Raw genomic sequence first — 113,744 nt, 5'->3', positions numbered from 1 at the left:
GTAGCCGCCCTGCGGGCTCGTCCAGGTGCCGAGGTCGCCGAGCTCCTTGGCCAGCACCCGGTCGACGAGCTCGAACTTGGGCCACACCAGCTCGGCGTGCTTGCGCATGTGCGCGGCCACCCCGTCGGCGTCCTTCAGGAACTCGACGTGCCGGAGCTGGTTGAGCTTGTCGGGCCCGATGGACTGCTTGGCGGTGTTGGCCAGGAACCACTTCACGTTCGCGGGCGAGGACCCGAAGAACGACACGCCGCTACCCGCCAGGGTCACCTTGGACGTGGACCCGAACACGAAGGCCCGGTCGGCGTTGCCGTACTCCGCGGACAGGGCCAGCAGGTCGGCCAGCTCGGCGTGGGTGTCGGTGAGGTGGTGGACCGCATAGGCGTTGTCCCAGAAAATCCTGAAATCAGACGCCGCCGTGGACATAGCGGCCAGCCGCCGCACGGTCTCGTCGCTGTAGGTGGCGCCGGACGGGTTGCTGTACTTCGGCACACACCAGATGCCCTTGACACTCGCGTCCTCGGCGACGAGTCGCTCGACGACGTCCATGTCGGGCCCTTCGCCGTTCATCGGCACGGGCACCATCTTGATCCCGAACCGCTCACAGATCGTGAAATGCCGGTCATACCCCGGCACCGGGCACAGGAACGTGATCTCCGGCTCCTCCACCCACCGCCGCTCGGCCCCGGGCACCTTGGTGAGCAGCGCGTGCACGATCGTGTCGTGCATCACCGCAAGGCTGGAGTTGCCGCCGACGACCAACTGCTCGGCCGGCACTTGCAGCAACGGCCCGAACAGCTCCCGCAGCTCGCTGAGCCCCTGCAGGTTGCCGTAGTTACGCCCGTCGGTGCCGTCGGCCGCCTTGTAGGACGTCGGCAGTTTGAGCAGGTCATTGGCGAGATCCAGCTGTCGCGGCGACGGCTTCCCCCGGGTCAGGTCGAGCGAAAGGCCACGCTGGACGAGTTCGGCGTAGTCGCGCTGAGCGTTCACTGGATCTACTCCTCCGATCGGGTCGGATACGAAGGATAGAAGACGTACGGCCCTGAGCAGGAATCGGTCCGCCATGTGGATGGCCGGCCGCGCAGCAAGGTCCACGCACTTGGAGGACGCAGCTGCGGGAAGCTGCCGCAAAACCGGATGAATGAAGCGGTAAGTCGCACTCCGTCACATTTGATCACTTAAATAGATCTTGTGTGCCATTTATGCCGAGCTTACGCTTTGTCCGTTTGCAGTCATGCTCCGAGTCGCACGACTAGGGACTTTCGGGTTCGGGTCGTGGGGGTGGGGCTTCGTCTGGCGCTTTTTGGGGCGCCCCGCGTGGTTCGGAGTGTGACGGCGTATGCGCCGCTTGCTGGCATGGGCTCATTCTGCTCGTTTCAGGTTCGGCCTCGTGTTTTTGACCTTGGCGGCGACTCTTCCGGGTCTTCTGGCTTTACAGCCGCAGCCGGTAGCCGCTGATGTCGCGAACGCGGTTACGGTTTTCGGGAGTTTGCCTGATACGCCGAAGCAGATGTTGGGTACTGCTGGCGGTTTGCCGTCGCTGGTGTCTGCCGATGCGACGAAGGCGAAGGTTGATCCGGGTACGCCGAAGGCGAAGATCGCGATCCCGAAGAAGGCGTTGCCGAAGGAGGTGCGGGAGGGGGTCCTCCGCACCAAGCAGGCCGGTCCGCTGGCGCCGTCATTGATGCGTGGGGCTGCACCGGTAGGGGTCGCGGCCGCTGTTCCGCCGTGTGGTTCATATTCGCCGTGGCAGCGGTCGGTGTATGTGGCGTATGGCACCTACGTGTCGTCAGGCGGGCGCGTCTGGAAAGCCATCCAGAACATTCCGGCAAACCTGAATTTCTACCCGCCCGAGCAGGAACCGACGGGCTGGTTGCTGATCGGAGACTGCCCCAAGCCGCCGCCGCCCACAGTGACGTCGATGTCTCCCGACAATGGCATCCAGTTGATGACGACGGAGCCCACTTTGGCGGCCGAGGCCACCACGTGGTCAGGGGGCACGATCGGCTTCCATTTCGAGATATGCGACAACCCATCGATGTCGGGTTGTGCCCGCCACGATGACTGCTGCGCTCTGTCCGGCAGCTGGACTGTGCCGGAGGGCACGTTGGCGTGGGGCCGCCAGTATTGGTGGCGGGTCAATGTCAGTGACGCGTCCACTATCGGCGGGCTGAGCGCGTACTCCTCGACGTACACCTTCGTGTTGGGTGTGCGGCAACCGACGATCACCTCGCAGTTGTCGGTACGGGGTGTCAACGGGCAGGAGTTCAACCAGCAGTCCGGCAACTACACCACGACGTTTACCGATGCGCAGGTGGCGACGGCGGGGCCGCCGTTGTCGGTGGTGCGCTCGTTCAACAGTATGGATCCGCGGCGTGATGGCGCTTTCGGGGCGGGCTGGGCCACTCGCTGGGACATGCGGATCGTGCCGGAAAATGTGCGTGGGCGCGAGGCCGTTCTGGTCACCTATCCCGATGGCCGTCAGGTCCGCTTCGCCAAGAAGAGCGATGGGACGTATCAGCCGCCGCCGGGCATGTACGCCACTTTGGCCAAGAACGCCGACGGCAGTTGGCGGTTGATGGACAAGGCGTCGACGTCGTATCTGTTCGATGTCGGCGGACGTTTGCTGAAGGTGGCTGACAGCCGGGGCCGCGACCAGGAGCTGACCTATGGGACGGATGGCAAGCTGGCCAAGGTAACCGCGCCCGGAGGCCGATCGCTGACTTTCTCCTGGACCGGTGCGCACGTCACCACGGTTTCCACGGACCCGGTGGATGGCAAGGCGTTGAGCTGGGCGTACACCTATAACGGCGATGCGCTGGAGAAGGTGTGCGATCCGGCTCAGGCGTGCACCATCTACCAGCTGAATGCGAGTTCGCTGTATCGCAGTACGGTGCTGGACTCCGACCCGATGGGGTATTGGCGGCTGGGCGAAAGCTCCGGCTCGGAGGCGAAGGACCTCGGTTGGATGGGCGAGGGCGGCCACTACAACACCGACTACACGCTCGCCAAACCTGGCGCGTTGGCGGGGACCGCCGACACCGCCGTCCAGATCACCGCCTCGAACATCCCCAACATCAACCTGCCCGCCTACCTTATCCCTCGGACGGGCACCTGGGCCTCGGTGGAGACCTGGTTCAAGACAACCGGCAACGGTTCGATTTTGGGCGCGGACGGTTCGGCGGTCGCGGACCCGTACCCGGTGGTGCAGGTGACGAGCGCCGGGAAACTGTCGGCTGCCTTCAACGAGACCTCCACGCCGATCGTGAGCGGTGCCGCGGTCAAGGATGGCCTATGGCATCACGCCGTCCTGACCATCGGCGGCGATGTGCAGACGCTGTACCTGGACGGGCAGATCGCCGGCACGCTCAACGCGACCATCCCCGACCCCGAGGGCCTGGATTACCTGGACATCGGCGGCGATGGCCTGTCCGGATCCATCGACGAAGTGGCGGTCTATGATCGGCCGCTGTCGTCGGTCGAGGTGGCACGTCACTACGCGGCGCGCGTCGCGGCGCCGCACGAGCTGGCCAAGATCACGTTGCCGTCCGGGCGGGTTTGGGCGGCCAACATCTACGAGAGCTCGACCGAGCGGATCAAGACCCACACCGACCAGCACGGTGGCACCTGGCAACTGGCCGAGCCGACCATCGACCCGGCCGCAGGCACCTCCACAGTCGTGGTCACCGACCCCAAGAACGAGAAGCTGACCGCCGTCCACGATGTCTGGCGCGGCTATCGGCTGATCTCCAAGACCGACCAGCTCGGCAAGACGACTCGTTACGACTACGACACCGGCGGCTTCCTATCGGACATGGTGGACCCGAACTACAACGCCACCACCTGGTACAACGACGACCGCGGTAACACGCTGTCCGTCACGACATGTCATACAGACAGCAGCTGCCAGGACACTTACGCGGAGTTCTATGTCAACAAGAACGACCAGTTCGACGCGCGCAACGACCACCTGCTGAAGGCCCGCGACGCGCGCTCGTCCAGTGCAACCGACAACACCTACGCCACCAGCTACGAGTACAACCAGTACGGCGAGCAAACCAAGGAGACAACGCCGGCCACGACCGACTTCCCCAGCGGCCGCTCGACGGTGATCGCCTACACCGACGGCAGCGAGCCCGCAGTCGGTGGGGGAGTGACACCGGCCGGGCTGGTGAAATCGTGGACCGATGCTCGGGGTAGCTCCGGCACGAACCGCTACACCGCCGCCGGCGACCTCGCCCAGCAGACTCAGCCAGAAGGATTGGTCGTCAACTCCGCCTTCGACGTCCTGGGCCGGATGAAGAGCCGAACCGAGGTATCTGCGGCACAGCCCGGCGGGGTCACGACCACCTACACCTATGACGATCTGGGTCGGCTGGCCACCGAGACCGGCGCGGGGGTCAAGAACGAGGTCACCGACGTCACCCACACGGCGCAGACGGTCTATGCCTACGACCCGGACGGCAACGTGCTGTCCCAGACCGACAAGGACCTGACCGGCGGCGACCCGGACCGGACCACCTCCTATACCTATGACGGCCACGGCCGCGAGGAGACGGTCACCGACCCGGAAGGCGGCGTGACCCGAACAACCTGGGACGAAATAGGCGCCCGCACCTCCGTTACCGACGAACTGGGTTCAATCTTCGGCTACACCTACACCAAACGCGGCGAACTGGAGAAGCGCACGCTGAAGAACTGGACCGGCAGTCCGGTGGCGCCCATTCCGGCCAAAGAGATCACCCTGGAGTCGTACTCCTATGACCCGGCCGGACGGCTGGCCGGCCAGATGGACGCGATGCTTCGCAAGACCACTTACGTGTATTACGAGGACGACCTGCTGAAACAGGTGATCGCCCATGACGCCATGCTGAACGGCGTGACCGCGACCAGGGACGTGGTCATCGAGGACGACACCTACGACAACGCGGGCAATCTCACGCAGCAAGTGCTGGGCGGCACGACGACTCGTACCGACTACGTCTACGACGCGGCCAGCCGCCTGACGTCGGAGACGCTCGACCCGGTGACGCCGGAGGATCCCGACCCGGCCCAACTCGGCCGCAAGACGACCTACGGGTACGACGCCAACGGCAACATCACCACCGCCAAGCGCTCGGCCGCGGGCACGAGCAGAATCGAAACGAGCGAGTTCGCCTACAACAAGGAGAACCTCCTCACTCGCCGCACGGTCAAGAACGACAGCCAGGACCTGACCACCACGTGGAAGGTCGACGACCGCGGCCTGGTGATCGAGACGACCGACGGGCGAGGCAACGTGTCGGGTGCGGACCCGACCGCCTACACCACCAACCTGCGCTACGACCTCGCCAATCAACTGGTCGAAGTAAAGACGCCGCCCGCTCAGATCGACAAGGCGGGCACCGCCCAGCAGGGCCGCGTCATCACCCGCTTCGGCTACGACGGCGCTGGCCGCCAGACCCACGCCGTCGACGGGGAGGGCCGCACCACCACCTCCGGTTTCGATCGGGCCGGACGTCTGACCTCAGTGACCGGCGCGCCCTACACGCCGCCCGGCGGCAGCACGCTCACTCCCCAGACGAGCTACGGCTACGACCCGGCCGGTCGGGTGATCAAGACCACTGACCCGCGCGGCCAGCTCACCACCCTGGAATACGACGCGCTCGACAACCCCGTCCGTGTTACCGACCCGCCATCCGCTCCGGGCCAGCCCGCCGGACGATGGGTTCGAGAGTACGACCTGCTTGGCGAGATGCTGACCGCGATCGACCCGACCGGGGCACGTACCGAGGCCACCTACGACGATCTCGGCCGCCAGGTCACCCAGACCACGATCGAACGCAAACCCGCCACAGCTGCCTACGTCACCAAGCTCGAGTACAACGATGCCGGCGCGCCCACCAAGGTGACCCTGCCCGGCAACAAGACCACCAATTACAAGGTCAACGCTGCTGGACAGGTCCTCACCGAGACGGACCCGCTGAATCACATCACCACCTACAGCTATGACTTGGCCGGCCGGCCCGCCAAGAGATCCAACGCGCTCGACAACTCCATTACCGCCGACTACGACCTGGCCGGCCGCCTGACCAGCCTCAAATACCTGAGCAAAGCCGGCGCGACGGTCAAGTCCCAGGGTTTCGGTTACGACGCCGCCGACAACCTCACCCAGATCACCTCCGGCGAGGGCCACATCACTCGGCGCACCTTCGACGCCACCGACCTGCTCACCCAGCTCGTCGAACCCGTCTCGGCCACCGACTCGATCACCACCAGCTTCGGCTACGACGCCACCGGCGCCCGCACCCGCCTGACCGACGGCCGCGGCAACTCCACCTGGACCAGCTACAACACCCTCGGCCTGATCGAGACGCTGACCGAGCCCGCCACCACCGCCCACCCCGACCTGGCCGACCGCACCTGGACCCACGTCTACGACGTCGCAGGCAACGAGACCGCCCTCATCCAGCCCGGCGGCGTCCGCCTCGATCGGGAGTACGACCAGCTCAACCGGGTCACCAAGGTCAGCGGCTCGGGTGCCGGCATCGTGACCCCCGACAAGACCTACGGCTACGACCTGGCAGACCGCGTCACCACGGTCAGTGACCAGACCCTCGAATACAACGACCGCAGCCTGCTCACCAAGGTCACCGGCCCGTCAGGTTCGAGTTCGTTCGCCTACGACAACCTGGGCAACCCCACCCAGCGCATCGACTCCACCGGCACCACCACCTACACCTGGGACAATGACAGCCGCCTCAGGACGGTTGTCGACCCGGTCAGCGGCCGCACCAACACCTACGACTACGACAACGCCGACCGCCTGACCACCATCAGTTCCACTAACCCGGTCAACACCCAGAGCTACACCTACGACGACGTCGACCGCCTCAAAACCCACACCCTCAAGAACAGCAGTGGCGGCCAACTCGCGAAGATCACCTACGGCTGGGACAAGGACGACAACCTCACCAGCAAGATCACCGCAGGGACGGCAGGCGCTGGCAACACCTACGGCTACGACTACGCCGGCCGCCTCACCTCCTGGACCGGCCCGGACGGCACCACCACGGCCTACGAGTGGGACGCCTCCGGCAACCGCACCAAAGCCGGCAACAAGACCTACACCTATGACCAGCACAACCGCCTGACCAGCGGCGACGGCACCGACTACACCTACACCCCGCGGGGCACTCTGGCCACCGAGACCAAGAACGGCACCACCAGAAACCTCACCTTCGATGCCTTCGACCGGCTCATCAACGACGGCGACACCGCCTACACCTACGACGCCTTCGACCGCATGGCCACCCGCCAAAAGTCCGGCAGCGGCCAGCAACGCTTCGCCTACGCCGGGCTCGACAACAACATCGTCGCCATCACCGACCAGAACGGCGCCACCCAAGCCAAGTACGGCCGCGACCCCTCCGGCGGCCTCGTCAGCACTCAAGAAGGCGGCGGCCCTGCCCTCGGGGCCATGACCGACATTCACGACGACCTGATCGGTACCTTCTCCGGAACCGCCCTGGCCAGCACCACGGCCTACAACCCCTACGGCGAAGTCACCGCCCAAACCGGCACCCAACCCAGGCTGGGCTATCAGAGCGAATACACCGATCCGGACACCGGCAAAACCAATATGCACGCCCGCTGGTACCAGTCCAGCACCGGCACATTCACCTCACGGGACAGCTGGACCCTGGAACCGAACCCATCGGCCAGGATGAACCGCTACGGGTACGGACAAGCCAGCCCGCTCATCCATACAGACCCCTCGGGACACGAACCCGATCCCGTCTGTAGGTATTTTCCGGGCTCCATCCTTTGTAACCCAGGTGTCACGGACGACGACGTGTGCAAAGACGGTGCTGGCAGGACTAACACTTGCAACCCGGGAAAATGCGCAGAGTTTTCTAACGGCTGCCGTATTCCCCACACCGATAGCGGTTCAGGCGTCAAACCCGAGAAGGTCAAAAAACCGAAGTCAACCAAAGTTAGCGTCACATCTCAACCAAATTCGACAGTTAAGCCTACGGGCTATAAGCCCACCGGCAATCCCGTTAAGCATCCCGATCCGAAGCATCCCGATCCGAAGCACCCCGGTCCAAAGTCCCCCGCCTTTGAATACGGGCCGATAATACACAAGCACAACTGTGGTAAAAAATGCATGATCGAAGGCCATCCCGCGAAGGATGACGAGGAGATCCCGATCATCGTGGTAGGTATTGATGATATCGCGCAGCCTGTGGGATTGGATCCTGCCGATTTCGTCGAGCTTCCGGAAGACCGGCCAACGACAGAACCCGCGCCGACACCTGATCCTGAGCCCGAACCGGAGAACCCCCCGCCCGGCGGTGAGCCGGAACCTGGCTGCAAACCATTTAAAGAGAACATCGTGGATCCTGCCTTGCGTCCAGTCGGCGGAATAGCCCGGTACTGTGACCCGTCGGATCTACGTGGCGGAACGAAAACAAATAGTAGAGTAAATCCCACATACTGGCCCAGTAATAATCCTAGAGTCCCGAGGCCCTGGCGTTATAATCGGTGCCATGTCATAGGCCGTCAACTCGGAGGGTCGGGCACAGAAGTAGACAATCTCGTCCCCTGCTTATCGACGGTGAACAATAGGTCAATGAGGCCGATAGAAGATGACGTCGCTGATATGGTTAGAAAGGTCAATGGAAGGGGTGTTGTGGATTATAATGTAACAATCTTCTACAAGCGCCATAGTGGAAGGCCTGACAGATTTCGCATGACCGCGACGCTAGACGGTGTAACTTTCATTGACAAATGTGTTCATAACAACGCCAGTCGCACGACGGGGAGTGGGCAACTTTGCATGCCTTGAATTAATCCTCCCCGCTGTCGGTTGGGGCATCAGTAAAATCTTCCTCGTAGGGGCGCATGCCCTGTGGCTGGGCCAGACGGCCTGCTGCTGAAATGATGATCAGCAAGCAGGCCTGAGCTTGGTGAGATGTGCGGCACTGCGCCAGTCAATTCACCCGTATCGGCTCGTCAGCAGAGAGAGGAGATCGGAAGCACGGCTAGAAGATGGGGCGTCTTTTGCCGGCGAACCGCTAAGTGCCCGTTGGACGATCGGCTGGTATCGGGCGCGATAGGAAACACCGTGTTTAGATTCCTGCTCTGGACACTGACCAGTTGGGGTGACGAGCGTGTTCTTGGCGGTCACCTGGTTGGCGGCTATTGGATAGTCAGGCGGTAGCCGTGGTCGGTGGATTGGGGGCAGAGGAAGAGGATAAGGGCTGCGTAGCGGCCAAGCTGGAGCGTGGTGGGCTCGTGGGTTTCCATGTATTCGGTTGTCCCCCATTCGAGATGACGTTCTTCTACAGGACGCCAGCGTGGTTCGCTGTTGTCATCCCATTCGCTACTGTCCAGTTTGAGAAATGGCTTGGTCTCAGTTCCGCAGACATTGCAGGGCAACTCGTACATGTTGGTGAGGTTCCAGGCTACCCATCCGCCGACCTTGCAGCCCGGAGCGATGGACAAGAGGTCACCGTAGATGAGGCCGGCCTCGTCATCCCATTCATCCAAGGCCCCCTGGAGTTGCTCCGGAAGCTCATCGCGATCAGGATATTCGGTGATCCGTTCGGGATGCAGTACGCAAGGGCGCGGCAGAAAGCCCTTTTGGCTGAGCTCGGCCGCTGGAGCACCAGGTGGGCTATCCGGGGTGGCATAGTGCCGCATGGGCGTCTCGTCCAGAACATCGGTGACATCTGAGGTGCGGCGCCAGACCAGCAGCGGGAACGGCCCTGGGGTGTCGTCTTCCACGAGGTGATCGTTGGGACACCACAGCACTTGCAGCAGATCAGTGCCCTCGGGAAAAGGGACCTCGGGGATGTCCCGTACGTAGAATTGCGCAACACCCACCATGGGCACCGGGCTCTCAGGGGTGCGGTCCTGTAGCGTCCCACAATCGGCTTCCCTGTCATACACCGTGATCGTACGATCGCACGCCGGCCACGGCTCCGCAGACGGCCAGATCAGCGGTCCGCCGATGTGACTGTCATGCATGCTCGGCTTCCCTGGCCGTGGATGGAGAAGGACGGCTGTCCTCGCATACGCGCTCAGCTCAGGGAACGGCTCGGTGATGTTGACCGGAGGGCTGGAACTGGTACGGGCCATAGGCATGAAGCCTAGGGCTGTGGCACCCGCAGAGAGAAGATAGGAATTGACGGCCCTTCTCGTGGATGTCTTTCACGGAGGTATGGCCCGCCGTCCGCGCCAGTCGAGGCCCAGGGACGAAGCGTTCTCATGTCGTAAGACCCAGTAATTGGAGTCCGTCGGCGGGATGGCTGCGGTAGTAGTCGGTGGCGGCGGCGATGTTGGTCCAGCCGATCAGGCGGGCCAGGCCGATGGCCAGGTTGCGTAGGCCGGCCATGATCCGGGGTGCGGTGCCGGTGCGAACTCTGGAGGCGTCCTCGCGGTAGGTGACGTCCCGGATGTGGTGCAAGGTCTCCACGCTCCAGTGCCCGCGGATCAGCGTGGCGAGGTGGGCGTGGGTGGTCCGTCCTGGTGGGAGGCTGGTGACGGCGTAGATCGTCACGATGGTGGTCTTGCCGGTCTTGTGGTCGGTGCGGCGGCGTTTGACCTGGATGGCCTGGGCGGCGTGCGGGAAGGGCAGCCCGGGGCGGGCGGTGCAGATCTTCATGCGGCGGATCTCGCGGCGGCCGTGTCCGGTCTCGTCGGTGCGGTCGTTGAGGATGGCCTCTCGCCAGGGCAGGGCCTTGAGCCGGCGGTGCAGGGTGGGCTGGTTGCCCTTGACGAGGAACAGGTAGTGGCCGCCGGCGGCGATGATGTGGCGGGCGTGTTCGTGCTGGGTATGCAGGGCGTCGGCGGTGATCACCATGCCGGTCAGGTCCAGCTTCGCCAGCAGGGGTGCGAACGCGGGGATCTCGTTGCTGTGGGCTTCGACCTGTCGCTGGGCCACGACGGTCTGGGTGTCGTGGCGGGTGGCGGCCAGCAGGTGCACCGTGGTGCCGCCGGTGATGCGGCTGCCGCGCAACGTTTTGCCGTCCACGGCCAGGCCGGCGAGCGGGGCCCGGTGTGAGGGCGGGGCGCAGGCGGCGAGCGAGGCCAGGTAGCCGCAGGTGGCGGTGTCGAAGGCGTCACCATCCAGGCGGGCCAGCAGCCGCCCGAGAGTGCTGGCGGCAAGTCGCGGCGTGCCGGGCAGGCCGGCGCGGGCGCGCAGGTCGGGGTCGTATCCGGCGATGACCCGGGTGATCTTCGCCAGGGAGGTTGCTCCGCCGAGCACAGCGAGCAGGGATAACGCCAGCAGCGGGCCGAGCCGGTAGCGGCGTCCCCGGCGGCTGCGCGGGTCGGGCACCATGTCCAGCACCTTGGCCAGGGCGGGCAGATCGAGCAGATCGAACAGATCGCTCAGCGGGTCGGCGACGGTGACGTGCTCCAGGTGGCGGGCGAGCACGTCGATCGGGGATGATGGCACGCGAACGCGGCCCCTGTTCTTGATCGACTGGCGTAGACAACCAACGATCATCAGGGGTCGCGTTTGTCATGTACGCCCCGGGGCGCCCCTCAAACACCCGGCCTGGTCGAGCCCGCGTAGGTCCCACCAGCCGAGAACGCTACGACCCTGAGTCGAGGCCATAGCCGCACGGAATTTCGGACGAGACCGAGGCCGTGGGGAAGAGTACCTTCCATCGCCAGCTGCGGCGCCGCGCCACCGCTACGTGAAACGAACGCTCCGTAGCAGCATGCGCCGGAAGGACAGGATACCCCACAAGTACCGAAAGCCCGCGACCATCTCGAAAAACACCGGCTCTTTGCGCTGCCGGACTATCGCCGCCGGGCTCCGGCTATGTATGCGGCCATCTGCAACCCCAGGCCGGGTCCACATCCATGCTCCAGCGCAAGCTCCGCATCGGCTTCGCCAGCGCCGGACGGCTCATCGACCTGCTGGAGTTCCGTGACGTCTCAACCCGACCGCAAGATCAAAGGCTTGGGCCATGCTCCGCCAGCCGTACGGACTGCTGGTCGAACTGCGTGGCGATGCCAGTGCGGACAGTCTCTCCTGATGACGATGCTCCTCGCCATCAAGCGGCCTGTCAGGCATTTACGCAGCGATGCGACGCCCCCTCCTACGCCGCCTATGGGGCCGACTGCGCTCGGCGGCCCGTCTGACGTGTGTGGACATGATTTCAGGAGGCCATGAGCGATCTTGGCAGGCGCCGCATTGCGGAGACAAGTCCACCGCTATCTGGCGAGGAGCGAGTCTCTGATCGCCTGTCCACCGGACGCGCCTGCCTCCGCCAGTTCGTGCGCGGCACGTCGGAGCTCGGCCACGGCGTAGGCGTTGACCGCCGCAGCATCCGGAACCACGTTCAAGGCGATGGAGGTTGCGGCCTCGGCATCGCCCTGCATGATGTGGGCTCGCGCCAGGCAGGCCCCGAACCATGCTCGATCGCGCCGGTAAGACTCGGGCAGGGTCGACAGCCCGCGTTCGAGGAAGTCGGTGGCGCGGCGGCCGTCGCCGAGTTCCAGTTCGGCCATGCCGCGCTGCATGAGGAACCAGCCCTCGCCGTAGAAATACATCCAGGGCGGCTCGTCGTCGGGGTGTTCGGCCGCGGTTCTGATGAGGTCTTCGGCTTCGGCGAGTCTGGTGCGTGCCTGGTTGGCCTCGCCCATCTGGGTGTGTCCCCTGCCGGCCATCTGGGCGGCTATGCCTCGCACGCCGTGCGTTGTCCGGCCGTACTGCCAGCGGGAGGCCTCGGCGAGGCGGACGCAGCGGTGTGCGTCGCCGAGGCTCCATGCCTGGTGGGCGCGCATGTTCAGGGTGGTTGAAGCGAGGCAGGCGTCTCCGGCTTCGAGGGCCCAGGCGTGGGAGCGGTCGTACCAGGCCAGCGCGGCGGGATGGTCACGGGAGTCCTGGCACATCCATGCGATGAACTGGGCGTACTGGGCGAGGACGGCGACCGCGCGGTCCGCCAGCGGTCCTCTGGCGCCTCTCGCGAGGTCTGCCACGGTGGACAGCTGAGCGTGGACGAGTGGTAGCAGCGGACGGCTGCCGATGGTGTCCTCGACGCGGCGGTGTTCGGCCAGACAGCGTTCCAGCCATTGCACGGTTTCCAGATCGACCCGTGGCGGGTTCTTGATGGCGCGGGTGATGCGCTCGTACAGGTCAGGGTCGGGCGCCAGTGACGGAAGGGCGAGGGCGGGGACCGGCTTGATGACGGTGCCGAACAACTGGTCTTCCGTCACGCCGAACGCAGTGCAGTAGAGCTTGGTGTAGAAGGCGTCGGGCCGATGCTCGCCGGTCTCGTGGCCGCGAATGCGCCGGATCAGGTTCGCCGGCTCAGGGAGCGGCTTGGCAGAGGCTCTGATCAGCTGCTGGGCCAGCTCTCGCTGCGACCAGCCTTGGGTGGTACGGGCGGCCAGCAGCCGGGTGGCCCAGACAGGAACCGCCGGGACGTGGTCGGTCATCCAGCGCACCTCCAGAGACGGGCGGACACGGGGGCGGACATCCGGCTGCGCCTTCTGGTGTCCTCTTCTGACGTGCTACCACGCACGGCTCTGATGTATTCATGCACTTCGAGACCGATGCCTTCTTCTCATGGATGGCCATCGACCACTCCGGGCGGGGAGCGTGCGGCATCACCGCTGAGTCCGAACGGGCTGCCGCACTGCTGACCGAAGCGCTCGGCTTGTTGGCTCCCGGTGCCACAGGGACGGTTCGGCTGGTGCGTCTCGACCGCCATGCGCGGCAACCCTCCTACATCTACGGCAGGACCCTGCTGCGCTTGCGCCGCATCAAGGCCAGCTCGCCGACCGTGATCGCCACCGGCGATTAAGGTGGGGCAGAGCCAGATCGCGATGTCTGAATGGGAACCGCACAGTCCCCATGGCTCTCTCCGGGTAACCGAAACCTCCTGTTGCGGGGAGTACGAGTGGTGCAGCGAGGGCGGCAAGTTCCTCATCCTGCGCTTCAACGGCAAGCACTACGAGGAGACAGCCCGCGGCCGTTACTCGGACGCCCGGCCGGTCTGGGAAGGGCTCTTGAAACACCACCATCGATGCAAGCAAGGGTCATAGCCAAGGATGCCGGGCCTAACTCGGCTTTGGTCAGGCCCGCCGTGATGATCTGAGAGAGACGTGATCGGTTCGGCGGGCCTGCGGGAAGCAAAGGACCGGAGTCACGGCGTATGGAAAGGCGACCGGCTCAGCAAATTTCGTGGGCAGCCACAATAAACTGCCCACCCTCTCGAAGCGCCAGTCGTGGGGGGTTGCGCGCCGAAGGCGCGCCCGAGGAAGGCAGCCCGAGCAACGCGAGGCCCTACAGGGGTCGAGCCGTTGGCTCGACTGGAAGAAGCGCCTGAGCCCCGAAAGCGCGAAGCGCCGATGGACCGAAGCCCGTTGTGCGCGGGGTGGGCATCAGCTGGTTAACCACCCAAATGGGTATCGGGCGGGATCTTGACCGGAAGAACGCCCGGAGCGGAGCGGAGGCCCTCCAGAGGCGGCGGCTCAGCAGTCGCCGATCGTGCAGAGTTTCGCGGCCATCTTCGTGGCGTCTGCCTGGTGCTTGGCCAGGGTGCTGATGGCCGGGGTGTCGTTGTGCATGTCCCAATAAATGGCTACGGCCGTACCCTTGCGGACCGCGATGAACTGCTGGGTCTGGGGTACGGGATTGGACTTCGTCGACTTGGTGGCTCTCGCGGCGCCCACCGAGTTGTCGCCGATTTTCGGGTCGATTGCCTTGACGAGTTTGCCGCACTTGGTCAGGCGGGTGCGGAACTCGGTCATCAGTTTCTCCGCGGCGCTTGCCTTCGCGAAGAGGAGGACCTGTTCGCCGCGTTCGGCGCTGGTCTTCTCACCACCGCCCATGTGTGGGTCATAGGTGAGGTCGCGGCGGGCGATCCAGTCCTTTTTGAGCTTGGCGCCCGAGCACTGGATGTTTTCCACCTCGATCAGGTTGTCGTTCTGGGAGAGAAGCCAGTGCTCGTGCTTGGTGTCCTTGCGGGCCTCCTTTTCGTACAGGAGGAAGTTCTTCGGGATCGACGGGGTGGCCAGGGCCGCCGCAGGCGGGAGTAGCAGGGCCGAAACCAGGGCGCCGCCCGTCAGCAGGGTGATCTTCTTTATGTTCATGAGGAGTTGGATGCAGGCGGGCGGGGAAAGGTTCGGTACTTATTTGAGCAATTCGGCTGGGGCGTTTCGTTTGATAAACGAATCCAGCTCGGACAAGGACAGGCCCGGTGGGGTGGCCACGATGAGGCGGTCCATGCCCAGTTCCGCGTACGACCTCACGGTGGCGGCGTCGAGGCGGTGGGCGGCCAGGGTATGGCCGCCGATGACGACGGGGACCGGGCGTGGCAAGGGGCGGGGGGCGTCTACGTCCTTGAAGGAGACGTGCCGGCCGTCGAAGGCGGGTTTCTCGTCCTGCCAGAGGGAGCGGATGGCCGCTAGGTACTCCTCCAGGCGGGAGCCGCGGTCGGACATCGGGACGCCCAAGGCGCGGAGTTCGGGCTCCAGGTAGCCGGCGCCCAAGCCGAAGATCAGGCCAGGGCCGTACACTATGGAGTCATGAGCGGGACCCAACATGTGCCGTACGTTCTCGAACGGGATGAGGACGGAGTGTGGTGCGCCAGTGCCCAGCTTCGTCCGGGAGTTGGGGCGGTCGGCGACGGTTCTACAGCAGAGGCTGCGGTGGAGGACCTACGTGAAGCGCTGATCGCGCTGATCGAGGAGGTCGGCCTGTCACCCGAGGTGACCGTGACGGTGAACGTCGCCTGATGCCGCCTGTTCCATCGATCACCGGCGCCCAGGCCGTCCGGGCCCTGGAGAAGGCCGGGTTCAGCGTCGCGCGCATCCGCGGCAGTCACCAGATCCTTCGCCATGACGACGGACGCACAGTGAGTGTTCCCGTCCATCATGGCCGGGATCTTCCCAAAGGGACCTTGCGGAACATCCTGTCCCTCGTGGGAATCAGCGCGGACGATCTGGCCGATCTCCTTTAGTACGGAGTGCCCTGGTCTCGATTCCTCGACCTGACGGCCCCCATATGCGCCTTGATGGCTGCGCTCACAGCACAGGAGCGGACAACGGGTGACGTCAGCGTCCTGCCGGCGGGGGTAGGCATGCAACACGTCGAAGGACCAGGATCTTCCTTGAAGTGACTGTTGGCCAGGACGTTCAGCAACTGCCGATGCGGCAGAGCTTGGCGGCCATCTTCGTCGCGTCCGACTGGTGCTTGGCCAGGGTGCTGATGGCCGGGGTGTCGTTGTGCATGTCCCAATAAATGGCTACGGCCGCGCCCTTGCGGACCGCGATGAACTGCTGGGTCTGGGGTACGGGATTGGACTTCGTCGACTTGGTGGCCCTCGAGGCGCCCACCGAGTCGTCGCCGATTTTCGGGTCGATTGCCTTGACGAGTTTGCCGCACTTGGTCAGGCGGGTGCGGAACTCGGTCATCAGTTTCTCCGCGGCGCTTGCCTTCGCGAAGAGGAGGACCTGTTCGCCGCGTTCGGCGCTGGTCTTCTCACCGCCGCCCATGTGCGGGTCATAGGTGAGGTCGCGGCGGGCGATCCAGTCCTTTTTGAGCTTGGCGTTCGAGCACTCGATGTTTTCCACCTCGATCAGGTTGTCGTTCTGGGAGAGAAGCCAGTGTTCGTGCTTGGTGTCCTTGCGGGCCTCCTTTTCGTACAGGAGGAAGTTCTTCGGGATCGACGGAGCCGCCAGGGCGGCCGCCGGCGGGAACAGCAGGGCGGCAACCAGGGCGCTGCCGGTCAGCAAGGTGATCTTCTTTATGTTCATGCGGAGTTGGATGCCGGGGAGCGGGGAAAGGTTCGGGACTTATGTGAGGAATTCGGCTGGGGCGTTTCGTTGGATGAAAGATTCCAGCTCGGGCAAGGACAGGCCCGGTGGGGTGGCCACGATGAGGCGGTCCACGCCCAGTTCCGCGTACGACCTCACGGTGGCGGGGTCGAGGCGGCGGGCGGGGGTGACTGAGATGTGCAGGGGCTTCGTCGACACGGCCCTGAGCGACTCCAGTTGGTCGGCTGTGGCGCGTAGGCCCAGCATCCAGCCGTACCAGCCGTCGGCCAGTGTGGCGGCTCGGCGGTGGGCCGCCGGTGAGTGGCCGCCGATGACGACGGGGACCGGGCGCTGCAGGGGGCGGGGGTGGGCGTCCACGTCCTTGAAGGAGACGTGCCGGCCGTCGAAGGCGGGCTTCTCGTCCTGCCAGAGGGAGCGGATGGCCGCCAGGTACTCCTCCAGGCGGGAGCCGCGGTCGGACATCGGGACGCCCAGTGCGCGGAGTTCGGGCTCCAGGTAGCCGGCGCCCACGCCGAAGATCAGGCGGCCGCCGCTGAGGACATCCACGCTGGCCAGTTGCTTGGCGAGGATCAGCGGGTCGCGCTGGGGGAGTACGACGCAGCCGGTGGCCAGCAGGATGCGCTCGGTGTGGGCGGCCAGGAAGGCCAGCGAGACCACGGCGTCCAGGAGCGGCGCGTCCGGTTCGAGGGGGGCGGAGTCCACTCGCGGGCTGGGGAGGACGATGTGGTCGGCGGTCCACAGCGACTCGTAGCCCAGGCTTTCGGCCAGCCTTGCCACGCGGGCCGCGCCCTGGCGGTCCGCGGCTGCGAAGCCGTTCGGCATATGAAGGCCGATGGAGGGCCCGGTGGCGGGTCCCACGGAAGCTGCGGGGGAGGGTCCCACGGAAGCTGCGGGGGAGGGTCCCACGGAAGGTCCGGTGAGAGGTCCCACGGAAGGTCCGGTGGGAGGTCCCACGGACGGGCCAGTGGAGGGTGGGGTGGGGGACATATTGGGAAACGTTACGGGGGGTCGAGGGTGGTCCACCAGCGACGATCTCGCATGGAATCCATGCGCCGCGTGCATGCCATATGGACCGAAAAAGGGGCGTCAGGCAAAGACGTGTGCGGCGAATGTTGAAAATTGCTTCCCGTATGGCGATCGTTGGCGTGGAATTGGAGGATCGGGGGCAGAGCACACTCCGCAAAGGAGGGAGCACTCGTGACGACTGTTCGCGAGACCTCGATCGAGCAGGTCAGACGCCGGCGCACCGGGAAGATCATTGTGTCCTGGCTGTCGACGACCGATCACAAGGTCATCGGCTATCTCTATCTGATCACCTCGTTCGGGTTCTTCCTCGTCGCGGGCATTATGGCCATGGTGATCAGGGCCGAATTGGTACAGCCCGGGATGCAGATCGTGAGCCAGCAGCTCTACAACCAGCTGTTCACCATGCACGGCACGATCATGCTGCTGTTGTTCGCCACGCCGCTGTTCGCGGGATTCGCCAATGTGATCATGCCCTTGCAGATCGGCGCTCCTGACGTCGCGTTTCCCAGGCTCAACGCGGTGGCGTACTGGATGTTCCTGTTCGGCGGGCTGATCGTGCTGGCCGGGTTCGTCTCGCCGGGCGGGGCCGCCGAATTCGGGTGGTTCGCTTACACGCCGCTCTCCACCGCCACCTTCACGCCGCACATCGGCGGCGATCTGTGGATCATGGGGCTCGCGTTGTCGGGCCTCGGTACGATTCTCGGCTCCGTCAATTTCATCACCACGATCATCGGGTTGCGGGCCCCCGGAATGACGATGTTCCGGATGCCGCTGTTCACCTGGAACACCCTGCTGACCAGCATGCTCGTCCTCATGGCGTTCCCTGTGCTGGCCGCCGCGCTGCTCGTGCTCGAATCGGACCGTAAGTTCGGTACGCACGTCTTCGACCCGGCCAACGGTGGGGCGTTGATCTGGCAGCACCTTTTCTGGTTCTTCGGGCATCCCGAGGTGTACATCATCGCGCTGCCGTTCTTCGGGATCATCACCGAGGTGATCCCGGTGTTCAGCCGCAAACCGATTTTCGGATATGGCGGGTTGGTCGGGGCGACGATCGCGATCGCCGGACTGTCGATGACCGTGTGGGCGCACCACATGTTCCCCACCGGTCAGGTGCTGCTGCCGTTCTTCTCGTTCATGACGTTCCTCATCGCGGTGCCGACGGGCGTGAAGTTCTTCAACTGGATCGGCACGATGTGGCGGGGGCATCTCTCTTTCGAGACGCCGATGCTGTTCGCGGTCGGATTTCTCGTGACGTTCCTGCTGGGCGGCCTGACCGGCGTCATTCTGGCCTCGCCGCCGCTCGACTTCCACATCAGCGACACGTATTTCGTGGTGGCGCACTTCCATTACGTGGTGTTCGGGACCGTGGTGTTCGCCATGTTCTCCGGGTTCTACTTCTGGTGGCCGAAGATGACCGGGCGGATGCTCGACGACCGGCTGGGGAAAGTGCATTTCTGGACGCTGTTCATCGGGTTCCACACCACGTTCCTGATCCAGCACTGGCTCGGGGCGATGGGCATGCCCCGGCGGTACGCCGACTACAGCGCGGCCGACGGCTTCACCGGGATGAACGAGATCTCCTCCATCGGGGCATTCCTGCTCGGCGCTTCGACGTTGCCGTTCCTCTACAACGTCTGGAAGACCGCCAGGCGGGCGCCCAAGGTGACGCTCGACGACCCGTGGGGCTACGGCAACAGCCTGGAGTGGGCCACCTCATGTCCACCGCCTCGGCACAACTTCACCTTCCTCCCGCCCATCCGGTCCGAACGGCCCGCGTTCGACCTGCACTATCCGCCGTTGCCGAAGGAAGCGCCCGGGGAAGAACTGGATGAGGGGGCTAAGGAGGCTGATGAGGGCGCTAAGGAAGTGGAGAGCGAAGGGGGTGGAGGGGAAGGCTCGGAAGAGACCGAGGAGAAGCCCGGCTGACCGGCCTCTGCCGTAAAGCCGCCCGAAGGAGCCCGAAGACAGCTCGAAAGCCGCCCGAAAGCAGCTCGACGGCAGCCAGAGGCCATCCGAAAGCCGCCCAAACCGGGCCTTCTCCGAAGAAGGCCGGGGTGCTTGTGTGGAGATGACGTTTCGCCCATCTAAGGAGATCGGCGATGACCGGCACGAAGACTCCCTTCACCCCCGAGACGGCCCCCTGCGGCAAGAAGTCCGCCGGCGAGCGCCTCGTCGACGATGACGGCTACGGCCTGGTGATCCGCGACCAGCTCTTCGACTGCGGCTGCCGCAGGATCCGCCACGAGTACCACGACGGCAGCATCCACCTCTCCGCCATCCGCCATGACGGCAAGCGGGTGAAGGACCCGATACAACCCGACCACGGGAGCTGATCGCACATGATCGACGTGCTCATCGTCGGAGGAGGCGGAGCGGGTCTGCGCGCGGCCATCGCGGTCGCCGAGACGGACCCCGCGCTCACGGTGGCGGTCGTGTCGAAGGTCTACCCGATGCGCAGCCACACGGTCTCCGCCGAAGGCGGCGCCGCCGCGGTGATCGGCGTCGGCGACACGCTCGACGAGCACTGCTACGACACGATCTCCGGCGGTGACTGGCTCTGTGACCAGGACGCGGTCGAGGCGTTCGTGGAGGAGGCGCCCCGGGAGCTGATCCAGCTGGAGCACTGGGGCTGCCCGTGGAGCCGCGAGCCGGACGGCCGGGTGGCCGTCCGGCCGTTCGGCGGGATGAAGCGGATGCGCACCTGGTACGCGGCCGACAAGACCGGTTTCCACCTACTCCACACCTTGTTCCAAACAACGCTGAAATATCAGGACATCGTGCGGTACGACGAGTGGTACGTCACCAAGCTCGTCGTCGACGACGGCCGGGTCCACGGCGTCGTGGCCGTCGAAATCAGGACAGGCCGCATCGAGACCATCGCCGCCAGGACCGTCATCCTGGCCACCGGCGGCTGCGGCCGGGTCTTCCCCTTCACCACGAACGCCGCGATCAAGACCGGCGACGGCATGGCCCTGGCCTACCGGGCGGGCGCGCCGCTGAAGGACATGGAGTTCGTCCAGTACCACCCGACCGGCCTGCCGTTCACCGGCATCCTCATCACCGAGGCGGCCAGGGCGGAAGGCGGCTGGCTGATCAACAAGGACGGCTACCGCTACCTCCAGGACTACGACCTGGGCAAACCCACGCCGACCCCCAAGCTGCGCAGCATGGAGCTGGGCCCGCGCGACCGCCTCTCCCAGGCGTTCGTGCACGAACAGCAGCTCGGCCGCACGGTCGACACCCCGTACGGACCGGTCGTCTACCTGGACCTGCGCCACCTCGGCGAGGGCAAGATCGAGGCCCGCATCCCGTTCGTCCGCGAGCTGTGCAAGAGCTACCAGAACCTCGACCCGGCGACCGACCTCATCCCGGTCCGCCCGGTCGTGCACTACATGATGGGCGGCGTCCACACCGACCTCGACGGCGCCACTCCGGTCGCCGGGCTGTTCGCGGCGGGTGAGACCGCGTGCGTCAGCATCAACGGCGCCAACCGGCTCGGCTCGAACTCGCTCCCGGAGATCCTCGTGTTCGGCAGGAGGGCGGGCCTGGCCGCCGCGAGGTTCGCGAAAGAGCACAAAGAGCAGGGCGAGCCCCAGGCCGTACGGACACAGGGGGACGACGAGCGGCGGCGGCTGGAGCGCGCGCGAGACGCCTCGGGCAAGGGCGAGCGGATCGCCGACCTGCGCGAGGAGATGCAGCACACGCTGGAGGGCGCGGCCGGGATCTACCGGACCGGCGGCGTGCTCGCCAGGGCCGTCGACACCCTCGCCGAGCTGCGCGAACGCGCGGCAGAGGCGCGCGTCGACGACTCCAGCACGACGTTCAACACCGAGCTGATCAACCTGCAGGAGCTGCACACCATGCTCGACGTCGCGCAGGCCATCGTCGCCTGCGCGCTCAACCGGAAGGAGTCGCGCGGCGCGCACCAGCGCACCGACTTCTCCGCCAGGGACGACAGCACCTATCTCGCGCACTCGCTGGTGCACCGCGCGCCCGACGGCACGCCGTCGGTCGGCCTGCTGCCCGTGACGATCACCCGCTGGCCTCCGGGGGAAAGGGTCTATGGACGTGACTGACACCGAAGAGTCCGTACGGCAGGCCGCGGCCACCCGCACGATCCGGCTGGAGATCGCCCGCTACCGGCCGGGTCAGGACAGCGAGCCGGTGTTCCAGGGCTACGACGTGCCGCTGACGGCCGACTGGGCGGTGCTCGACGGCCTGAACTACGTCAAGGACCGCCTCGACGGCAGCCTGTCGTTCCGCTGGTCGTGCCGGATGGGCATCTGCGGCTCGTGCGGCATGACCGTCAACGGCGAGCCCCGGCTGACCTGCGGGACCTTCCTCACCGAGTACGGCGACGGGCCGATCAGGATCGAGCCGCTCAAGGGCTTCCCGGTGATCAGGGACCTGGTCGTGGACATCGACGACTTCCTGGCCAAGCTGTCGTCGGTGCGGCCGTGGCTCATCAGGGAGGGCGAGGAACTGCCGCTGACCACGGAGTACGCGCAGACGCCCGAGCAGCTCGACGCCTACAAGCAGTACAGCATGTGCATCAACTGCATGCTCTGCTACTCGGCCTGCCCGGTGTACGTGCTCAACCCCGACTTCCTCGGCCCGGCCGCGATCGCGCTGGCGCAGCGCTACAACCTCGACTCCCGGGACATGGGCGACCGCTTCGACGTGCTCAACCTGGAGGAGGCGGTCTGGGGCTGTACGTTCGTCGGGGAGTGCACGCGGGTCTGTCCCAAGCACGTGGACCCGGCCGAGGCGATCCAGCGCGGCAAGCTGACCGCCGCCCTGCGCTCGGTACTGCCCTGGAGCAAGCGATGACCAGACCGCCCGGGAGGGAGCGAGCGACGAGCACGTACCGGCCGCCGCGGGACGCGTTCTGGTTCGCCCGTACCCGCAACTACACGATCTTCGTCCTGCGCGAGCTGACCAGCGTGCTGGTCGCGTGGACGATCGTCTTCCTGCTCCTGCTGGTCGGCGCCCTGCTGGGCGGCACCTTCCAGGACTTCACCGCCCTGGCCGCCCAGCCCTGGATGATCGCCGTCAACGTGGTGGCCCTGGTCGCGACCGTCTTCCACGCCGTCACGTTCCTCAACCTGGCCCCGAAGGCCACCGTGGTCCGGCTCGACGGCTGGCGGGTGCCCGCCTGGATGATCCAGGGCGGCAACCATTCGGCGTGGCTGGCCCTGTCCGTCCTGATCGCCTACTTCATCCTGAGGTCACCGTGAAGCGGACACTGGAGCCGTACCTGTGGCTGCTCTTCAGCGGCGGGGGAGTGGCCGCCGCGCTGCTGCTGCCGGTGCTGGTCCTGCTGTTCGGCGTGCTCATGCCGCTCGGTGTGATCGACTGGCCGACCGTCGCGCATCTGCGCGCGCTCCTGGGCAACGTCCTCGTACGGCTCGCGCTGCTCGTGGTCATCGTGCTCTGCCTGTTCCACGCCGCGCACCGGATCCGGTTCACCAGCGAGGAGCTGTTCGGCATCGCCCGGTACGACTCGCTGATCGCGGTGCTCTGCTACGGCGGGGCGATCGTGGGTGGTGTGACTGGGGCGCTGCTTTTGTTCTAGTTTCATCACATTTCAACTGGGCTCTTTACGTTTGCTTTACCCACCCTCTAAATTCCGGCATTGCACACCCTGTGGCCATGCGCCCGGCGATCCCGGGCAGAGAGGGTTACTCAGTGCCCAGCACAAAGCGTCTGTTAGCCGCATTACCCGCGGTCGCCCTCCTCGGCGCCGCGTTGACGGTCCCCGCCGCCCCCGCCTCTGCCGCCAGGTACGAGCCGGGCGCGTCCGACTTCTACATCAACTATGCGCCGCCCCGCGTCGAAGAGACGCCCGACGAGCCTCTCCTGCCCAACCAGAAGGGCCGCTCGCTCAGCCCGGCGCAGAAGGTCGACAGGAAGTTCACCAGCGGTAACCCGGCCGCCGCCCGTGTGCTCGCGGCCCGCGAGAACGAGGCGATCAAGACCGGTCGCAACCCCGCCGACTTCATCTTCAAGAAGTCCAAGCAGACCCGCGTCGCCAAGCTGCTGACCGTCCTGGTCGAGTTCAACGACCAGGCCAACGACGACTTCTCCGGCTACAACCGCCTGCGCACGGTCGACAGCGCGCCTGACGACTGCGTGGTCGAGCCGGCGGGCACGGTCAAGAACGGCCCGCTGCACAACAACATCCCCGACCCCGCGACGTTGCCGCACAAGGACAACAACAGCTTCTGGGTCAAGGACTTCAGCACCTCGCACTTCAACACGATGCTCTACACCGACAAGGGCATCACCCAGCGCGTACGTCCCGACTTGAAGGACCCGCGCGACGGCCGTCCCGGCATCGACATCTCCGGCTTCACCATGAAGAAGATGTACGAGGAGATGTCCAAGGGCGCCTACTCGGTCACCGGTTCCGCGGTCGGCTGGATCAAGGCGCCGCACTCCGAGGCCTGGTACGGCGCGGCGGCCTGCGGTGGCGCTCCCCAGGACATGACCGGCAGCCCGGACAACCCGCTCGGCGCGGGCCAGCTCGCCATCGACACGGTGGACGCCCTGGCCAAGAGCCAGCCCAACTTCCCGTGGGCCGACTACGACGTCGAGGACGTCTCCGACGTCGACGGTGACGGCAACTTCAGCGAGCCCGACGGCGTCATCGACCACCTGGTCATGGTGCACGCGGGCAAGGACAAGTCGTCCGACGGCGGCGCCGAGGGCACGTACGCGATCTGGGCGCACTCCAGCGCGGTGGCCGGCGGCTACAAGATCCCCGGCAGCGACAAGAAGATCTCCAACTACATCGTGCAGCCGGAGGACTCCGGTGTCGGCGTCTTCGCCCACGAGTACGGCCACGACCTCGGTCTGCCCGACCTGTACGACACCTCGGGCCAGGCCAGCTCCGCCGTCGACTTCTGGGACCTGATGTCGAGCGGCTCGCACTCCGGGCCGATCTTCCAGTCCATGCCGACCCACATGGGTCTGTGGGACAAGTGGGTGCTCGGCTGGGCGAACCCGAAGACGTTCAACCCGGGCGACGCCGCCAAGCTGGTCACCGTCGGACAGTCGTCGCGGACGCCCAAGCTCACCCAGGACGGCGTCCGGGTGAACCTGGCCTCCACGCCGTTGAAGATGGTCGACCCGCACAGCGGCGCCAACGCCTGGTGGTCCGGGCTGGACCAGGAATGGGCGGACGTCAAGCTGACCCGTGACGTGGCGGTGCCCGCCGGGACCGACCTGCGGTTCTGGATGTGGAACAACTACGAGATCGAGCAGGACTGGGACTTCGGCTTCGTCGAGGTCTCGACCGACGGCGGCGAGACCTGGGCCCAGCAGAAGGTCTACGACGAGGCGGGCAACGAGGTCAGCACGCCCGACGGCTACCCGGACCCGAACAAGAACCTCAAGACGTTCGGCAACAAGAAGTACGGGCTCACCGGCAACACCAACGGCTGGCGGCACGACTACGTCAACTTGAACGCGTTCGCCGGTAAGACGATCAAGCTGCGCCTCGCGTACAACACCGACGCGGCCTTCACCCCGCGCGGCTGGCACGCCGACGACTTCCAGCTCACCAACGGCGGCACCGCCGTGTGGAGCGACGACGTCGAAGGCGGCGAGAACGGCTGGAAGGCCATCGGCGGCACGCACACCAACACGAGCGGCCAGGGCTGGACGATCAACAACGGCTCGCGCGAGGTGTCCCGCTTCTACCTGGCCGAGTGGCGCAACTTCGACGGCTTCGACAAGGGCCTGCAGTACGCCTACGACACCAACTACTCCCGCGACGGGGCGTGGAAGGTGGAGAAGGTCAAGTACAACGCCCCCGGCCTGCTGGTGTGGTACCGCGACTCGACGTTCACCAACAACTCGCTGTCCAACAACCTCGATCTCCAGCCGAGCATCGGGTCGAAGGGCAGCCTGCTGGTCGTGGACTCGCACTTCGATCCGCTGCGCCGCACCGGCACCGCGGCGACCAAGGACCCGTCGCGGCACAAGAACCTCGAAGGTCGCACCCAGTCGTCCAACGCGGCGTTCTCCTTCGGGAAGACGTACCCGCTCAAGGAGTGCCTGGAGGCGGCGGACGAGCCGTTCAGCGAGTACTGCACGGACATCCCGGCGCTGAAGGGCGTGCCGAACTTCACCGACGCCAAGACCTGGTACCCAGGTCTGGAACTGCAGAACGGCAGCCTGTTCTACCGCGACTTCGACGCGTCGGTGGTCGTCCCGTCCAAGGGCGACCAGCCGTACAGCACCCGCGTCGTGAACGTCGACGGAACCCCGGCCACCGAGCTGTACGGCACGGACCTGGGAGGCGGCCACGTGGCTGGCACCGGCAACCCGGGCGACGAGGGCAAGGCGCTCGGCGTCCAGTTCAAGCTGGTCTCGCCGCTGCCTGGCAATCTGGGCGCCATCGTCCAGGTGATCCCGCCGAAGAAGTAAGCAGAAGAACTGATACCGAGGGGTCGCCGGGACTATCCGGCGGCCCCTTCGGCTGGCCCCAGGGGGCGCTCCGCGCACCTACCATGGATGACCATGAGCGAATTGCGTACCAAGACCGAGCACACCGAGGCGATCCGTCAGGACCGCCGGGTGGCGGTGGTGGTCAACACTCGCTCGCGCCGGGGCCGCCGGCACTACTTCGAGGTGATCGACCAGATCCACGCCCTCGGCTTCGAGCCGCAGGCCGAGCTGTCGGTCTCCAACCCCAAGCGGCTGCGCGCCCTGCTCGACCAGGCACTCGAGACCCGGCCCGACCTGCTGATCGTCGGTGGCGGCGACGGCACACTGTCCTCGGCGGTCCGCCACGTGGCCCACCGCGACGTGGCGCTCGGCGTGCTGCCGCTGGGCACCACCAACAACTTCGCCCGCAGCCTGGGCCTGCCGCTCGACCTGGCCGGGGCGGTCGGGGTGTTCGCCACCGGCAAGGTGGCCGACATCGACCTCGGCATGGCGGGTGACCGGCCGTTCGCCAACCTGGCCAGCTTCGGCGTGTCCGTCGAGGTGGCGGGCACGGTCAAGCCGTGGCTCAAGCGCATCCTCGGCCGTCCCGCCTACCCGCTGACCGCGCTGCGGGTCCTGCCCGGCCACCGGCCGTTCCGCGCGTACATCACGGTCGACGGCACGCGCCACGAGCTGTTCACCCACCAGCTCAACATCGCCAACGGCCGCTTCCACGGCGGCTGGCAGCTGGCCAAGGACGTCAGCATCGACAACGGCATGCTGGTCGCCTACCAGCTCGGCTCGGGCAAGAAGCTGCGGCTGCTCGGCGAGACGCTGGTGCGCGCCACGACCGGCCGCTGGCGCAGCCTGGCCGGCGGGCCGTTCGTGATGGGCAGGGAGATGCTGCTGGAGACCGACCCGCCGATGGCGGCCGACGTCGACGGCGAAGTGCGCCTGCGCACCCCGATCCGGCTCCGCGTGGTGCCCAACGGGGTGCGCGTCATGGTGCCCGCCGACTTCGACGACCGTTAAGGCTTGGCGACTAGCCGCTCAGGCGTCGGCGCAGAAGACAGAACTCATTGCCTTCGGGGTCGGTCAGGACGTACCAGGACTCCTCGCCCGTCTGCCCGACGTCGGCGGGCTTGGCGCCGGCGGCCAGCAGGCGTTCGAGCTCGGCGTCCTGGTCGCGGTCGGTGGGGCTCACATCGATGTGCAGCGGCAGTTTTCCGGTACGCGGATGGTCGTCCGGGCTGAGGACGAGCGTCGGCTGGAGGCCGCCGAAGCCTTCGGCCTCAGGACCGATCTCGATGCTGCCGTCCTCGTCCCGCTCGAGAATGACGTAGTCAAGCACCTCGCACCAGAACGCGGCCAGGCGCTCGGGGTCTCGACAATCGATCACCAATTCACTGATACGGCATGCCATCCGGTGGCGATACCCCCGGTCGGCTCTCATCATGCGGGGGTTCGCCGAGGCGGCGGTACGCCGCGGCCAGCGGGTCCGCCAGATCGCGCGGCGGCGGGAAGACACGTGGCAGGAGATCGGCCGCGCCCACCGCGGTGGGACGGCGTTCGGGCCGGTGGGCGGTGGCGCCCGGGGCGTAGAAGTCGGCCAGCCGATCGGCGAACGGCACGTCCCGCACCGCGATCGGCTCCGGCTCCGGATCGGCCAGCGACCCCAGCAACCGCTCCCGGCTGCGCCCGCGCCAGGCCAGCACCAGGAACGGATCGTCGTCGAACGACTCCGCCAGCAGGTACAGCACCGCCGACAGATGCTTGCACGGCAGACCCCAGTCAGGGCACGAGCACTCCATGTCCAGGTCCCGGGGGAACAGGTCGATGCCCAGCGCGGCGAACAGCTCCTCGATCTCCGTCGGCATCTCACCGGCCAGCAGCTTCGCCCGGTAGACGGCCTGGGCCGCGATCGCCTCCTCGATGGCGGTCCAGCGCGCCTCGTCGTACGCCTCGATCTCGATCCTGATGTCGTACGGCCTGCGCCGCGAGCCCTGGACGGCCGCCGTGACCAGGCCGGGGGCGAGGTCTATCGACAGGACCTGGCCCGCGCGGGCGTATGCGCGGCCCCGGGACAGGCGGCCCTTGTCGCAGACGCGCTCCAGGATGTCGATGAAGCGCCGCGACCACCAGGTGGAGCCGATCGAACCCCGCTGAGTGCGCGCCCGCAGCCCGCCCTCGACCTTGATCGGCTTGGCGGCCTCGAACCATGCCATTTCAGCTCACCGCCTCGGCTGTCAGGCGGAAGACCTCACGCAACTCGCCGGTGGACAGGTCGGTCAGCCAGTCCTCGCCGGTGCCGACCACGCTCTCGGCCAGGGCCTTCTTGCGCTCGATCATCTCGTCCACGCGTTCCTCAAGGGTGCCCGCGCAGATGAGCTTGCGGACCTGTACGTTCTTACGCTGCCCGATGCGGAAGGCACGGTCGGTGGCCTGGTCCTCGACGGCGGGGTTCCACCAGCGGTCCACGTGGATCACGTGATTGGCCGCCGTCAGGTTGAGACCGACGCCCGCGGCCTTGAGCGACAGCAGGAACAGCATCGGCTCGTCATCATGCTGGAAACGCTCGACCAGGCGGTCGCGCGTCTTCTTGGGCAGGCCGCCGTGCAGCCAGAGCACCGGCCGGTCGAGCCGCTGCGCGAGGTAGGGCTGGAGCATCGTGCCGAACTCCGAGTATTGGGTGAACACCAGCGCCTTCTCCCCCTCGGCCACGATCTCCTCCGCGAGCTGCTCCAGCCGGGCCAGCTTGCCCGACCTGCCCGACAGGAGCGAGCCGTCCTTGAGCAGGTGGGCAGGGTGGTTGCAGACCTGCTTGAGCCTGGCCATGGCCGCCAGCACCAGGCCGCGGCGCTCGATGCCCTCGCTGTCGTCGATCCTGCCCAGCATGTCGTCGACGACGGCCTGGTAGAGGCTGGCCTGCTCGGGCGTGAGCGGGCACCACTCCTTGACCTCCATCTTCTCCGGCAGATCGGAGATGATCGACTTGTCGGTCTTGACGCGGCGCAGCACGAACGGGCCGGTCGCCCGTTTGAGCGCCCGCATGGCCTGCTCGTCCTGGCGCGCCTCGATCGGCTCCTGGAACCGGGTCCTGAACCGCGACCGCGGCCCGAGCAGCCCCGGATTGGCGAACTCCATGATCGACCAGAGCTCGGCGAGATGGTTCTCGACCGGTGTCCCGGTCAGGGCCAGCCGCGTGCCCGTGGGGATCGCCCGGACGGCCTGGGACTGCAGGGTGCCGCTGTTCTTGATCGCCTGGGCCTCGTCGCAGACCACCCGCCGCCACTCGACCTGTCGCAGCGTCTCCAGGTCCCGCTGGGCGGTGCCGTACGTGGTGATCACCAGGTCGGCGTCGCCGATCGCCTGGGCGTCCCGGCCGCTGCCGTGGTGCACATAGACCCGCAGCCCCGGCGCGAACCTGGCCGCCTCCCGCTCCCAGTTGCCCACCAGCGACATCGGGCACACCAGCAGCGTCGGCGTGTCGGCCCGCTCGTGGACGAGCAGCGCCAGCGTGGTGACCGTCTTGCCCAGCCCCATGTCGTCGGCCAGCACCCCGCCCAGCCCCAGCTCCGACAGGAAGCTCAGCCAGGCCAGCCCGCGCTCCTGATAGGGGCGCAGCGTCGCGTCCAGGCCGCTGGGCGTGGCCATCGGCAGGAGCCGCCGCTCGGCCTGGCCGGACAGCAGATCGCCGAGCACGCCGTCGGCGTCGACCTCCAGCAGCGGCAGCTCGTCGTCGCCCTGGACCACATGACGCAGCAGGTCGGCGGCGGTCAGCTCGCCGGTGCGCTCGCCCCCGACGGCTTTCAGCGCGGCCTTGAGCTGACGGTCGTCGAGCTCCACCCACTGCCCGCGGACGCGTACCAGCGGCACCTTCAGCCTGGCCAGCTCGGCCAGCTCCGCCTCACTGATCGTCTCGTCGCCGACCGCGAGGTCGATCCGGAAGTTCACCAGCTCGCGCAGCCCGAACCCCTGGGCGGTGGCCGCGCTCTGCTTCTTGGTGCGGGTGGTCAGCTTCAGCCCCAGCCTCGTACGGCCGGCCCAGCGCGGCAGCTGCACCCCGAACCCGGCGGCCTGCAGCAGCGGCGCCGCCTGCCGCAGGAACCCGAACGCGCCCGCCGTGTCCAGCTCCAGCCCGGTCGGCTCGGCGACCCGCAGAGCCCGGTCGAGGTCGGGGTACAGGCGTACGGCACGGCCCAGCCCGGCCAGCAGTTCGCGCTCCGGACTTCTGGGCAGTCCGGGCACCGGCTCGCCGCTCCACACCCGTTCGGCGCGTACGTAGAGGCTGGGATCGTCGGCGGCCTGCAATGCGATCTCCACCCGCCAGCCACGGCCATCGTCAGTGGTGGTGCCGGTGGTGCCGCGAGTGTGGTCGGCGGGGGCGGTGTCATCCAGGCGGTCGAGGTCGTCGGTAGAAGCGGGGGCGGCGCTATCCAGGCGGTCGAGGCTGAGGTCGAGGTCGTCGGCAGAGGGCGTGTGGTCGAGGTCGCCGGTGGGTTCGAGCAGGCGGAAGCACACCCTGGCGGCCCCGTCTGCGGCGGCCACGGAAGCCCGCCACTCCTCCAGCTCACGGCGCAGCTCCGGGCTGTCCGGGCAGCTGTCGTCGGCCCCGGTCAGCGCCGCCAGCCACCGCTCCTGATCCGTACGGGGGCCGGTCACGAGCGGCTCGGTGAGCGCCGCCCTGACGAGCGCGTCGGCGAACGCGTCCAGCGCCGCGCCGAGCACCTCCACGGAGGGGCGCTCGACCTCGGAGGTACGGCTGGCGGGCGGCATGGCGAGGGCGAGGTCCCGGAAGTAGGCGGCGTCGGCCCCGCTCAGCACCGCCCGCCACACGGCCCGCCCCCCGGCCTCTTCCGAGTGGGCATGGGGGATGAGCTGGGGAATGACCCGCCCCCGCCGTACGAGGTCGCGCGCGAACTCCGCCACCACGCTCCAGTGGCGTACGGTGGCGGCGCCGGGGTGTTCGGCAAGCACCCGCAGCGCGTCATCGGTGGCCGGGACGACGGCGGGCACCTCCCACAGATGCAGGCGCGGCCGGACGATCTCCGACAGGCGCCCGGCTTCGGGCGAGGCCAGCGGCTCCTTGGCGGAACCGGGCAACAGCAACCGCAGACCGCGCACGGAGCCGCCCAGCGGGACCGGAGGCAGCCGATCGGTTGGCCGCCGTTCCGTGAGGACCCCCTGCGAACCCTCGGCGGAGGAGACGTGCTCACGGAGCGTGACGGCCGGGGCAGACGCGAGCCCGAGCAGATCGCCGAGCGCGACGGCGGTCGCGGCGAACGGGTGCGGCCGCACGACGCCTCCAGCGGTCGTCCCGGTGTCCGGCCGAGCGGCTCCAGCGGTCGTTCCGGTGGTCTGGCGGGCGGCTTCCGCGCTGATGTCGGTGGCTGGGTGGGTGGTGGCTCCGCCGGTCGTCCCGGCGGTGGGCGCGTCGGCAGATTGTGAGGTGCCGTCGGTGTCCTCTGCCCAGAAGGCGAGGGCGTCTCCTGCCCAGATCCCGTGTACGACCAGCATCTCGGCAGCGTATCTCGCCTAGCGGAAGATGGGCCCGGTCTCGAGCGTGACCCCGAACGGCTCGGGCAGTGGCAGCGGCTGCCCCGCCTCGACGACGATCGAGGTGTCGTACGCGCCGTCGGACAGCCCGTGGAGCAGCCTGACTGACGGAGGGGTGGAGAAGTCGTCGAGGATCAATATCATCGGGACCCCCGCTCGCGCGTAGGCGACCGGCTTGGCTTCAAGATCGTCGTCGCGGCTGTCGGACGACACCACTTCGACGGCCATCAGCGTGCCGTATCCGTAGGCCTGGTTGCCGTCGAACTCCGGGCTCCCCGGCGGGGCGATCAGGAGGTCGGGCAGCCGTTTGTCGCCGCGCCCCGGCGGGATGTGCACCGCCCAGGACTGGTAGAACTCCCAGCCGTTCTTCCGCTTGACGTCGCAGAGCTGGTCCGCCAGCCGGTCGACCAGGACACAGTGGCGCCTCTTGGCCCTGGAGCTCACATAGACCCGCCCATCCACGATCTCCGGCCTCAGTCCTTGCCCGACGAGTCTCTCCCACACCTGTTCGCGGCGGAGCTCCTCGTCCGTGGGGCCCAGGGCGCCCCATCCAGGGCCCCACGTGGGTGCGGCGATCGGCGGGCGTTCTGGACCCGGGGCGGGGTCGTGCCCATGTGCCTTCCCGTACGTGCTGCCGGCAGGCATGGTTGTCCTTTCGCTCGCGTCATCAAGCTGTTCAGGCCCCGTACTTGCGCCCCCGGCTGGGTGCCTTGCTCAGCGGAAGATCAGGCCGGTGTCGAGCTCGACCCCGAACGGCTCCGGCAACTTCACCTGCTCGCCTTCATCCACCTTGGTCATGTTGCGATATTCGCCATCACGCGGGTCCGACAGCAGGGTGACCGATGGAGGTTCGGAGAATTCGTCGACGATCAGCATGATGGGTATGCCTGCCCGGGCGTATTCGGCGGGCTTGACTTGCAGATCGTCAGTCCGGCTGTCCTGGGAGGTGATCTCGACGGCCAGGAGCGCGCCGTGGCCGTACGCCTGGTTCTCGTCGAACTCCGGACTGCCCGGTGGTGCGACCAGCAGATCGGGAAGCCGCTTGTCGCCTCGATGGGGCGGGATGTGAACAGCCCAGGTCTGGTAGAACTTCCAGCCGTTCTCCCGCTTGACGTCGCTGAGCTGGTCGATCAATTGGTCGACCAGATCTGCATGGCGCCTCTTCGTCCAGGGGCTCACTATTATCCTTCCACAGACGATCTCGGCTCTCCAGTCCTGTTGGATAAGGGTTTGCCAGAGTTGTTCGCGCTTGAGTTCGGTCTCGGTCGGTCCGGAATGCCCCCAGCCCGGACCCCAATCCGGCGAAGGTCGGGAGTCGCAGCCGGGCTCAGGCGCGGGTGCGCGCCTGCGTGTCTTTCTGCGCGTGGTGCCGGTGGCCATGGCGGTCATCCTCTCGCTCGCGTCATCGGAAATACTACACTGCGTGACCATTGATTTACTCTATGAAAGGTCTTCATGATGGGGTTCTCAGCAGGCGAGAAACGGTGGCGCGAGCGGCTGGGCAGCCTGCGTGACGTGGTCAGGCAGGAGCTGGTGAGCCGCCAGTTGGCGGCCCATCTCCCGCCCCTTCCGGTGAGGGTGCTGGACGTGGGCTGCGGGCAGGGCACCCAGGCGCTCAGGATCGCCGCCCAGGGGCATCGGGTGACCGCGCTCGACGCGTCCAGTGATCTGCTCGGGCTGTTGAAGGAGCGGGTCGAGCCGGGGATGGCCATCGAGGTGGTGCACGCGCCCGCCGAGCGCATGGGGGAGCTGTTCGGGCCCGGGAGCTTCGACGTGGTCCTCTGTCATGGCGTGCTCATGTACTTCGACGACCCCGACCCGCTCCTGACCGCCATGGCGGCGGTGCTTGCGCCCGGTGGAGTGCTGTCGCTGCTCGTGCGCAACGGCGACGCGCTGGCCATGCGGCCCGGGATGACGGGGGACTGGGCGGCGGCCAGGGAGGCGTTCGACGCGGACGCGTACACCAACCGCCTGGGCGTCCGGGCGCGGGCCGACCGGCTCGACGACCTGACGCGGCGCCTGGCCGTACGAGGGCTGGGCGTCCGGCAGTGGTACGGCGTGCGGGTGCTCACGGACCTGGCGGCCGACGACGCGCCTCTCCCCGACGACCTGGACCTGCTGCTGGAGTGCGAGGAGCGGGCCGGGTCGAGCGACCCCTACCGGCGGGTCGCCCCTTTGATCCACGTCATCGCGCAGCCCGGCATCATCGTGCGGCCCGGCGATTCCGGCGACGCCCGACGGTGAAGATTCCCGTGACGCCCGCAGTTGAAGTTGTACAGTGAAAATATGAATCCTCCCGGATCGTGGTGCGAACGGCCCAAGCCGTCGGCTCCTTCGTGTGAGCTGCCCTCCCCGTGGAGCAAGCCCAAGCAGCCCGACAACTGGTGCGACGTTCCCAAGTCCCCGGTTCTGTCCGTCGTCGGCTTCCTGCTGCGAGCCGCCAAGCGGTGATAGAAAGCCACTTCGCTGGGTAGTCGCCTCCTCGGCAGAGGAGGCGATGTGAACGACACCCACAAGCTGGTCAACGATCTCTCCGAGCAGGTCTCCCGGCTCGTCAGGGACGAATTGCGGCTGGCGCGGCTGGAGCTCACGCGGAAGGGCAAGCGGGCGGGATTCGGCGCGGGTCTGTTCGGGGCCGCGGGAATGACCGCGTTCTTCGGCGGCGCCGCTCTGGTGACCGCCGTCATTCTGCTGCTCGCTCTGGTGATGCCCGGGTGGGCGGCTGCCGCTGTTGTGGCGGGTGTCTTGTTCGTCGTCGCCGCCGTGCTGGGTCTCATTGGCAAGAACCAGGTGAAGCAGGCCGCGCCGCTGGTGCCGGCAGAGACGATCGCCAGTGTCAAGGCCGATATCGACGTGGTCAAGGAGAGGGCTCGGCGATGAGTGAGACGGACCCCGAATTCGGCGAGCAGGGGTATGACGGTTCTGGATATGACGGTTCTGGATATAGCGAGCAGCACGCTGGGGACGTGGGCGCCCGTCGGACGACGGTCGGTATGCCGACGGACCACGAGTCCGTCAACGTACCGCCGACCAGGCCGGGCGCGGTGGAGAACGCGATGAAGGCGGAGGCCGCCCGCCGGGAGCACGAGACCTTCATCCCCGAACCGCCCGTGGTGGACGAGCGCACCGAGGCGGCCGGGGCCCGGGAAGGCGAGACGGAGTCGCTGAGGGCGGAGCACGCTAACGACGAGGATGAGGAAGAGGACGACGTGCACAAAAACATCAAGGACACCCGTCAGGAACTTGGCGACACCGTGGCTGCCCTGGCCGACAAGGCGGACGTGAAGGGCCGGGCGAACGACGCGGCGGAGGCGGCGAAGGGCAAGGCCACCGAGGTGGCCGGGGTCGCCAAGGACAAGGCCGTCGAAGTGGCCGAGGTCGCCAAGGACAAGGCGGCCGCCGTGGCCGAACTGGCGAAGGACAAGGCCGTCGTAGTGGCGGACGTCGCCAAGGACAAGGCCGCCGAGGTGGCCGACAAGGTACGAGACGTCACCCCCGACCAGGTCAAGGACGCGGCCGACAAGGTCACCACGGAGGCCAGGAAGCGCCCCGTCCTGGTCATCGCCGCCGCCGGCGCCCTTGTGGCGCTGGTCCTGCGCCGGATCATGAGGCGCAACAGGAGCAAGTGAGCCCCGATCCCGATAGCCTGCCTGAGTGATTCGTCGAACGGCCGCCACCGCCCTGCTGGCCCTCCTCATGCTGGGGGCCGGCACGGGCTGCGGCGCGGGGTCGGCCGTCAGCGACTACGGCAAGGTGATCAAGGGCGCCAAGGGCTCGACCGTCACGGTGGAGGTCGGCGCGGGCCAGCGGTTCTCGCTGGCCGTGGCCGACAACGTGTCCACCGGTGACCAGTGGCGTCTCGTGGCGGTGCCCGACGCCAAGGTGGCCTCGTTCATCAGCAAGGAACACGAGAGCGCCGGCGGCGGGCCGGGCTCGGGCGGCACCAGCTACTTCGTCTTCAACGGCAAGCACCCGGGCAACACCGAGATCAGGCTGTACGACTGCTGGCGCTGCCCCAACGCCAGCGCCGGCCCGGTCGACGAGCAGAGCAAGGCACAGTCGGGCGAGGCGATCTTCGCGGTCGTCGTCAAATAGAGCACCCGTGGGGGAGACCTGTGGATTTCATGCGCGTGCGTGCCTCGGTCGACGGCGCGGAGACGATCTCGTGGTGGACCGGAGACGTCTACGGCTGGCAGCAGGACGACGGCCCGCATCACCTGTTCGGCTTCGAGGGCGTCAACGTGGCCAGGGCGGTCGAGACCGACGGCGGCTGGCAGATGCTGACCAGGGAGGCCGCGGCCTACCTCGACCCGAAGTCCCGCGAGATCCTCGACACCTGGGACAACCCGTTCACCGGGGCGTCCGTCGAGGTCCGGCACGTCTTCAACGACCCGGTCAACCAGCGCTTCGGCGCCTACCCCGTGCCCACCACCAGGCTCGGTGACCAGGTCGTCTTCAACGCCGACATCCGGCTGGCCTACCCGTCGCCGCTCAAGGTCGCCGACTATCCCGACAACTCCGCCAGTGACACCTACCGGGCGCTGGAGCTGTTCCAGTTCTTCGCCTCGGCCAAGGATCTCGACTCCGGCGAGCCGAGTGTGCCGTGCGTGTTCTCGTGGTGCCGGGTCTCGCCGTGGCTGCCGTGGATGGCCATGGGGCAGCGCCAGGGCGGGCTGGTCTACCACTGCCGCGGGCACAAGACGACCGAGGTTCCTGACCGGCTCCGCGCGCACGTGGGCGAGCACTTCCTGCACGCGCCCGAGGAGTGGTCGGCGCCCAACGTGACCAGCTGGACGGCCTTCGCGGACAAGGCCGCCCGGTAGGGTCGGCCGGTGAGCAACGACCTGTTCTGCGAGATCGTCGCGGGCGAGCGGACCGCCCACATCGTCCACTCCGACGCGGTGGTCGTCGCCTTCCTCGACGTTCGCCCGGTCTTCAAGGGCCACGTCCTGGTCGTACCGAGGCTCCATGTCGAGACCTTCGGCGACCTCGGCGACGTCGGCCCCTTCTTCGAGCGGGTCCAGCTGCTGACCCGCGCGGTCGAGGAGGGGCTGGAGGCGGCCGGTACGTTCGTCGCGATGAACAACCGCATCAGCCAGAGCGTGGCGCACCTGCACGTCCACGTGGTGCCGCGCAACCCGAAGGACGGGTTGCGCGGTTTCTTCTGGCCCCGCACCAAGTACGCCTCGGAGGAGGAGGCGCGGTCCTACGCCGAGCTGATCGCTAAAGCGCTTCCTGCGCAGTGACGACCCGCTCGGCCTTCGGCGGCCGGGTGACGAGCGGCAGCACGAGGGCCACCAGCGCGATGATCCCGATCACGGTGAACGCCGTGGTGTAGTTGTCGCCCGAGATGAGCGCGGCGGCGAGCAGCGGCCCGACGATCCCGCCGACGCTCCAGGCCACGATCATCAGCCCGTAGATGCCGCCCGCGTTGCGCAGGCCGAAGAAGTCACCCGCGGTTGCGGGCATGGTGCCGAACCCGCCGCCGTAACAGAGGTAGACCACCGCCGACAGCACCGCGAACACCGCCACCTGCGAGGCGTGGCCGAGCAGCAGGAAGCAGATCCCCTGCAGGCCGAGCATCCCGGCGAAGGCGAACATCCGCCCGGTCCGCTCCGAGATCCAGCCCCAGAAGATCCGCCCGGCGCCGTTGAACAGCCCCATGACACCGGTCAGCGTGGCCGCGGCGGCCGCGGTGTAGCCGGCGATGGACGTGGCGGCCGAGCTGATCACCGAGATGAGCGCGATGCCCGCCGTCACGTTGAGGCAGAGGATGGCGGCCAGCAGATACCACTGCGGCGTACGCAGCGCCTCGCCCTGCGTGTACTCGCGTCCGCTGGCGGCGATCCGCCCCGTCGCGGCCACCTGGTAGTCGGCCGGCGGGTTGCGGAAGAAGAACGCGCCCACCAGCGTCATCACCAGATACGCCACGCCCAGCGTGAGGAACGCCTTGGTCGGCACCGCCGGGTTGGCCTCGACCAGCCGTTGCGCGACGGGCGAGGTCACCACGGCGCCGAAGCCGAAGCCGCCCACCGCGATCCCGGTGATCAGCCCGCGCTTGTCCGGGAACCACTTCTGCAGCATGGCGATAGGCACGATGTAACCGAGCCCGAGGCCGAAGCCCGCGATGACGCCGTAGCCGAGGATGAGCAGCCATAACCGCGAGTGGTCGGCGGCGAAGCCGGCCAGCAGGATGCCGAGCGAGTAGAGCACGCCGCCCGACAGGGCGACCGGTCGCGGGCCGCGTACGTCCTGGATCCGGCCGCCGATGAAGGTGCCCAGGAAGATCATGCCGATCGTCACCGAGAACGGCAGCGCGGCCTCCGCCTTGGTGAGGTCGAAGTCGCTCGCCTTGGCCTGGAGCGCCTTGGAGAACACGCTCCAGGAATAGACGGCGCCCAGCGCGAGCTGGAAGAGTACCGCGGCCGCCGCGAGTAACCAGCGATTCATCCGACCCTCACCACCGCGTTGTAGTCGGGGATGCCCGCCTGTGGCGAGCGTTTGTTCCGGTCGATGAGCACTTCGCCCTCCGGCCAGTGGACCTGCAGGTTGCCCGGCGTGACGGGGGCGCGCACGACCCGCCCGGTCAGCTCGCCGGTGTCGCTCTTCAGCCGTACCGGGTCGCCGTCCTTCAGGCCGAGCCGGTCGGCGTCGATCGGGTTCATCAGCACGGCCTCGCGGGTGGCTCCGGTCAGGGCGTCGCGCTTCTCGTACACCATCGAGTTGAACTGCTTGCCCCGGCGGGTGGTGACCACGAACGTGCCGTCGGGGCGATTCAGCGGTGGCACCTCGACCACCGAGAAGCGCGCCCGGCCGTCGGGGGTGGGGAACTTCCAGCCCGCGCAGAGCAGCGGGCCGCCGTACTGGAGGTGGTCGCCCTTGGCCTTGAGGCTCTCGATGCCCGCGTAGGTGGGGACGGATCGGGCGATGTCCTCGCGGATCTGCGGCGTGCCGGTATAGCGCACGTGTTCCGAAATTTCGGGACGTGTTCGGGCGGCCAGTTCGGTGGTGATCTTCCACTCCGGCCAGGCCTCGGGGACGCGCGGGCCGGGGATCTCGGGGGAGAAGATGATCCGCCGCTCCGTGGAGGTGGCCGTCACCCCGCCGATCATCTCGTAGCGGGTCTGGGCGGGCAGCAGGAGCACCGCGGAGCCGGGCTCCACCAGCATCTGGCTCGACAGGCAGATGTCGATGTGCACCCGCAGCGGGATCCGGGCCAGCGCCCGGCGGCAGGCGGCCGGGTCGGGCAGGACCTCCAGGAAGTTGCCGCCGCTGGAGATCAGCACGTCCAGGTCGGCCTCCAGCATCTCGGGGGCGGTGTGGCCGGGCGAGGAGGGCACCTCGAAGCCCCACAGGTCCGCGAACGTGGCGGCGTTCTCCGGGGTGACGGCCAGGCCGCCCGGCAGTGCCGTGCTGTAGGCGCCCATCTCGGCGCCGCCCTGCACGCCGCTGTGGCCGCGGATGGGCATCAGCCCGGACTTCTCCCGGCCCACAAAGCCCTTGGTGAGCCCCAGGTTGATGATCGACCGGACGTTGTCCTCGCCGAACTCGTGCTGAGTGACGCCCATCGACCACACCAGCACGGCCGTCTTCGCCTCGTGGAGCATCCTGGCCAGCTCGCGCATGTCGTCCTCCGAGGCCCCGGAGAGCGCGCTCAGCTCCTTGTACGAGCGCTTGCTCAGGGACTCGGCCAGCTCCGCGTAGCCCGCGGTGTGCGAGTCGACGAACTCGTGGTCCACCCAGTTGTTGTCGATCATCATTTTGAGCACGCCGCTGAGGAACGCGACGTCGCCGCCCACGTTCACCAGGAAGAACCGGTCGGTGATCCTGGTGCCGAAGACCGCGCTCTCGATGTTCGACGGCACCCAGTACTTGTCCATGCCGGGCTCGCGGTAGGTGTTGACCACCGCGACCTTCGTGCCCGCCTTCTTGGCGTGGTAGAGGTACTTCATCGCGACCGGCTGGTTGTTGGCCACGTTCGAGCCGATGAAGACGATCAGGTCGCTGCCGATCCAGTCCGTGTAGGAGCAGGTGGTGGCGGCCACGCCGAGCGACCCCTTCAGCGCCACGGTCGAGGGCGAGTGGCAGATCCTGGCCGCGTTGTCGATCGAGTTGCCGCCCAGCGCGCGTACGGCCTTCTGCGCGGCGAAGTAGTTCTCGTTGGGTTCGCCGCGGCTGGTCATGTAGAGGCCGAACTTGTCCGGCCCGGCCTGCCGGAGCCGGTCGGCGGCCAGGTTCAGCGCCTCGTCCCAGCCGATCCGCCGGAACCCGGCGTCGCCGCTCTCCCGCAGCATCGGGTACGGCAGCCGGCCCAGGTCGCGTAACTCCGCGCTGCTCTTGCCGGCCAGCTTCGACACGTCCGCCAGCAGGCCGCCGTCCAGCGGTGGCATCGTGTTCAGCCGCAGCAGCCGCAGGCGGATGTTGCACAGATGGACCTCGTCCATCGTCCAGTCGCGCATGCCGGTGGTGCCGAGCGCGCAGCCGTCACAGGCGCCGTCACGCAGGATCCGCCAGGCATACCGCCGTTGACCGCGGTTCTCGCGGACGGCCTTCCAGATCTCGAGGTAGTTGTTGGGCTTCTGCTCGCCGAGCCCGAACGGTTTCAGGCCGGCCCAGTTCTTCGGATCGAGGCCCATGACAGGAACTCCTTGCTCTTTGTCGGAACGTAGATCGGGAGTGCCAAAGCGTCAAGGCGGGCACTAGGCTCCGGCGGCGTGGAATACCTGGTCGGAGTCGCCGTGGTGACCGTGCTCGTGGGCGTGCCCGCGATCGTGCTCTGGAGGGTCCTGCGCGGGCGGCGCGAGCTGGGCACCAGCCCGGCCGAGCGGGCCACGTTCGAGACCCTGCACACCGCGTCCCTGGCCGGGCCGCCGCTGCGCGCCGGGCTGACCGAAGAGGCCGTCCAGAAGGCGTCGCGGCACCTGCGTACGCTGCTCGGCTCGTCGGCGCTGGCGATCACCGACGGGAAGCGGCTGCTCGTCTACGACGGCGCGGGGGAGCACCACGCGGGTCAGGCGTTCGAGCACGCGGGCGCGACGCTGAAGGACGGCCGCACCCAGGTGCTCTCCATCGAGTGCGAGCTGCTCGAATGCCCGATCCGGCACGCCGTGGTCGTACCGCTCACCACCGACGACCGGGTCGTCGGCGCGCTGGCGGCCTATGGCCCGCACGCCTCGGCGGGGCTGGTCAGGGCCGCCCAGGAGGTGGCCGGTTGGGTGGACTCGCAGCTGGAGCTGGCCGAGCTGGACCGCTCCCGCACCCTGCTGATGGAGGCCGAGGTACGGGCGCTGCGGGCGCAGATCTCGCCGCACTTCATCTACAACTCGCTTACCACGATCGCGTCGTTCGTCCGCACCGACCCGGAACGCGCCCGCGAGCTGCTGCTGGAGTTCGCCGACTTCACCCGCTACTCCTTCCGCCGGCACGGCGAGTTCACCACGCTGGCCGAGGAGCTGCGCTCGATCGACCGCTACCTGATCCTGGAACGCGCCCGTTTCGGCGACCAGCTCCAGGTGACCCTCCGCATCGCCCCCGAGGTGCTGCCCGTCGCGGTGCCCTTCCTGTGCCTGCAGCCGCTGGTGGAGAACGCCGTCCGCCACGGCCTGGAGAGCAAGAACGGCGTCGGCCGCATCACGATCGTCGCCGAGGACGCCGGAGCCGAGTGCCGCCTCAGCGTCGAGGACGACGGCCTCGGCATGGAGCCCGACAAGCTGCGCCGCATCCTCGCAGGTGAGATAGCCCCCGCGGGCGGCGTGGGGCTGGCCAACGTGGACGAGCGGCTGCGCCAGGTGTACGGGGACGAGTACGGGCTGGTCGTCGAGACGGGCCCCGGCGCGGGCACGAAGGTCAACATCAGGTTGCCGAAGTATCACCCCGGCGTCTCGGCCCGTTGACCTCGATCTTTGTTGTCGGTTTTATCACTGTGTATGGCACAACTCCGGGTCCTCGCCGTCGACGACGAGCTACCCGCTCTGGAAGACCTTTCGTACTTACTGCGCGCCGACTCACGCATTGGGGAGGTGGCCACCGCGAGGGACGGCGCCGCGGCGCTGAAGCTGCTCGACCGTGCCATCGCCGACGGCCGGCCGATCGACGCCGTCTTCCTCGACATCAGGATGCGCGGGCTCGACGGCGTGGTGCTCGGGCGGCTGCTGTCGCAGTTCGCCAACCCGCCCCGGGTCGTGTTCGTCACCGCGTACGAGGAGCACGCGGTCGACGCCTTCGAGATCAAGGCCGAGGACTACCTGCTCAAACCGGTGCGCCCCGAACGGCTGGCCGAGGCGATCAGACGGGTGGCCGTCTCGGCCGACGTGCCGGTCGAGCTCGGCGAGTCCGACACCATCCCGGTTGAACTGGGCGGCGTGACCCGGTTCGTCTCCAGCGCCGACGTGGTGTACGTCGAGGCGCACGGCGACTACGCCCGCCTGCACACCGCCGCCGGCAGCCACCTGGTACGCATCCCGCTGGCCACGCTGGAGGACCGCTGGGCCTCGGCCGGGTTCGTCCGGGTGCACCGCAGCCACCTGGTCGCGGTCAAGCACATCGAGGAGCTGCACATCGACTCCGGCAAGTGCACGGTCCGGGTCGGCGACACCGAGATCCCGGTCAGCCGCCGCCACACCCGCGAACTGCGCGACATGCTCGTCCGCAGGGCCAAGAGAGGACGGCCGGAGTGAGCCCGGAGCCCCGCCCCGCCCGCCGGGCGCCGCTCGCCCGCCACGACACCGCGCGCCGGGTCACGGTGACGAGCCCCCGCACCGCCGCCGCGCGCCGCCCCCGCTACCCGGCCACCCGCGAGATCGACGAGCAGACGCACCTCGGCGAGGTGTACATGCGCTCGCTGCTGCGCACCCAGTTCCGGCTGGCGCTGTTCGTCTGCACGGTGCTGGCGTGCGTGGTGTGCGGTCTGCCGCTGCTGTTCCTGGCCATCCCGGAGCTGCGCGAGGCGGACCTGCTGGGCATCCCGCTGCCGTGGGCGGTGCTCGCCGGTCTCATCTACCCCGCCTTCGTCGTGGGCGCCTGGCTCTACGTACGGCAGGCCGAACGCAACGAGCGCCACTTCGCCGACCTGGTCGAACGCCCATGAGCCTCGCCGCGGTCGTCATCGTGGTGGTGGCGGCCGTGCTCATCGGGGCGTTCGGCATCCGGTTCTCCCGTACGACCTCCGACTTCTACGTCGCCTCCCGCTCGGTCAGCCCGCTGTGGAACGCCTCGGCGATCGGCGGCGAGTACCTGTCGGCGGCGTCGTTCCTCGGGGTGGCGGGGCTGATCCTGTCGTTCGGCGCCGACATGCTGTGGCTGCCCGTCGGCTGGACCGGTGGCTACCTAGTGCTGCTGGTGCTGGTCTCCGCGCCGTTGCGCCGCTCGGGCGCGTACACGCTGCCCGACTTCGCCGAGGCCAGGCTGGAGTCGATGACCGTGCGCCGCACGGCCAGCGTGCTCGTCGTGCTCATCGGCTGGCTCTACCTGATGCCGCAGTTCCAGAGCGCGGGCCTGGTGCTGCGGACCGTCACCGGGGCGCCGGTGTGGGTGGGCGGGCTGCTGGTGGCGGCCGTGGTCGCGGTCAACGTGCTGTCGGGCGGCATGCGGTCGATCACGTTCGTGCAGGCGTTCCAGTACTGGCTCAAGCTGACGGCGCTGGCCATACCGCTCGTGTTCCTGCTCATGGCGTGGCGCGCGGACGGGGCGCCCGCGGTGAGCGCCGCCGACGCGGCCACCTGGCAGGTGCCGCTGGCCGGCGGCAAGGAGTACGGCCTGTACTCGACGTACTCGCTGATCCTGGCCACCTTCCTCGGCACGATGGGCCTGCCGCACGTGCTCGTCCGCTTCTACACCAACCCCGACGGCCGGACCGCGCGCCGCACCACGCTCGTGGTCCTGTCGCTGCTCGGCGCGTTCTACCTGCTGCCCGCGCTGTACGGCTGGCTGGGCCGGTTGTACGTACCCGAACTGGTGGGGACCGACGCGGTCGTGCTGACCCTGCCGGAGCGGATGGTCGGCGGCACCCTGGGCGACCTGCTGACCGCGCTGGTCACGGCGGGGGCGTTCGCGGCGTTCCTGTCCACCTCGTCGGGGCTGACCGTGTCGGTGGCCGGGGTTATCGCCCAGGACCTGCTCAAGGGCAGCGTCCGCTCGTTCAGGGCCGCCACGCTCATGGCGGTCGCGGTGCCGCTGGCCCTGGCGCTGTGGGCGCGGGCCCTGCCGGTGGCCGACGTGGTGGGGCTGGCGTTCGCGGTGGCGGCCTCGTCGTTCTGCCCGCTGCTCGTGCTCGGCATCTGGTGGCGGCGCCTCAGCACCACGGGCGCGCTGGCCGGGCTGCTCGTGGGCGGCGGCCTGGCCAGCGCGGCGGTGCTGGCCACGATCACCGGCGGGCCGTACGACGGGCTCGCGGGCGCGCTGCTGGCCCAGCCGGCCGCCTGGACGGTGCCGATCGCCTTCGCGGTGATGGTGTCGGTGTCGTTCCTGACCCCGCACCGGGTCCCGGCGGGAGTGGCGCGCACCATGGTCCGGCTGCACACCCCGGAGGACCTCGACCTGGACCGCGGCGACTGGCGGCCCCGCTCGTCCTAAGAGGGCCGGTCCTGAGGGGGCTGCTCGCCGGAGCCGCGGGTGATCAGCTCGACCGGGACCTTGACCCGCCGCGGTTGGTCCGAGGGGTCCAGAAGCAGGTCCACCGCGCTTTGGCCCAGCCGTGTCACGTCGTAGCGCACCACCGTCACCCCCGGGTTGAACACCTCCGCCAGTGCGAAGTCGTCGAAGCCCACGAACGCGGGGCGTTCGGGACGCTCGCGCAGTGCCTGGAGGATGCCGATCGCGGCCCGGTTGTTGGTGGCGAAGAACGCGGTCGGCGGGTCGGCCAGTGACAGCAGGCGCGTCACCTCCTGTCCGGCCCGCCACGGGTCGAACACCTCCCGCACCACCAGCGACTCGTCCACCGCCACCCCGGCCTCGCGCAGCGCCGCGCGGTAGCCGGAGGCGCGGTCGTGGACCGAGCTCAGTCCGTCGTCGTCGGAGATCAGCCCGATGCGCCGGTGGCCGTGCTCCAGCAGGTGCTGCGTCGCCATCCGGCCGCCCCTGACGTCGTCCAGCAGCACCACGTCCGCCTGCTCCAGGCCGTGCGGCACCCGGTCCACGAACACCGTGGTCAGGCCGCCGTGCTCGCCGAGCCAGCCGTGGTCGGCGGCCGACGGAACGATGATCAGCGAGTCGACGCCCCGGGCGTACATGGACTCCACGAGCATCCGCTCCCGCTCCGGCCGTTCCTCGTAGGAGCCGAAGATGACCAGTGCCTCATGGTCGGCCGCCGCCGCTTCCACCGCCTTGGCCAGGCGGGAGTAGAACTCGTTGGAGATGTTCTCCATGACCAGGCCGAGCGTCAGCATGGTGGCGCGGCGGGCCAGCCGGCTGGCCGCCTCGTTGCGGCGGAAGCCGAGCGCGCTGATGGCCTCCTGGACCCGCTGCCGCAGCGGCGCGCTCACGTGCGGCTCCTGGTTGACCACCCGCGAGACGGTCTTCAGGCTCACCCCCGCGCGCCGGGCGACGTCGGCCATGGTCGGGTTGATGGCTCCCTTGTGGCCTGTCATATGGTGCCCCCATGGATGATGAATGGATCTGTGGACGGCTGGGCGAGGACGAGCCGTGGATGCTGGGCGCGGTCAACCCGCCCGTGTTCGAGAACTCGCTGTTCACCTTCGAGACGGCCGCCGAACTGGGTGAGGCGATCAGGAACGAGGACGAGCGCTACGTCTACTGGCGGGGCACCAACCCGACGGTCGACCTGGCGCAGCGCAAGCTTGCCGCGCTGGAGCGGGGGGAGCGGGCCAAGTGTTTCGCCTCGGGAATGGGCGCGATCGCCGCGACCATCTCCTCGCTGGTGAAGGCCGGTGACCATGTGCTGGTGCTGGGCGCGGTCTATGGGCCCACCACCCAGTTCCTGCGTTACCTGGAGAAGTTCGGCGTCACGCATACGCACGTCGATGACCTCGAAGGCTGTGACAGCGCTATCACGGCGAGCACCCGCCTACTCTACTTCGAGTCGCCCTCCTACATGGCCTACGCCGTCGTGGACATCGCGGAGGTGACCGCCTGGGCGCGGGAGCGGGGGCTGGTGACGGTGATGGACAACACCTGGTCCACGCCGCTGTTCCAGAAGCCGCTGACGCTCGGGGTGGACCTGGTCGTGCACTCGCTGTCGAAGTACATCGGCGGCCACAGCGACCTGGTCGGCGGCGTGGTGATCGGGCCGTCGCGGCTCATCAGGCCGCTGGCGCTGACCGAGTACCAGCTCTACGGGGCGGCCATGTCACCGCACGACGCGGCCAAGGTGATCAAGGGGCTGCGGACACTTCCGGTACGGATGGCGGCGCACCAGGAACGCGGGCTGGCGGTTGCCGGGTTCCTGGCGGATCATCCGGCGGTGCGGCGGGTCAACTATCCGGGGCTGCCCTCGCATCCCGGTCACGCGCAGGCGCTTCGCCAGATGTCCGGCTTCTCCAGCCTGTTCAGCTTGGAACTGGACACCGACTCTCGGCCGGTGGTCGCAGCATTCATCGATTTGTTGCGATATTTCAGGATCGGAGTGTCCTGGGGAGGCTTTGAGAGTCTGGTCAACGCGCCCGCGCTCTCGACCAAGGAGAGCGTACGAGCGACCATGGGCATCCCGATCGGGCTGGTCCGCCTGTCGGTCGGGCTGGAACCCGCCGATACATTGATCAAGGACCTCGGTCTAGCGCTGGAGGGTGCCAGTCCCCTAGCGTGATTGACAGCGCTGTCTTTCCTCTCTGGAGGCTCAGATGAGAACCCCCCTCCTCGCGTCCTTGGTCGCGGCAACCCTGGTACTCGCGGGCTGCGGCTCCGGGTCATCCTCCGGAGAGGTACGGCTGCGCATGATCGAGAGCCTGACCAGCCCTGAACGGACGAAGCTGATCAAGACCTTGATCGCGGACTTCGAGAAGGCGAACCCGAAGGTCAAGGTGGAGCTGATCTCGCCGCCACTCGACAGCGCCGACCAGAAGATCACCCAGATCCTGCAGACGAAGAAGGGCCTGGACGTCCTGGAGGTCCGCGACCACACGGCCAAGTCCTTCTCCAACAACGGCTGGCTGGCCGTACTGCCGACCACGGAATGGGCGGGCTGGTCGGACCTGACCGAGCTGGCCCAGAAGAAGGCGGTCGAGGTCGGCGGCAAGCCGTACCTCATCCCGTACGGCTTCTATGAGCGCACGCTGTTCTACCGGACCGACTGGGGCATGGCCCAGCCGCCCACGACCTGGCAGGAGCTCTACGAGGCCGGCAAGAAGATGACCTCCGGCGACAGGTTCGGCTACTCCTTCCGGGGCGGCAAGGGCGGCGCCGACTACGTGGTCCAGATGATCAGCGCCTACAACGGCGAGGCCCTGAACCCCGAGAAGTCCTTCTTCCTCAAGGACAAGCGGACGATCTTCTCGACCCCCGAGGCCGTCCAGGCCACGGACCTGTTCGTGAAGATCTTCAAGGAGATCTCGCCGCCCGACTCGGTGTCGTGGGGCTACCCGGAGATGGTCCAGGGCTTCACCTCGGGGGTCACCGGCATGCTCATCCAGGACCCCGAGGTGATCAAGACGGTCGAGGAGAGCTCGGTCAAGACCTGGTCCACGGCGCCGATCCCCAAGGGTCCGTCGGGTTACGCCTTCCAGCCGGTCGGCTACGCGGGCTGGGGTGTGACGTCCTTCAGCGAACACCCGAAGGAAGCGGTCAAGCTGGTGCAGTTCCTGTCGGAGGCCAAGCAGAGCGTCGCCTTCGCCAAGGGCAACTCGCTCATCCCGATCTCCAAGCAGGCCCAGAGCGACCCGCAGTTCTCCCAGGGCGCCTGGAAGGCCTACCTCCAGGCGCAGCAGGACCCCAAGCAGGTGATCACGATCCGGCCGGTCGACTACCCGGGCTGGAGCCAGTTCCAGGTCGACTCCGACCGTGATGTGCAGGCGCTGCTCACCGGCAAGAAGACCACGGCCGAGGTGCTCAAGTCGTGGGACGCGTTCTGGACGGACCAGGCGAAGAAGGTCTCGTGAGCGTGGGATCGGCCAGACCCGCGTTCACCACCCGCAAGGCCAGGTTCATAGCCCTGTGCCTGCTGCCCGGCGTGGTCTTCGTGGTGCTCTTCACGTACTACCCGGTGATCCGCGGCGCGATCATCGCCTTCCAGCAGTACAACCTGTTCGACCTGACCTCGACGCCGTTCGTGGGCCTGGAGAACTTCCGCGCCGTGCTGGCCGAGGACCGGTTCTGGACGGCGCTCCGCAACACCGGCACCTGGGTGGTCGTGTCGCTGTTCTTCCAGTTCTTCCTCGGGTTCGGGCTGGCGCTGCTGCTGCGGCGGCACTTCCGCGGCCGGGGGCTCTACCAGGCGTGGGTGTTCTTCCCCTGGGCGATGTCGGGGTTCCTGATCGGGCTGCTGTGGCGGTGGATGTTCAACGGGCAGTTCGGGGTGATCAACGACCTGCTGCTCAGGAGCGGCATCATCGAGCACCGCATCGGCTTCCTCGCGACGCCCGGATGGGCGATGACCTCGGTCATCATCGCCAACGTCTGGTACGGCGTGACGTTCTTCGCCATCATGATCATGGCGGCCCTGCAGTCGGTGCCCCGTGAGCTCTATGAGGCGGCGGACGTGGACGGGGCGTCACGGCTCAGGCAGTTCTGGCATGTGACGCTGCCGCACATCCGGCCGACGCTGGCGCTGATCGTGCTGCTGCGCATCATCTGGATCCTGAACTTCCCCGACCTGATCTACTCGATGACCGGCGGCGGACCCGCGGGGAGCACCGACATCATCACCACGTTCCTCATCCAGCAGGTGATCGGCGGCGACTACGGCCGAGGGGGCGCGGTCGGCATGCTCGTCCTCGGCCTGCTGCTCGCCTTCAGCGTCTTCTACCTGAACGCCACCCGATTCGAGAAGGCCCGATGATTCAAGAAAGGATGAGACGCCTGGCCAAAGCGATCGTGCTCGGCGTCTGGCTGCTGATCACGCTCTTCCCCCTCTACTGGATCGTCGTCACCTCGCTCAAGCCCAAGGCCGAGATCTTCTCGATGCCGATCAAATACTGGCCGGGCAACGTGACGTTCGAGCACTACGCGGACCTGTTCTCCTTCGCCGACTTCGGCACCTACCTGCTCAACAGCCTGCTCGTCTCGCTGGTGGCGGCCGGGGCGGTGACCATGATCGGCGTGCTCGGCGGCTACACGCTGGCCCGCTTCAGCTTCCCCGGGCGGGGCGCGCTCATGCTGGCGTTCCTGGTCACCCAGATGCTCCCGTTGTTCATCGCGCTCGGCCCGCTCTACCTGCTGATGTCCGACCTCGACCTGCTCAACCGGCTGGCCGGGCTCATGCTCGTGTACGTCGCCATGCTGGTGCCGTTCTCCACGATCATCATGCGCGGCTTCTACGAGCGCATCCCCGTGGCCCTGGAGGAGGCCGCGCAGGTCGACGGCGCCTCCCGGCTGGTCGCCATGGTCCGGGTGGTGATCCCGGTGATGCTGCCGGGCATCGCCGCGACGTTCATCTTCGCCTTCGTGCAGTGCTGGAACGAGTTGTTCCTGGCGATCACGTTCATCGACAGCGAGGACGCCAAGACCATCCCCGTCGCCATGAACTCCTTCATCACCCAGTACGACATCGACTGGGGCTCGATGGCCGCCGCCACCGTGGTCTCGGTGCTGCCGACGCTGGTGCTGTTCGCCGCGATCCGCCGCTACATCGTCGAAGGGCTCACGGCCGGTGCGGTCAAGGGGTGACGACCGTCAGCCGGTGAGCGCGGCCATGAGCTCGTCCCTGCCGCTGGCGCCGGTCTTGCGGAAGACCGCCTTCAGGTGGTCGTTGACCGTGTGCACCGACAGTTCGAGGCGGCGGGCGATCTGCTTGGGGGCCGCGCCGTCGTACAGGCACTCCACGACGCATCGTTCGCGCGGCGTGATGCCGTACCAGTCGCAGAACGACGGGAGCAGCAGCGGGCCGGTGGCCGCCTGGATGACGATGGCCACGTCGCCGTCGCCGTCGGGGGACAGGGGCTGGCCCTCGATCACCGTCCAGCGGCCGAAGCTGGCCGCCGGCGCGCAGATCAGCGGGCGCCAGGAGTCCGGGTCGCGGGCGTACGTCCGCGTGTCGAGTGACAGGCCGATCATCGAGGTGTCGGCCAGCCAGCCGGGCAGGTCGCACCGGCCGGGCGTCCACATCTGCGCCAGCCACGCGCGGGCCTGCGGCGTGACCGAGCGGACGGCGTGGTCGGCACCTATCACGATCAGGCCCGCGGGCAGCACCGGGAACGACGGGGTCAGCGGCGCGACGGTCACATAGCGGCGCAGCGCGGCCAGCAGCGCCGGGGCCAGCCGTACCGCTCTGTCCGCGTCCTCGGCGCCGAACGGCCGGCCGCCCTCCGAGCGGATCAGCCCGAGCAGCCCCCACACGCCGTGGGAGTCACGCAGCAGCAGCCGGAGTTCGCAGCCCGCACCGTGCGCCAGCAGCACCTCCCGCGTCAGCCGGTCACCGTGCAGGTCGCACGGCCCCTCGCCGTGCTGCCTGCAGCGGCTGCCGCCGCATCCCGCGCCCACCAGGCCCACCGGCACGGGCCGCCGGGCCAGCGCGGCCGGGCGGCACGGATCGTCGTCGAGGTAGCGGCTCATCGCGAGCGCGCGGATGAGCGCCGGCTCGTAGCGGTGCCAGAAGCTGAAGGACCCGAGTCCCAGCCCGGTCGCCGGGCTGGTGCCGACCAGCCGCAGCGCGTCATGACTCACCCACCGCGAGACGGCGCGCGAGATCGCCGCACCCAGCTCGTCGGGGCTCGCACCCTGCCCCATCGCCGCGTTGAGCTCGCGGAAGAGCCGATCCTCGGATGGAATCACGCCGACACATCAGCATGTCGGGAAGGCCCACCACAATCGCCTCTCAGGGTAGTCATTTGATCACTCAGAGTAAGTATGAACCTGATGGCCTTTCACCCCGACTGTGCTGGCAAGGAGGCAAGGTGGCAGATGAGTTACTGGTGGTGAGATGCCAGCTCGGCGAGCGCGCGGCGCTGACCGAGTTGGTGCGGGCCTGGCACGCGCCGCTGTGGACATACGTCAGGCGGATGCTCGGCGCCGGCGCGGCCGATGACGTGACACAGGAGGTCTGGCTGGCCGTCCTGCGCGGCCTGCCCCGGCTCAAGGAACCGGGCCGGTTCGCGCCGTGGCTGTTCACGATCGCCCGGCGGACGGTGATGGATCGGCTGCGCCACGAGTACGGCGCGGCCGAGACCGAGCTGACCGCCGATCCGGTGGTGGACGACCCGGCCGCGGCCCTGGTGGACCGGGCCGAGCTGGTCGCCGGGCTGGCCGGGCTGCCCGTACGTGAGCGGGAGATCCTTGTCCTGTTCTACCTGGAAGACCTGTCGGTGGAGGACTGTGCCCAGATCTGCGCGATCCCCACCGGCACCGTCAAGTCCCGGCTCAACCGTGCCCGCCGCCTGCTGCGCGAGCACCTCACGGAAAGGGGATTTCAGCAATGACGCAGGATTCGAATGGGCCCTCGCCGGATGACGCGCTGGCCAGGTTGTCGGGGTCGCTGTCGCGGACGAGGCGGATCGGGGCCGTGGTGGCGCTCGTCGCGGGCCTGGCCGGGCTGGTCTTCGTCGGGCTGCTCTGGGCCACCGAGCCGGGAGGGCTGCCGGGCCGTACGCAGGTGGCGTTCGGCGGGTTGATGGCGCTGTGCCTGGTGTGGAGCGGATACGGGGGCTGGGCGCTGACGCGAAGGGTGCCGATGTTCGCGCTGGACCGGGTCGTCGCGGCCTGGATCGCGTTGGCGGCCTCCGTCGTGACGACCGCGGGCCTGGTGGCGGTCGTCCCCCGCCAGGGTGTCGCATCGGTCGTCGGGGCGGTGCTGATCGGTGTTTCGGCGGTCCTGGCCGTACGGGCGCATCTGCGACGGGCGGCACTGCTGCGGCGCAAGCGCGAACTGTCGTGACCGTTCATCGCGCGGATGCGACCTTTCGCCGCAACTCCCTCCCAACTAGGCGCTGAGCTGCGGCGGCTCGCCGAACAGCCTCCCCAGGGGCCTCCACGAAGGATAGGTTTCGCTCCTATCTTGTGCGTGATCCGCATCACAGTGGAGGACTCGTGACGACTAATAAACATGACGCATCCGTCTATGAAGAGATCCAGAGGAGCGCCGAATTCCAGGACCTGAAGCGGCGCTTCCGGCGGTGGACGTTCCCGATGACCGCGGCGTTCCTGGTGTGGTACCTGCTCTACGTGGTGCTGTCCGGGTGGGCGCGTGACTTCATGGGGATCAAGCTGCTCGGCAACATCAACGTGGCGCTGGTCTTCGGCCTGCTGCAGTTCGTCTCCACGTTCTGGATCGCGTGGGCGTACTCCAGGCACGCCGACAAGAAGCTCGACCCGATCGCCGACAAGCTCCGCCACGAGGTCGAGGAGAAGACCCAGTGAAGTCCGAGACCCTGGCCACCATTCTCTTCCTCACCTTCGTCGCGCTTACGCTGGTCATCACGTTCTGGGCCAGCAGGCAGACGAAGACCGCGGCCGACTACTACGCCGGCGGCCGCTCGTTCAGCGGTGTGCAGAACGGCCTGGCGATCGGCGGCGACTACATGTCGGCCGCGTCGTTCCTCGGCATCGCCGGCATCATCGCCCTGTCCGGCTATGACGGGTTCCTCTACTCCATCGGCTTCCTGGTGGCGTGGCTGGTGGCGCTGCTGCTGGTCGCCGAGCTGATGCGTAACTCCGGCAAGTTCACGATGGCCGACGTGCTGGCCTTCCGGATGAGCCCGCGCCCGGTCAGGACCGCCGCGGGCGTGTCCACGATCACGGTGAGCATCTTCTACCTGCTGGCGCAGATGGTCGGCGCGGGCGCCCTGGTCGGCCTGCTGCTCGGCATCACCAGCCCTTCGGGCAAGGCGTGGACGATCGTCGGGGTGGGCGCCCTGATGATCGTGTACGTGGTGTTCGGCGGCATGAAGGGCACCACCTGGGTGCAGATCGTCAAGGCCGTGCTGCTGATGACCGGCGCCGCCCTGATCACCCTCCTGGTGCTGGGCCACTACGGCTTCAACCTGTCGTCCCTGCTGGGCGACGCGGCGACGCAGAGCGGCAAGAACGGCAACTTCCTCATTCCCGGCCTCAAGTACGGCACCGAGGCGCAGGGCCTCGCGGGCAAGATCGACCTGATCAGCCTCGGTCTCGCCCTGGTCCTCGGCACGGCGGGCCTGCCGCACATCCTGATCCGCTTCTACACGGTCCCGACGGCCAAGGACGCCCGCAAGTCGGTGCTCTGGGGCATCGGCATCATCGGCGTGTTCTACCTGCTCACCCTGGTCCTGGGCTTCGGCGCGGCGGCCCTGGTCGGCAGCAAGGCCATCGCCGCCTCGGACAAGGCGGGCAACACGGCCGCACCACTACTGGCCAAGGCCGTCGGCGAGACGTTCCTCGGCTCGGCGGGCGGCACCATCCTGCTGGCGCTGATCGGCGCGGTGGCCTTCGCCACGATCCTGGCCGTGGTGGCCGGGCTCACGCTGGCCTCCTCCTCCAGTTTCTCGCACGACCTGTACGCGCACGTGTTCCGGCGCGGCAACGCCACCGAGCGCGAAGAGGTGCTGGTGGCCCGCATCTCGGCCTTCGTCATCGGCGCGGTCGCGATCGGCCTCGGCATCCTGGCGCAGGGGCAGAACGTCGCGTTCCTGGTGGCGCTGGCGTTCGCGGTGGCCGCCTCGGGCAACCTGCCGGCGATCCTCTACAGCCTGTTCTGGAAGAGGTTCAACACGGCGGGCGCGGTCAGCGCCATCTACGGCGGCCTGATCTCCGCCCTGCTGCTGGTCATCTTCTCGCCGGTGGTGTCCGGCTCGGAGACGGCCCTGTTCAAGACGGCGCACTTCAACTGGTTCCCGCTGAGCAACCCGGGCATCATCTCGATCCCGCTGGGCTTCCTGTTCGGCTACCTCGGCACGATCTTGAGCAAGGAGTACAACGCGGCCAAGTACGCCGAGATCGAGGTCCGCTCGCTCACCGGTGTCGGCGCCGAGAAGGCCACCGAGCACTGACACCCGCTGGTCGAAGGGCCCGGCTCAGGCCGGGCCCTTTCGCCTGCCCGCGCCGAGCAGGTACAGCAGGGCCCCCACCACGAGCGAGGCCAGCAGCGTCTGGATCCACAACGCCACGTCCGGCGCTGGCTGCGCGTTGACGTTCGAGACGACCTGGGGCAGCCGCCGGTCGAGCCCTGAGGCGAAGATCAGGCGGGCGAAGGAGTAGTTGTAGACCACGGTGATGATCAACTACCACTGGCTGGCGCTGGTGGTTTGCTCTCGCGGTCCCGTCTGGCTAAGGGGAGGCCGGTAGCGTGTGGCTGGTTGATGGCAGCCCAGCCCGCTATGCCGCGTGTGGCGATGTTGCGGGCCGCGATGTGGTCGGCGTGCCCAGCGAGGCCACACCTGGCGCAGACGAACCGGCCCCGCGCCGGCCTGTTCGCCCTGCTGATATGCCCGCAGTCCGGACAGGCCTGCGACGTATACGCGGGGTCGACCAGCAGGAAGGCGATCCCGGCGCGGGCGGCCTTGTAGCGGGTGAAGGCGATCTGCTGGGCGAACGCCCAGCCGTGCAGGGTGCGCCGCTGGAACCGATGAGCCCTTACCCGGCCGCGGATGCCCTGAAGATCCTCCAGGGCGACCCCACGGCCGGTGCGTTCGGCTTCACGCACCACAAACTTACTGATTTGGTGGTTGAGGTCGGTCATCATCCGGTGCTCACGACCGGACAGACGGCGCAGCACCCGCCGCGCCGCAGCAGTGCCCTTCTTCTGCAAGCGCTGGCGTTGCCGGTGCCGCCGCTCCCGCAGGGTGCGGGCGTGGCCGTTACCGCCGATCGGCCCCGGCAGGGCCGGGCCGGGCAGCACCGCCCGGTCGGAGGTGACCGCCAGGTTCGCCACCCCTTGATCCACCCCGAGAAAGCCGCCGATCGGCTCATGCACCGCCGGGTGGGGCAGAATAACGGCGACCTGCAGCAGCCACACCCCGCGCCGGCAGATCAGGTCGGCCTCGCCCATCGGCAAGGCATCCACGGCCTTGAGGTCTTCTGGTCGGCCGGTGTAGGGGACGGTGACGCGGCCGGTGGGGTCCACAGCGACACGGTCCGGGCGTACCGGTTGAAGCTCATCAGCCGGGCATCGTAGGGGACAGCACCGTGCGGGCGGAAGATGTGCGCGCGTTTCTTGGTGGAACGCTGGTTGGCGTAGGCGCCGGCGACCCGGGCGATCGCCCGCACGGCCGCCTGCGCACCGAGCCCGGCCACCTGCGCCCGCACCTCGTGGTAGGCCAGCCGATGCAACTCCACCACAGCGAACGTGCGGTGCTGCCAGGCCAACCGGGAGACCACGGTGGCCGCCTGATTGCACAAAAGCACCGCCGCCGCCAGCGCCTCAGCCTGGGCCGGGGCGGGCGTGAGCCGCAGTTGCACGATCGTGGGCAGGCCGTGGCGTTTGGTAGTGGAGCGGCGGATCGCCATCGCGCACCTCCTGTCACAGCGGCCTCACCCACCGCACATATTACCGAACGCGACCGAGTCTTTACATACTGTTTTCGAAAGGAGGGGTGCGCTTGCTCGCGCCCCTGACGGATCGGGTTTTCACGCCACAAGTCAGATGAATAACATCGCCGCCAGCACGAGCGCCACCAGCTTGCCCGCCCAGCCCGATGCCGCGCTCCGACCGGCGTCAAGGAGCCACAGGCTCCGCGCGGAGTTTGGCGGAATGCTTTACCAGGGTGATCAGCACCTCCCTGCTCGAGTCGCGTTTCCTGGCGTCGCACATGATGATCGGGATTGACGGGTTCAGCTGGAGCGCCAGCCGTACCTCGTCGAGCTCGAACGTCCGCGAGCCCTCGAAGCAGTTGACCGCCACCACGAACGGCGTGCCACGGCGCTCGAAGTAGTCGATCGAGGGGAAGCAGTCGGCCAGGCGGCGGGTGTCGGCCAGGATGACCGCGCCCAGCGAGCCCTCGGCCAACTCGTCCCAGACGAACCAGAACCGCTCCTGCCCCGGCGTGCCGAACAGGTACAGCACGTAATCGGGGCTGAGCGTGATGCGGCCGAAGTCCATCGCCACGGTCGTCGTCCGCTTGGCCTCCACGGATGAGATGTCGTCGATGCCGATGCCGCGGTCGGTCAGGACCTCCTCGGTCCGCAGGGGGCGCGTCTCGGAGACCGCGCCGACCAGCGTGGTCTTGCCCGCGCCGAAACCACCCGCGACCAGGATCTTGATCGCGGTCGGCAGGCGCGGGCGGTCAGAGCGATCGAAGGCCATCGAGCACCGCCCTGTACATCTTCATATCGTTCATGTCCACCTCGGATTGCGGTTCCTGGGCCGAGACGAGTTCCTTGTCGAACAGGTCGCCGAGGAGCACCCGGATCGTGCCGGCGGGCAGGTCCAGGTGCGCGGCGATCTCGGCGACGGACTTGGGCTCGCGGCAGAGCCGCAGGATCGACAGATGTTCGGGGTCGAGCCCGGCCTCGGGACCGGGCGTCGGGCCGATGGCCACGGCCATGGAGATCAGGTCGAATTTGCCATGGGTGGGCTGGGTCCGCCCCCGCGTCACCACGTAGGGCCGGATGATCTCCGGATCGACCCAGTGCTCGTCCTCGGGCCCGTCCGTGGGGCCGTGGCCAGGGGTGTTCACCGATCACCCCTGGCCACGGCCTCGGCACGGGCGCCCGAGGTGAGGTATTGGCCGACCCGGGCGACGAGCATGGCCATCTCGTAGGCGACCAGGCCGATGTCCGCGTTCTGCGTGCACAGGACGGCCAGGCACGCCCGCTCGCCCGCGACGGTCACGATGAGGAACCGCGAGCGCAGTTCCACCACTGTCTGCTTGACCGTGCCGCCGCGCACGTGCTCGGACAAGCCCTTGGCCAGGCTCTGCAGCCCGGAGGCCACCGCCGACAGGTGCTCGCCGTCCGTCCGCTGCAACGCCGCGGACGAGGCCATCAGCAGTCCGTCAGAAGACAGGACGATGGCGTGCTCGGCCTCCTTGACCCGGCCGATCAGATCATCGAGCAGCCAGTTCAGATCCGTGCCGGAACCAGGTGTCACGTCTCGCCTCCCGGTTGCTCTCCATCGAGCCCGTCCATGATTTTGGCCGCTTCGGTCCTGCCCAGCCTGGTGCCCGACTGCAGAGATCCCATCATCGCGCGGATCTCTTCCGGCGAGCGTTCGTCATCGTCCTCCTCGGGGTTCGGTCGCGTGGCGGGCGCCTCGTCACGCAGGGCGGGGGCAAGGCTGGCCTGCGGCACCCGCAAGGGCAGGCCGGAAGGGGTGAACTCGGCGGCGGGCTGATCCTGCGCGGGCTCCGGTCGCGCGGGCCTCGGCTCCGGGTGGACGCGCTCCTGCTCAGGCTCCGGGCGGACGCGCTCCCGTTGAGACTCCGGGCGGACGCGCTCGCGTTCAGACTCCGGGCGGACGCGCTCCCGTGCGGGCTCCGGGTCGGCGGGTTCGCGGGGCGGAGCCACCGTCAGCCGGCGCACGTTCTCCGGAGCGGCCGTCCGCGCCGCCGCGGTGACCGCCTTCCTACGGGGCAGCCGCGCCGGCTCATCGCCCTCCTCCGGCGCCTCTCCCAGCTGGACGAGCTCCTGGGGGATCAGGACCACGACCGTGGTCCCCCCGTACGGTGAGGACTTGAGCACGACCTGGATCCCGTGGCGCCCGGCCAGGCGGCTGACCACGAACAGTCCCAGGCGCGCGGTGCCGGTGATGCGGAACTCCGGCGGGTCCGCGATGCGCTCGTTGGCGGACTCCAGGTCCTCCGGCTTCATGCCGAGCCCACGGTCCTCGATCTCGACCACGTATCCGTTGGCCACCAGCTGTCCGCGGACCTCGACGGTGGTGTAGGGCGGGGAGAAGGAGGCCGCGTTCTCGATCAGCTCGGCCAGCAGGTGGATGACGTCACCCACGGCGCGGCCCAGCAGCACGACGTCGCCCATCGGCATGAGCGTCACCCGGGTGTAGTCCTCCACCTCGGCCAGCGCGCCGCGTACGACGTCGACCATCGGCACCGAGCGGCGCCAGACACGGGCTGGGGAGGAGCCGGACAGCACGATGAGGTTCTCGGCGTTGCGCCGCATCCGGATGGCCAGGTGGTCCAGCCGGAAGAGCTCCTTCAGCTCCTCGGGGTCGGTCTCGCGCCGCTCCATCACGTCGAGCACGGTCAGCTGCCGGTGCACCAGGCCCTGGGTCCTGCGGGCCAGGCTGAGCAGGATGTCGCGGATGCTGCGCCGCAGCTCGGCCTGCTCGGCGGCGACGCTGACCGCCGTGCGCTGCACGGTGTTGAACGCCTGGCCGACCTGCCCGATCTCGTCCTCACCGAAGTCCAGCGACGGGGCCTCGCGCGCCAGGTCCACCTCCTCGCCGTGCCCGATCCGCTCCACCAGACGGGGCAGCCGCTCGTCGGACAGCTCGTGCGCGGCGTCACGCAGCTTCTGCAACTGGGCGAGGAGCGTACGGGCCGTGGTGATGGACAGGACGATCGACGCGATGACCGCGATGAGCCCGAGGCCGCCGGCCAGGACCAGCCGCACGACCACGCCGATCGCTACCGGCGTCGCGCGGTCCACGAGGCGGTCACCCGCGCTGAGCACCAAGGCGTTGAAGTCGGTGAGCGCGCGTTCGGACGTGGTCTTCCACTGCCCGGCGCCGAACGGGACGCTCTCCATGCTGGCGTCCTGCTCGACGAGCCGGTTCTCGAGCTCGCGCAGGTTGTCGAAGGTGGCGCTCGCGGCCAGCTTGTCGTAGGCGGCCTTCTCGGAGTCGGGCAGCTCGCCGGCCGCCTGCTCGGCCAGGATGCGCCAGGCGCCCACGGTCTCGGCGAATTGCGCGTGTTCCGCGGGGGTCAGCCGCCCCTCGGCCAGGGCGCCGGCGAGCAGCGCGTCCTCCCGGGAGAGAACCTCGCGGGCCCTGCTCAGCGCGAGGAGTGTGCGGATGTCCTTGGCGACGATCTTGTCGTCGAGGGTCGCCACCGAGCCGTAGAGCCGGTAGATGGAGTCGATGACGTCGGCGTAGGCATCGGTCGCCTGCACCCGGTTCATCCGGCCCGCGTCGACGGCCTGCCGGGTGGTCTTGAGCGTGTCGAGCCGCCGGAAGACGTCGGCGACTCGCTTGGCCCCGTCGCCGTCCGTCGCCCAGTCGACCACGCTCGAACTCGCCGCCTCCTCGAAGGTGGCGATCGTTCGGTCGGCCTGCTTGCGCTGGGTCTCCAGATCCTTGCGGGCGCGGATCGTCCCGTCGCCGAGCCGGATGATCGACAGCCGGCGCTCCCGTTGCAACTCGACGAGCAGCGGCTCGCTCGGCCCGACCACGGCGTTGTCGAGCTGTGAGACCCAGAGCAGGTTGACGCCCTCGCGAAGGGTCACCCAGGCGGCGAACACCCACAGCGCCGCCATGGAGAGCAAGAGAGCAATGATCTTGGTCCGCAGTCGTGAATTGCGGAAGCGCATCATACCTACCCTGTGAAAGTCATTTGAAATGGCTGACCACCAGGACATGCAGTGGCATACCGGCGCTGAAGACGTGGGCACCCTAGCAAAGAGGGCGATCTTGCCTCAACCTGACTGTATTCATTTGCGGTGAAATATCCGTTTTCATGACTCAATTAGTCAAATGATGTATTGATGGATATCCTCCGTGGGTGAGTGACCCGGAGGATCGCCCGTATTTCGGCATCCGCAACGATCTCGCGGACCGGTTGCTCAAGGGATCGCATCAGCTGGCGGGCGTGCCCGAGGGGGACCGAGGCGCCGTCCTGCGGGCCGCGCTCGACGCCGTCCCCGAGGCGGCCGGGCTGCTGCGCCCCTTTCCCGTCCTGTTCGCCGACGGCGAGAGCTCGGCGAGCCGGCTGGCCTTCAGCTGTCTGTCGGCCGCGGCCACGTTCCCGCTCGCCCGCCGCGACCAGATAGCCGAGCTCGGGGCGCTGACCGCGATCCTGTTCGGCCTCGACGACATCGCCGACGGCATCGCCGGAGACTGGTCCGACCGCGACTTCACCGCTTTCGTCGCCCGGCTGTGCGCCATGACCACCGGCATGCCCTTCGCCGCGGCGCCCGAGCCGGCCGCCGAAGGGCCGATCAAGCAGGTCCTGGGCGCCTGGCAGGCGTGGTGTGCCCGCTTCCACGGCCACGCTGGTGCGGCGGTCCACGCGCCGAACCTGGCACGACGGCTGGAGCTCGCCGGCGCGGCCATGCTCCGCGAGCGCGCCTGGGCGGCGGGCCGGGCCCCCTGGCCGGAGTACGCGGACTACCTGGCGAACGGCCTGCTCACGATCCTCTATCCCACCTGGTGGGCCGCCGCCCTGGCGATCCGCGGTCCCGTCCCCGCCGAGGCCGCCCACTGGGCGTCGATCGAGCCGGCCACCCATCTCGGCGCGGCCTGCATGCGGCTGGCCAACGACATCAGGACGTTCGAGCGGGAAAAGGCCGAGGGCAAGCCCAACTCCATCAGCATCCTGGAGAACGCGGGCACAGGCACGGCGCGAGCGGTCACGCGGGTCTCCGAGCACATCGGCGAGCTCGACGCGGAGTTCAGAGCCGCGCTCGCCGACCTGCCCGCCGACCTGGCGGAGATCGCGGAGGGGCAGCGCAGGAGCGTGTCGTTCAACGGCCGCTGGTACCTGGCCAGGGACACGCACGCGTACACCGTCCACGAACTGGCCGGAGATCTGGAGTCCCATGAGGGTCAGGTCCGCCGGGCGAGATGAGACGAGGCGATGACGGCGGCGCGGACCACGGCGACCGGCGTGTAAAGGTCCTTGTCGTGCCAGAGGGGCGGATGCTCCTCGCCTGACGACCGTGTCAGATACGCGTGACCGCGGTCCACGGCCCGCTCACATCGCGGGTCCGCCCGCCACCGGGTCAGCAGCAGGATCTGCATCGCGTAGGCGGTCTCCTCCGCGGTGCCCACCCAGCGGCCCCACGATCCGTCCGGCCGCTGGGTCTCCAGCACCCAGCCGACGGCCGCGTCCACCGCGCCCGCCGAGAGGTCGCCGCCGAATTCGTCCAGCGCCAGCGCACACGCCGCCGTGGCGTAGTAGCGCGAAGCGTGCCACCGGTCGGTCCAGCTCCCGTCCGGCTCCTGCCGCTCGCAGATCCAGGCCGCCACCTCGGCGATGGTCTCGTCATAGCGGCCGGCGGCCGCGGGCACGCAGGTGACGTACTGGCCGAGGGCGTCGAGCACGTGCGCGTTGACGCTGACCGAGGTGCCCTGCTCTCCCTGCCAGGTGGAGAAGTGCGTGCCGGAGCGGAACGCCCCCAGGCAGTCCGGCTCGTACGGCATGCCGAGCAGCGCCAGGGCGTACAGAGCCACAGAGGTCGTGTCGGCGTCGGCGGGAAGCCCGGGGCCGGCGGTGGCGCCGGCGGGACCGATCGCCGCCCTGAGGTCGGCCGCCATCTCCGGCGGGACCTCGACGGGCACGCCCGCGCGGATCAACCAGCTGAGCACCCAGCCCCGCTCGAACACCGTGATGGGCAGCCCGACGGGCACCGGGCCACCGTGGCGCCTGGCCACCGCCTCAAGGTGCCCGCGGGACGGGTCGTGCACGTCGCGCGCGCCCCGCTCGCCCAGCCAGGCGGCGGTGGCCGCGGGTGAGGCCCCGACGGTGCCGATCGCCGTCGGCCGGGCCACGAGCGCCCCCTTGGCCGCCGGGCCGCCGATCTCCAGAGCGTGCAGCAACTTCTCCGGCACCTCGGCCCCCGACTCGATCCACGATCTGACCAGGTCGAGCGTGTCGTAGCTCATCCCGTCGGGCAGCGACAGCGGGCCGTGGCCCGCCAGGCTCTCCAGGTGCCGATTGATGAGGGCGACCAGCGAGGGCACGATGTGCTCGATCGCCGGCATGTCGGGCAGCCGCAGGGGGCCGGCCAGCCAGTCGGCCAGAACGCGCAGGCCGCGCTCGGCGGCCTCCCCGAGGTTCTGCCCGTCCGTGCCGGACTCCCCGCGCAGCAGCGCGGACAGGATCGCCTCAGTGGCGCTCAGGGTCGGCACCAGCCCATACCCGTCCGGTGCCCCCCAGGCGCCGTCCTGCCGCTGGGCGGCGACCAGGTAATCGATCCGCTCCTGGTGACCGACCAGCCAGGGAACGAGCGTGACCAGCCGGCCGGTCTCATAGACCGAGGAAGAGACCTGACCCCAGGGCCGGAACATGAGATCCGTCAGCAGCTCCGCTGCCTCCCCGCCGCTCACGCCTGACGGCTCCGCTCGATCGGCAGCAGCTTCAGCATGAGTTTCTCCTTCGGTCGCACCGACGCTCCCGGCACCAAGGTGAGCCGCTGCGGGTTGGTCAGCGCCGGCCGGTACCTGCTCAGCAGGTTGGCGATCACCAGCGGCGCCTTGAGATAGAACAGGTGCTGGCCCAGGCATACGTGCGGGCCGGCGCCGAACGGGATCGAGGCGTAGCGATGCCGGCGCTCGGCCTGCTCGGGCGCCCAGCGCTCCGGGTCGAACTCCAGCGGCCGCTTCCAGAACTCCGCCAGCCGATGGGTCGTGTACGGGCTGACCAGCACCTGCGAGCCGGCCTTGATCCGGACCCCGCCGATCTCCGTGTCCGCTACGGCCTGGCGGGGGATGATCCAGCCCGGCGGGTACAGGCGCACCACCTCCTGCAGGACCATGCGGAGATATCTGAGCCCGGGCACGTGGGCCGGCCGGACCGGGCCGTCGCCGACCACCTGGCCGACCTCTTCCCGCAGCCTGGCGTACACGTCGGGATGATCGTGCAGCACCGACCACAGCCAGGTCAGCGAAACCGCCGTGGTCTCCGACGCCGCGCCGTAGACGCTGACCAGGTCGTCGCGGACCTGCCGCGGATCCGCCGCGCCCGTCTCTTCCATCCTGACCCTGAGCAGCGCCGAGAGCACTTCGTTGGTGCGGGTCCCCTCGCTGAGAGCCCGTTCGATCAGGGGGTAGACGATCTCGTCGATCTTCTTCGTGGCCGCCAGGAAGGCCCGGTCCCCCGGCACTCTGACGGAGTAGGGCATGAAGGGGAGGAGCAGCCGGAAGCCGATCGAGGTGGCGCACGTGGCGAACTCGGGCAGGAGCCGCTCGGCGACGTCCCGGGGGATCCGCCCGCCGAACAGCACCTTGATGACGCTCTCGTTGACGATCGCCGTCATCTGTTGCGCGGCGTCGATCGGCCGTCCGCTTCGCGCGTGCTCGTCCAGCTCGGCGACGCGGCCGGCGATGATGTCGGCCAGGTCCTCGCCCAGCGAAGCCGTGTACCTCGCGGTGAACAGCGGCTGGAGGACCTTCCTGCTGGACTCCCAGCCCTCGCCCTCACCCAGGATGCTCTGGCCGGTCACGCGCCGCAGCGGCCGCCAGAACATGCCTTCGCGCACGAAGTTGGACCAGTCGGTCTTGAGCACCTGCTGGACGTGGTCGGGATGGGAGACCAGGTAGGGCTGGAATGGCCCGATGTTCAGCCGGACGATCCGCCCCCCGGCGTCGGTGCCCATCTTGGCCAGCTCGGTGACCGGGTCTCTCAGCAGCCGGGGGATGGTTCGGTGAAAGGGGAGGACTTGGGGTTCTTGTTCACCGGCTGGAAGCCCGGGCGCCACGCGATCCTCCAACTGCCCGTCTCACCTGACGGACATTTCACAACAAAAGTCAAAACTCTTGTGGAGTATCACATGATCTTGAAGGCGAATTCAAGATTGCACCTGGGTAGGAGCTCCCACTGGTTCTGGACGGTTTCCTGTGGTCAGGGGCGGGAGGCTTCGTCGAGGACGCGTAGTTCGCCGGCGGTCAGCGTGAGCGCGGCGGCCATGAGGAGCGGCTGGAGCTGCCTGACATCGCGGGCGCTGGAGATCGGCGCGGTGATCGTGGGCTGGGCGGCGAGCCAGGCCAGCGCCACCGCCGCCGGCTCGACGTCGTGCTCGGCGGCCACCTTGGTGAGGGCCTCGATCGTCCGCCGTCCGTGCTCCGTCTCCAGGTATTTGGCCGCCTGTCCCGCTCGCGGGCTGTCGACCGTGACCCCCGGGGCGTACTTGCCGGTCAGGAAGCCGCGGGCCAGCGAGGAGTAAGGGGTGCTGGACAGCCCCTCCGCGGCCACGACGTCGCGCAGCGCGCCCTCGTAGTCGCGCTCCATCAAGCTGTACTGCTGCTGCAGCGCGACATACCTGGGCAGACCCTCGTCGTCGGCCACCCGCAGCGCCTCCGCCAGCCGTTCGGCGCCGTAGTTGGAGGCGCCGATGTGGCGGATCTTGCCCTCCTCGATCAGCTGCCCGAACGTGGCCAGCGTGTCGGCCAGCGGGGTGTCCTTGTCGTCGACGTGCGCCCAGTAGAGATCGATCCGGTCGGTACGCAGCCGGCGCAGTGAGTTCTCGACGGCGGTGCGGATGGTCGCGGGCGCCAGGCCCTTCACACCCTCCAGCATGCCGACCTTGGTGGCCAGCACGATCGAGTCGCGGTTGCCGCGCTCCGCCATCCACTCACCGATGATCGTCTCGGAGGTGGACTCACCGGTGGCCCAGTAGGGGTAGACGTCGGCCGTGTCGATGAAGTTGCCGCCGCCCGCCACGTACGCGTCGAGCACCTCGAAGGACGCCGCCCGGTCGGCGGTCCAGCCGAAGACGTTGGTGCCCAGGCATATCGGGAACACGGACAGGTCCGTGGTGGAGATTGATCTCATCTGGCTATTATCCGCGCATCGAAAGGGGAGGCTCCGATGGCACCCCGGTTACGCGGCTGCCTGGTCGTCGGCGGCCTTCTCGCGGTGGGGGCGGTGGCCGTACTGCTCCATCGTGGTGGCGAGCCCGCCTCCCGGCCGGTTCCGTCGAGCGGCGCGCGGGCGGCCGAGGCGGTCGAAGTCGTCGAGGAGAAGCGGCTCGACGAGCGCAGGATGGAGCTGACGATCAGGTCGCCGGCGCTGGCCGGCACCACGAAGGTCCGGCTGCTGCTGCCCTCGGGATGGGAGTCGCGGCGCGACTGGCCGGTGCTCTGGCTGCTGCACGGCGGCCTCGACGACTACGCCTCGTGGACCGCCAAGACCGACGTCGACGCGTTCACCCGCAACTCCGGGTTGATGGTCGTCATGCCCGACGGCGGCAAGTGCGGCAGCTACTCCGACTGGTGGAACGGCGGCGACGGCGGCCCGCCGCGCTGGGCGACGTACCACCTCAAGGAGCTGCTGCCGCTGCTCGAATCCCGCTACCGCGCCGGGCGGGAGCGGGCCGTCGCCGGCTACTCGATGGGCGGTCAGGGCGCGATGCTGTACGCCGCCAAGGGGTACTTCAAGGCCGCGGCCTCCTTCAGCGGAGCCGTGCACATCCTCGAACCCGGCGTGCCGCAGGCCGTCATGGCGGGCACCACGATCGGCTGCTTCGGCACCGACTGGAAGCGCGTCTGGGGGGATCCGGCCGCGCAGCGCTCCGTCTGGCGCGCCCACAACCCCTACGACCAGGCCGGGAAGCTCAAGGGGGTCCAGCTGTACGTGGCCGCGGGCGCGGGTGACCTGGTCGAGGACCTGGCCAACCGGGCCGCGCGGGCGTTCGCGGGGCGGCTTGAGCGGCTGGGTGTGCCCGTACGGACGCACTTCTATCGCGGCGGGCACAACCACGAGTCCTGGCAGCGGGAGCTGCACCGGGCCTACCCGATGCTCAGCCGGGCCATCGGCGCCCAGTGAGGATGTCGTCGACTTCCGTGCTCTTACCAGGGGCTACAGGGTGACGCTAGGGTGCGGCTGTGGAGGTCGGTGACGCGCGGACGCGCATTCTGGACGCGGCGGAGGAACTGTTCGCCGGTGGCGGTTACGAGGCCACGCCGACCGCGGTCATCGCCAGGCTGGCCGCGGTGCCCAAGGGGCTGATCTTCCACTACTTCCCGCGCAAGATCGACGTCCTGGTGGCGCTCATCGACGAGCGCACGCTGGTCGAGGAGGGGCACGAGATCGACGCGGTGCCCGGCGACCCGGCGGGCACGCTGTCGCGGTTGGCCCGCAGGCTGCCGCTGCGCGCCTCGCCGGCGATGCGCCGCATCCTGTTCCGCGAGGCCGACACGCACGGCTCGGTCAAGGAGCGGCTCGGCCGGCTCAACGGCGAGCTGATCAGCCGGGCCAGGTTCGCGCTGGAGCTGGCGTTGCCGGGCGCCCGGGGTGACGCGGCCCGGCTGGAGGTGGCGGCGGCCACGTTCGCGGCCGTACTGCTCTACCAGGAGAACCTCTGCCAGCTAACCGGCCACCAGATCGACCCCGACGCGGTCGCGGAACTCATCGCCCACTCGCTCGTCTGACAGCTCGTCGAGGGCCGTCTTCAGGTGCGAGAGCAGCCCCCACACATCGTCCATCCGCTCGGGGCAGGCCACCACGCCGAAGTCGAGCATGCCGTCGTAGGAGAAGCAGGTGATGTTCACGCCGCCGCTCATGTCGGTCAGCACCGACAGCGGGTAGTACGACAGGACCCGTCCCCCGCACAGGTACAGCGGGAACTGCGGACCGGGCACATTGCTGATGATCAGGTTGATCGGCGGGAACGTCACCGAGGCCAGCCGGAAGATCGCCGGAGTCGCCAGGCTGGTGATGGGCGCGGGCAGCAGTGAGCACAGCTCGTTCACCCAGGCGGGCGGCGCCAGGGCGAAGCGCCGTTTGGCCGCGCTCATCGTCGCGCCGACGGCCCGCAGGCGTCGCACCGGGTCGGCGACGTTCGTGGGCATCGGGGCGATCATGGCGGAGATCTGGTTGCCCACCGTCTCCCCGGCGCCGGCCGTACGGACCGCGACGGGGACCGCGACGACCAGCGGCTCGTCGGGCAGCGCGTTCCGTTCCTCCAGCCACGACCGCAGCGCCGACGTGCACAGGGCCATGACGATGTCGTTGACGCTCATCCCGTTGGCCTTGGCCACGCTCTTGACGTCCTTGAGCGAGACCGACCCGAACGACAGATGGCGCCGCCCGCTGATCGGCCCGTTGAACGGCGTGCGCGGGACGGTCAGACCGGGCAGCTCGGGGCGCTGCGTGTTGTCACCGGCGACGAACCTGGCCGCCTTGGCGATCAGCCGCGAGCCGGGGAGGGCGGAGGCCAGGGGGATCGCGTCGAGGTCACCGGCGGCCTTGACCACCGAGCGGACGGCGCGCATGGGGTGGGTCGCGGTCTGTACGGCGGCGGCGGCCAGCATGCCGATCAGGCCGGGCGCCTGCCTTTCCGGGGTCATGCCCACCAGGCCGGGCGCCTGCCTTTCTGGGACCAGGTCCTGCGCCTTGCCCGGCGTCTGGCCGGTCTGGCCGGTCTGGCCGGTCTGGTGTGGTGCCTGGTCCGGCTGGTTCGCCTGGTGCGGTGTCCGGCCTGACCGGCAGTCGTGCGGCAGCGGGTCGCGGGCGTCGGGGGAGAGGTCGAGCAGGGTGGCGAGCGTCTCCGCGCCGGAGACGCCGTCGATGGCCGCGTGGTGCACCTTGGTGTAGACGGCGGCCAAGCCGTCGGCCAGCCCGTTGATCAGGTGCATCTCCCACAGCGGGTGTGTCCGGTCGAGCCGCCGGGCGTGGATCGCCGCCACCGTCTCGGCCAGCTGCCGCTCGCCGCCGGGCGCGCGCAGGGTCGTCTCGAACAGGTGGTTGCCGATGTCGAACTCGGTGTCGGGCACCCAGTAGGGCCGGTCCAGCCCGAACGGCACCTCCGCCAGCCGCAGGCTCAGCGCCGGCGACAGGTGCAGCCGCTCCAGCAGCAGGGCCGCGAGGTTGTCGCGGGTGACACGGCCCTCGGCGGGGTCGAGGATCGCCAGGCCCGCCACATTGGCGGCGGTGGTCGCGGATTCGACGTTGAGGAACTGGGCGTCGAGTGCGGTGAGCTGGCGCATCTGCTCTCCCTTTCTCACGGAATCTGGCCACCATCACATGCGAGGATTGCCGCGACGTTTCCGCGAGAGTCTTCCAGATGAATTCGGATGCGCTGTCCCATCATTTAGTAAATGCGCAGCTCACCCCCGATCGGTGACAATTCCCTATCCGTGGACAACGGAAACAGGATGCCGCACGACAGCGTCGAAGTGATATCCGAACGCGTGGTGCGGCGTCGTCAGCGGCTGCGTCTCGCCCGTCTCGTCGGTCGCCCTCGCCATCAGCTCGTACGGCCCCGGCCGCCGGGGGGTCCAGCCGATGTGCCACGGCAACCAGGCGCTGACCAGGTGCGGGCCGTGATGTGCGGCCAGCCGCCAGCTCAGTCCGCCGTCGACGCTGACCTCGACCCGGACGATCCGTCCCCGCCCTGACCACGACCTGCCGTGCAGGATGTGCGGCCGGCCGGCCACTAGGCGCGCATTCCAGGCCAGCTCGAAAGCGCTCTTCACCGGCTGGATCGTCACGTCGCGGTAAAAGACGGTGTTCCACGGGGAAGTGAGCTCCCGGGTCGCCACCTCGATATCACCCAGCCATTTGATCGACGCTATTCCCACCCAGCCCGGCACCACCAGGCGTACCGGAAAGCCGTGGTCGGGCGGGAGCGGCCGGCCGTTCATCTCGTACGCGACGAGCACGTCCGCCATGGCCTTGTCGACCGGGAGCGGCCGGCGTACGTGCCCGTAGTCCTCGAACGGCGCGTCGAGACCGCTCGGCAGCAGGTCCACGGCATCGGGCCGCAGTCCCGCGTGCCGGAGCAGGTAACTGAGCGGCACTCCGCGCCACCGCGCGACCCCGATGGCGCCCAGCCCCCACTGCGCGCCCGGGGCCGGGTTGTGCTGCTGCGTCGCGTACAGGCGTCGGCCGTTCCCGGCGCACTCGATCGCGGCGTCGATGGTGCGTGACGGCATGGCACGGAGCTGGCCGTAGTCGTACTCGCCCGGACATCGCAGCCCGGCCCCGTGGAGCCGCAGCCGCCAGGTCGGGGAGTCGATGCGGGGCGTGTACGTATGATTTCGCACGAAAAATCGGTCTATAGGGGTGTGGTATCCCTGCCCGGCCATGGCTTCCCACCGCATCTCGGCGCTGCCGTCGTGCACGGTGAACAGGTGGGCCGGCAGCGGTTTGACGATCGTCGCCAGAGCTTGCTCCATGGGCGCTACCTCCGCAGCATGTATTTCCTACTGGAAAACCATTTAATCGCTGTGGCGGAGTCCGTGCCAGGCTGGCGCCACCACCTTTCCAGGTGGCGGTGAATCGCGTGTAGGTGACGGTGAATCGCGCAGGGAGCGTCATGAGGTCGTCCGGGAAGTCGCCTGGCTTCCGTGCAGGCCAGCGCGGCGCCCAACAGGTTGATCAACCGCCTCGACGCGGTCGGCCTGGTCCAGCGCATGTTCTCTCGGGAGGATCGGCCTTTCTGGAGGATCGGTGCAGGTCGAGCTGGCCCTGACGGAAGGGCCAACTGGCCTTGACGGAAGGGCCAACTGGCGCGCCGCGTCCAGGAGACGCGGCGCGGCCGTTGCTGGACTGGGGGCGTGAGCTGCTGGACGACTGCGAGTTCGCTGCCGAGCTGGGTCGGCATGGCGGCCGCGAGCTCGGCCCGCCGCAGCACGCCCAAGACCGTCCGTGGAGCCGGTGACCAAGATCCGACCCCGATGCCCCCTTCCCCCGACGCTCATCCTGAGAAGACCTGCTTCGCAGTCGTGATCGCCGTCATGGCCTTCGGCCAGCCGGCGTAGAAGGCGAGGTGGGTGATCGCCTCGATGAGCTCAGTCTCGGTGACGCCGTTCTCCTTCGCGCGCCCGAGGTGGAAGCGGAGCTGATCGGCATCGCCGCCGGCGACGAGGGCGGCGACAGTGATCAGGCTGCGGTCGCGGGCGGCCAGCTCGGTGCGGTTCCAGACGTCCTCGAACAGGACGTCATCGGTGAGCTCGGCGAGCTTTGGTGCGAAATCGCCGATCATGCGGCGTCCGCCGCCGATCTGCCGGGGTTGCTCGGTCATCGAAGATCCTTTCGCTGGCCGTCCTTCGGCGCGTGGCGGCGTGGAAAGAAGGACGGTTATCTGGTCAGTGGCTGCGGGCGCGGTTGTAATGCTCGCCGGTGACCGGCTCGTTCCAGGTGGTTTCGGTGCTGCCGTCGCCCGCGCCTTCCCACATGGCGAGGTGCTCCATGAAGCGGTCGGGGGTGGCGCCGTGCCAGTGCTCCTCGTTCGGAGGGCAGCGTACGGTCTGGCCGGGATGGGCTTCGAAGACGGTGCCGTCGCGGGTGCCGATCAGTGCGACGCCGGACACGACGTGCAGGGTTTGGCCCAGCACGTGGGAGTGCCAGTGGGTACGGGCGCCGGGGGAGAAACGGACCATGTTGGCACGCATCCGGGACGGCTCCTGGCCCGCGTAGATCACGTCGAACCAGACGTCGCCGGTGAACCAGTCCGCAGGAGCCTTGGTGGTGGCCTGCTGCTTGACGAATTCCATGGTGTCTCTCTCAGACAAACGAGGTTATGAGATGTGTCAGGTGTGGGCGGGGCCGGAGCCCAGCTCGCGGGCGGCGTCGACCTGCGCGAGCTGTCTGCTGCCCTTGGCCTCGAGGGCTGCCGGGCTACCTTGCGGTCATCCGTTTCGCCCACCCAGGCGGCCTGTACGTAGGGTTGTGGCCCCCTCCTGCCTCCGCCCCAGACGCCGACAGATGGGATCCACACCATCCAGGTAACCGGCTTTACGCCCAGGCAAACAGGTTCTGCCGAAGGGCGTACCGGCAGTACACCTCTCTCGCCTGGCGCGGGTTTCCGCAGGTCGGCCGCCAGGCGAACGTGGCCACCTGGGGTCGGCGGGCCGGGCGTCCGCCGAGGTCAACGGAGCGACGGCAAGTTTTGGGCATGGCATGGGGCCTCGACATCTCGACCTTCATAGGCAGGCTCCTAGCGTGGATCTGAGGTACACAGCGAGGGGGCCGCGATGTTCATCCAGATCATTCAGGGACAGGTCGGGGACGTCGGTGAGATGCGGGCGGCGTTGGATCGGTGGCACGCCGAGCTCGCGCCAGGGGTGGACGGCTGGCTCGGCACGACCGCCGGTGTGACGGACGACGGCATGTTCGTAAACACGGTGCGTTTCGAGTCGCAGGAGGTGGCGCGGCGCAACAGCGAGCGGCCGGAGCAGGGTCAGTGGTGGGCCGAGACCCAGAAGCTCTTCAGTGGCGAGGTCACCTTCCACGACTGCGCCGAGGCGTACACGTATCTGAAGGGCGGGTCCGATGCGGCGGGGTTCGTCCAGGTGATGCAGGGACAGGTCCGGGACTTCCGGCGGATGCGGGAGATCACCGCCCAGAGCGAGCGGGACATGGCCGCATTCCGGCCCGACCTCATCGGCGGGTTCGCCGCGCTGCACCGGGACGGCGGATACACCGAGGTCGCGTACTTCACCTCTGAGCAGGCGGCCAGGGACGGCGAGGGCAAGGAGCTCCCGCCGGAGATGCGAGAGCTCTTCGAGCAGTGGAAGGACCTATTCGACGGCGAACTCACCTACTTCGACCTGCGCGACCCGTGGCTGTATTCGCCTCCTCAGACCGCCTGAGATTCCCGCAGGGCGGGGCTGATGGGCTGCTTGCGCGGGCCCTCCGGGTCCGCCGTTCAGGGCCGCTCTCGGGGTCCGCTCTTCGGGTCTGCTCTCACGGTTCGCTGTTCGGGGACGCTGATGGGCGAGGTCGAGCTCAGGGTGAAGGATCGGGTGCTCGGTTGGGGACGAGGGAGTCGAAGGTCTCGCCGCTGTTGAGGTGCTGAATGAGGGACTCCAAGCCCTGCCGGTCCCCATTGGCTCGGAGCCAGCGGTCTACTTGGCAGGCGGCCTTGGCGTACGTGTTCGTATCCTTGCTGGCCGTACTCAGCCACTCGTCTAAAGAGACCGGCAGCGGCGCGGTCGGTAGGACCAGACAGCGGTCGCCGGTCGTTCGCGGGGCGAGGTAGCGCGGGTCGTCGGAGACGACCACGGCGAGGCCCTCGTCGAACCACTGCGGGACCTCTGCCCCGGAGGTGAGGCGGGTGTGGAGCTCGACGTGGGACATCTCGTGTGAAGCGATCACCGTGTCGAGGCCGCGAGGCGACAGCATTACGGAGCGGTTCAGAACGGCGATGCCGCGTTCCTTGTGGCCGCCGATGTGCTGGTAGCACTCCTCGGTGGCGCAGATGAGCAGGCTGGGCGAGCTCTTTCTGCCGGCGTAGAAGGTGTCGACCTTCTTCGTGGCGGCGTCGACCGTCTGGCTGACCTGTGAACGTTGCTGGGGCGATAGGTCGCGCTCGATGTAGACGCCTGGGTGGAGCTCTGTCAGGCCATAGCAGCCGGGGCACGTCGTGGCGGCCACGGAGGGGTAGGCCACCGCCACGCCGGCGATGGCGGCGATGAGCAGCACGGCCAGCGCTGCGAGAGCCCGGGTCCAGATCTTGCGGGCTCTCGATCGCTTGGGCGCCGGTGACATGATCGCCGTCCTTTTCGTGGGGTGAAGGTGGGACTACTTTCGCGTAATCCGTTGGTGGCCACATCCACCTGTGGGTGGTCATTCTCCGGGTGGACTGCCCCCGTCTTGTGATGACTTCTCGGCCACCGGAGGAGTGGGTCAGGGACGGCCCGCCGTTCACGTTCGTCACCGACGGTTTTGAGGGCGTGTTGGCGTGTCACTGATGGTGTTGGGAGTGCGTTGGCGCGGGTTCGGGCGGTGGCTGGAGGTCGGGGCGTCGCGATCGGTGGCGGGGCCGATGTGGGACGGCGGTTTTTACGTGCCGGGCTCCGTCGACGGCCTGCGGATCTGTCTGGCGCCCGTGCCGCTGACGGAAGGGACCGGGATGTTCGAGATCGGGAGCGAGCAGGTCCGGCCGCACCGGACTCGGGTGCTGGAGTCTCCGTTCGCCACGCACTTGAGGTTCGAGGTGGCGAAGAAGTCGCGCGGCGCGGCGGCTCAGGGGGTGTCTTGAAGAGATCACCGCGCCTGAGCCCGTTCCACGCGGGCGATCGAGCGATGGCCGCGCCGTCGGCCGACGAAAGCGAGCAGGCGACGGTCGCGCCTGTTGGCTGAGGAAGGTGAGCGGGCGATGGTCGCGCCTACCGGCCGAGGAAGGCGAGCAGGCGCTCCAGTGGCCAGGTGTTGATGACGTCATCCGTGGTCAGCCAGGCGCGCTGGGCGATCCCGATGCCGAACCGCTGGTTGGCCAGGTGGGGGATGGCGTGTGAATCGCTGTCGATCGAGAACTTCACCCCGTGGTGTTTGGCCAGGCGGACCAGGTCCGCGGGCAGGTCCGAGCGGTCGGGGAAGGAGTCGATCTCCATGGCCGTCCCGGTGCGGCCGGCCGCGCGGAAGACGGCGTCCCAGTCGGCGTCCACCTGCGGGCGCTTGCCGATCTTGCGGGTGGTCGGGTGGCCGATGATGTCCACGTACGGGTTTTCGCAGGCGGCGATGAAGCGGCGGGTCATCTCGTCGCGGGACATGCCGAAGTGCGAGTGGACCGAGGCGACGCACACGTCGAATTCGCGGAGGATCTCGCCGGGCCAGTCGACGGAGCCGTCGGGGGCGATGTTGAGCTCGGTGCCGTGCAGGAGCCGCATGTCGGGATATTTCTGTTGCAGCTCCGCGACCTGCTGCCGCTGCTCCAGTGCCTTGTCCAGGGTCATCCGCTGCATGGCCAGGTCGGGGGCGTGGTCGGTGATGGCGTAGTAGAGGTAGCCGCGGGCGTGTCCCGCCGCGACCATGTCGGCCAGCGAGGCGATGCCGTCCGTCAGGTTGGTGTGCGTGTGCAGGTCGCCCTTGAGGTCGGGGAGCTGGAGGAGATCCGGCAGCTCGTGGCGGAGCGCGGCCTTCACCTCGCCGCCGTCCTCGCGCATGGGCGGGGGTACGAACTGCATGCCGAGCGCGGCGTAGATGTCCTCCTCGGACTCCGAGGCGATCACCGTCTCACCCTCGAACAGTCCGTATTCGGAGAGTTTCCAGCCCTTCTTCACCGCCATCTCCCGGATGGCGACGTTGTGCTCCTTCGAGCCGGTGAAGTATTGCATCGCCGCGCCCCACGACTGGGCGGGCACCACGCGCAGGTCCACCTGAAGGCCCGACGTCGTGCGGATCGACGTCTTCTTGTCGCCCGCCGCGATGATCTCCGCGACATAGGGCTGGGCGCGGAAGTCCTCCATGATGGACTCGGGCGCCACAGCCAGGATGTCGATGTCGCCGATCGTGTCCTTCATCCGCCGCAGTGACCCGGCGTAGGCCAGCCGCTCGGCCTTTAGCGAGGCCATCACCTGCTCGGCCAGGGACATCGCGACGCCGATGTGCACCCGGCGGCCCGACTGCTCGAGCTGCTCGATGCCCTTGAGGAGGTTGGCGAGGGTCTTGGGGCCGAGCCCCTTGACGCCGTCGAGCCGCCCGGCGGTGATCGCCTCGCCGAGCGCCACGGGCGAGTCGATGCCGTAGTCCTCGAAAAGCATGATCGCCGTCTTCGGCCCCAGCGTCGGCACGCGGGTCAGCCGCCGCACCCCTTCGGGCACCCGCCCGCGCAGGTCGTCGAGCTGGCGGAAGCTCCCGCGCTGCAGGAACTCCTCCATCTTCTTGGCGATCGCCTCGCCCACGCCCGGCACGCTCCGCACGTCGGCCACCGAGATGTCCTCGGGGAACCCGGCGATCGCCTTAGCGGCCTTCTGGTAGCTCCGCACCCGGAACGCGTCGCCACCGGTCAGCGCGAACAGCTCCGCGTATTCGGAGAGCGCCGCCGCCGCATCATCGTTAGCCCTAGCCATGGAGCCAGCTTAGGGATCCCCTCCGACAAACGGCGACGGCGATGCGGGCGCCGACGATCGCGAGCGACTCGGCGGCCGCCCGCTCCCACCCAGGCAGGCCGTACGAGCTAAAGGCCGTACGAGCTAAAGGCCGTACGAGCTAAAGGCTGTACGAGCTACATGCGCACTTCGCGCGGCCGGTAAGGCTCCGCGAGGGAGGCCAGGTCCTTGTCGGAAAGCGACACGGACATCGCGCCGAGCGCGTCGTCCACGTGGCCCGGCTTGGTGGCGCCCACGATGGGGGCCGTGACGGCCGGCTGCTGGAGCAGCCAGGCCAGGGCGATCTGGGCGGCCGGCAGCTCGTGCTCGCGCGCGAGCTCCGCCACCCGGTCAAGGATGAGCCGGTCGTTGTCGGGGTCGTAGAGGGCGTCGATGCGCGCGTCGGAGCCGGTCCTGGTCGTCGACTGGGCCGCGCCCGCGCGGGCCAGCACGCCGCGTGCCAGCGGGCTCCACGGGATCACGCCCACGCCCTGGTCAGCGCAGAGCGGGAGCATCTCCCGCTCCTCCTCCCGGTAGAGCAGGTTGTAGTGGTTCTGCATGGACACGAACCTGGTCCAGCCGTTCTCCCGCGCCACGTGCTGCGCCTTGGCGAACTGCCACGCCCACATCGACGAGGCCCCGATGTAGCGGACCTTGCCCGCCTTGACCACGTCGTGCAGCGCCTCCATGGTCTCCTCGATGGGCGTCTCGTCGTCCCATCGGTGGATCTGGTAGAGGTCCACGTAGTCGGTGCCCAGCCGGCGCAGCGAGGCGTCGATCGCGTCGAAGATGTGCTTGCGCGACAGGCCCCGGTCGTTGCCCCCCTTGCCCATCGGGAAATAGACCTTGGTGGCCAGTACGTAGTCCTCGCGCCTGGGGAAGATCTTGCGCAGCAGGTTCCCGGTCACGACCTCGCTCTCGCCGGCGCTGTAAACGTCGGCCGTGTCGAAGAACGTGACCCCGCCGTCGGCGGCCCGGCGGACGAGCGGTTCGGCCTGGTCCTCGGGCAGCGCCCACTCCTGCCTGGCCGGATCTCCGAAGCTCATCATGCCGAGGCAGATGCGCGAGACCCGCAGGCCGGTGTCACCAAGTCGTCTGTAATCCATAGCCGCAACCCTATGACGACGTCACGCGGCCTAAGTCAGGCGGGTGCGGGCAGAAAGTTCTGCTCGAAGCCGACATTGCGCTTTACAGAACGCGGTACATCGGGTCGATTGGAGAGGGACAACGGACGGTTCGGTGCTCGTGACGCAGCGCAACGGGGGACAAGTGAATGGATTAGGAAGCGAGCCGGCTCCCCGGCTACGTCTTCTCGGCGACATTCCCTCGTCTCCCCTGGACATGGCCTGGCTGACCTTGATGGCGGGGCTGCTCACCGTGACGGTTCCGGTGCAGGCAGAGCTCGCCGGCTCGGGATTCTCATCGGCCGCCTCGGTGGCCTTGCTCCTCCTGCTGGCCGTGCACGCCCGGTTCGTGCTGGGGACGCTGGCCGGCAGGCCCGGGGGGTGGTGGCTGGTCGGCGTGCAGGCCTGGCTGACGTTCGTGCCGCTGGCCCTGTTCGGGGCGGCGTGGACGCCGATGTGCGGGCTGCTGGCCGGCGCGCTGCTGGTGGTGGCCGGGCGCATCAGGTCGGCCACGCTGGTGGCGCTGGCCGTGTGCTGTGGGCCGGTCCTGCTCGCGGCTCCTCATGAGGGGCTCGCCGACCGGGGGTGGGCGCTGGCCGCCCCGGTGCTCGGCCTGATGGAGTACGCCCTGGTGAGCCTGGCCGCGCGGGCGCAGTGGCTGGCCTCCGCCAGAACCGACGCCATCCGTACGACCGTGGCGCTCGAACGCCGCCGCTTCAGCAGGGACCTGCACGACCTGGTGGGCCACCGGCTCACCGCCCTGGTCCTGAAGACGCAGCTCATCGATCGGCTGGTGGACGAGGAGAACGAGAAGGCCAAGCTGGAGGTCGGCGAGACCCTCGAACTGCTGCGCACCCTGGCGGGAGACGTACGGGCCGTCGCCCACGGCGGGCGGCGCTCCTCGCTGGAGGTGGAGATGAGCTCGGCGCGCGCCCTGCTGGAGTCGGTGGGAGTGCGGTGCCAGATCCGGGTGGCGTGCCCCGACCTGCCCGGCGACGTCGCCGACGCGCTCACGCACGCCCTGCGCGAAGGCGTGACCAACGTGCTGCGCCACGCGGAGGCGCGACAATGTGCCATCCAGCTGCTCGAACGCGACGAACTGGTCCGGCTGTCGATCAAGAACGACGGCGTCCACCCGGTACGCAGGACGGGAGAGTCGGGCCAAGGGCTGATGAACCTGACCGAGCGAATGGCCGATGTGGGCGGCTGGCTGGAGATCACCGCGGTCCGCACCGGGCAATTCACCTTCTCGGTATATGTGCCCCAGATAAACAAACGTGTGAAATTCACAAATGGCTATGAGGTAAGCACGCCTCGGTAATGTCGTGTGTTACTAGACGCCTTGCCCGTGCGTTGCCATTCTCTTAATGACAACGCACGGGAGGTCGCGCCGGATGGACCAGTATGAGCTGTACTGCCTCGCGGATGGTCGTTTCTACGACACCCTCGAGCACAGCACCGCCGAGGACGCCGACTTTCCCATCGCGCACCGGCCGGTCCCCGAGGGATGGCTGCACGAGGCGACGGAGACCTGGTGTTACTACGCGCCGGGCGGCGTGGCGCCCCTGCCCTCCCAGGGCTGGAAGATTCACGTCTCGGCCCGCGTGGACGACGCGGAACGGGCCTTGGCCGCCGTCTGGGATTATTGCCTGCCCCGCGGGATCGCGTTCAAGTTCCTGCGCGGCCTGCCGGTCCTGGTCATGCTCAATTCCAAGGCCGCCTCCAGGGCGTCGAGCGGCAAACTGGTCACCATTTATCCCAGGGACGAGAGTCAGCTCGAACTCGTTCTCAAAGAGCTGCACGAACTCCTGCGCGACGTACGCGGCCCGTACATCCTGAGCGACCTGCGCTACGGCGAGGGACCGCTGTTCGTCCGCTACGGGGGCTTCGCCGAGCGGCACTGCCTGTCCGGCGGTGAGCGGGTGCTGGCCGTCGAGGACGGCGGCGGACAGCTCGTGCCCGACGTGCGGGGCGCCACGTTCTCGGTGCCGTCCTGGACCACGCTGCCCGAGTTCCTCGAGCCCCATCTCGCCGCGCGCAACGCCGTGACCACGACCGGCCTGCCGTACGCGATCGAGGACGTGCTGCACTTCTCCAACGGCGGCGGTGTCTACCTCGCCCGCGACCAGCGAACCGGCGACCGGGTCGTGCTGAAGGAGGCCAGGCCGTACGCCGGGCTCGACAACGCGGGACGGGACGCGGTGGCGCGGCTGACGCACGAGCGCGACATACTGAGCCGCCTGGCCGAGCTGCCCGCCGCGCCGGAGCTGCTCGGCTACTTCACCCTCGGTGAGCATCACTTCCTGGTGCAGGAGTTCGTCGACGGGACCACGCTGCAACGCCGCCTGGTGCACAGATACCCGCTGACCCGCGCGACGTGCACGCCGGACGACCTCGCCGGCTACACCGACTGGGCCCTCGACACCCTGGACCGGGTGGACCGGGCGCTGGCGTCGCTGCACGAGCGCGGCGTGGTCTTCGGCGACCTGCATCCCGACAACATCCTGCTGACCGAGAGCGGCCGGGTCGTGCTCATCGACTACGAGGTGGCCACGCTCGCCGAGGAGGGCGGCCGCGCCGCGCTGGCCCACCCGGCGTACGCGGCGCCGGCCGACCGGCGGGGCACCGACGTCGACAGGTACGCGATGGCCTGCCTGCGCCTCGGGCTGTTCGCCCCGCAGTGCACCATCATGCTGCCCTTGCACCGGGCCAAGGTCGCGCACCTCGGCGAGATCGTGGCGGACACCTTCACCCGCGAGATCGCGCCGGCCGTGTCCACGATAGCGGGCGACGACCGCGACGAGGGCGAGATGCGCGCCCTGCCGATGCCCGGCAGCGCCACCTGGCCCGAATTACGCGCCGCGATGTGCCGGGCCATCACGACATCCGCGACGCCCGGACGCGACGACCGGCTCTTCCCCGGCGACGTGGCCCAGTTCCAGCCGGGCGGCGGCCTGAACCTCGCCTACGGCGCCGCCGGCGTCCTGTACGCCCTGGCCGCGACCGGAGCCGGCCGCTTCCCCGAGTATGAGAGCTGGCTGCTCGCGCGGGCCAAGCGCCCGGTGTCCGGCTCCGGCCTCGGCTTCTACGACGGCCTGCACGGCATCGCCTACACCCTTGACCTGCTCGGCCACCGGCAGGACGCGCTCGACGTGGTCGAGATCAGTCTGCGCGAGAAATGGGACGGCCTGGAATCGGCCCTCTTCTCCGGCCTGTCCGGCATCGGGCTGAACCTCTTCCACCTGGGCGAGCCCGAACTGGAGCGCAGCGCGCTGCGAGCGGTCGACATCTGCGCGGACCGGCTCGGCGGCGCCGACGACGTCCCTGAGCTCAGTGGCGGCACGAATCCGCGGGCCGGGCTCATGTACGGCTCCTGCGGACCCGCCCTGCTGTTCCTGCACGCCTACGAGCGCACCGGTGACTCGGCGCTGCTCGACCTGGCCGCCGTCGCGCTCCGGCAGGACCTGCGCCGCTGTCGCGCGGCCGAGGACGGCTCACTCCAGGTGAACCAGGGCTGGCGGCTGCTGCCGTACCTGGACGAGGGGTCCGTCGGGATCGGCCTGGTGCTCGCCCGCTACCTGACGCACCGGGAGGACGAGGAGTTCGCCACCGCGCTGCGTGAGCTGCGGCTGGTCGCGCGGTCGGGGTTCTTCGTCCAGCCGGGGCTGTTCACCGGGCGCGCGGGCATCGTCGCCGCGCTCGGCTGCGGGCTCGACTTTGACGGCGCGTCCGAGGCCCAGGTAAAGGGCATGCGCTGGCACGCGTTGCCGTACGGCGGAGGTCTGGCCTTCCCCGGCGACCAGTTGCTGCGCCTCTCCATGGATTTCGCGACCGGAACGGCAGGCGTCCTGTTCGCCCTAGGCACAGTGATGGGCGAACAGCCGGGACGCCTGCCCTTCCTCGAGGCCGCCGCCGACCGGCGGCCTGTCTCCAACCAGTCCCAGAAGGAGGTGTAAACCATGGTACTTCTCGACCTGCAGGGTCTCGAGACCCCGGCCGGCAGCGATGTCGCCAGTGGCGGCAGCACCCTGACCGCTCTGACGTGTCAGTCAGGCCACCCGAGCAACCTCAGTGTCGCACTTTGTCACTGATCACATTAGCGCCGATCCCCGCGTCGCTTACGGCGGCGCGGGGATTGGTCACTGGCATTTCCTCTGTCGCGCCAGATGAAGGAGGCGCCAGATGAAGGAGACGGTCGTGCGGGCCGGAGACCGGCTGGTGATGGACGCGGTACGGCGAAGCGGCCCATGGCCCGCCGTCCTCGCGGTCACGGCGATCGGGGGCGCGGCCGCCGAGCTGGCACTGCCCTACGCGGTCGGCCGTACCGTCGACGGCTTCGTCTCCGCCCGGCCCGAGACCGCGTCCTGGCTGACGGCCTGCGCGGTGATCGTGGCCGCGATCATGCTCTGCGAGAGCGCCGGGGTCTGGGCACGCGGCGCGAGCAGCGCGTACGCGGCCGCCCGGCTGCGCCTGTCGGTGCTGCGTCACGTCCTGGGCGTCGGCCCCGCCGCGACCCGCCGTTTCCCCGAAGGCGAGCTGGTCACCCGTGCCGGCCTGAACACCGAAGAGGCCGGTCGGGCGCCCGAATCCGTGACCGGCGCGCTGGCGCTGCTCGTCCCCACGCTCGGCGCCCTGGTGGCGCTCACGCTCATCGACCCCGTGCTGACCGCGACGCTGGTCGCCGGGATCGCGCTCATCCTGCTCGTCCTGCGGGCCTTTCTCCGGGCCACGACCACGATCGCGGGCGGCTACCAGGAGGTACAGGGCGAGATCGCCGCCCGGCTGGTGGACGCGCTCGGCGGCGCCCGGACGATCGCCGCCGCCGGGACCGCCGACCGCGAGACGCGCCGGGTCCTGGCGCCCATGGACCGGCTACGGGCCCACGGCATGGCACTGTGGCGGGCGAACGCCTCGGCCGGCGTCCAGGCGGGCCTCGTCGTGCCGCTGGTGGAGGTGGCCGTACTCGCCGTGGGCGGACTCCGGCTGGCCGCCGGCGAGCTCACGATCGGCGAACTGTACGCGGCGGCGAGGTACGCGGTCCTGGGCGCGGCACTGAGCACCGCGCTCGGCCACATCGGCGGCCTGGCCAGGGCGCGCGCGGCGGCCGAACGCGTCGCCGAAGTCCTCGGCCTGCCCGCCACCCGGTACGGCACCTCGAGACCACCTGCCGGGCTCGGCAGCGTGGCGTTTCGGGGGGTCACGATGCCCGGTCTGGCCGTGGACGACCTGGTGATCGCCGGTGGGTCGGTCACGGCCGTGGTGGGGCGTTCGGGATCCGGCAAGTCGCTGCTGGCCGCGCTGGCGGCGCGGCTGGCGGACCCCGCCGGGGGAACGGTGCTGCTCGACGGCGTACCGCTGCCGGAGCTGGACCGCGCCGAGCTGAGACGGGCCATCGGGTACGCCTTCGAACGGCCGGTCCTGGTCGGCGACACCGTCGGCGCGGCCATCGGGCTCGGAGCGGATGACCAGGGGGTCGTACCCGCGGCGGCGACGGCGGCGTGCGCCGACGGGTTCATCCGCCGCCTGCCCGGCGGGTACGCGACCCCCATGGCCGACACCCCGCTGTCCGGCGGCGAACGGCAGCGGATCGGCCTGGCCAGGGCGTTCGCGCAGGGAGAACGCCTGCTGGTGCTCGACGACGCCACCTCCAGCCTCGACACCGTCACCGAACGCCAGGTCGGCAACGCCCTCACCGCAGACCCCCGGGGGCGGACCCGGCTCATCGTGGCCCACCGACTCACCACGGCCTCCCGCGCCGACCGGGTTGTCTGGCTGGAGGACGGCAGGGTGCTCGGCCACGCGCCGCACCACGAACTGTGGGCGAACCCGCACTACCGGGCCGTCTTCCAGGGGCCCCAGGAATCCCGCGGACCCCGGGGAGACGTCTCATGAAGCGGTTGCTCTGGCAGACGTTGCGGCGGCGGCCGTACGCGCTGGTGCGTCTCTGTCTGTGGTCGGTGCTGGAGGCGGCGCCCGCGTTCCTCATCGGGCACGCCGTCGCCCGCGCCATCGAGGACGGCTTCGCGGCGGGCCGTCCCGCCCTTGGGCTGGTCTGGCTGGCGGCGCTCGGCTGTGCGTGGCTGGTCGCCGCCGTCGCCGCCCGCCAGATCATTCTCGCCGTGGCGGCGGTCGCGGAGCCGTTCCGGGACGACCTGCTCGCTCACGTGGTCGGCGGAGCCATGCGCCGGGCCGCCCGATCGGTGACCGCCCGCCCGGACACCGCCGCCGTCACCCGGGCCGGTCTCCAGGTGGAGCTGGCCAGGGACGCTTTCGCGGCGGTGATCACCACTGTGCGCGGGTTCGCGTTCACCGTGGTCAGCGTGGTGCTGGGGCTGCTCACGCTGGCTCCGCAGGCGGCGGTGCTGGTGCTGCCGCCGTTCGTCGCCGGGCTGGGGCTGTTCCTGGTGTCCCTGCCGGCTCTGGCGCGGCGGCAGCGGGCGTTCCTGATGGCCGACGAACTGCTCGCCGAGTCGATGACCGGCATGGCCGGGGGGCTGCGCGACATCGTGGCCTGCGGGGCGGAGGACCGCGTGGGCGCGGCGCTGGCCGAGCGGGTCGAGGCGCAGGCGTCGGCGGCGCGCGCGCTGGCCCGCGTGACCGCCGCGCGCACGATCGCCCTCGCCGTCGGCGCCTGGCTGCCTGTGGTGCTCCTCCTGACCGGTACGCCCTGGTTGCTCAGCGGCGGCATGGGCGCGGGCGTCGTCGTGGGCGCCCTGGCCTACGTCACCCAGTCGCTGGCCCCCGCCCTGAACGGCCTCGTTCACGGCCTCGGCGTCAGCGGCGTCAGCCTGGTGGCCACCCTCCGCCGCATCGCCGCCTCCGGCCTCCCAGCCCTGGTCCCGGCGCCGATCCCGCCTGTGGTCCTGGGATCGATCCCCACGACCGGCTCAGCGCGGTCGTCTGAGGGATCGGGGGCAGGGCCGGGGCGGGCGTCCGAGGCTCCGGCGGGCAGCGTGCGGTTGAGAGGAGTCACGTTCGCCTACGGGCCGCACTCCGAGGCGGTGATCGACGGTCTCGATCTCGACATCCCCGAGGGCGATCACCTGGCGGTCGTCGGCCCGAGCGGCGCCGGTAAGTCCACCCTGGCGGCCCTGGTCAGCGGCCTTCTCCCGCCGGACGCGGGTGACGTCCGGATCGGCGGAGTGCCCGCCGCCGACGTGCCTCCCGCCGCGCGGGTGCTGATCCCCCAGGAGGCGTACGTCTTCCGCGGCTCGCCGCACGAGAACCTCACCTACCTGAGCGACGCGTCGCCCCACCAGGTCGAGGCCGCCGTAACCGCGCTCGGCGCCACCGGCCTGCTGGCGGACATGGAGCCTGAGCTCGACCCCGGCGCCCTGTCCGCCGGACAGCGTCAGCTGATCGCCCTCGTACGCGCCTACCTGGCCCCGGCCCGCCTGGTCATCCTGGACGAGGCCACCTGCCACCTCGACCCCGCAGCCGAGGCGCGGGTGGAGGCCGCGTTCGCGGAGCGGGGTGGCACGCTGATCGTCGTCGCCCACCGCCTCACCTCGGCCACGCGCGCCCGCCGCATCCTGCTCATGGACGCCGGCCAGGCCATGGTCGGCACGCATGACGAGCTGATGCGCCTCTCACCCACCTACGCCGACCTGGCCGGCCACTGGCAACCGGAGCCCGTGTCATGAAATATCCGGACGCAGAGCGTCTGTCCCTCGTCGAGGAGCTGCACGGCTACCTCGTCACCGACCCCTACCGCCGCCTGGAGGACGACGCCCATCCGGCCACCCGAGGCTGGCAGGCCGAGCAGGACCGGCTCTGGCGGCACCACGCCGCCGGCCTGCCCCTCCGCGAGCACTTCCAGAAGCGCCTGACCGAGCTCAGCGTCACAGGGATGACCACCCCGCCGGTATGGCGCGGCGACCGGCGCTTCCACCTGTCCCAGTCCGCGGGCCAGGAGCATCCGGTGCTGTACTGCGACGACCGGGCCGTCCTCGATCCCATGGAGCTCGACGCCACCGGTCTCACCACGCTGGACGACTGGCAGCCCGACTGGGAGGGGCGGCTGCTGGCGTACCAGCTGTCGAGGAGCGGGGACGAGCGGGCGGACCTGTACGTCATGGACGTCGCCACCGGCGAGATCGTCGACGGCCCGATCGGCGGCTGCCGCTACTCACCGGTCGCCTGGCTGCCCGGCGGCAGGGAGTTCTTCTACGTCCGCTTCCATCAGGGCGTACACCTGCACAGGCGAGACGGCGGCGACGTCCAGGTCTTCACGCGCGGCGCGCTCTCGTACGGCCTGCAGATCAGCGCGGACGGCCGCTGGCTGGTGATCTCGGCGGGCACCCCCGCCCGGAACGACCTCTACCTCGCCGACCTGTCCGCCGGCCCGCCCGAGCACCTCGATCTGAAGGTGATCCAGGAAGGGGTGGCGGCGCGCGCCGCGGCGGCGATGGGCCCGGACGGCCGCCTGTACATCCTCACCGACCAGGACGCGCCCCGCCGCCGGCTCTGCGTCGCCGACCCGGCCACCCCCGCCGCGTGGGAGGAGCTCGTACCCGAGGACCCCGCGGCCGTCCTCGGGACGTTCACGCTGCTCGACGGCGGCCGGCTGCTGATCGCCAGGACCCGCCACGCGGTCGGCGAGCTCGCGGTCCACGACGCCGCCACGGGTGAGCGCACCGGCACCGTGCCGCTGCCCGGCAGCGGCTCCATCGCCTCGCTGACCGCGCGCCCCGGCGGCGGCCACGAGGCGTGGTTCGTCTACACGGACGCGGTCACCCCGGCGGAGGTCTGGCGCCACGACGCCCGCCAGGGAACGACGACCCGCTGGTCACCGGCCGCGAGCGGCGCGGCGGTGGGGGCTTCGCGGGTGGAGAGTCACCAGCTCGAGTACGTCTCCGCAGACGGGACCCGGGTCCGCATGGTGGTCGTGGCGGGCCCGCACCCCGGCGGCCCCCGTCCGACGATTCTGACCGGTTACGGCGGGTTCGGGATGTCGCTCACTCCCGGGTACGCGGCCGACTCCCTGGCCTGGGTCGAGGCGGGCGGCGTGCTGGCCGTGGCCAACCTGCGCGGCGGCGGCGAGGAAGGCGAGGCGTGGCACCGCGACGGCATGCTGGACCGCAAGCAGAACGTCTTCCAGGACTTCACCGCCGCCGCCGAGAAGCTGATCGCCGACGGGTGGACGACGCCCGAACAGCTGGCGGTCTGGGGCGAGTCGAACGGCGGCCTGCTCGTGGGGGCGGCGATGACGCGGCGGCCGGAGCTGTTCGCCGCCGTCGTGTGTTCCGCGGGGCTGCTGGACATGGTGCGGTACGAGCGGTCGGGGCTCGGGGCCGCCTGGACCGGTGAGTACGGCTCCGCGGACCTTCCCGAGCAGTTGGGCTGGCTGCTCGGCTATTCGCCCTACCACCACGTACGCCAGGGGACCGACTACCCGGCGACGCTGTTCACGGTCTCCGGCGCCGACTCGCGCGTGGATCCGATGCACGCGCGCAAGATGTGCGCGGCCCTGCAATGGGCGACGGCGGGAGAGCGGCCGATCCTGCTGCGCCACGAGCGCGACGTCGGCCACGGGGCCAGGGCGATCAGCAGATCGATCGCTCTGGCCGCCGACGTGCTCGCCTTCGCCGCCGCCCACACGGGCCTGGAACCGATGCCCTGAGCCCTCCCCACGCGCACCGCCCTGGAACCGACGCCCTAAGTCGCCGGGTCCTCAGCGGGCGGGGTCAGATCCAGCCGGACTCGCGGGCGATGCGGATCGCGTCGATCCGGCTGCGCGCCCCCAGCTTCGCCGTACTCCGGTGGAGGTAATTTCGGACCGTTCCTTCCGCGAGGAACAGCGACGCGGCGATCTCCGACACCGTGGCCCCTTCGGCCGCGGCCCCGATCACGTCCAGCTCCCGCTCCGTCAGCGGCGCCTCCGGTGGGCTCATCGCGGCGATCGCCAGCTCGGAGTCGATGACCCGCTCCCCGGCGGCCACCCTCCGGATGGCGTCGCCGAGCCGGCCGGGCGGCGCGTCCTTGGCCATGAACCCCCGCACGTGCACGTCCAGGGCCCGCTTCAACAGCCCGGGAGTGCCGACGCCGGTGAGGATGAGCACGCCGCACTCCGGGAGCTTGTCGTGCAGCTCACCGGCGGCCTCCAGCCCGTCCTTGCCGGGCAGCGCGACGTCGAGCACGGCGACGTCGGGCCGGACCGTCTGGGCGACGTGGAGGATGCGATCACCCCGGTCGACCTCCGCGACGATCTCGATATCCTCCTCATAGGCCAGCAATGCCACGATCGCTCCTCGCACCAGATGCATGTCTTCAGCGAGCAAGGTTCGGATCACTGTTGTCCTCACGGTCAGCCAGCAAGCCTGCCAGTTTACAAGTCTGACGTATCCGGCATCCGCTGCAAAGCGGTCAGCGGCATACCAAGCGGCCGCTACAGGGGGAACCGCGGGGTGATCATCGTCACGCCGGGCACGCTGCCGATCGAGGAAAGGGCCTTGCCCGCGTCTGCGAGCCCGATGGTCCGGGTGACGAGCTGGTCGGGGTGCAGGATCCCGGCCCTGATCATCTCCATCATCGGCGCGTAGTCGTGCGCGGCCATGCCGTGGCTGCCGAGCAGCCGCAGCTCGTGCCCGATCACCCGGTCCATCGGCACCGGGGTCGCCGCGCCGGGCAGCAGCCCGACCTGTACGTGCCGGCCGCGGCGGCGCAGGCTCTCGACGGAGGCCGCGCAGGTCTGGGGGCTGCCCAGCGCGTCGATCGACAGATGCGCCCCGCCCCTGGTCAGCTCCCTGACCTGGGCGCCCGCGTCACCGGCCGAGCCGTCGACGAAGTGTGTGGCGCCCGCCTGCTCGGCGAGCTGGAGCGCGTCGGTGTTGATGTCGACGGCCACCACGCGCGCTCCGGCCGCGGTGGCGATCATGATGGCGGACAGGCCGACCCCGCCGCAGCCGTGCACGGCCACCCACTCGCCCGGCCGTACGGCCCCCACCTGCGTGATGGCGCGGAAAGCGGTGGCGAAGCGGCAGCCGAGCCCGGCCGCCGTCACGTAGGCCATCTCCTCGGGGACCGGGATCAGGTTCACGTCGGCGTGGTCGATCGCCACGTATTCGGCGTAGGAGCCCCAGTGGGTGAAGCCGGGCTGGGTCTGCCGCTCGCACACCTGCTGCTGGCCGGCGGCGCAGGCCGTACAGGATCCGCAGGCGCACACGAACGGGACGGTGATCCTGGCGCCGGGCAGCCAGCCGCGCACCTCGGCGCCGACCGCCTCCACGACGCCCGCGAGCTCGTGCCCCGGCACGTGGGGCAGGACGCGGATGTCGGGGTCGTGGCCCTGCCAGCCGTGCCAGTCGCTGCGGCACAGGCCCGTCGCCTCGACCCTGATCACCGCCCCGTGCGGCGCCGGGGAGGGGTCGGGCAGCTCGCGCAGGTCGAGCTCCCCACCGAACAGGTCAAACGCAACGGCTCGCATCTCATGAGCTTAGGGTCAACTGCCGCAGCTTGCGCAAGGCTTGGTGCGAGGGTGAACCTGGTTCGGCCGTGTAGATGACCAGGCGCAGGTCCTCGCGGTCCGGCACGGCCAGGACCTGGCAGGTCACGTCGATGACGCCGAGGTCCGGGAGGTCGAGGCGCTTGGTGTTGTGCCGGCGGACCGCCACCTCGTGCCTGGCCCAGATCTCGGCGAACTCGGGACTCAACGCGAGCAGCTCCGCGACCAGCGCCTGGAGGCCCTGGTCATCCGGGTAACGACCCGCCGCGACGCGGAGGTCGGCCACGGAGCCGCGGGCGAAGCGGCTCCTCTCCTCGTCCTCGAAGTACCCGCCGACGTCGGAGGAGCGGAACACCCAGCGGATGACGTTGAGATCGTCGGGCGAGCGTGCGTCGAGATCGCCCATGACCACGCCGGCGAGCGGGTTCCAGGCCAGGATGTCGTACTTGGCGTCGACCACATAGGCGGGCACCTCCTCCAGGAAGGAGATGAGGTGCAGGATGGCCTCGGGTACGTCGGCCCTGATGCGCGGCGTCTCCAGCGCCTGGCCGGCCAGGTTGAACAGGTGGCCGCGCTCGTCCTGGCTGAGCATGAGCGCCCTGGCCAGCGCGTTGAGCACCTGGCGCGACGGATGGGGCCCGCGGCCCTGCTCCAGCCGGATGTAGTAGTCGATCGACATCCCCGCGAGCTGCGCGACCTCCTGCCTGCGCAGGCCCGGCGTGCGACGGCGTCCGGCCTCGGGCAGCGCCACGTCACGGGGCGTGACGCGGGCGCGCCTGCTGCGGAGGAACTCGGCGAGTTTGGTGCGGTCCATCCCACTATCTTCGGGCAGATCGTGGCCCCTTGGGTGGTACCGCCGATCCCAGCCTAAGGAGGTCTCTCACGCTGCGGCCCGATCCGCGCGAGCGTTGAGCCATGACGACAACTGCCCTCATCACAGGTGCCAACAAGGGAATCGGCTTCGAGATCGCGCGGCTGCTCGGCGAGCGCGGCGTCACCGCCATCGTGGGGGCGCGCGACGAGGAGCGCGGCCGGGCCGCCGCCGAGCGGATCGGCCAGCCGTACGTGCGGCTCGACGTGACCGACGCCGACAGCGTGCAGGCCGCCGCCAAGTGGATCGAGCAGGAGTACGGCACGCTCGACATCCTGGTGAACAACGCTGGGGTCATGGTCTGGGCGGAGGACCCGCGCCCCAGCGCCAGCAGCGCTGACGAGCTCAGGCAGGTGTACGAGACCAACGTGTTCGGTGTGGTCACCGTGACCAACGCGATGCTGCCGCTGCTGCGCCGGGCCGAGGCGGCCAGGATCGTGAACATGTCGAGCGAGCTCGGCTCCCTGTCCATGGTGATGGACCCGGACAGCCGCCTTTGGGAGCGCAACCTCATGGCCTACAACTCCTCCAAGAGCGCGCTCAACATGATCACCGTCTCCTATGCCAAGGAGCTATGGGACACCTCGATCAAGGTGAACGCCGTCACCCCGGGTTACTGCGCCACCGACCTCAACGGGCACTCCGGCCACCGCACACCCGAGCAGGGCGCGACGATCGCCGTACGGATGGCCACCCTCGACGCCGACGGCCCGACCGGCGCCTTCCTGGACGAAGACGGCCCGCTGACTTGGTGAGGTGTGGAAGGGAGATGTCCGGACAGTAAGGAGGCTATGGGACAAGATTTGGACAAAGAGCGGTTTTCCGAAGCGGAGTACACCCGCTTCGGAGAGCGTCTCCACGAGCAGCTGGACGTGCTGCGCGAGCTGCTCGACAGGCCGGGCTTCGGCGAGGGGCCGACGACCATCGGCGCGGAGCTGGAGCTGTTCCTCATCGACGAGGCGGGCCGCCCGCTGCCGCGCAACGCCGAGGTGCGCGACGCGCTCGGCGACCCCCGCGTGGTCCTGGAGCTCGGCCGTTTCAACCTGGAGGTCAACCTGACTCCGCTGCCGCTGGAGGGGCGGCCGTTCGAGCAGCTGGGCGCGGAGGTGCAGGAGACTCTGACGAGCGTGGACCGGGCGGTCGAGGGCGGCGGCGCGGTGCCCATCGGGATTCTGCCCACCTTGAGCGCCGACGACTTCACCAAGGAGGCGATCAGCGACCAGAACCGCTACCGGGCGATGAGCCGAGGGCTGCGGCGGCTGCGGCTGGAGCCGTTCCTGGTCAAGATCGACGACCTGGAGCTGGCGGTCGAGGACGTCATCCTGGAGAGCGCCAACACCTCGTGGCAGGTGCACATCCGCACGCCGCCGGACCGGTTCGCCCGGCTGTTCAACGCGGCGCAGCTGGCCACCGGGCCGGTGCTGGCGGCCTGCGGCAACTCGCCGTTCTTCCTCGGCAGGCAGCTGCGGGAGGAGACCAGGATCGCGTTGATGGAGGAGGCGGCCGACGACCGGGACCTGGAACGGCGCTATCGGAAGGACGGCCGGGTCACGTTCGGGTCTGATTGGGTGCGCGAGGGGGCTTACGAGCTGTTCGAGCGGTACGTACGGGACTACGACCCGGTCCTGCCCGACATGACGGACAACCCCGACCCGCTGGACGTGCCCGAGCTGCGGCTGCACCAGGGCACGATCTGGCACTGGAACCGGCCCGTCTACGACCCGTCAGACGGCGGCCACCTGCGGATCGAGATGCGCGCCCTGCCCGCGGGACCGTCCTGCGCGGACATGGCGGCCAACACCGCGTTCCTCATCGGGCTGACGATGTCGCAGGCGGAGCGGGACCTCACCGAGTACGCCTTCGCCGAGGCGTACCAGAACTTCTACCGGGCCGCCATGCACGGGCTCGACGCAAAGCTGTCCTGGCCCGGCCGGGACGGCGATTTCGCGGCCGCCGACCTGGTACTCGAGCTGCTGCCCGAGGCCAGGGAGGGGCTGCTCGCGGCCGGGGTCGCGCCGCCGGACGCCGACGGCGCGCTCGACGTCATCAGGCAGCGGACCCGGCTGCGCCGTACCGGAGCGGCGTGGCAGCGCGAAACGCTGGCCGAGTTCGGTGGCGACGCGGAGCGGCTGGTACGGCGGTATCACGAGCTCGCCCTTTCCGGTCAACCCGTACATACCTGGAGCTAGCCGAACTTTCCCGCCCGCCGATCCGTCGAATACACGAGACATCGACGGAAAAGCGAGGGAAGTATGGCTGCACCGGGGATGGTTCCGATCGACAAGACGCCCTTCACCTTACGCAGGGCTACGGGCACCTTGGCCGAGGGGGCGGCCAAGCTGGCCAGCGGCATCGGCGCCGTCTCTGTAGAGGCGGTGCTGGCCCACGCCAACCGGACCGGCGTACACAAGGGGGCGACGGGGGCGCTGGGCTCGATGAACCCCAAACCGGTCGACTGGTACGCCTTCGACGCCAAGGACCAGGACACGACCGACTGGTATCCGCAGGGCCTGACCTGCGGCGAGGACTCCGGCTCGGCGGGGGTCCCGGTGTTCGTGGCCAGCTGGTACTTCAAGCCAGAGGCGCCCGTGGTCGAACGCGGGATCAGGGTGAGCTTCCTCAGCCCGCAGACGCTGAAGTACCAGCACGCGCTCCTCGTCGAGGCCAAGCCCGACGGGTCGTACGGGGCGATCAACATCCACGCGGGCGGCGTGGCCTGGCACGGCGACCTGCTCTACGTGGCCGACACGAGCAAGGGGCTGCGGGTCTTCGACCTCAACCACCTGCTCGACCTGCGTACCGCCCAGAACGACCTGGGTGATCCGACGCGCATCGGCCGCCAGGGCGGCAAGTACCACGCGTTCGGCTACCGCTATGTCATCCCGCAGAGCGACTCCTGGCGCCTCGCCACGACCGGCGCCCTCTTCTCGTTCGCCTCCATCGACCGCAGCACCACCCCGCACACCCTCGTCTGCGGCGAATACCACGAGAACGACGCCAACGGCCGCGTCGCCCGATGGGACCTGGAGCTCAGCGGCGGCGTCCCCAGGGACGCCTACGTCATGGGTCTGCCGAAGATCCAGGGTGCGCTCTCCAGCGGCGGCAAGTGGTACATGAGCCAGGCGGCCGACGGCAACACCAACGGCAAGCTGCACGTCAGCACCGAGGGCAAGCTCGTCACCCGCCCGTATCCCATCGGGCCGGAGGACCTGACCGTGCAGGACGGCAGACTGTGGAGCGTCACCGAGTTCAGGAACAAGCGGGTGATCTTCGCGGTCAATCTGTGAGGTGCTGTCAATCGCCGAGGTGCTGGTACAGCAGTTCGCGGTAGCGGCGGTCGAAGTCGTCGTAGCGGGCGCGCAGCCGGGGGCCGGGCCAATCACCGGGCAGCAGTTCTTCAGGCAGCAGCGGGTCGGCCAGCAGGTGGCGTACCACCGCCGCCGACACCAGGAACCCCTCGGTCAGGCCCTCGGCCCGGTCGAGCGCGCTCTCCAGCCGGCGCGCCTCGCCCGCCCAGCCGTCGAGGTCCCACAGCAGCGGCGTGGGGTCGTCGTGCGGGCGGCCGTCGATCAGCGTGCACTGCGCGGTGACGCTCTCCGGCCAGCGCCGCAGCAGGTTGGCCGGGCGCAGCCAGGTGCCCTCACGGAGCTCGGCCAGGCGTAGCGCGATCATCGTGTGCCGGAAGGCGGCCCGGTCGGCCGGGGCGCGGCGCTCGGCCGTCACGACCGCGATCTCCCAGGTGCCGTCCCACGATCTGGTGTGCGGGTCGCGGCTCTCGTCCTGCCTGCCCTGACGCTCGATGAGGCGGTCGGACAGCGTGTAGCGGCCGCTGGACTGGACCAGGTCGCCGGCCGCCACCATGCGTGACAGCGCCACCCGCACGGTCCCCTCGGCGATGCCGAACAGCGCGCCGATGCGCACCAGGTGACGGGCGGCCAGCCGGGGCGGATGGCTGCCGAGCAGCGCGCTCAGCACAGCCGACCTCGCACTGAGATTGTTACGCTCTTCCATCGCGTGTCGAGTATATGTAATGTCCGGGGTATGGGGCGCTATCTCATCGAATCGATCGACGGCAGCGACCGTTACGCGACCGAGCGCTATCAGGGCGCCGCGGGGCGTAACTGGTGGAGCTGCGATCCGACGCTGCAACTGCTCATGCGGCGCCACCTGGGCGACGGCTTCGCCTGGGCCACGCCGTACCTGGACAAGCTGGGCGCGCTGATGGGCGGCACGGTGGCCGAGTGCGCGGAGGAGACCGATCGGCACCCGCCACGGCTGGAGAAGTACGACAAGTGGGGCAGGGACGTCAGCGAGGTCGTGATGCCGCCCTCCTTCCACACGGCCAGGAACGCCCTCATGACCAACAACTTCACCGCACCGGCGTTCGCCGACGAGGCTCGGGCGAACGGCGCGAATCCCGCCGCACTCGCCGCTGCCTGGACGTACCTGCTCGACCAGGCAGACATCGGGATGGGCTGCGCGCTCGGAACGGGCGGGGACATGGTGGTCTCGCTGGCCGAACGGCACGCACCTGAGGACGTACGTGACCGGGTGCGGGCGATCTTCGCCAACGGCTTCTACTCCGGTGAGGCCGCTCAAATGTTCACGGAGCGGACCGGCGGCTCCGACCTGGCCGCCCTGGAGGCCACGGCGGTGCCGGACGGCGACTCCTGGCTGCTGTCCGGGCTCAAGTGGTTCGCCTCGAACGCCAACGGCTCCGCCTTCGTCGTGCTCGCCCGGCTTCCCGAGGGTGACGTGGCGCCGTTCCTGGTGCTGTGGGAGCGCCGTGACGGCTCGCGCAACGGGGTGCGGATCAGGCGGCTGAAGGACAAGCTCGGCACTCGCTCCGTCGCGTCGGCCGAGGTGGAGCTCGCCGACGCGGAGGCGTTCCTGCTGGCTGGGAGCGGCTCCGGCTCGGGGCTCGGCACGATGATGAAGCTCACCAACGCCTCCCGGCTCGGCGTGGCGATGATGGGTGCCGGCGTGGCCAGACGCGCCCTGGTCGAGTCGCTCTGCTACGCGCGCTCTCGCGAGGCGTTCGGCCGGCCGCTCATCGAACAGCCGCTGATGCGCCGCAAGCTGGCCGAGCTGATCGTCGAGGTCGAGGCGGCCCAGGCGCTCGTCTTCGACGGCCTCGTCGGACCGCGCCTGCGCATCGCGCCCGCCCTGATCAAGCTGCGGGCGGCCCGGCTCGGCGTCACGGCGGCCAGCGACGCGATCGAGGTGCACGGCGGCAACGGCTACATCGAGCAGTGGCCGGTGGCCAGGCTGCTGCGCGACGCCCAGGTCAATCCGATCTGGGAGGGCGGCGACAACATCCTGTGCCTCGACGTACGGCGGGCGATGCTGCGCGAGAACGCCCACGAGCCCTTCCTCGACCGGCTCGTCTCCGCCGTCGACCCCGCTTCGTCCGTCGACCCTGAGACAGCGTCTCTCGTCCGCGGCCGCATCGAGGACCTGCGAAAGGCGATCACCGCCTGGTCCTCCCTGGACCCCGTCGCGGCGGAGGCGCAGCTGTTCGCGCTGGCCACGTACATGGCGGATGTCTACGCGGCGGCGCTGCTGCTGGAGCAGGCGGCATGGGAGGCGCGGGAGTTCGGCACCGACCGCAAGGCGCTGGTGGCCCGGCTCTACGCCGACGCGCACCTCGTCGATCATGGTCCGTTGCGGGGGATCGACCGTCCGGCAGAGGGCTTGGACCGCTTTGACGATCTTCTTGCGGGCGCTCTCACACTCTGATGGGGACAGGGCCTTCGGTGCCCTGTTCCGCCGCTGTTCCAGCCCACGAGGTGAGTACTCGGGCGGATCGCCATGCTGCCCACATCTCGGAGGTTGAAATGCGCGACACTCGGAAGGTCCAAACTGCTGTTCTCGGGTTACCCGGCTCGCACCAGCCGATCATGATGCCGTTCGAGCGGGTCGACGCCGAATTGCTTCGGCGGAAGTACAGCGCGAAGCGGTTCTTCTGCGGAGAGTGGCTGGGCGGCTGCGGTAAGGAGCTGTACACGCGCATCGGTCCGGTGCGGGTGCCGCACTTCGCCCACCACCCGGAGAGCAGTGATGGGCCCGTGAACTGCCGACGGTCTAGCACTGATGAGCAGAGCGCCGACCATCTGTACATCCGGCAGGAGCTCACCGACTGGTTGAGGCGGTGTGGCCACCAAGTCAAGGCGGTGCACCTGGAGGGCTCGGTCCCCCGGGAGGGAGGCTCATGCACCGGTATGACGATCGAAATGGCCAAGGGCGGTCTGATCGCCGTTGCGCTCCGCAATGACCTGCGCGAAGACTCGAACGGCAAATGGCCTCAGCGGGATGCCCAACTCCGGCGATCACACAGGAGCGTCGAGTGGCTTTTCGCTCCGTCGGTTCCCATGGTCCGGCACATGACCAAGCGCCAGGGGCATGCGTTCGTTGTCGGCTGTGAAACCGACGGGTTCCGGCGCATCGTCAAAATCGGAACGAAGGTCGGTGGCAAGATCCCGCTGTGGGCGAATCTCCAGGACTGCACGATTGACGAACGCGGGCGCGTCCGGACCCCGCACCTGGCCGAGCTTCCTCGGAACCGAACGACGCAGGCTCCCTACTGGCCATCGACGGCCGAGCCAGCGAACACAAGGGCCGCGTCAATCGAGAAGCCAAAGCAGGGGGCAGCGGTGCCTCATCCCCTTGCCGCGGTCGGATTCGCTGTGCACGAGGAGTCGCTCACCCTCATTCCCCGTTCGGGAAGGACGATGACACATCGCGAGATCGATGCCGATATCGCGTGTACGGACTTCGTTCTACCCACGACATCGGTCCGCGTGATCATCGCGGAAGCGGACTCGGCGCCAGTCATCGGTCGCTCTCACATAGTCGCTGGTCCTGCACTCTTGTCCGCAACGTCCCCCATGGGATCCACCGAGATCGTGTGGAAGCTCCAGGTACAAGACCTTGTCCTCATTCCTGCTGACGACGCGGATCAGGTGGATGAGGAATCGAAGGAACCTGCCCAGACCAATTCGGATGCATGGGCAAGGACGCAGGCCATTCTGGCGACGCTGGAGTACGCAGAGACGCAGCGGGATGCCGACACCTGGGCCGGCCTGTACGAGGAGGTCGAAGCCCTTATGGAGCGGCTGGGCGCGACGGAGCGGAGCGAGGCGGACCAACGGCTCAATCGACAGCGGAACATCGTCCGAGAAGCCGAGATTGAACGGGAGCGCAGCAGCGAGCCGGCCAAGATGCGCTCCGGCAAGCCCCCGAAAGCGATCCCATTGCCAGCGCCCGCATCGGCCCGTTCCAAACCGCGAGCGTCCAAGGCGGCCCACGTGGACAGAAACCAGGTGGCCATCCTTTTCGGCATGATCGAGCAAGCGGTCTCGCAGAGAAAGCTCCGAGAAGCCAGGGAGGTGTGCCAGGCGTTGGAGCGATTCCTGGACGGGCTGCCGTCAGCTGAGTATCAAGAGGAGCTCGACCGGCTCACCAAGCGCAAACGACGACTCGGTTTGCGCTAAATCGGGAGAGGCGAGCCAGGGGTTTCCGAAAGGCTGTTAGGGACCTCGATCAACCAGCCTGACCGCGCAGAAGAAGGTCCCACAGATGTACGGCCTGCGCGGTCCGTACCCGCTCCGTTTCGTGAACTACAACGCCGCCGTCGTGAGAAGACTCCAGACGGCGGATGAACATCAGCCCGCCCGCCTCGCAGAGCTCAAACTGAATGTTCCCGCAACAGCAGGTGTGGCGGCGTACGCGCACCCTGGCTGTACGCGAAGTGGGAAGATCCCACTCGATTTGCTTGTGGACAGCACCGAGTGGCGCGAGATGCACCCCGTGAAATTCCGGCGGAATCGACATGTCAGCCCTTCATGGTTGCGGCGGCATGGTTGTCCGGGATGGTGACGCACCCCGTGGCCATGCCGCCGCGTCGCACGACGCCGGTCCCTCCCGAACGGCTTCGTACGAGGTCATCGGATGGAAGGCGCGACGGCGGGGATGCCCCCGGAGCGGTCTACGCCGCCGCGTCGTTCACGGAGTCGGCCGCCCGACCTCGGCGAGCACTCGCTCGACCCGGTCCGCCGCCGCGAGGACGTCGTCCACCGGGCTGATCGGCGCGCCAGGGGAACCAGTACCAGAGCGTAACCGGCGTCCATGGCGTGTCCTTCCCGTTGGGCGCCCCGGTGTTGTACGCCCAGAGGGGGTGAGGGAGGCGGCCAGATGGTCGCCCAAAACCGCCTCCCTCGGTCCCGGCCGATTGCTCAACGGCGCCCGATGAGGCGGCGTCCAGGGGAAGAGAAGACGGCCGGGAGTTGTGGCTCGCGGCCCCTGGCGGCCAGGGGCTCCACCGTGGGACTGCGAGTTGTAGGCGGCGCGGGCTGGGCAAGGCCCGTGCCGGAGTGCGCGGTCGGCCATGGATGAGCTGTCCCCGACCGGCCGCGCCAAGACGCGGCGTAGCATCCCCGACTGCGCACGGGGTCGCCTGCCTGGCCACGTCTCGTCTTGTCACCCGAGCCCCCTCTGGAGCCCGGGAAGAGCATCTTGAACACTGCCGCCTTCGGAGCGCCGCCCCACAACAAGATGCGGTAGACGGTCCGCCTGCCAATCAGGCGGCGCCACGCCATCCATGAGCTGCCAAAGCTCGTCTGGGTCATCTGCCTGGAGGATGATGCTGTGATCGGATTCCCCCATGTAGATGGCGATGTAGCGGCGCCAGTAGAGGGAGTACATCAGAAAGAACCAGCCGCAGGCGCGGCGCTGAAGGTCTGCTACCTGCCTCCTCGCTGCCGTGTCAGCGGCGATTTCGGCCTCACTGGCCAGCATGGGCTCCTCCTTGGTAACAGGGACGTTCTGATGGCGCAGGCCGACCGAAGCAACCGCTCGGCCTGCGCCGAAGGCGCGATACGGCGGGGACGACTACACCGGGCCGCTCGCGCTCGGCGTGGTAGCACAGCGCTTCGGGCTTGTATCTCCGCGGCTGTTGGCTGCCAGGCCGTGCTCAACTTCTCCGGGGGACGTCGGCCAGGTCTGATGTCTCCTCAGCGCGGTCATTGGTGCTCCGAATGGCGTCCGGGCTGTGGATGTCCCAGTCGGCCGTGAAGGTGGCCGTACGGAGAGGGCCACGTACGAACAGCAGCCGTGCCCCAATCGCGTTGAGCTGTTCCCGCTGCCGAGCGGCGACGTGTTTCTCGCCCAGATGGTGTGCGGTGGGCAGGACCACCCCGTAGGCGCCCGACAGGAGCAGGACGTCCAGCAGGCCGGCGAATGCCGGGGCGTCCACCAACGCGGTTCCTCGATCGGTGAAGATTCCGCAGAGCCGCAATTCGTGCTGGTCGCAGTATTGGGCGAGGGTCACCGTCAGCGCTGCCTGCCGCTCAGGCGTCGAGCGGTGTAGCCGCAGGTACCCGTAGACGATCGGATGATCCACATCCTGTTGTTCGGTGAGTGTCCACAAGGTAGCCGTCCTTACCGTGGTCAGGGTTCTTGGCTCGCCCTTCGAGCATGGCCAGCTCCGGCCCGGCCGGATACGACCGGCTGTCGCACTTACGTTGCACTTCCGTAGTCACTCGATGTCTCTGCGTGCTTCCATGGGCCGTGGAAGGGAGGAGCGACGTGACGACCGTGCATGAGTGGACCGGCCTTGAAGCGCGTGCACTTCGTCTGCCTTGCGGATGAGCGTGCGGGTGTTCGCCCAGCACCTCGGAGTGGCTCCCCGCACCGTGGCGAAGTGGGACCATCTCGGGTCCGCAACCCGGCCCCGCCCTGACACCCAGGCCATCCTGGACACCGCGCTCGCCCGCGCGGACTCTGCGACCCACTTGCGGTTCGAGACCCTGCTCCTGGAACTCGGTCAGAACACCGGCCAAGGTCTACGAGTCACCCGCGTAGGCCCACGGGCCTGGGACTACGAGACGTGGACCGACGACCTCGACCGCGCTGTGGTCGCACTCAGTCGCCAGAGCTTCAGCTACGCCACTGACCTGTTGAACCGATGGCTCACCCGCTACGATCCCCACGCTCTCGACGACAAGGGTCTGTACCTGTTCGCCCGATCGACGACACTGCTCGGTGACCTCCAACGTGACCAAGGCGCAGTGGCCGGCCCTCTGTCCGCTCGCCGCTCCTACCTCAACGCGCGCTCGATCTATAGCCAGCTCGACATCCCCCGCCGCATCGCCCAACTCGACCTGTCGCTGGCGGTCGTGGCCGAGATGTCGGACCGGTTGGACGAAGCCGCCAAGGAGTATGAGGTGCTGGCGGTGGACGACCGCCTCTCACCTCGTGACCGGACACGTGCCCGGCTGTGGGTCGGCACCGCCTTGAGCAAGAACGACAAGAACGACTACGCCGCTCGCCTGATGACGACCGCCATCCGCGAGTTCGAGAACCTCGGCGAGCCCGAGGATTGGTCCGTCGCGCACCAGAAACTGGCCCTGGCACACCGTGGCGCGGGAAACCTCTCGGAGGCGCTGCGCCTGATCGACCTCGCCCGCGCCACCGCCGTTACCGACGTGCCCATGCAACGGGTACGCCTGGAGACGGCTTACGGGCACATCCTGCTTTCCGACCGGGCAACCGTGGATGATGGGCTGATGATCCTCGACCGTGCCGCGTGCGAGGCCGCACGGCATGGGCTCGCGCACCAACTGCGCAGCATCGAGGGCATCCAGCGGTCCATCCAGGGGGAGACCCGCCTCCCTCTGTCACGGCGATCAGGGAGCAGCAGAGTGAGCGTCAAGCAGCAGGTCATCACCGACGAGCAGTGGCGGCACGCGCGCGCGATCTGGGATTACCACCAGATGCACCACGACCTGCGCCGGTGTGATGTGGCCATCGGCCTGGGCAGCCACGACCTGGGGGTCGCGCGCGCGGCAGCCGAGCTTTATCGCGCCGACTGGTTCCCGCTGCTTGTCTTCTCTGGAGCCACCAGTCCCACCACCGCGGCCCGCTTCCCTCGTGGTGAGGCAGTCCATTATCGCGAGTACGCGCTCGAATCCGGCGTGCCCGACAAGAGCGTCCTCCTGGAGCCGAAGGCGACCAACACCGGGCAGAACATCAGCCTGTCCCGGGAAGTGCTGGCGGACGCCGGAGTCCAGCCCAGTTCGGTCCTGCTGATCTCCAAGCCGTACATGGAGCGTCGGTCCTACGCCACCGCACGAAAGGTTTGGCCCGAGATCGAGGTGGTGTGCGCCTCCGAGTCGCTGGAGCTGGACGACTACGTCAGTTCGATCGGCGACCCGAAATTGGTCATCGACATGCTCGTCGGCGACCTCCAGCGCGTGATCGAGTATCCGAAGCTCGGCTACGCCATCGAGCAGCCCGTCCCAGGAGAGGTCCATGACGCCTACCAGGCTCTTCTCCGCGCCGGATTCGACAGCAGGCTCCTATCGTCCTGACCTCCCGTACGGCGAGGTGTGCGCGATCCACCAGCCCAACCTCTTCGCCCGGCTCTCGACCTTGGCCAAGTTGTTCACTGCGGACTACTGGATCGTCCTGGACGACGTACAGTTCGCCCGCAGGGATTACCAGCATCGTGCGCGCCTCGCCTCGCTCGACGACTCAGGACAGACACAGTGGCTTTCCATCGCTACGCATCTGCCACACGGCCGCTCCACTACCATCCGCGGAGCGCGTCTGGCCGATCCCGTCCGTTGCCGACGCCGTGTCGCCCAGCTTCTTGCCGACCACTATCGGCACGGTGCTCACTGGGCGGCGTTCAAGAGACGCCTCGAACCCGTGCTCGCCGAGTTCGAGAGAACCGACCGACTGGTCGACGTGACGGAGGTGTCCACACGCTTGCTGTTGGAGGAGGTGGGGTGGCCGGGGCAGATCCTGCATAGTAGCGATCTGCTCGTACGGGGTGAGAGGTCGCAGAGACTGGCCGACCTCGCTTGGCTGACCGGTGCGACGACCTATCTCTGCGGTACCGGGGGAATGCGATATCTGGATCCGGCTGTGTTCCGCGTCCATTCGATCGACGTCCTCTCCTTTCGGACTCCCAGATCGGGCATCTGGGCATCCGCTCGAGAAGTGAGCGCCGTACATGCTCTGATGCTCGTCGGGCCGTGGGCTATGAGGCGGGAACTGGAGATTCTGCGCGGACGAGTTCTGACGGAGGATCCGTGACCTGGCTTAAGCGCAGACAAGTTCCTGGTTGCTTGCGTCCCGCGCATCCGGAGTGACGGCGCCGCCCGCGTCAGGAGTGGATCTAGCTCTGCGCGACCTCAGGAGCGTGTACGGCCAGTGATCTCAGGGCCCTCCGATGATCAGCAACTCACCCATTCAGGCGTCGAGGATCCAGTTGCCGTGGAAGCCGAGCGGGACGCGCACGGGCAGGTGGACACGGGCCACGGGCGGTCCTGTGAAGTCCTGGGCCGACAGGATCACCAGGTCGGAGGCGCCCCGCTCGGGATCGGCGACGTAGGCCATCAGGTAGCCGTCGTCCTCCTCGCCGCCGCCGGACGGGTTGGCGACGAACGCCGCCTCCCCGACGGCGGCGTCGCGGGCGAAACCGTGCACCTCTGTCATGCCACGCCGCAGGTCGTGCTTGACGAGCGCGTTGGTGAACGCCTCGTCGGGGTGCGGGCCGTCGAGTGTGAACGGTACGCCGTACACCGGGCTGACCGCAGAGTAGCCGTAGCGGTGCGGGCGCGAGGCGAACGCGTCGTTCACGCGGGGAAAGTCCTAAGCCCGGTCGTCGATGCGGCGCTGGTCCACCCTGCCGCTCGCCCGATCGATGGTCCAGCGGTCGAGTGTGGGCGCGACCGCACCCGGGTCGGCGACGTCGACCGGCCCTTCGGACCTGATCAGGTCGACCGTGATCGTGGAGCCGTCGTCGTAGGCATTGAGTACGTGGCTGACATAGAAGGACTCGACCGGCAGCCAGCGGATGTCACCGCCCGTCCGGGGCAGCACGCCGACGCGCGCCTGGTGCCCGGGATCCCACTGGAACAGCATCTTCGTCATGCTGAACGTCAGCGGGATGTCGAACACGAGGACGTAGTTCTCCGACAGCGCGAAGTCGTGCAGGAACGGGGTGTCGCCGGACAACGGGATGTCCGTCACCCGGGTCACCATGCCTGCGGGGTTGGTGACGATGTACTGCGCGAACGGCCGCCCGATCACATAGGCCAGGGAGTGCAGGTCGCCGGTGCGCGGGTCCACCTTGGAGTGCGCGTTGGCGCTGGAGCCCTCGGGCGTGGCGGCCATCGGGCATGCTCCGATCGTGTCCAGCTCGTAGCCGAGCTCGTGCGGCAGCCCGCCGGCCTCGACGAGGGCGAGCGTGCGGCCGGCGTGGCCGATCACGTGGACGTTCGGGGACGGAGGCAGGAACGCGGGCGGCTCCTCGCCGCGCCGTAGCCGGTCCAGGGCGTCGGCGACCTCTGTCGAGCGGACCCAGCGGTTGCGGTACCACTCGGCGCGGCCGTCCCGGATGCGGACGCCGTGCACCATACCGGCGCCGAAGGCGTAGAAGTGGGTGGCGGGATCCTCCACGCCCAGCGGGTTGGGGCCCATCCGGAGATAGCGGCCCTCCAGATCTGCGGGCAGACGGCCGGTCACGGGCAAGTCGTAGGCGGTGACTTCCTCCTTGACCGGGGCGAAGTGGCCTTCGAAGTAGCGGCTGCGTCGGTCTTCGGTCTGCATGGTCCTCTCCTGCTGTGGTACGGCGTACGACCGGAACGGTACCCTGCGTATAGGTGGTGACCAGCGGTTCAGTGAGCAGCAATCAGCCCTGTACTAGGACACGATTCATCGCTCTCACCGCTTCCACCAGGCAGGTGACGGCGTCCTTCGCGGGGGGACAGCCATACCCTCTGTACTAGGACAGCGGCCGCTTCCGGCGTGAGGAGACGATCGACCATGGACCGGTACGGCATCGCGCCGCCGTACCTGCGGATCGTCAGTGAGATCAAGCGGCGCGTCGAGACCGGCGAGCTGCGGGCCGGCGACCGCGTTCCCTCCACCAGGCAGGTCGCCGAGCAGTGGGGGGTGGCCCGCGCCACCGCCGCTAAAGCGCTGAACACGCTGCGGCAGGAGGGAGTGGTGGTGGCCATCTCCCGCGTCGGCACCGTCGTGGCGGAGCTCGCGCCCGGCACCTTCCCGCCTCCCAGGGTGCCGAGTGCCCCAGAACGGAAGCCCGCCCACGACGGCAAGCGGGAGCGGATGGTCCGTACGGCGATCGCCATCGCGGACGCCCAGGGGTTCGACGCGGTGTCCATCCGCGGCGTCGCGACCGCGCTCGGCATCCCCACCATGTCGCTGTACGGGCTCGTGCGCGGCAAGGAGGAGCTGGCCGCGCTCATGGCCGACACCGCGTTCGGCGAGCTGGAACTTCCGGCGATGCCCCCGGCGAGCTGGCGGACGCGGCTCGAACTCGCGGCCCGCCTGCAGTGGCGACTCTACCTGCGGCACCCCTGGCTGCCCCGGCTCGTCTCGCTCACCCACCCGCAGCCCACGCCCAACATGCTTCGGTACGGGGACTGGGGGATGGGCGTCGTGCGCGAGCTGGGGATCGATCCGGATACCGGCAGGTTCGTGTGGTGGGCGGTGACCAACTACGTCCGGGGGACGGCCACGAACCTGGAGCCGCAGGCCGAATCGGAGCGGCACACGGGCTTGTCCGCTGGGGAGTGGTACTCCGTCCACATGCCGAGGTTCCGTGCCGGCCTGCCCTCCAGCGGCCTCCCCGCGCGCGTGGCGCCCGCGGGTGATCAGTCGGCCTTCGACCTGGCCGGTTTCTTCGAGAACGGCCTGCAGCTCCTGCTGGACGGGGTCGCCGTGCTGATCGGCCGGCAGCGCCTTCCGTAGGAACGCGCTGGGTTACTCGGCGAGGGCGTCAAGCGCAGGTCTTCTTTGGCGGACTGCAGAAGGTGATCTCGGGGTAGCTCGCTGAGGACTTGTTCAACAGGGGCTGAGGCTTGCCGCGCAGGTGCTGGTCGAAGAAGGCCGTGACGTACTTGCGGGTGATGTCCATGGCGCGGGCGCCGCGTATGTCGGCGCCGACGTCGATACCGAGTTGGTCGACCAGCACGCCCAGGTCGGTGAAGGACAGGTGCACGGCTCCGTCCATGAGCAGCCAGCGCTTCCAGCCGGTCAGTCCCGTCCAGACATGCTCCCACGAGGCGGCCTCACCCTTGCCCGGCGCGTAGGTCGCGGGTTTGCCCAGGAAGAGGAATGGCCGGGACAACCCGGATGCGGGGACCGTGCTCTCCACGGTTCCGTCCATGTCGATGCCGGCGCGCAGCCGGGAGTCCTCCAGCAGGGCCGTGACGGCGCTCGCGCCGCCGGCCGATTGACCGGCCATGGCGATCTTCGACGTATCGATCAGGCCGGCGCCTTTCCACTTCGGGTGCTTGCCGGTCAGCTGGTCGAGCACGAAGGACACATCCGCAGCCCGGCTCTTCTCCAGCTTCACCCACCAGCCCTGCCCCTTGGTGATCTCGCACGTGACACAGGTGGTGACCCGTCCGTCCGGGAAGGTCGTGGCGACGTTCTCGTAGGTGTGGTCGACGGCGGCCACCACGTACCCCCGGCTCGCCAGTTCCTCGGCGAGGCCCGTGAGCTCGCTGCGGGGCTTGCTGTGTCCGGGAGAGAGCACCACGAGGGGCAGGCTGTGTTCACGCCCGGCGGGACGGGCGTCGGTGAAGGCGTTGGTGCGCGTCTTGCTCAGCGTGTCGGACGGGATGGTGGTGATCTTTCCGTCCTTGAGCAGCAGCTCGGACTCCTTCGCCGTCATGTACTGCGCTCGCTTGCGGCCTGGCGATTTGGCCGGGTACCACAGCGAGACCATGAGCTCGCGGTACTTGACGGTGGGAACCCAGGGGTCGGGGCGCGAGGTGTCCTTCAGGTACAGGGATGTGGTGCCGACCGGCTGGGAGCCGGTCGGTGCGGGCAGGAACGGCGTGACCGTCTGGGACGCCGCGGCCGGCAGGGCCTGGACGAGTCCGGTGGCGGCCAGGACGGTGACGAGCCCGGTGATGATGGCCAGCCGGTCACGGCGCCGGGGTTCGCGCAGCTCGCCATGGCCGTCGTCCGGCGTGGTCCGGTTCGGGGAGTCGATCATGTGGACGGACTATACCCTGAGGATATATTCGCGGTGCATAAAGGAGCGAATCTGGCCCCTCACCCCGTTCTCGGCGGTTCCCTCATGTGGCGACGTACCGGTCGCTCGTCTGCCCGCGCAGATGGCCGGGCGGCAGCTTGCGACCGTAGGCGACCAGGAGGAGGTCCTGCGCGGAGCCGATCAAGGGTGTGCCGGTGCCGAAGGACCAGCCGAGGTCGTCGGCGCGAAGCTGGACGCCGTTGAGGTCGGCGCCGAAGAAGCGCGCCGTTCTGGAGCTGATGGCGTCCAGGAGGATGCGTACGCGGTCGTCGGGGATACGGCGGTCGATGCCCAGAGCGACGGTGATGTCCAGGCCGTGGATCACGTCATGGCCCAATCCCGCCGTGGGACCGCCGACCGGAGGCTTCCAGGGGTTGCGGGCGTTGTCGCGGATCGCGCTGATCAGCTGGGCGGTGGACAGGATGGCGGCGTCCTGGTGGGCCAGCCGATCGGCCATCCGGTTGATGTCGCCGCGGGCCTTGAGGAGCTCGAGCGCCAGATGGGGAAGCCGGTAGCGGAAACCCATCGACATGTGGGCCGCGACCTCCCGTACACGCCATCCGGCGCACAGGCTCGGCGCCTCCCACTGGGCGGGTGACAGCTCGGCCAGCATCGCCGCCAGCTCTGTGCGCTCGGCGGCGATGGCGGTGCTGATGTCCATATTCACGCCTCCCGCTCTGTCAGGCGGGCGGCGGCGGTCAGGATGGCGCCCAGCTGCACCGCGACCACCCTGCGCGGCTCGATCGGCGGGCCGGGGGAGTCGGTCTCGGCCTGTTCGTACCACTGGTCGAAGCGTTCGGCGAGCAGGTGGCGTTGGCGCCGGATGGCCGGTGTGACGTTGCCGGCGGCCACTTCGGCGTCCAGCATGCGCAGGAACACCCCCACCAGGCGCAGCCGCAGCATGTGCGTTGTCTGACAGTGGGAGTACTCTTCGGCGACCGTGGCCGGCCGATCGAGCTCGGGCAGAGTTTCCTCTTCGAGGTCGGCGATCTTGCGGAAGGTCTCCAGGGTGCTTTCGGTCGAGCGGCGGAACGGGGAGCGCACCGTCAGGTCGCTGGTGACGGCCCGCATGCCCGCCTGTAGCGTCTCGATCAGCTCGCGTCGCGCCGCCGCCGCTTTGGTGGCCACCTCTAGGTAGGTGCGGTCGGTCGCGCTCCGGTCGGCCACCCGCTGGTCGGTCCACGAGGGCACCTCGGTGATCAGGTGGAGCGCGCCGAACCTGGCGGCGTAGTCGGCGCTGCTGCCGCCGGCGCCGAAGGCCGCGCCCACCCGCGCCCCGCCCAGCGTCAGGAAGACGGCGGGCGCGATCGGTTCGGCGCCAGGTAGTTCCGGCTCGCCGTGGTGCGGCGGGAGGCCCTCCATGCCGGGCAGGCCCGCCAGCCGTTCGGCCAGGACGGTGTCGCGGCGGTTGAGGTAGAAGAACGCGCCCTGGTACTCGGCGTTGTGCAGGGAGCAGACCAGCGACGGGCGTACCTCGTCCATCAGGCGCATGAGCGCGGCCGTCTCCGGCAGTGGCCGGTCGAAACGGTAGTCGCCGCTGACGAGCGGGAAGGTCCACTCGACCTGGTCGGCCAGGTCGGGGCGGTAGAAGTGCTCGGCATAGGCGCGGCGGTCGCCCGGTTCGCCGTACCAGCCCTCGTTCAGCCGGGCGCCATCCGGGTCGGCGCAGGCGACCAGGTGCCAGCGGTAGCCCAGCAGTCCTGGGTCCTGGCACAGCAGCCTGACCAGCGTGAGGACGGTCAGCGCGCCGACCGGCTCGTTGGGGTGCGGCCCGGCGATGACCACCGCGTCCGCCGGCCCGGTGCCGATGGTGAGGGCGTGCAGCGGCTCGCCGAGCCTTGAGGCGCCGATGCGGCGCAGCCGTATCAGGTCGGGATGGGCGGCGGTGAGCTCCTCCAGCTCGGCCCGCAGCGCGTCGACGGTGGGGAACGCCGGGTAGCCGGGAACCCGGCTCATGTACTCCGCAACATTCATAATGAGATTACGGTAATAATAAGATTATGAGAATGACAAGGGCGGAGGCCAAGGAACGCAACCGGCGGGCCCTGCTGGCGGCCGCGCACCAGATCGTCGCCAGAGACGGTCACCGGGCCAAGCTGGAGGAGATCGCCGAACAGGCCGGGCTGACCACCGGCGCTGTCTACTCGCTGTTCGGCAGCAAGAACGGCCTGCTGATCGCCCTGGTCACCGACTACCTCGGCCCGCACTACGACGGCATCGAACAGGCCGTCACCCCCGGCCTTGACCTGGTCGAAGCCGTGGAGGTCTTCGCCCGCCACTACCACCGCTTGTGCGAGGAGCCGGACGCGCTGGGCGACCTGTCGTTCGAGATCAGCCTGCAGGACCTGGCACTACGCGACCCCGAGCTACGGCCCAAGCTCGCCGCCTCCGTACGAGAGCACGAACAACGCCTGGCCGCCCTGTTGACCGGCAGACCGCACGACGGGGCGGCCCTCACCGCTCAGCAGGCGCACCGCCTGGCCACCGCGCTGCGCGCCCTGCTGGTCGGCCTCAGCCAAGGCGTCATCCTCGGCCTGACCCCCACGGCCCCGGAGCAGTACTTCGCCGACACGGCCCGCGCCCTGGTCGCCGACGACGTGCTCGGGCCGCCCTGACCTCCTCGACCGTCTGGGGGACTAAAATCCAGATACGGGTGGCCGTATCCGGCGCTGGCGTGACCTCCGGCGCCGCCGTACGCTCACGTTCCGGCGACCACCCATCACGGAGGCAGCCATGACCGTACGCATGGAGCGAGAAGGCCAGGTCACGACCGTAATACTGAGCAGGCCGGAGGTCCGCAACGCGGTCGACCGCAAGACCGCCGACGCGTTGGTGGACGCGTTCAGGGCGTTCGAGGAGTCCGACGCCGCGGTGGCCGTGCTGTGGGGCGAGGGCGGCATGTTCTGCGCGGGCGCCGACCTGAAGACGCTCGACAACCACGTCGGCGAGGACGGCGACGGGCCGATGGGCCCGACCAGGATGCGCCTGTCCAAGCCGGTCATCGCCGCTGTCGCCGGGCACGCCGTCGCGGGCGGGCTGGAGCTGGCGCTCTGGTGCGACCTGCGGGTGGCCGAGGAGGACGCGGTGTTCGGGGTGTTCTGCCGCCGCTTCGGCGTGCCGCTCATCGACGGCGGCACCGTACGGCTCCCGCGGCTCATCGGCACCTCCCGGGCCATGGACCTGATCCTCACCGGCCGTCCGGTCGGCGCCCGCGAGGCGTACGAGATGGGCCTGGCCAACCGCGTCGTCCCCACCGGCACGGCCAGGCGCCAGGCGGAGGAGCTGGCCCGCGAGATCGCCGGCTTCCCGCAGACCTGCCTGCGCGGCGACCGGCTGTCGGCGCTGGAGCAGGACGGGCTGCCGGAGCGGGAGGCGATGCGGAACGAGCTGCGCCACGGGCTGGTGTCCCTGCCCGACGCGGTCGGCGGCGCGGCCCGCTTCGCGGCGGGCGCGGGCCGCCACGGCACGTTCTAGCGACTCGGCGGTCGGGCCGCCACGGCACGTTCTAGCGACCCCGTGATCACCCCAGTACAGGGAAGTTCGCACGAATCACTCCGTACGGGTCGCGGGCCCGCTTGAGGTCGCGCAGCCGGGCCAGCGTGCTCGCGGGGAAGGCGGACGCGGCGCGTTCGCCCTGAGTCAGCATCGTGTACGTCTTACGCCCGCTCGTGTGCGGCACGAGCGCCTTCGTCAGGTCGGTGACGCGCTCGGCCGTGTCCGGCGACGGCCGGCCGAACATGTAGACCGAGTACGGCTCGGCCAGATGCCCTACGGCGCCGCCACCCTCGGCGGGCCGGGCCAGCGCTCCGCCCAGGTGCCGGACCTGCACGCTGATCAGCGGATCGATCGGCGCGCCGAGCAGCACGTCCGCCACGCCCTCCAGCCCCGTGAGCAGCTCGAACCGGCCCGATCCCGGGCTCGGGTCCGTGGGTTCGGCGCATATCGAGCCCAGCTCGGCCACCGGCGTCGGTCGCCGGGTGTCGCTGATCAGCCCGCCGATCCGGTCGAAGCGGCGCAGCAGGGCGCCGGGGTGCTCGCCGAGGAAGGTGACGTCGACGGCGACGTACCCCACCGGAGCGCCGGGGAACTTCAGCAGGTCGAACCAGAGCGTCAGCTCCTCCGGCGCCTCGGCGGTGGTCTCGGCGAAGGCGTCGAACACCTCCCGAGCCCGCTCGACCGGCCACATCATCCGCCCGCCGAACAGCTCAGGGGCCGGGTGCAGGCCGAACTCCAGCGAGGTGACCAAGGCGAAGTCGCCGCCACCGCCCCGCAGCCCCCAGAACAGCTCCGGATCCGACTCCGCCGTCACCCTGACGCGGTCCCCAGTGGCGTCGACCGCCTCGAAGGCCCGCACGCTGTCGGCCGCGAAGCCGTACTTGCGCCCGAACCAGCTCAAACCACCGCCAAGGGTGTAGCCGGTCACGCTCACCACCGGTGAGCTGCCCGCCAGGCCCGTGAGGCCGAGCGGGCCCGCGGCCGCTAGCACCTCGCCCCACTTCACGCCCGCGCCGACCCGCGCGACGCCGTCCTCGACGCTCACGCCGCCAAGACGTGTGGTCTTGAGCAGGATCGTCCCGTCGGTGTCGCCGGAGGCGCCGTGGCCGCTCGGCTGGGCGGTGACCGCCAGGCCGTTGAGCCGCGCGTAGCTCACCACGGCGGCCACGTCGTCGGCGTCGGCCGCCTCGACCACCGCGCGCACCGGCTGGTCCACCGCCAGGTTCCAGGGCTTGCGGGCCGCGTCGAAGCCCGCGTCGCCGGGGAGCAGCAGGTTGCCGTTCACTTGGATGTCATTCATGGGACCAAGTGTGCGTTTTACCATTTGAGGGGGATTTGGGGTTGACTTGGGGTTTGTGGATGTCCGTCTGTTCGGCCGGCTTGAGGTCGACTCCGCCGATGGTGTTCGGCTCGATCTCGGCACGCGTAAGCAGCGGGCCGTGCTCGCCGTGCTGGCCCTCTCACCAGGGCGCGTAGTACCGCTCGACCGGCTGATCGAGGAGCTGTGGGCCGGGGAGGCGCCGGCCAAGGCGACGGCGACCCTCCAGGCGTACGTCTCCCACCTGCGCCGGGTGCTGGAACCCGGCAGGAAGCCGCGTACGCCGCCCCGCCTGCTGCTCACCCGCGAGCCCGGCTACCTGCTCGACATCGCGCCGGGACAGGTCGACGCGGGCCGCTTCACCGCGCTGGCCGAGGACGGGCGGCGGGTGCTGCGGGGCGGCAGGTACGCCGAGGCGCTGGAAGTGCTCGACCGGGGGCTCGGGCTGTGGCGGGGCGAACTGCTGGGGGAGTTCGCCGACCTGGAGTTCGCGCGGCGGGCCGTACACCGGCTGGAGGAGCTGCGGCTGGGAGCCGCCGAGGACCGGTTCGAGGCGCGGCTGGCGCTCGGCGAGGCCGGGCTGCCGGATCTGGAGGCGCTGGTCGAGGCCCATCCCTATCGGGAGCGGGCCTGGGCGCTGCTGGTGCTGGCGCTCTACCGGGCGGGCCGGCAGGCGGACGCGCTCGGGGCGCTGCGCCGGGTCCGGTCGCTGCTTGACGGGGAGCTGGGCATCGAGCCGGGACCGGAGCTGAAGCGGCTGGAACAGGCGGTGTTCGACCAGTCGCCCGACCTGATGACCCTCACCGCACCCGGCCTCACCGCCCCGACCGCCTTCACCGCTCCCGTTCCCGACGACCGCTTCGCGGGGCGGCGCGCGTCGGCGGACGACTCGGTCAGCGGTCGAGGCACGGGCGCTCAGCGGCTGATCGCGCGGGACGGACAGTTGCACCTGGTCGAGGAGCTGCTGGCCGAGGCCCGCCGGGGGAGGGGCGGGCTGCTGCTGGTGACCGGCGAGGCGGGCATCGGCAAGACCAGCCTGGCGCGTGCCGCCACCGAGGTGGCCGCCGCGCGTGGCTTCCAGACGGTCTGGGGGCGCTGCCTGGACGACGAGACGGCCCCGCCCTTCTGGCCCTGGACCCAGGCCGGGCTGATCCCCGCGCAACCGCAGGCCGAGCTGTTCGACCTGTACGACGACGTGGTGTCGCGGCTGCGCGGTGGCCCGCTCCTGCTGGTGCTGGAGGACGTGCACTGGGCCGACGTCTCGTCACTGCGGCTGCTCGGCCACGTCGCCGGCGAGCTCGCCCGTACCTCCACCCTCGTCCTGGTCACGCTCAGGCCCGAGCCGGGCGACCACCCCGAGCAGCTGCGCGAGACGCTGGGCGCGCTGGCGCGGGAGAGCCACCGGGTGCCGCTGGCCCCGTTCGACGCCGGCGAGGTGCTCGACTACCTGCGTCTGCGCCATGTGGACGCGGATCCGGTGGCGATGCTCGACCGCTCGGGCGGCAACCCGTTCTACCTGACCGAGCTGCTCCTGCTGCCGGAGAGCGAGCGGGACCTGGTCCCGGCCGGTGCCCGCGACGTCATCGACCGGCGGCTCGCCCGGCTGCCCGCCGCCACGCAGGACCTGCTCAGAGCGGCCGCGGTGGCCGGCCGCGAGGTGACCGTCGACCTGCTGGCCGCGCTCACCGAGCGGCCGGTCGAGGAGGTCATGACCCTCGCCGAGCCCGCCCTTGCCGTCGGCCTGCTGACTGAGGACGCGCGGCCCGCCGACTACCGCTTCTCGCACGCCCTGGTACGCCAGGCGCTGGACGCGGGCCTCACCCGGCTGGCCAGAGCCCGGCTGCACCTGAGGGCCGGTACGTACCTGGAGACCATGCCCGGCGCCGACCCCGCGCAGCTCGCCGGCCACTTCGCCGCGGCCGCGAAGCTGGGCGGCGCGGACCGGGCTGTGGCCTATGCCGTCGCCGCGGCCCGGGAGGCGGTGGCCCGTCACGGCTACACCGAGTCGGTCACGTTCTGGGAGCTGGCGGTCGCGCACTTGCCGCCCGGCGACTCGGCCGATCGCTGCCACCTGCTGACCGAGCTCGGTCAGGCCCGACGTACCGTGGGCGACGCCGACGGCGCCATGCGCGACCTGACAGAGGCGATCGCGGCGGCCAAACGGCTCGGCGACCGCGACGCGCTGGTGACGGCGGTATCGGCGTTCGGCGGGCTGTCGGTGTGGAACTGGCGGCCGTACGGCGTGGTGGATGAGCAGATGGTGTCGGTCCTGGAGGACCTGCTGGCGGGCCCGCTCGACGACCACGCCAGGGCCACGCTGCTGGGCACGCTCGGTGTCGAGCTGCACTACGGACCCCGCCGCGCCGAGGGCGAACTGCTCGCCGCGGACGCCGTGGAGCTGGCCCGCGCCCTGGGCGACCCGGCGCTGCTGGCCAGGACGCTGAACAACTACCTGATCTCCGGGTTCGTCATGGGGAACAACCCGGCCCGGCTGCGCGCCGCCGACGAGATGCTGGCCATTCCAGGGCTGACCAGGGAGGCCCGGCTGGTGGCCGGCGGCCTGCGGATGTCCTGCCTGCTCCGCGCGGGGGACCTGGCCGAGTGGGAGCGCGAGCTCGCCCGCTGCGAGCGGGTCCTGGAGGAGGTACGCCGCCCCGAGCTGGAAGCCATGGTCCGGGTCGCGCAGACGGGCGGACACACCCTGCACGGCCGCTGGGCCGAGGCGGAGGCGCTGGTGGCCGACTTCCCGGACCTCAAGTACGGTGCCAGCCCGTGGGGCGCGGAGGCCCGCCGGCTGGCCACGCTCTACACGTGCAGACGCGGCCAGGGCAGGGTGGCCGAGATCATCGACGACCTCATCGCCGCGAGCGACCTCCCGCAGATGATCCCGATGCGGCCGCTCGCCATCCTGGCCGCCCTCGACGTGGGCAAGGAGGAACTGGCCAGGGCGCTGATCGCGCGCTGGGGCACGGAGCTGCGGGACGACTGGTCGGGGGGTTTCCTGTTCCCGGCCTGGGGCCTCATCGCCGCCCGGCTCGGCACCCCGGACCCGGAAGAGCTGTACGAGCGGCTGCTGCCGGTAGCCGACCAGTTCATCGTCATGGGCATGGGCAGCGGCGCCTGGGGCTCGGTCCGCGACGTCCTCGCGGCGCTGGCCGTACGGCTGGGGCGTACCGAGGAGGCGGACGAGCACCGGCGGGTGGCGATCGCCACGTACCGGCGGCTCGGCCTGACCTATTGGGAAACGGCCTATTGGGAGGCGCGGAGCCGAAGCTGATCTGTCGGAGGCGCCCCGTATCGTGACCCTCATGCCTGACATCGAGGTCGCAGGGCGTGAAGTCCGCGTCACCAATCCCGACAAGGTGGTGTTCCCCGCCAGCGGGCACACCAAGCTCGACCTGATCCGCTACTACCAGGCGGTGGGTGAGGGCGCGCTGCGCGGCGTCCGCGGGCGGCCGATGGTGCTCAAGCGGTTCGTGCACGGGATCGAGGAGGAGGCGTTCTTCCAGAAGCGCGCGCCCGCCAAGCGGCCCGACTGGATCCAGGTGGCCGAGCTCCGCTACCGCTCCGGGCGCAGTGCCGAGGAGGTCGTCGCGACGGAGACGGCCCACATCGTGTGGGCGGTCAACCTGGGGTGCGTCGACCTCAACCCGCACCCGGTGCTGGCCGCCGACCTGGCCCACCCCGACGAGCTGCGCATCGACCTCGACCCGGTGCCGGGCGTGCGCTGGGGCGACGTGCTGCGCACGGCGCAGGTCTCCCGCGAGGTGCTGGCCGACCACGGCCTGACCGCCTGGCCGAAGACGTCGGGATCACGGGGCTTTCATGTGTACGCCCGCATCGAGCCGCGCTGGACGTTCGCCGAGGTGCGCCGGGCGGCCGAGGCGGTGGCCCGGGAGGTGGAGCGGCGCGCCCCCGAGGTGGCCACCAGCCGGTGGTGGAAGGAGCAGCGGCACGGCGTGTTCGTCGACTACAACCAGAACGCCTATGACCGTACGGTCGCCTCCGCCTACTCGGTCAGGCCGGTCGCCGACGCCCGCGTCTCCACACCGCTGACCTGGGACGAGGTGCCGGGCTGCCGGCCGGGCGACCACACGATCGACACGGTCCCCAAGAGGTTCGCCGAGCTGGGCGACCCGTGGGCGGACATGGACCTGCACGCGGGCGGCCTGGAGTCGCTGCTGGAGCTGGCCGAGTCGCAGGGGCCTGCCCCCGAGCGGGAGGACCTTCCCGTCGTCGAGATCGCCAGGGCGCAGCACAAGGACGAGGCGCTGGCCGGGTTCGAGCGGTGGAAGGCCAGGCACGCCGAGGTCGCCGGCCACCTCCAGCCTGCCGATGTGCTGGTCGACGGCATGCGCGGGCGCAGCAGCGTGTGGTATCGCATCCGGGTCAACCTCCAGCACGTCCCGGAGGCCCAGCGACCGGCCCAGGAGCCGCTGGAGGTCGATTACGACCCCTGGACCGTTTAAGGGCGGGTCAGGCGCGGGCCGGTCGAGCGCGGGCCGGTCGAGCGCGGGTCGGTCGAGTGTGGGCGGGTCAGGCGCGGGTCGGGCGGGCGCGGGCGGGTCAGGCGCGGGTCGGGCGCTCGTAGCCGTCGTCTCCGCCGTAGACGTGCGAGTTCGGGTCGAGGTCCGGCTGGGTGGCCGGGCTGGTCGGCGAGGCGGTGTGCTCCACGGCGAAGTCGTCCGACGGCTCGGGCGGTGCGGGGAAGAGGTGGTCGCGCCAGGTGATCCGCCCCAGCGGCGTGGCGTCCGTGGTGTGCCAGCCGGCCCGCTGGGCGGCCCACCTGCCGCCGGGATAGCGCACCGGCAGTAGCAGGCGGCGCAGCCTCTTGGCCTGCAGCCAGGGTCTGACCACCGCGTCCATGCCGATCACCTCGGGCCCGCCATATTCGATCACGCCCCGCTCGGGACCGGCGGCGACCAGGTCGGTCAGATACACGGCGACCTCGGAGCGGTCC

The 113,744-nt window shown here is 69.0% G+C and carries 99 protein-coding genes and 2 pseudogenes (2 of these 101 cut by a window edge); 55 read left to right on the top strand and 46 right to left on the bottom strand.

Features of this window, described 5'->3' with window-relative positions; translation table 11 throughout:
- Positions 1 to 987: the 5' portion of an aminotransferase class I/II-fold pyridoxal phosphate-dependent enzyme gene (locus ACIBO2_RS43470; protein WP_358551386.1), read on the bottom strand. The gene continues 219 nt to the left of window position 1, outside the view; 987 of the gene's 1,206 nt are visible here — the first part of the coding sequence; its start codon is at positions 985 to 987; its stop codon lies off the left edge, out of view.
- 349 nt (positions 988 to 1,336) lie between these two features.
- Here ACIBO2_RS43470 and ACIBO2_RS43465 point away from each other — a divergent pair, with 349 nt between their 5' ends.
- Positions 1,337 to 8,827 carry a DNA/RNA non-specific endonuclease gene (locus tag ACIBO2_RS43465; protein WP_397304094.1) on the top strand — a complete coding sequence of 2,497 codons (7,491 nt, stop codon included), beginning with the start codon at positions 1,337 to 1,339 and terminating at the stop codon, positions 8,825 to 8,827.
- Positions 8,828 to 9,180: 353 nt separating this feature from the next.
- Here the strand turns inward: ACIBO2_RS43465 and ACIBO2_RS43460 are convergent, their stop codons facing one another.
- Both ACIBO2_RS43460 and ACIBO2_RS43455 read right to left on the bottom strand, forming a co-directional pair.
- Positions 9,181 to 10,011, bottom strand: coding sequence for a hypothetical protein (locus ACIBO2_RS43460; RefSeq protein WP_397304093.1), 831 nt, complete (start codon positions 10,009 to 10,011; stop codon positions 9,181 to 9,183).
- A 238-nt stretch (positions 10,012 to 10,249) separates the two neighbouring features.
- On the bottom strand, positions 10,250 to 11,443 hold the full coding sequence (locus ACIBO2_RS43455; protein WP_397304092.1) for an ISAs1 family transposase: 1,194 nt from the start codon (positions 11,441 to 11,443) through the stop codon (positions 10,250 to 10,252).
- A 395-nt stretch (positions 11,444 to 11,838) separates the two neighbouring features.
- Here ACIBO2_RS43455 and ACIBO2_RS43450 point away from each other — a divergent pair.
- Positions 11,839 to 12,032 (top strand): annotated as a pseudogene (locus tag ACIBO2_RS43450) (DNA translocase FtsK); the annotation flags it as partial.
- 178 nt (positions 12,033 to 12,210) lie between these two features.
- Here the strand turns inward: ACIBO2_RS43450 and ACIBO2_RS43445 are convergent.
- Positions 12,211 to 13,437 (bottom strand): helix-turn-helix domain-containing protein, encoded by a 1,227-nt coding sequence (locus tag ACIBO2_RS43445; RefSeq protein WP_397304091.1) that lies wholly within the window; start codon positions 13,435 to 13,437, stop codon positions 12,211 to 12,213.
- A 101-nt stretch (positions 13,438 to 13,538) separates the two neighbouring features.
- Between ACIBO2_RS43445 and ACIBO2_RS43440 the strand changes: the two genes are divergently transcribed.
- Positions 13,539 to 13,805: a hypothetical protein gene (locus ACIBO2_RS43440; protein WP_358551394.1), complete on the top strand. Its 267-nt coding sequence runs from the start codon at positions 13,539 to 13,541 to the stop codon at positions 13,803 to 13,805.
- 670 nt (positions 13,806 to 14,475) lie between these two features.
- Here the strand turns inward: ACIBO2_RS43440 and ACIBO2_RS43435 are convergent.
- The gene (locus ACIBO2_RS43435; RefSeq protein ID WP_397304090.1) at positions 14,476 to 15,096 is read right to left on the bottom strand and encodes a hypothetical protein; all 621 of its coding nucleotides are present in this window, start codon (positions 15,094 to 15,096) and stop codon (positions 14,476 to 14,478) included.
- Between the two features lie 39 nt (positions 15,097 to 15,135).
- Positions 15,136 to 15,522 carry an LLM class flavin-dependent oxidoreductase gene (locus ACIBO2_RS43430; RefSeq protein ID WP_358551398.1) on the bottom strand — a complete coding sequence of 129 codons (387 nt, stop codon included), beginning with the start codon at positions 15,520 to 15,522 and terminating at the stop codon, positions 15,136 to 15,138.
- Positions 15,523 to 15,531: 9 nt separating this feature from the next.
- On the opposite strand from ACIBO2_RS43430, the gene ACIBO2_RS43425 reads away from it, so the two are divergent.
- A complete protein-coding gene (locus ACIBO2_RS43425) occupies positions 15,532 to 15,741 on the top strand; it encodes a hypothetical protein (protein WP_357951066.1) in 210 nt (69 codons plus the stop codon).
- Positions 15,741 to 15,965: a type II toxin-antitoxin system HicA family toxin gene (locus ACIBO2_RS43420; RefSeq protein ID WP_357951068.1), complete on the top strand. Its 225-nt coding sequence runs from the start codon at positions 15,741 to 15,743 to the stop codon at positions 15,963 to 15,965. Before ACIBO2_RS43425 ends, ACIBO2_RS43420 begins: the two co-directional genes overlap by 1 nt.
- 175 nt (positions 15,966 to 16,140) lie before the next feature.
- Here ACIBO2_RS43420 and ACIBO2_RS43415 read toward each other — a convergent pair whose 3' ends face one another.
- The gene (locus ACIBO2_RS43415; protein ID WP_397304089.1) at positions 16,141 to 16,740 is read right to left on the bottom strand and encodes a hypothetical protein; all 600 of its coding nucleotides are present in this window, start codon (positions 16,738 to 16,740) and stop codon (positions 16,141 to 16,143) included.
- 60 nt (positions 16,741 to 16,800) lie between these two features.
- Positions 16,801 to 17,604 (bottom strand): LLM class F420-dependent oxidoreductase, encoded by an 804-nt coding sequence (locus tag ACIBO2_RS43410; RefSeq protein WP_397304088.1) that lies wholly within the window; start codon positions 17,602 to 17,604, stop codon positions 16,801 to 16,803.
- Positions 17,605 to 17,979: 375 nt separating this feature from the next.
- On the opposite strand from ACIBO2_RS43410, the gene ctaD reads away from it, so the two are divergent.
- The 8 genes from ctaD (at position 17,980) to ACIBO2_RS43370 (ending at position 27,273) form a co-directional block, all read left to right on the top strand.
- The gene (gene ctaD / locus ACIBO2_RS43405; RefSeq protein WP_397304087.1) at positions 17,980 to 19,734 is read left to right on the top strand and encodes a cytochrome c oxidase subunit I; all 1,755 of its coding nucleotides are present in this window, start codon (positions 17,980 to 17,982) and stop codon (positions 19,732 to 19,734) included.
- A 173-nt stretch (positions 19,735 to 19,907) separates the two neighbouring features.
- Complete coding sequence (locus tag ACIBO2_RS43400; RefSeq protein ID WP_357951079.1) at positions 19,908 to 20,141, top strand: hypothetical protein; 234 nt, start codon at positions 19,908 to 19,910, stop codon at positions 20,139 to 20,141.
- Between the two features lie 6 nt (positions 20,142 to 20,147).
- On the top strand, positions 20,148 to 21,884 hold the full coding sequence (gene frdA, locus ACIBO2_RS43395; protein ID WP_397304086.1) for a fumarate reductase (quinol) flavoprotein subunit: 1,737 nt from the start codon (positions 20,148 to 20,150) through the stop codon (positions 21,882 to 21,884).
- The gene (gene sdhB / locus ACIBO2_RS43390) at positions 21,877 to 22,638 is read left to right on the top strand and encodes a succinate dehydrogenase iron-sulfur subunit (protein WP_357951084.1); all 762 of its coding nucleotides are present in this window, start codon (positions 21,877 to 21,879) and stop codon (positions 22,636 to 22,638) included. Before frdA ends, sdhB begins: the two co-directional genes overlap by 8 nt.
- Positions 22,635 to 23,045: a hypothetical protein gene (locus ACIBO2_RS43385; protein ID WP_358551408.1), complete on the top strand. Its 411-nt coding sequence runs from the start codon at positions 22,635 to 22,637 to the stop codon at positions 23,043 to 23,045. Before sdhB ends, ACIBO2_RS43385 begins: the two co-directional genes overlap by 4 nt.
- Positions 23,042 to 23,383 carry a fumarate reductase subunit FrdD gene (gene frdD / locus ACIBO2_RS43380; protein WP_357951090.1) on the top strand — a complete coding sequence of 114 codons (342 nt, stop codon included), beginning with the start codon at positions 23,042 to 23,044 and terminating at the stop codon, positions 23,381 to 23,383. Before ACIBO2_RS43385 ends, frdD begins: the two co-directional genes overlap by 4 nt.
- Positions 23,384 to 23,496: 113 nt before the next feature.
- Positions 23,497 to 26,241, top strand: coding sequence for an immune inhibitor A domain-containing protein (locus tag ACIBO2_RS43375; protein ID WP_397304085.1), 2,745 nt, complete (start codon positions 23,497 to 23,499; stop codon positions 26,239 to 26,241).
- A gap of 93 nt (positions 26,242 to 26,334) precedes the next feature.
- Positions 26,335 to 27,273: a diacylglycerol kinase family protein gene (locus tag ACIBO2_RS43370; RefSeq protein WP_358551412.1), complete on the top strand. Its 939-nt coding sequence runs from the start codon at positions 26,335 to 26,337 to the stop codon at positions 27,271 to 27,273.
- Between the two features lie 10 nt (positions 27,274 to 27,283).
- Here the strand turns inward: ACIBO2_RS43370 and ACIBO2_RS43365 are convergent, their stop codons facing one another.
- The 5 genes from ACIBO2_RS43365 to ACIBO2_RS43345 form a co-directional block, all read right to left on the bottom strand.
- Positions 27,284 to 27,664, bottom strand: coding sequence for a VOC family protein (locus tag ACIBO2_RS43365; RefSeq protein WP_358551414.1), 381 nt, complete (start codon positions 27,662 to 27,664; stop codon positions 27,284 to 27,286).
- On the bottom strand, positions 27,645 to 28,466 hold the full coding sequence (locus tag ACIBO2_RS43360) for an SWIM zinc finger family protein (protein WP_358551416.1): 822 nt from the start codon (positions 28,464 to 28,466) through the stop codon (positions 27,645 to 27,647). The genes ACIBO2_RS43365 and ACIBO2_RS43360 overlap by 20 nt, the downstream gene beginning before the upstream one ends.
- Position 28,467: 1 nt before the next feature.
- Positions 28,468 to 31,758, bottom strand: a complete 3,291-nt coding sequence (locus tag ACIBO2_RS43355) for a DEAD/DEAH box helicase (RefSeq protein WP_397304084.1) — start codon at positions 31,756 to 31,758, stop codon at positions 28,468 to 28,470.
- Between the two features lie 18 nt (positions 31,759 to 31,776).
- A complete protein-coding gene (locus tag ACIBO2_RS43350) occupies positions 31,777 to 32,442 on the bottom strand; it encodes a Uma2 family endonuclease (RefSeq protein WP_358551420.1) in 666 nt (221 codons plus the stop codon).
- A 69-nt stretch (positions 32,443 to 32,511) separates the two neighbouring features.
- Positions 32,512 to 33,177 carry a Uma2 family endonuclease gene (locus ACIBO2_RS43345; RefSeq protein WP_358551422.1) on the bottom strand — a complete coding sequence of 222 codons (666 nt, stop codon included), beginning with the start codon at positions 33,175 to 33,177 and terminating at the stop codon, positions 32,512 to 32,514.
- 75 nt (positions 33,178 to 33,252) lie between these two features.
- Between ACIBO2_RS43345 and ACIBO2_RS43340 the strand changes: the two genes are divergently transcribed.
- The 7 genes from ACIBO2_RS43340 to ACIBO2_RS43310 are packed head-to-tail and all read left to right on the top strand — an operon-like array spanning position 33,253 to position 37,043.
- Positions 33,253 to 34,041 carry a methyltransferase domain-containing protein gene (locus ACIBO2_RS43340; RefSeq protein WP_358551424.1) on the top strand — a complete coding sequence of 263 codons (789 nt, stop codon included), beginning with the start codon at positions 33,253 to 33,255 and terminating at the stop codon, positions 34,039 to 34,041.
- Between the two features lie 42 nt (positions 34,042 to 34,083).
- Positions 34,084 to 34,248: a hypothetical protein gene (locus ACIBO2_RS43335; RefSeq protein WP_357951111.1), complete on the top strand. Its 165-nt coding sequence runs from the start codon at positions 34,084 to 34,086 to the stop codon at positions 34,246 to 34,248.
- A 48-nt stretch (positions 34,249 to 34,296) separates the two neighbouring features.
- Positions 34,297 to 34,677 (top strand): phage holin family protein, encoded by a 381-nt coding sequence (locus ACIBO2_RS43330; RefSeq protein ID WP_358551426.1) that lies wholly within the window; start codon positions 34,297 to 34,299, stop codon positions 34,675 to 34,677.
- A complete protein-coding gene (locus tag ACIBO2_RS43325; protein WP_358551428.1) occupies positions 34,674 to 35,426 on the top strand; it encodes a DUF3618 domain-containing protein in 753 nt (250 codons plus the stop codon). The genes ACIBO2_RS43330 and ACIBO2_RS43325 overlap by 4 nt, the downstream gene beginning before the upstream one ends.
- A gap of 25 nt (positions 35,427 to 35,451) precedes the next feature.
- Positions 35,452 to 35,892, top strand: coding sequence for a protease inhibitor I42 family protein (locus ACIBO2_RS43320; protein WP_358551430.1), 441 nt, complete (start codon positions 35,452 to 35,454; stop codon positions 35,890 to 35,892).
- Positions 35,893 to 35,921: 29 nt separating this feature from the next.
- Complete coding sequence (locus tag ACIBO2_RS43315; RefSeq protein WP_358551432.1) at positions 35,922 to 36,620, top strand: DUF1838 family protein; 699 nt, start codon at positions 35,922 to 35,924, stop codon at positions 36,618 to 36,620.
- A 9-nt stretch (positions 36,621 to 36,629) separates the two neighbouring features.
- Positions 36,630 to 37,043 carry an HIT family protein gene (locus ACIBO2_RS43310; RefSeq protein ID WP_358551434.1) on the top strand — a complete coding sequence of 138 codons (414 nt, stop codon included), beginning with the start codon at positions 36,630 to 36,632 and terminating at the stop codon, positions 37,041 to 37,043.
- Here ACIBO2_RS43310 and ACIBO2_RS43305 read toward each other — a convergent pair.
- Positions 37,021 to 38,247, bottom strand: coding sequence for an OFA family MFS transporter (locus ACIBO2_RS43305; RefSeq protein WP_358551436.1), 1,227 nt, complete (start codon positions 38,245 to 38,247; stop codon positions 37,021 to 37,023). The genes ACIBO2_RS43310 and ACIBO2_RS43305 overlap by 23 nt on opposite strands.
- Positions 38,244 to 40,433 (bottom strand): FdhF/YdeP family oxidoreductase, encoded by a 2,190-nt coding sequence (locus ACIBO2_RS43300; protein WP_397304083.1) that lies wholly within the window; start codon positions 40,431 to 40,433, stop codon positions 38,244 to 38,246. Before ACIBO2_RS43300 ends, ACIBO2_RS43305 begins: the two co-directional genes overlap by 4 nt.
- Positions 40,434 to 40,511: 78 nt before the next feature.
- Between ACIBO2_RS43300 and ACIBO2_RS43295 the strand changes: the two genes are divergently transcribed.
- From ACIBO2_RS43295 to ACIBO2_RS43280, 4 genes are read left to right on the top strand one after another with little or no spacing between them, the layout of a single operon-like run.
- Positions 40,512 to 41,690 carry a histidine kinase gene (locus ACIBO2_RS43295; RefSeq protein ID WP_397304082.1) on the top strand — a complete coding sequence of 393 codons (1,179 nt, stop codon included), beginning with the start codon at positions 40,512 to 40,514 and terminating at the stop codon, positions 41,688 to 41,690.
- Positions 41,691 to 41,723: 33 nt separating this feature from the next.
- Positions 41,724 to 42,473 (top strand): LytTR family DNA-binding domain-containing protein, encoded by a 750-nt coding sequence (locus ACIBO2_RS43290; protein WP_358551440.1) that lies wholly within the window; start codon positions 41,724 to 41,726, stop codon positions 42,471 to 42,473.
- Complete coding sequence (locus ACIBO2_RS43285) at positions 42,470 to 42,883, top strand: hypothetical protein (RefSeq protein ID WP_358551442.1); 414 nt, start codon at positions 42,470 to 42,472, stop codon at positions 42,881 to 42,883. The genes ACIBO2_RS43290 and ACIBO2_RS43285 overlap by 4 nt, the downstream gene beginning before the upstream one ends.
- Positions 42,880 to 44,367 carry a cation acetate symporter gene (locus ACIBO2_RS43280; RefSeq protein WP_358551444.1) on the top strand — a complete coding sequence of 496 codons (1,488 nt, stop codon included), beginning with the start codon at positions 42,880 to 42,882 and terminating at the stop codon, positions 44,365 to 44,367. The genes ACIBO2_RS43285 and ACIBO2_RS43280 overlap by 4 nt, the downstream gene beginning before the upstream one ends.
- Here ACIBO2_RS43280 and ACIBO2_RS43275 read toward each other — a convergent pair.
- Positions 44,364 to 45,380 (bottom strand): LacI family DNA-binding transcriptional regulator, encoded by a 1,017-nt coding sequence (locus ACIBO2_RS43275; protein ID WP_358551446.1) that lies wholly within the window; start codon positions 45,378 to 45,380, stop codon positions 44,364 to 44,366. The two genes, ACIBO2_RS43280 and ACIBO2_RS43275, sit on opposite strands and share 4 nt — an antisense overlap.
- Positions 45,381 to 45,391: 11 nt before the next feature.
- On the opposite strand from ACIBO2_RS43275, the gene ACIBO2_RS43270 reads away from it, so the two are divergent.
- The 4 genes from ACIBO2_RS43270 to ACIBO2_RS43255 are packed head-to-tail and all read left to right on the top strand — an operon-like array spanning position 45,392 to position 49,569.
- On the top strand, positions 45,392 to 46,555 hold the full coding sequence (locus ACIBO2_RS43270) for an aminotransferase class I/II-fold pyridoxal phosphate-dependent enzyme (RefSeq protein WP_358551448.1): 1,164 nt from the start codon (positions 45,392 to 45,394) through the stop codon (positions 46,553 to 46,555).
- Positions 46,556 to 46,589: 34 nt separating this feature from the next.
- A complete protein-coding gene (locus ACIBO2_RS43265; RefSeq protein ID WP_358551450.1) occupies positions 46,590 to 47,843 on the top strand; it encodes a sugar ABC transporter substrate-binding protein in 1,254 nt (417 codons plus the stop codon).
- Positions 47,840 to 48,742 (top strand): sugar ABC transporter permease, encoded by a 903-nt coding sequence (locus ACIBO2_RS43260; protein WP_357951147.1) that lies wholly within the window; start codon positions 47,840 to 47,842, stop codon positions 48,740 to 48,742. The genes ACIBO2_RS43265 and ACIBO2_RS43260 overlap by 4 nt, the downstream gene beginning before the upstream one ends.
- Positions 48,739 to 49,569: a carbohydrate ABC transporter permease gene (locus ACIBO2_RS43255; protein ID WP_358551452.1), complete on the top strand. Its 831-nt coding sequence runs from the start codon at positions 48,739 to 48,741 to the stop codon at positions 49,567 to 49,569. Before ACIBO2_RS43260 ends, ACIBO2_RS43255 begins: the two co-directional genes overlap by 4 nt.
- 6 nt (positions 49,570 to 49,575) lie before the next feature.
- Here the strand turns inward: ACIBO2_RS43255 and ACIBO2_RS43250 are convergent, their stop codons facing one another.
- Complete coding sequence (locus ACIBO2_RS43250; protein ID WP_358551454.1) at positions 49,576 to 50,673, bottom strand: helix-turn-helix transcriptional regulator; 1,098 nt, start codon at positions 50,671 to 50,673, stop codon at positions 49,576 to 49,578.
- 122 nt (positions 50,674 to 50,795) lie between these two features.
- Here ACIBO2_RS43250 and ACIBO2_RS43245 point away from each other — a divergent pair, with 122 nt between their 5' ends.
- The 4 genes from ACIBO2_RS43245 to ACIBO2_RS43230 all read left to right on the top strand — a co-directional run bounded on the left by ACIBO2_RS43245 (position 50,796) and on the right by ACIBO2_RS43230 (position 53,861).
- Positions 50,796 to 51,317: a sigma-70 family RNA polymerase sigma factor gene (locus ACIBO2_RS43245; RefSeq protein ID WP_358551456.1), complete on the top strand. Its 522-nt coding sequence runs from the start codon at positions 50,796 to 50,798 to the stop codon at positions 51,315 to 51,317.
- Entirely contained in the window at positions 51,314 to 51,772 is a 459-nt protein-coding gene (locus ACIBO2_RS43240) for a hypothetical protein (protein ID WP_397304081.1), read from the top strand. The genes ACIBO2_RS43245 and ACIBO2_RS43240 overlap by 4 nt, the downstream gene beginning before the upstream one ends.
- A gap of 152 nt (positions 51,773 to 51,924) precedes the next feature.
- Positions 51,925 to 52,254, top strand: coding sequence for a DUF485 domain-containing protein (locus ACIBO2_RS43235; protein WP_358551460.1), 330 nt, complete (start codon positions 51,925 to 51,927; stop codon positions 52,252 to 52,254).
- Positions 52,251 to 53,861, top strand: coding sequence for a cation acetate symporter (locus ACIBO2_RS43230; protein ID WP_358551462.1), 1,611 nt, complete (start codon positions 52,251 to 52,253; stop codon positions 53,859 to 53,861). The genes ACIBO2_RS43235 and ACIBO2_RS43230 overlap by 4 nt, the downstream gene beginning before the upstream one ends.
- A 24-nt stretch (positions 53,862 to 53,885) precedes the next feature.
- Here ACIBO2_RS43230 and ACIBO2_RS43225 read toward each other — a convergent pair whose 3' ends face one another.
- From ACIBO2_RS43225 to ACIBO2_RS43195, 7 genes are all read right to left on the bottom strand, one after another.
- The gene (locus ACIBO2_RS43225) at positions 53,886 to 54,092 is read right to left on the bottom strand and encodes a hypothetical protein (protein ID WP_397304080.1); all 207 of its coding nucleotides are present in this window, start codon (positions 54,090 to 54,092) and stop codon (positions 53,886 to 53,888) included.
- Positions 54,089 to 54,934, bottom strand: a complete 846-nt coding sequence (locus tag ACIBO2_RS43220; protein ID WP_397304079.1) for an RNA-guided endonuclease InsQ/TnpB family protein — start codon at positions 54,932 to 54,934, stop codon at positions 54,089 to 54,091. The genes ACIBO2_RS43225 and ACIBO2_RS43220 overlap by 4 nt, the downstream gene beginning before the upstream one ends.
- Positions 54,841 to 55,317 carry a hypothetical protein gene (locus ACIBO2_RS43215; RefSeq protein WP_397304078.1) on the bottom strand — a complete coding sequence of 159 codons (477 nt, stop codon included), beginning with the start codon at positions 55,315 to 55,317 and terminating at the stop codon, positions 54,841 to 54,843. Before ACIBO2_RS43215 ends, ACIBO2_RS43220 begins: the two co-directional genes overlap by 94 nt.
- 208 nt (positions 55,318 to 55,525) lie before the next feature.
- Positions 55,526 to 56,113: an ATP/GTP-binding protein gene (locus tag ACIBO2_RS43210; protein WP_358553509.1), complete on the bottom strand. Its 588-nt coding sequence runs from the start codon at positions 56,111 to 56,113 to the stop codon at positions 55,526 to 55,528.
- Positions 56,094 to 56,486, bottom strand: coding sequence for a DUF742 domain-containing protein (locus tag ACIBO2_RS43205; RefSeq protein ID WP_358553507.1), 393 nt, complete (start codon positions 56,484 to 56,486; stop codon positions 56,094 to 56,096). Before ACIBO2_RS43205 ends, ACIBO2_RS43210 begins: the two co-directional genes overlap by 20 nt.
- On the bottom strand, positions 56,483 to 56,899 hold the full coding sequence (locus ACIBO2_RS43200) for a roadblock/LC7 domain-containing protein (protein WP_358553505.1): 417 nt from the start codon (positions 56,897 to 56,899) through the stop codon (positions 56,483 to 56,485). Before ACIBO2_RS43200 ends, ACIBO2_RS43205 begins: the two co-directional genes overlap by 4 nt.
- On the bottom strand, positions 56,896 to 59,241 hold the full coding sequence (locus ACIBO2_RS43195; RefSeq protein ID WP_397304165.1) for a nitrate- and nitrite sensing domain-containing protein: 2,346 nt from the start codon (positions 59,239 to 59,241) through the stop codon (positions 56,896 to 56,898). Before ACIBO2_RS43195 ends, ACIBO2_RS43200 begins: the two co-directional genes overlap by 4 nt.
- Positions 59,242 to 59,486: 245 nt before the next feature.
- Between ACIBO2_RS43195 and ACIBO2_RS43190 the strand changes: the two genes are divergently transcribed.
- Entirely contained in the window at positions 59,487 to 60,551 is a 1,065-nt protein-coding gene (locus tag ACIBO2_RS43190; protein ID WP_397304077.1) for a terpene synthase family protein, read from the top strand.
- On the opposite strand, the gene ACIBO2_RS43185 is transcribed toward ACIBO2_RS43190, so the two are convergent.
- The 3 genes from ACIBO2_RS43185 to ACIBO2_RS43175 form a co-directional block, all read right to left on the bottom strand.
- Positions 60,530 to 62,032: a prenyltransferase/squalene oxidase repeat-containing protein gene (locus tag ACIBO2_RS43185; protein WP_397304076.1), complete on the bottom strand. Its 1,503-nt coding sequence runs from the start codon at positions 62,030 to 62,032 to the stop codon at positions 60,530 to 60,532. The genes ACIBO2_RS43190 and ACIBO2_RS43185 overlap by 22 nt on opposite strands.
- Positions 62,029 to 63,402 carry a cytochrome P450 gene (locus tag ACIBO2_RS43180; protein WP_397304075.1) on the bottom strand — a complete coding sequence of 458 codons (1,374 nt, stop codon included), beginning with the start codon at positions 63,400 to 63,402 and terminating at the stop codon, positions 62,029 to 62,031. The genes ACIBO2_RS43185 and ACIBO2_RS43180 overlap by 4 nt, the downstream gene beginning before the upstream one ends.
- Before the next feature lie 143 nt (positions 63,403 to 63,545).
- Positions 63,546 to 64,475: an aldo/keto reductase gene (locus tag ACIBO2_RS43175; protein WP_358553497.1), complete on the bottom strand. Its 930-nt coding sequence runs from the start codon at positions 64,473 to 64,475 to the stop codon at positions 63,546 to 63,548.
- Between the two features lie 36 nt (positions 64,476 to 64,511).
- On the opposite strand from ACIBO2_RS43175, the gene ACIBO2_RS43170 reads away from it, so the two are divergent.
- Together ACIBO2_RS43170 and ACIBO2_RS43165 are read left to right on the top strand one after the other, a co-directional pair.
- Positions 64,512 to 65,468, top strand: a complete 957-nt coding sequence (locus ACIBO2_RS43170) for an alpha/beta hydrolase family protein (RefSeq protein ID WP_358553495.1) — start codon at positions 64,512 to 64,514, stop codon at positions 65,466 to 65,468.
- A gap of 59 nt (positions 65,469 to 65,527) precedes the next feature.
- Positions 65,528 to 66,073 carry a helix-turn-helix domain-containing protein gene (locus tag ACIBO2_RS43165; protein ID WP_358553493.1) on the top strand — a complete coding sequence of 182 codons (546 nt, stop codon included), beginning with the start codon at positions 65,528 to 65,530 and terminating at the stop codon, positions 66,071 to 66,073.
- Here ACIBO2_RS43165 and ACIBO2_RS43160 read toward each other — a convergent pair.
- The 4 genes from ACIBO2_RS43160 to ACIBO2_RS43145 form a co-directional block, all read right to left on the bottom strand.
- Positions 66,011 to 67,630, bottom strand: coding sequence for a wax ester/triacylglycerol synthase family O-acyltransferase (locus tag ACIBO2_RS43160; RefSeq protein ID WP_397304074.1), 1,620 nt, complete (start codon positions 67,628 to 67,630; stop codon positions 66,011 to 66,013). The two genes, ACIBO2_RS43165 and ACIBO2_RS43160, sit on opposite strands and share 63 nt — an antisense overlap.
- Positions 67,631 to 67,774: 144 nt before the next feature.
- Positions 67,775 to 68,821, bottom strand: a complete 1,047-nt coding sequence (locus ACIBO2_RS43155; protein ID WP_397304073.1) for a sulfite oxidase — start codon at positions 68,819 to 68,821, stop codon at positions 67,775 to 67,777.
- A gap of 521 nt (positions 68,822 to 69,342) precedes the next feature.
- On the bottom strand, positions 69,343 to 69,669 hold the full coding sequence (locus ACIBO2_RS43150) for a carboxymuconolactone decarboxylase family protein (protein WP_357951193.1): 327 nt from the start codon (positions 69,667 to 69,669) through the stop codon (positions 69,343 to 69,345).
- 64 nt (positions 69,670 to 69,733) lie between these two features.
- Positions 69,734 to 70,141 carry a cupin domain-containing protein gene (locus ACIBO2_RS43145; RefSeq protein WP_397304072.1) on the bottom strand — a complete coding sequence of 136 codons (408 nt, stop codon included), beginning with the start codon at positions 70,139 to 70,141 and terminating at the stop codon, positions 69,734 to 69,736.
- A gap of 480 nt (positions 70,142 to 70,621) precedes the next feature.
- Here ACIBO2_RS43145 and ACIBO2_RS43140 point away from each other — a divergent pair, with 480 nt between their 5' ends.
- Positions 70,622 to 71,239, top strand: a complete 618-nt coding sequence (locus ACIBO2_RS43140) for a hypothetical protein (RefSeq protein ID WP_397304071.1) — start codon at positions 70,622 to 70,624, stop codon at positions 71,237 to 71,239.
- A 136-nt stretch (positions 71,240 to 71,375) separates the two neighbouring features.
- Here ACIBO2_RS43140 and ACIBO2_RS43135 read toward each other — a convergent pair whose 3' ends face one another.
- Positions 71,376 to 72,137 (bottom strand): hypothetical protein, encoded by a 762-nt coding sequence (locus ACIBO2_RS43135; protein ID WP_358553477.1) that lies wholly within the window; start codon positions 72,135 to 72,137, stop codon positions 71,376 to 71,378.
- Between the two features lie 202 nt (positions 72,138 to 72,339).
- Between ACIBO2_RS43135 and ACIBO2_RS43130 the strand changes: the two genes are divergently transcribed.
- A complete protein-coding gene (locus tag ACIBO2_RS43130) occupies positions 72,340 to 72,630 on the top strand; it encodes a hypothetical protein (protein ID WP_397304070.1) in 291 nt (96 codons plus the stop codon).
- Positions 72,631 to 72,757: 127 nt separating this feature from the next.
- Here ACIBO2_RS43130 and polX read toward each other — a convergent pair whose 3' ends face one another.
- Both polX and ACIBO2_RS43120 read right to left on the bottom strand, forming a co-directional pair.
- Entirely contained in the window at positions 72,758 to 74,440 is a 1,683-nt protein-coding gene (gene polX, locus ACIBO2_RS43125; RefSeq protein ID WP_358553473.1) for a DNA polymerase/3'-5' exonuclease PolX, read from the bottom strand.
- 155 nt (positions 74,441 to 74,595) lie between these two features.
- Positions 74,596 to 75,564 (bottom strand): aldo/keto reductase, encoded by a 969-nt coding sequence (locus ACIBO2_RS43120; RefSeq protein ID WP_397304069.1) that lies wholly within the window; start codon positions 75,562 to 75,564, stop codon positions 74,596 to 74,598.
- 163 nt (positions 75,565 to 75,727) lie between these two features.
- Between ACIBO2_RS43120 and ACIBO2_RS43115 the strand changes: the two genes are divergently transcribed.
- The 6 genes from ACIBO2_RS43115 (at position 75,728) to ACIBO2_RS43090 (ending at position 85,204) form a co-directional block, all read left to right on the top strand.
- Positions 75,728 to 76,903 carry a histidine kinase gene (locus tag ACIBO2_RS43115; RefSeq protein ID WP_358553469.1) on the top strand — a complete coding sequence of 392 codons (1,176 nt, stop codon included), beginning with the start codon at positions 75,728 to 75,730 and terminating at the stop codon, positions 76,901 to 76,903.
- 73 nt (positions 76,904 to 76,976) lie between these two features.
- The gene (gene lanKC / locus ACIBO2_RS43110) at positions 76,977 to 79,538 is read left to right on the top strand and encodes a class III lanthionine synthetase LanKC (protein WP_397304068.1); all 2,562 of its coding nucleotides are present in this window, start codon (positions 76,977 to 76,979) and stop codon (positions 79,536 to 79,538) included.
- A gap of 3 nt (positions 79,539 to 79,541) precedes the next feature.
- Complete coding sequence (locus ACIBO2_RS43105) at positions 79,542 to 79,673, top strand: SapB/AmfS family lanthipeptide (RefSeq protein WP_357642972.1); 132 nt, start codon at positions 79,542 to 79,544, stop codon at positions 79,671 to 79,673.
- Between the two features lie 91 nt (positions 79,674 to 79,764).
- A complete protein-coding gene (locus tag ACIBO2_RS43100; protein ID WP_397304067.1) occupies positions 79,765 to 81,474 on the top strand; it encodes an ABC transporter ATP-binding protein in 1,710 nt (569 codons plus the stop codon).
- A complete protein-coding gene (locus tag ACIBO2_RS43095; protein WP_397304066.1) occupies positions 81,471 to 83,225 on the top strand; it encodes an ATP-binding cassette domain-containing protein in 1,755 nt (584 codons plus the stop codon). Before ACIBO2_RS43100 ends, ACIBO2_RS43095 begins: the two co-directional genes overlap by 4 nt.
- A complete protein-coding gene (locus tag ACIBO2_RS43090; protein WP_397304065.1) occupies positions 83,222 to 85,204 on the top strand; it encodes a prolyl oligopeptidase family protein in 1,983 nt (660 codons plus the stop codon). The genes ACIBO2_RS43095 and ACIBO2_RS43090 overlap by 4 nt, the downstream gene beginning before the upstream one ends.
- Before the next feature lie 64 nt (positions 85,205 to 85,268).
- Here the strand turns inward: ACIBO2_RS43090 and ACIBO2_RS43085 are convergent, their stop codons facing one another.
- From ACIBO2_RS43085 to ACIBO2_RS43075, 3 genes are all read right to left on the bottom strand, one after another.
- On the bottom strand, positions 85,269 to 85,874 hold the full coding sequence (locus ACIBO2_RS43085) for a response regulator transcription factor (RefSeq protein ID WP_225289753.1): 606 nt from the start codon (positions 85,872 to 85,874) through the stop codon (positions 85,269 to 85,271).
- A gap of 95 nt (positions 85,875 to 85,969) precedes the next feature.
- Positions 85,970 to 87,007 carry a zinc-dependent alcohol dehydrogenase family protein gene (locus tag ACIBO2_RS43080; RefSeq protein ID WP_225289754.1) on the bottom strand — a complete coding sequence of 346 codons (1,038 nt, stop codon included), beginning with the start codon at positions 87,005 to 87,007 and terminating at the stop codon, positions 85,970 to 85,972.
- 1 nt (position 87,008) lies between these two features.
- Entirely contained in the window at positions 87,009 to 87,839 is an 831-nt protein-coding gene (locus ACIBO2_RS43075; RefSeq protein ID WP_358553459.1) for a helix-turn-helix transcriptional regulator, read from the bottom strand.
- A gap of 101 nt (positions 87,840 to 87,940) precedes the next feature.
- On the opposite strand from ACIBO2_RS43075, the gene ACIBO2_RS43070 reads away from it, so the two are divergent.
- The 3 genes from ACIBO2_RS43070 to ACIBO2_RS43060 all read left to right on the top strand — a co-directional run bounded on the left by ACIBO2_RS43070 (position 87,941) and on the right by ACIBO2_RS43060 (position 91,183).
- Entirely contained in the window at positions 87,941 to 88,651 is a 711-nt protein-coding gene (locus ACIBO2_RS43070; RefSeq protein ID WP_358553457.1) for an SDR family oxidoreductase, read from the top strand.
- Between the two features lie 36 nt (positions 88,652 to 88,687).
- On the top strand, positions 88,688 to 90,085 hold the full coding sequence (locus ACIBO2_RS43065) for a glutamate--cysteine ligase (protein WP_397304064.1): 1,398 nt from the start codon (positions 88,688 to 88,690) through the stop codon (positions 90,083 to 90,085).
- 63 nt (positions 90,086 to 90,148) lie between these two features.
- A complete protein-coding gene (locus tag ACIBO2_RS43060; RefSeq protein WP_397304063.1) occupies positions 90,149 to 91,183 on the top strand; it encodes a hypothetical protein in 1,035 nt (344 codons plus the stop codon).
- 7 nt (positions 91,184 to 91,190) lie between these two features.
- Here the strand turns inward: ACIBO2_RS43060 and ACIBO2_RS43055 are convergent, their stop codons facing one another.
- The gene (locus ACIBO2_RS43055; protein ID WP_397304062.1) at positions 91,191 to 91,907 is read right to left on the bottom strand and encodes a PaaX family transcriptional regulator C-terminal domain-containing protein; all 717 of its coding nucleotides are present in this window, start codon (positions 91,905 to 91,907) and stop codon (positions 91,191 to 91,193) included.
- Positions 91,908 to 91,937: 30 nt separating this feature from the next.
- On the opposite strand from ACIBO2_RS43055, the gene ACIBO2_RS43050 reads away from it, so the two are divergent.
- Both ACIBO2_RS43050 and ACIBO2_RS43045 read left to right on the top strand, forming a co-directional pair.
- Positions 91,938 to 93,635 (top strand): acyl-CoA dehydrogenase family protein, encoded by a 1,698-nt coding sequence (locus ACIBO2_RS43050; protein ID WP_397304061.1) that lies wholly within the window; start codon positions 91,938 to 91,940, stop codon positions 93,633 to 93,635.
- 161 nt (positions 93,636 to 93,796) lie between these two features.
- Positions 93,797 to 95,389 (top strand): competence protein CoiA family protein, encoded by a 1,593-nt coding sequence (locus ACIBO2_RS43045; RefSeq protein ID WP_397304060.1) that lies wholly within the window; start codon positions 93,797 to 93,799, stop codon positions 95,387 to 95,389.
- A gap of 985 nt (positions 95,390 to 96,374) precedes the next feature.
- Here ACIBO2_RS43045 and ACIBO2_RS43040 read toward each other — a convergent pair.
- A complete protein-coding gene (locus ACIBO2_RS43040) occupies positions 96,375 to 96,692 on the bottom strand; it encodes a hypothetical protein (RefSeq protein WP_358553445.1) in 318 nt (105 codons plus the stop codon).
- 175 nt (positions 96,693 to 96,867) lie between these two features.
- Entirely contained in the window at positions 96,868 to 97,323 is a 456-nt protein-coding gene (locus ACIBO2_RS43035; RefSeq protein WP_358553443.1) for a hypothetical protein, read from the bottom strand.
- Between the two features lie 217 nt (positions 97,324 to 97,540).
- Between ACIBO2_RS43035 and ACIBO2_RS43030 the strand changes: the two genes are divergently transcribed.
- Positions 97,541 to 99,265: an ElyC/SanA/YdcF family protein gene (locus ACIBO2_RS43030; protein ID WP_397304059.1), complete on the top strand. Its 1,725-nt coding sequence runs from the start codon at positions 97,541 to 97,543 to the stop codon at positions 99,263 to 99,265.
- The gene (locus tag ACIBO2_RS43025) at positions 99,207 to 99,995 is read left to right on the top strand and encodes a WbqC family protein (protein WP_358553439.1); all 789 of its coding nucleotides are present in this window, start codon (positions 99,207 to 99,209) and stop codon (positions 99,993 to 99,995) included. Before ACIBO2_RS43030 ends, ACIBO2_RS43025 begins: the two co-directional genes overlap by 59 nt.
- A 156-nt stretch (positions 99,996 to 100,151) precedes the next feature.
- Here the strand turns inward: ACIBO2_RS43025 and ACIBO2_RS43020 are convergent.
- Positions 100,152 to 101,513: pseudogene (locus ACIBO2_RS43020) on the bottom strand (carotenoid oxygenase family protein).
- A 216-nt stretch (positions 101,514 to 101,729) separates the two neighbouring features.
- Here ACIBO2_RS43020 and ACIBO2_RS43015 point away from each other — a divergent pair.
- On the top strand, positions 101,730 to 102,677 hold the full coding sequence (locus ACIBO2_RS43015; protein ID WP_397304058.1) for a GntR family transcriptional regulator: 948 nt from the start codon (positions 101,730 to 101,732) through the stop codon (positions 102,675 to 102,677).
- Positions 102,678 to 102,705: 28 nt separating this feature from the next.
- On the opposite strand, the gene ACIBO2_RS43010 is transcribed toward ACIBO2_RS43015, so the two are convergent.
- The 3 genes from ACIBO2_RS43010 to ACIBO2_RS43000 form a co-directional block, all read right to left on the bottom strand.
- Complete coding sequence (locus ACIBO2_RS43010) at positions 102,706 to 103,932, bottom strand: alpha/beta hydrolase (protein ID WP_358553433.1); 1,227 nt, start codon at positions 103,930 to 103,932, stop codon at positions 102,706 to 102,708.
- 82 nt (positions 103,933 to 104,014) lie between these two features.
- On the bottom strand, positions 104,015 to 104,632 hold the full coding sequence (locus ACIBO2_RS43005; RefSeq protein ID WP_358553431.1) for a maleylpyruvate isomerase family mycothiol-dependent enzyme: 618 nt from the start codon (positions 104,630 to 104,632) through the stop codon (positions 104,015 to 104,017).
- A 2-nt stretch (positions 104,633 to 104,634) separates the two neighbouring features.
- The gene (locus ACIBO2_RS43000; RefSeq protein WP_358553429.1) at positions 104,635 to 105,945 is read right to left on the bottom strand and encodes a M14 family zinc carboxypeptidase; all 1,311 of its coding nucleotides are present in this window, start codon (positions 105,943 to 105,945) and stop codon (positions 104,635 to 104,637) included.
- A gap of 32 nt (positions 105,946 to 105,977) precedes the next feature.
- Between ACIBO2_RS43000 and ACIBO2_RS42995 the strand changes: the two genes are divergently transcribed.
- Both ACIBO2_RS42995 and ACIBO2_RS42990 read left to right on the top strand, forming a co-directional pair.
- Complete coding sequence (locus ACIBO2_RS42995; protein WP_397304057.1) at positions 105,978 to 106,586, top strand: TetR/AcrR family transcriptional regulator; 609 nt, start codon at positions 105,978 to 105,980, stop codon at positions 106,584 to 106,586.
- A gap of 118 nt (positions 106,587 to 106,704) precedes the next feature.
- On the top strand, positions 106,705 to 107,445 hold the full coding sequence (locus tag ACIBO2_RS42990; protein WP_397304056.1) for a crotonase/enoyl-CoA hydratase family protein: 741 nt from the start codon (positions 106,705 to 106,707) through the stop codon (positions 107,443 to 107,445).
- A gap of 46 nt (positions 107,446 to 107,491) precedes the next feature.
- Here the strand turns inward: ACIBO2_RS42990 and ACIBO2_RS42985 are convergent, their stop codons facing one another.
- The gene (locus ACIBO2_RS42985) at positions 107,492 to 108,766 is read right to left on the bottom strand and encodes an FAD-binding oxidoreductase (RefSeq protein ID WP_397304055.1); all 1,275 of its coding nucleotides are present in this window, start codon (positions 108,764 to 108,766) and stop codon (positions 107,492 to 107,494) included.
- 55 nt (positions 108,767 to 108,821) lie between these two features.
- Here ACIBO2_RS42985 and ACIBO2_RS42980 point away from each other — a divergent pair, with 55 nt between their 5' ends.
- Entirely contained in the window at positions 108,822 to 112,061 is a 3,240-nt protein-coding gene (locus tag ACIBO2_RS42980) for a BTAD domain-containing putative transcriptional regulator (protein WP_397304054.1), read from the top strand.
- A gap of 31 nt (positions 112,062 to 112,092) precedes the next feature.
- Positions 112,093 to 113,253, top strand: a complete 1,161-nt coding sequence (ligD, locus tag ACIBO2_RS42975) for a non-homologous end-joining DNA ligase (protein ID WP_358553419.1) — start codon at positions 112,093 to 112,095, stop codon at positions 113,251 to 113,253.
- Positions 113,254 to 113,350: 97 nt separating this feature from the next.
- Here ligD and ACIBO2_RS42970 read toward each other — a convergent pair whose 3' ends face one another.
- A protein-coding gene (locus tag ACIBO2_RS42970; RefSeq protein WP_358553417.1) for an NAD(P)H-binding protein crosses the window boundary here: on the bottom strand, positions 113,351 to 113,744 show its 3' portion. Its footprint extends 506 nt past the window's final position; 394 of the gene's 900 nt are visible here — the last part of the coding sequence; the start codon falls outside the window, past its right edge; the stop codon is at positions 113,351 to 113,353.

The organism is Nonomuraea sp. NPDC050022 (assembly GCF_044460705.1).
Taxonomy (GTDB): domain Bacteria; phylum Actinomycetota; class Actinomycetes; order Streptosporangiales; family Streptosporangiaceae; genus Nonomuraea.
This window is presented reverse-complemented; position numbering and strand designations above follow the sequence as displayed.

Coding starts and splice junctions, on each gene's coding strand:
- ACIBO2_RS43195 (WP_397304165.1), bottom strand. CDS start 59,241: ATGGCGGCGCTGTGGGTGTTCGCCGCCTGGGTGACCCTTCGCGAGGGC.
- ACIBO2_RS43100 (WP_397304067.1), top strand. CDS start 79,765: ATGAAGGAGACGGTCGTGCGGGCCGGAGACCGGCTGGTGATGGACGCG.
- ACIBO2_RS43040 (WP_358553445.1), bottom strand. CDS start 96,692: ATGCTGGCCAGTGAGGCCGAAATCGCCGCTGACACGGCAGCGAGGAGG.
- ACIBO2_RS43055 (WP_397304062.1), bottom strand. CDS start 91,907: ATGGAAGAGCGTAACAATCTCAGTGCGAGGTCGGCTGTGCTGAGCGCG.
- ACIBO2_RS43150 (WP_357951193.1), bottom strand. CDS start 69,669: ATGACCGAGCAACCCCGGCAGATCGGCGGCGGACGCCGCATGATCGGC.
- ACIBO2_RS43350 (WP_358551420.1), bottom strand. CDS start 32,442: ATGCCTGCCGGCAGCACGTACGGGAAGGCACATGGGCACGACCCCGCC.
- polX (WP_358553473.1), bottom strand. CDS start 74,440: ATGGCTAGGGCTAACGATGATGCGGCGGCGGCGCTCTCCGAATACGCG.
- ACIBO2_RS43410 (WP_397304088.1), bottom strand. CDS start 17,604: ATGCCGAACGGCTTCGCAGCCGCGGACCGCCAGGGCGCGGCCCGCGTG.
- ACIBO2_RS43355 (WP_397304084.1), bottom strand. CDS start 31,758: ATGCTGGTCGTACACGGGATCTGGGCAGGAGACGCCCTCGCCTTCTGG.
- ligD (WP_358553419.1), top strand. CDS start 112,093: ATGCCTGACATCGAGGTCGCAGGGCGTGAAGTCCGCGTCACCAATCCC.
- ACIBO2_RS43155 (WP_397304073.1), bottom strand. CDS start 68,821: ATGGAGCAAGCTCTGGCGACGATCGTCAAACCGCTGCCGGCCCACCTG.
- ACIBO2_RS43300 (WP_397304083.1), bottom strand. CDS start 40,433: ATGGGCCTCGATCCGAAGAACTGGGCCGGCCTGAAACCGTTCGGGCTC.
- ACIBO2_RS43175 (WP_358553497.1), bottom strand. CDS start 64,475: ATGAGATCAATCTCCACCACGGACCTGTCCGTGTTCCCGATATGCCTG.
- ACIBO2_RS43435 (WP_397304090.1), bottom strand. CDS start 15,096: ATGAACATAAAGAAGATCACCCTGCTGACGGGCGGCGCCCTGGTTTCG.
- ACIBO2_RS43005 (WP_358553431.1), bottom strand. CDS start 104,632: ATGGACATCAGCACCGCCATCGCCGCCGAGCGCACAGAGCTGGCGGCG.
- ACIBO2_RS43065 (WP_397304064.1), top strand. CDS start 88,688: ATGGGACAAGATTTGGACAAAGAGCGGTTTTCCGAAGCGGAGTACACC.
- ACIBO2_RS43445 (WP_397304091.1), bottom strand. CDS start 13,437: ATGACCGACCACGTCCCGGCGGTTCCTGTCTGGGCCACCCGGCTGCTG.
- ACIBO2_RS43215 (WP_397304078.1), bottom strand. CDS start 55,317: ATGGCGATCCGCCGCTCCACTACCAAACGCCACGGCCTGCCCACGATC.
- ACIBO2_RS43335 (WP_357951111.1), top strand. CDS start 34,084: ATGAATCCTCCCGGATCGTGGTGCGAACGGCCCAAGCCGTCGGCTCCT.
- ACIBO2_RS43075 (WP_358553459.1), bottom strand. CDS start 87,839: ATGGACCGCACCAAACTCGCCGAGTTCCTCCGCAGCAGGCGCGCCCGC.
- ACIBO2_RS43290 (WP_358551440.1), top strand. CDS start 41,724: ATGGCACAACTCCGGGTCCTCGCCGTCGACGACGAGCTACCCGCTCTG.
- ACIBO2_RS43360 (WP_358551416.1), bottom strand. CDS start 28,466: ATGGCATGGTTCGAGGCCGCCAAGCCGATCAAGGTCGAGGGCGGGCTG.
- ACIBO2_RS43240 (WP_397304081.1), top strand. CDS start 51,314: ATGACGCAGGATTCGAATGGGCCCTCGCCGGATGACGCGCTGGCCAGG.
- ACIBO2_RS43170 (WP_358553495.1), top strand. CDS start 64,512: ATGGCACCCCGGTTACGCGGCTGCCTGGTCGTCGGCGGCCTTCTCGCG.
- ACIBO2_RS43255 (WP_358551452.1), top strand. CDS start 48,739: ATGATTCAAGAAAGGATGAGACGCCTGGCCAAAGCGATCGTGCTCGGC.
- ACIBO2_RS43385 (WP_358551408.1), top strand. CDS start 22,635: ATGACCAGACCGCCCGGGAGGGAGCGAGCGACGAGCACGTACCGGCCG.
- ACIBO2_RS43280 (WP_358551444.1), top strand. CDS start 42,880: ATGAGCCTCGCCGCGGTCGTCATCGTGGTGGTGGCGGCCGTGCTCATC.
- ACIBO2_RS43365 (WP_358551414.1), bottom strand. CDS start 27,664: ATGGCATGCCGTATCAGTGAATTGGTGATCGATTGTCGAGACCCCGAG.
- ACIBO2_RS43315 (WP_358551432.1), top strand. CDS start 35,922: ATGCGCGTGCGTGCCTCGGTCGACGGCGCGGAGACGATCTCGTGGTGG.
- ACIBO2_RS43465 (WP_397304094.1), top strand. CDS start 1,337: ATGCGCCGCTTGCTGGCATGGGCTCATTCTGCTCGTTTCAGGTTCGGC.
- ACIBO2_RS43425 (WP_357951066.1), top strand. CDS start 15,532: ATGAGCGGGACCCAACATGTGCCGTACGTTCTCGAACGGGATGAGGAC.
- ACIBO2_RS43105 (WP_357642972.1), top strand. CDS start 79,542: ATGGTACTTCTCGACCTGCAGGGTCTCGAGACCCCGGCCGGCAGCGAT.
- ACIBO2_RS43015 (WP_397304058.1), top strand. CDS start 101,730: ATGGACCGGTACGGCATCGCGCCGCCGTACCTGCGGATCGTCAGTGAG.
- ACIBO2_RS43270 (WP_358551448.1), top strand. CDS start 45,392: ATGGATGATGAATGGATCTGTGGACGGCTGGGCGAGGACGAGCCGTGG.
- ACIBO2_RS43050 (WP_397304061.1), top strand. CDS start 91,938: ATGGGGCGCTATCTCATCGAATCGATCGACGGCAGCGACCGTTACGCG.
- ACIBO2_RS43025 (WP_358553439.1), top strand. CDS start 99,207: ATGACGCCTACCAGGCTCTTCTCCGCGCCGGATTCGACAGCAGGCTCC.
- ACIBO2_RS43440 (WP_358551394.1), top strand. CDS start 13,539: ATGCACTTCGAGACCGATGCCTTCTTCTCATGGATGGCCATCGACCAC.
- ACIBO2_RS43325 (WP_358551428.1), top strand. CDS start 34,674: ATGAGTGAGACGGACCCCGAATTCGGCGAGCAGGGGTATGACGGTTCT.
- ACIBO2_RS43120 (WP_397304069.1), bottom strand. CDS start 75,564: ATGGATTACAGACGACTTGGTGACACCGGCCTGCGGGTCTCGCGCATC.
- ACIBO2_RS43030 (WP_397304059.1), top strand. CDS start 97,541: ATGAGCGTGCGGGTGTTCGCCCAGCACCTCGGAGTGGCTCCCCGCACC.
- ACIBO2_RS43345 (WP_358551422.1), bottom strand. CDS start 33,177: ATGGCCACCGGCACCACGCGCAGAAAGACACGCAGGCGCGCACCCGCG.
- lanKC (WP_397304068.1), top strand. CDS start 76,977: ATGGACCAGTATGAGCTGTACTGCCTCGCGGATGGTCGTTTCTACGAC.
- ACIBO2_RS43305 (WP_358551436.1), bottom strand. CDS start 38,247: ATGAATCGCTGGTTACTCGCGGCGGCCGCGGTACTCTTCCAGCTCGCG.
- ACIBO2_RS43130 (WP_397304070.1), top strand. CDS start 72,340: ATGGTGTTGGGAGTGCGTTGGCGCGGGTTCGGGCGGTGGCTGGAGGTC.
- ACIBO2_RS42995 (WP_397304057.1), top strand. CDS start 105,978: ATGACAAGGGCGGAGGCCAAGGAACGCAACCGGCGGGCCCTGCTGGCG.
- ACIBO2_RS43070 (WP_358553457.1), top strand. CDS start 87,941: ATGACGACAACTGCCCTCATCACAGGTGCCAACAAGGGAATCGGCTTC.
- ACIBO2_RS43045 (WP_397304060.1), top strand. CDS start 93,797: ATGATGCCGTTCGAGCGGGTCGACGCCGAATTGCTTCGGCGGAAGTAC.
- ACIBO2_RS43080 (WP_225289754.1), bottom strand. CDS start 87,007: ATGCGAGCCGTTGCGTTTGACCTGTTCGGTGGGGAGCTCGACCTGCGC.
- ACIBO2_RS43370 (WP_358551412.1), top strand. CDS start 26,335: ATGAGCGAATTGCGTACCAAGACCGAGCACACCGAGGCGATCCGTCAG.
- ACIBO2_RS43090 (WP_397304065.1), top strand. CDS start 83,222: ATGAAATATCCGGACGCAGAGCGTCTGTCCCTCGTCGAGGAGCTGCAC.
- ACIBO2_RS43160 (WP_397304074.1), bottom strand. CDS start 67,630: ATGCGCCAGCTCACCGCACTCGACGCCCAGTTCCTCAACGTCGAATCC.
- ACIBO2_RS43210 (WP_358553509.1), bottom strand. CDS start 56,113: ATGGCCTTCGATCGCTCTGACCGCCCGCGCCTGCCGACCGCGATCAAG.
- ACIBO2_RS43145 (WP_397304072.1), bottom strand. CDS start 70,141: ATGGAATTCGTCAAGCAGCAGGCCACCACCAAGGCTCCTGCGGACTGG.
- ACIBO2_RS42985 (WP_397304055.1), bottom strand. CDS start 108,766: ATGAATGACATCCAAGTGAACGGCAACCTGCTGCTCCCCGGCGACGCG.
- ACIBO2_RS42990 (WP_397304056.1), top strand. CDS start 106,705: ATGACCGTACGCATGGAGCGAGAAGGCCAGGTCACGACCGTAATACTG.
- ACIBO2_RS43420 (WP_357951068.1), top strand. CDS start 15,741: ATGCCGCCTGTTCCATCGATCACCGGCGCCCAGGCCGTCCGGGCCCTG.
- ACIBO2_RS43000 (WP_358553429.1), bottom strand. CDS start 105,945: ATGAATGTTGCGGAGTACATGAGCCGGGTTCCCGGCTACCCGGCGTTC.
- ACIBO2_RS43010 (WP_358553433.1), bottom strand. CDS start 103,932: ATGATCGACTCCCCGAACCGGACCACGCCGGACGACGGCCATGGCGAG.
- ACIBO2_RS43340 (WP_358551424.1), top strand. CDS start 33,253: ATGATGGGGTTCTCAGCAGGCGAGAAACGGTGGCGCGAGCGGCTGGGC.
- frdA (WP_397304086.1), top strand. CDS start 20,148: ATGATCGACGTGCTCATCGTCGGAGGAGGCGGAGCGGGTCTGCGCGCG.
- ACIBO2_RS43095 (WP_397304066.1), top strand. CDS start 81,471: ATGAAGCGGTTGCTCTGGCAGACGTTGCGGCGGCGGCCGTACGCGCTG.
- ACIBO2_RS43135 (WP_358553477.1), bottom strand. CDS start 72,137: ATGTCACCGGCGCCCAAGCGATCGAGAGCCCGCAAGATCTGGACCCGG.
- ACIBO2_RS43460 (WP_397304093.1), bottom strand. CDS start 10,011: ATGCATGACAGTCACATCGGCGGACCGCTGATCTGGCCGTCTGCGGAG.
- ACIBO2_RS43060 (WP_397304063.1), top strand. CDS start 90,149: ATGGCTGCACCGGGGATGGTTCCGATCGACAAGACGCCCTTCACCTTA.
- ACIBO2_RS43400 (WP_357951079.1), top strand. CDS start 19,908: ATGACCGGCACGAAGACTCCCTTCACCCCCGAGACGGCCCCCTGCGGC.
- ACIBO2_RS43140 (WP_397304071.1), top strand. CDS start 70,622: ATGTTCATCCAGATCATTCAGGGACAGGTCGGGGACGTCGGTGAGATG.
- ACIBO2_RS43275 (WP_358551446.1), bottom strand. CDS start 45,380: ATGACAGGCCACAAGGGAGCCATCAACCCGACCATGGCCGACGTCGCC.
- ACIBO2_RS43265 (WP_358551450.1), top strand. CDS start 46,590: ATGAGAACCCCCCTCCTCGCGTCCTTGGTCGCGGCAACCCTGGTACTC.